93 protein-coding genes and 1 tRNA gene are annotated in these 100,305 nt (G+C 64.3%); 48 read left to right on the top strand and 46 right to left on the bottom strand.

Going from position 1 to position 100,305, the window contains the following annotated elements; all coding sequences use genetic code 11:
• Positions 1-1,188: alpha-xenorhabdolysin family binary toxin subunit A (locus tag LGR64_RS10490; protein ID WP_230355386.1), on the bottom strand; the 1,188-nt coding region annotated here is incomplete at its 3' end.
• Between the two features lie 487 nt (positions 1,189-1,675).
• On the opposite strand from LGR64_RS10490, the gene LGR64_RS10485 reads away from it, so the two are divergent.
• From LGR64_RS10485 to LGR64_RS10470, 4 genes are all read left to right on the top strand, one after another.
• Positions 1,676-2,611 carry a restriction endonuclease gene (locus LGR64_RS10485; protein ID WP_230356176.1) on the top strand — a complete coding sequence of 312 codons (936 nt, stop codon included), beginning with the start codon at positions 1,676-1,678 and terminating at the stop codon, positions 2,609-2,611.
• Positions 2,612-2,826: 215 nt separating this feature from the next.
• Entirely contained in the window at positions 2,827-4,434 is a 1,608-nt protein-coding gene (locus LGR64_RS10480) for an AAA family ATPase (RefSeq protein ID WP_230355385.1), read from the top strand.
• Positions 4,431-5,348, top strand: a complete 918-nt coding sequence (locus tag LGR64_RS10475) for an HNH endonuclease (RefSeq protein ID WP_230355384.1) — start codon at positions 4,431-4,433, stop codon at positions 5,346-5,348. The genes LGR64_RS10480 and LGR64_RS10475 overlap by 4 nt, the downstream gene beginning before the upstream one ends.
• 386 nt (positions 5,349-5,734) lie before the next feature.
• Positions 5,735-6,571, top strand: a complete 837-nt coding sequence (locus LGR64_RS10470) for a hypothetical protein (RefSeq protein WP_230355383.1) — start codon at positions 5,735-5,737, stop codon at positions 6,569-6,571.
• Between the two features lie 235 nt (positions 6,572-6,806).
• Here the strand turns inward: LGR64_RS10470 and LGR64_RS10465 are convergent, their stop codons facing one another.
• Together LGR64_RS10465 and LGR64_RS10460 are read right to left on the bottom strand one after the other, a co-directional pair.
• Positions 6,807-7,028 carry a hypothetical protein gene (locus tag LGR64_RS10465; protein ID WP_230355382.1) on the bottom strand — a complete coding sequence of 74 codons (222 nt, stop codon included), beginning with the start codon at positions 7,026-7,028 and terminating at the stop codon, positions 6,807-6,809.
• A gap of 285 nt (positions 7,029-7,313) precedes the next feature.
• Entirely contained in the window at positions 7,314-7,712 is a 399-nt protein-coding gene (locus tag LGR64_RS10460) for a YkvA family protein (RefSeq protein ID WP_230355381.1), read from the bottom strand.
• Between the two features lie 586 nt (positions 7,713-8,298).
• Here LGR64_RS10460 and LGR64_RS10455 point away from each other — a divergent pair.
• The 7 genes from LGR64_RS10455 (at position 8,299) to LGR64_RS10425 (ending at position 15,176) form a co-directional block, all read left to right on the top strand.
• On the top strand, positions 8,299-9,237 hold the full coding sequence (locus LGR64_RS10455) for a hypothetical protein (protein ID WP_230355380.1): 939 nt from the start codon (positions 8,299-8,301) through the stop codon (positions 9,235-9,237).
• An 11-nt stretch (positions 9,238-9,248) separates the two neighbouring features.
• Positions 9,249-9,758, top strand: coding sequence for a hypothetical protein (locus tag LGR64_RS10450; protein ID WP_230355379.1), 510 nt, complete (start codon positions 9,249-9,251; stop codon positions 9,756-9,758).
• A gap of 323 nt (positions 9,759-10,081) precedes the next feature.
• The gene (locus LGR64_RS10445; RefSeq protein ID WP_141831868.1) at positions 10,082-10,573 is read left to right on the top strand and encodes a hypothetical protein; all 492 of its coding nucleotides are present in this window, start codon (positions 10,082-10,084) and stop codon (positions 10,571-10,573) included.
• Positions 10,574-10,834: 261 nt separating this feature from the next.
• The gene (locus LGR64_RS10440) at positions 10,835-10,990 is read left to right on the top strand and encodes a hypothetical protein (RefSeq protein ID WP_185750957.1); all 156 of its coding nucleotides are present in this window, start codon (positions 10,835-10,837) and stop codon (positions 10,988-10,990) included.
• A 277-nt stretch (positions 10,991-11,267) separates the two neighbouring features.
• A complete protein-coding gene (locus LGR64_RS10435; protein ID WP_230355378.1) occupies positions 11,268-11,468 on the top strand; it encodes a hypothetical protein in 201 nt (66 codons plus the stop codon).
• A 366-nt stretch (positions 11,469-11,834) separates the two neighbouring features.
• On the top strand, positions 11,835-13,526 hold the full coding sequence (gene aspT / locus LGR64_RS10430) for an aspartate-alanine antiporter (protein ID WP_034398603.1): 1,692 nt from the start codon (positions 11,835-11,837) through the stop codon (positions 13,524-13,526).
• 54 nt (positions 13,527-13,580) lie between these two features.
• On the top strand, positions 13,581-15,176 hold the full coding sequence (locus LGR64_RS10425) for a bifunctional aspartate transaminase/aspartate 4-decarboxylase (RefSeq protein ID WP_026062323.1): 1,596 nt from the start codon (positions 13,581-13,583) through the stop codon (positions 15,174-15,176).
• A 24-nt stretch (positions 15,177-15,200) separates the two neighbouring features.
• Here LGR64_RS10425 and LGR64_RS10420 read toward each other — a convergent pair whose 3' ends face one another.
• The gene (locus LGR64_RS10420) at positions 15,201-16,139 is read right to left on the bottom strand and encodes a DMT family transporter (RefSeq protein WP_230355377.1); all 939 of its coding nucleotides are present in this window, start codon (positions 16,137-16,139) and stop codon (positions 15,201-15,203) included.
• A gap of 75 nt (positions 16,140-16,214) precedes the next feature.
• Between LGR64_RS10420 and LGR64_RS10415 the strand changes: the two genes are divergently transcribed.
• Positions 16,215-17,102 carry a LysR family transcriptional regulator gene (locus LGR64_RS10415; protein ID WP_230355376.1) on the top strand — a complete coding sequence of 296 codons (888 nt, stop codon included), beginning with the start codon at positions 16,215-16,217 and terminating at the stop codon, positions 17,100-17,102.
• Here LGR64_RS10415 and LGR64_RS10410 read toward each other — a convergent pair.
• The 5 genes from LGR64_RS10410 to LGR64_RS10390 form a co-directional block, all read right to left on the bottom strand.
• Positions 17,099-17,596: a hypothetical protein gene (locus LGR64_RS10410; protein ID WP_230355375.1), complete on the bottom strand. Its 498-nt coding sequence runs from the start codon at positions 17,594-17,596 to the stop codon at positions 17,099-17,101. The genes LGR64_RS10415 and LGR64_RS10410 overlap by 4 nt on opposite strands.
• A gap of 129 nt (positions 17,597-17,725) precedes the next feature.
• Positions 17,726-18,985 (bottom strand): TolC family protein, encoded by a 1,260-nt coding sequence (locus LGR64_RS10405; RefSeq protein ID WP_230355374.1) that lies wholly within the window; start codon positions 18,983-18,985, stop codon positions 17,726-17,728.
• A gap of 77 nt (positions 18,986-19,062) precedes the next feature.
• On the bottom strand, positions 19,063-22,179 hold the full coding sequence (locus tag LGR64_RS10400) for an efflux RND transporter permease subunit (RefSeq protein ID WP_230355373.1): 3,117 nt from the start codon (positions 22,177-22,179) through the stop codon (positions 19,063-19,065).
• Positions 22,179-23,288 carry an efflux RND transporter periplasmic adaptor subunit gene (locus LGR64_RS10395; RefSeq protein ID WP_141831851.1) on the bottom strand — a complete coding sequence of 370 codons (1,110 nt, stop codon included), beginning with the start codon at positions 23,286-23,288 and terminating at the stop codon, positions 22,179-22,181. The genes LGR64_RS10400 and LGR64_RS10395 overlap by 1 nt, the downstream gene beginning before the upstream one ends.
• A gap of 102 nt (positions 23,289-23,390) precedes the next feature.
• Complete coding sequence (locus tag LGR64_RS10390) at positions 23,391-23,807, bottom strand: hypothetical protein (RefSeq protein WP_012205745.1); 417 nt, start codon at positions 23,805-23,807, stop codon at positions 23,391-23,393.
• A gap of 236 nt (positions 23,808-24,043) precedes the next feature.
• Here LGR64_RS10390 and LGR64_RS10385 point away from each other — a divergent pair, with 236 nt between their 5' ends.
• The 3 genes from LGR64_RS10385 to LGR64_RS10375 all read left to right on the top strand — a co-directional run bounded on the left by LGR64_RS10385 (position 24,044) and on the right by LGR64_RS10375 (position 26,269).
• Positions 24,044-24,946 carry a nitroreductase gene (locus tag LGR64_RS10385; RefSeq protein WP_230355372.1) on the top strand — a complete coding sequence of 301 codons (903 nt, stop codon included), beginning with the start codon at positions 24,044-24,046 and terminating at the stop codon, positions 24,944-24,946.
• Between the two features lie 130 nt (positions 24,947-25,076).
• Positions 25,077-25,988 (top strand): bestrophin family protein, encoded by a 912-nt coding sequence (locus LGR64_RS10380; RefSeq protein WP_097202269.1) that lies wholly within the window; start codon positions 25,077-25,079, stop codon positions 25,986-25,988.
• A gap of 71 nt (positions 25,989-26,059) precedes the next feature.
• Entirely contained in the window at positions 26,060-26,269 is a 210-nt protein-coding gene (locus LGR64_RS10375) for a DUF4287 domain-containing protein (protein ID WP_013802290.1), read from the top strand.
• A gap of 17 nt (positions 26,270-26,286) precedes the next feature.
• Here LGR64_RS10375 and LGR64_RS10370 read toward each other — a convergent pair whose 3' ends face one another.
• Genes LGR64_RS10370 through LGR64_RS10360 form a run of 3 tightly spaced genes read right to left on the bottom strand, consistent with a single transcriptional unit; the run spans position 26,287 to position 29,123 of the window.
• The gene (locus LGR64_RS10370) at positions 26,287-27,129 is read right to left on the bottom strand and encodes an alpha/beta hydrolase (protein WP_230355371.1); all 843 of its coding nucleotides are present in this window, start codon (positions 27,127-27,129) and stop codon (positions 26,287-26,289) included.
• A 2-nt stretch (positions 27,130-27,131) separates the two neighbouring features.
• Positions 27,132-28,028, bottom strand: a complete 897-nt coding sequence (locus LGR64_RS10365) for an alpha/beta fold hydrolase (protein ID WP_230355370.1) — start codon at positions 28,026-28,028, stop codon at positions 27,132-27,134.
• Between the two features lie 39 nt (positions 28,029-28,067).
• Positions 28,068-29,123 carry a sugar phosphate isomerase/epimerase family protein gene (locus LGR64_RS10360; protein WP_230355369.1) on the bottom strand — a complete coding sequence of 352 codons (1,056 nt, stop codon included), beginning with the start codon at positions 29,121-29,123 and terminating at the stop codon, positions 28,068-28,070.
• A 142-nt stretch (positions 29,124-29,265) separates the two neighbouring features.
• Here LGR64_RS10360 and LGR64_RS10355 point away from each other — a divergent pair, with 142 nt between their 5' ends.
• Positions 29,266-29,892 (top strand): TetR/AcrR family transcriptional regulator, encoded by a 627-nt coding sequence (locus tag LGR64_RS10355; protein ID WP_088164647.1) that lies wholly within the window; start codon positions 29,266-29,268, stop codon positions 29,890-29,892.
• A gap of 4 nt (positions 29,893-29,896) precedes the next feature.
• Here the strand turns inward: LGR64_RS10355 and LGR64_RS10350 are convergent, their stop codons facing one another.
• From LGR64_RS10350 to LGR64_RS10330, 5 genes are all read right to left on the bottom strand, one after another.
• The gene (locus tag LGR64_RS10350; RefSeq protein WP_230355368.1) at positions 29,897-31,012 is read right to left on the bottom strand and encodes an acyl-CoA dehydrogenase family protein; all 1,116 of its coding nucleotides are present in this window, start codon (positions 31,010-31,012) and stop codon (positions 29,897-29,899) included.
• An 82-nt stretch (positions 31,013-31,094) separates the two neighbouring features.
• Positions 31,095-32,426, bottom strand: coding sequence for a c-type cytochrome (locus LGR64_RS10345; protein ID WP_013802284.1), 1,332 nt, complete (start codon positions 32,424-32,426; stop codon positions 31,095-31,097).
• Positions 32,427-32,443: 17 nt separating this feature from the next.
• Positions 32,444-34,744, bottom strand: coding sequence for a xanthine dehydrogenase family protein molybdopterin-binding subunit (locus tag LGR64_RS10340; RefSeq protein WP_230355367.1), 2,301 nt, complete (start codon positions 34,742-34,744; stop codon positions 32,444-32,446).
• Positions 34,741-35,328, bottom strand: coding sequence for a (2Fe-2S)-binding protein (locus LGR64_RS10335; RefSeq protein ID WP_013802282.1), 588 nt, complete (start codon positions 35,326-35,328; stop codon positions 34,741-34,743). The genes LGR64_RS10340 and LGR64_RS10335 overlap by 4 nt, the downstream gene beginning before the upstream one ends.
• Before the next feature lie 627 nt (positions 35,329-35,955).
• On the bottom strand, positions 35,956-36,243 hold the full coding sequence (locus LGR64_RS10330; protein ID WP_043782035.1) for a hypothetical protein: 288 nt from the start codon (positions 36,241-36,243) through the stop codon (positions 35,956-35,958).
• Between the two features lie 505 nt (positions 36,244-36,748).
• Between LGR64_RS10330 and LGR64_RS10325 the strand changes: the two genes are divergently transcribed.
• On the top strand, positions 36,749-37,024 hold the full coding sequence (locus LGR64_RS10325; RefSeq protein WP_013802280.1) for an H-NS histone family protein: 276 nt from the start codon (positions 36,749-36,751) through the stop codon (positions 37,022-37,024).
• Between the two features lie 259 nt (positions 37,025-37,283).
• Complete coding sequence (locus LGR64_RS10320; protein WP_230355366.1) at positions 37,284-38,072, top strand: Hpt domain-containing protein; 789 nt, start codon at positions 37,284-37,286, stop codon at positions 38,070-38,072.
• Positions 38,073-38,083: 11 nt separating this feature from the next.
• On the opposite strand, the gene LGR64_RS10315 is transcribed toward LGR64_RS10320, so the two are convergent.
• From LGR64_RS10315 to LGR64_RS10305, 3 genes are all read right to left on the bottom strand, one after another.
• Positions 38,084-38,779, bottom strand: a complete 696-nt coding sequence (locus tag LGR64_RS10315; RefSeq protein ID WP_012205761.1) for a response regulator — start codon at positions 38,777-38,779, stop codon at positions 38,084-38,086.
• A gap of 63 nt (positions 38,780-38,842) precedes the next feature.
• Positions 38,843-41,791: an ATP-binding protein gene (locus LGR64_RS10310; protein ID WP_230355365.1), complete on the bottom strand. Its 2,949-nt coding sequence runs from the start codon at positions 41,789-41,791 to the stop codon at positions 38,843-38,845.
• Positions 41,792-41,905: 114 nt separating this feature from the next.
• A complete protein-coding gene (locus LGR64_RS10305) occupies positions 41,906-42,562 on the bottom strand; it encodes a response regulator transcription factor (protein WP_013802276.1) in 657 nt (218 codons plus the stop codon).
• Positions 42,563-42,895: 333 nt separating this feature from the next.
• Here LGR64_RS10305 and gloA point away from each other — a divergent pair, with 333 nt between their 5' ends.
• Complete coding sequence (gloA, locus tag LGR64_RS10300) at positions 42,896-43,345, top strand: lactoylglutathione lyase (protein WP_230355364.1); 450 nt, start codon at positions 42,896-42,898, stop codon at positions 43,343-43,345.
• Positions 43,346-43,432: 87 nt separating this feature from the next.
• Here gloA and LGR64_RS10295 read toward each other — a convergent pair whose 3' ends face one another.
• A complete protein-coding gene (locus LGR64_RS10295; protein WP_230355363.1) occupies positions 43,433-43,957 on the bottom strand; it encodes an OmpA family protein in 525 nt (174 codons plus the stop codon).
• Between the two features lie 239 nt (positions 43,958-44,196).
• Here LGR64_RS10295 and LGR64_RS10290 point away from each other — a divergent pair, with 239 nt between their 5' ends.
• Both LGR64_RS10290 and LGR64_RS10285 read left to right on the top strand, forming a co-directional pair.
• Positions 44,197-44,823, top strand: coding sequence for a gamma-glutamylcyclotransferase (locus tag LGR64_RS10290; protein ID WP_013802273.1), 627 nt, complete (start codon positions 44,197-44,199; stop codon positions 44,821-44,823).
• Between the two features lie 135 nt (positions 44,824-44,958).
• Entirely contained in the window at positions 44,959-45,597 is a 639-nt protein-coding gene (locus tag LGR64_RS10285) for a superoxide dismutase family protein (RefSeq protein ID WP_230355362.1), read from the top strand.
• A gap of 11 nt (positions 45,598-45,608) precedes the next feature.
• Here LGR64_RS10285 and LGR64_RS10280 read toward each other — a convergent pair whose 3' ends face one another.
• On the bottom strand, positions 45,609-46,181 hold the full coding sequence (locus LGR64_RS10280; RefSeq protein WP_096916412.1) for a nucleotidyltransferase family protein: 573 nt from the start codon (positions 46,179-46,181) through the stop codon (positions 45,609-45,611).
• 52 nt (positions 46,182-46,233) lie between these two features.
• Here LGR64_RS10280 and pdxH point away from each other — a divergent pair, with 52 nt between their 5' ends.
• Complete coding sequence (pdxH, locus tag LGR64_RS10275; RefSeq protein WP_043796748.1) at positions 46,234-46,881, top strand: pyridoxamine 5'-phosphate oxidase; 648 nt, start codon at positions 46,234-46,236, stop codon at positions 46,879-46,881.
• A 37-nt stretch (positions 46,882-46,918) separates the two neighbouring features.
• Here the strand turns inward: pdxH and LGR64_RS10270 are convergent, their stop codons facing one another.
• Positions 46,919-47,872: an AEC family transporter gene (locus LGR64_RS10270; protein WP_197943530.1), complete on the bottom strand. Its 954-nt coding sequence runs from the start codon at positions 47,870-47,872 to the stop codon at positions 46,919-46,921.
• Between the two features lie 80 nt (positions 47,873-47,952).
• Positions 47,953-48,129 (bottom strand): hypothetical protein, encoded by a 177-nt coding sequence (locus LGR64_RS10265; protein WP_442873808.1) that lies wholly within the window; start codon positions 48,127-48,129, stop codon positions 47,953-47,955.
• A 133-nt stretch (positions 48,130-48,262) separates the two neighbouring features.
• Between LGR64_RS10265 and LGR64_RS10260 the strand changes: the two genes are divergently transcribed.
• Both LGR64_RS10260 and LGR64_RS10255 read left to right on the top strand, forming a co-directional pair.
• Complete coding sequence (locus tag LGR64_RS10260) at positions 48,263-49,132, top strand: pirin family protein (protein WP_230355361.1); 870 nt, start codon at positions 48,263-48,265, stop codon at positions 49,130-49,132.
• A gap of 283 nt (positions 49,133-49,415) precedes the next feature.
• Positions 49,416-50,477 carry a tyrosine-type recombinase/integrase gene (locus tag LGR64_RS10255; RefSeq protein WP_180319449.1) on the top strand — a complete coding sequence of 354 codons (1,062 nt, stop codon included), beginning with the start codon at positions 49,416-49,418 and terminating at the stop codon, positions 50,475-50,477.
• 34 nt (positions 50,478-50,511) lie between these two features.
• On the opposite strand, the gene LGR64_RS10250 is transcribed toward LGR64_RS10255, so the two are convergent.
• From LGR64_RS10250 to msrA, 5 genes are all read right to left on the bottom strand, one after another.
• Positions 50,512-52,710: a TonB-dependent receptor domain-containing protein gene (locus LGR64_RS10250; protein ID WP_198818945.1), complete on the bottom strand. Its 2,199-nt coding sequence runs from the start codon at positions 52,708-52,710 to the stop codon at positions 50,512-50,514.
• A 240-nt stretch (positions 52,711-52,950) separates the two neighbouring features.
• Positions 52,951-53,406 (bottom strand): hypothetical protein, encoded by a 456-nt coding sequence (locus tag LGR64_RS10245; RefSeq protein ID WP_230355360.1) that lies wholly within the window; start codon positions 53,404-53,406, stop codon positions 52,951-52,953.
• A gap of 122 nt (positions 53,407-53,528) precedes the next feature.
• Positions 53,529-53,837 carry a hypothetical protein gene (locus LGR64_RS10240; protein WP_230355359.1) on the bottom strand — a complete coding sequence of 103 codons (309 nt, stop codon included), beginning with the start codon at positions 53,835-53,837 and terminating at the stop codon, positions 53,529-53,531.
• Positions 53,838-53,888: 51 nt separating this feature from the next.
• Entirely contained in the window at positions 53,889-54,386 is a 498-nt protein-coding gene (locus tag LGR64_RS10235; protein ID WP_230355358.1) for a Fur family transcriptional regulator, read from the bottom strand.
• Positions 54,387-54,500: 114 nt separating this feature from the next.
• Positions 54,501-55,037 carry a peptide-methionine (S)-S-oxide reductase MsrA gene (msrA, locus tag LGR64_RS10230; RefSeq protein WP_034394147.1) on the bottom strand — a complete coding sequence of 179 codons (537 nt, stop codon included), beginning with the start codon at positions 55,035-55,037 and terminating at the stop codon, positions 54,501-54,503.
• Positions 55,038-55,183: 146 nt separating this feature from the next.
• Between msrA and LGR64_RS10225 the strand changes: the two genes are divergently transcribed.
• From LGR64_RS10225 to LGR64_RS10180, 10 genes are all read left to right on the top strand, one after another.
• Entirely contained in the window at positions 55,184-55,882 is a 699-nt protein-coding gene (locus LGR64_RS10225) for a TetR family transcriptional regulator (RefSeq protein WP_230355357.1), read from the top strand.
• Complete coding sequence (locus LGR64_RS10220; protein WP_230355356.1) at positions 55,879-57,120, top strand: efflux RND transporter periplasmic adaptor subunit; 1,242 nt, start codon at positions 55,879-55,881, stop codon at positions 57,118-57,120. Before LGR64_RS10225 ends, LGR64_RS10220 begins: the two co-directional genes overlap by 4 nt.
• Positions 57,121-57,122: 2 nt before the next feature.
• Positions 57,123-60,350 (top strand): efflux RND transporter permease subunit, encoded by a 3,228-nt coding sequence (locus LGR64_RS10215; RefSeq protein ID WP_230355355.1) that lies wholly within the window; start codon positions 57,123-57,125, stop codon positions 60,348-60,350.
• A 43-nt stretch (positions 60,351-60,393) separates the two neighbouring features.
• Positions 60,394-61,104: a protein-L-isoaspartate O-methyltransferase family protein gene (locus LGR64_RS10210; protein WP_141831816.1), complete on the top strand. Its 711-nt coding sequence runs from the start codon at positions 60,394-60,396 to the stop codon at positions 61,102-61,104.
• A gap of 77 nt (positions 61,105-61,181) precedes the next feature.
• Entirely contained in the window at positions 61,182-61,529 is a 348-nt protein-coding gene (locus LGR64_RS10205; RefSeq protein WP_012205782.1) for a rhodanese-like domain-containing protein, read from the top strand.
• A gap of 90 nt (positions 61,530-61,619) precedes the next feature.
• The gene (locus LGR64_RS10200) at positions 61,620-63,095 is read left to right on the top strand and encodes a TolC family outer membrane protein (RefSeq protein ID WP_141831814.1); all 1,476 of its coding nucleotides are present in this window, start codon (positions 61,620-61,622) and stop codon (positions 63,093-63,095) included.
• A 370-nt stretch (positions 63,096-63,465) separates the two neighbouring features.
• Positions 63,466-64,143 (top strand): response regulator, encoded by a 678-nt coding sequence (locus tag LGR64_RS10195; RefSeq protein ID WP_013802240.1) that lies wholly within the window; start codon positions 63,466-63,468, stop codon positions 64,141-64,143.
• A gap of 2 nt (positions 64,144-64,145) precedes the next feature.
• Positions 64,146-65,567, top strand: a complete 1,422-nt coding sequence (locus LGR64_RS10190) for a sensor histidine kinase (RefSeq protein ID WP_141831812.1) — start codon at positions 64,146-64,148, stop codon at positions 65,565-65,567.
• Between the two features lie 91 nt (positions 65,568-65,658).
• Positions 65,659-65,919, top strand: a complete 261-nt coding sequence (locus tag LGR64_RS10185; protein ID WP_012205786.1) for a type II toxin-antitoxin system Phd/YefM family antitoxin — start codon at positions 65,659-65,661, stop codon at positions 65,917-65,919.
• Positions 65,920-65,930: 11 nt separating this feature from the next.
• A complete protein-coding gene (locus tag LGR64_RS10180) occupies positions 65,931-66,344 on the top strand; it encodes a type II toxin-antitoxin system VapC family toxin (RefSeq protein ID WP_097202247.1) in 414 nt (137 codons plus the stop codon).
• A 57-nt stretch (positions 66,345-66,401) separates the two neighbouring features.
• Here LGR64_RS10180 and LGR64_RS10175 read toward each other — a convergent pair whose 3' ends face one another.
• The 5 genes from LGR64_RS10175 to LGR64_RS10155 all read right to left on the bottom strand — a co-directional run bounded on the left by LGR64_RS10175 (position 66,402) and on the right by LGR64_RS10155 (position 72,740).
• Positions 66,402-67,721 carry a 3-deoxy-D-manno-octulosonic acid transferase gene (locus LGR64_RS10175; RefSeq protein ID WP_141831810.1) on the bottom strand — a complete coding sequence of 440 codons (1,320 nt, stop codon included), beginning with the start codon at positions 67,719-67,721 and terminating at the stop codon, positions 66,402-66,404.
• A 15-nt stretch (positions 67,722-67,736) separates the two neighbouring features.
• Positions 67,737-69,125 (bottom strand): phosphomannomutase/phosphoglucomutase, encoded by a 1,389-nt coding sequence (locus tag LGR64_RS10170; protein ID WP_013802235.1) that lies wholly within the window; start codon positions 69,123-69,125, stop codon positions 67,737-67,739.
• A 149-nt stretch (positions 69,126-69,274) separates the two neighbouring features.
• Entirely contained in the window at positions 69,275-71,161 is a 1,887-nt protein-coding gene (locus LGR64_RS10165; protein WP_141831808.1) for a propionate--CoA ligase, read from the bottom strand.
• A gap of 115 nt (positions 71,162-71,276) precedes the next feature.
• Positions 71,277-71,948: an outer membrane protein gene (locus LGR64_RS10160; protein ID WP_034394167.1), complete on the bottom strand. Its 672-nt coding sequence runs from the start codon at positions 71,946-71,948 to the stop codon at positions 71,277-71,279.
• A gap of 189 nt (positions 71,949-72,137) precedes the next feature.
• A complete protein-coding gene (locus tag LGR64_RS10155) occupies positions 72,138-72,740 on the bottom strand; it encodes an isochorismatase family protein (protein ID WP_063325974.1) in 603 nt (200 codons plus the stop codon).
• 195 nt (positions 72,741-72,935) lie between these two features.
• Between LGR64_RS10155 and LGR64_RS10150 the strand changes: the two genes are divergently transcribed.
• The 3 genes from LGR64_RS10150 to LGR64_RS10140 all read left to right on the top strand — a co-directional run bounded on the left by LGR64_RS10150 (position 72,936) and on the right by LGR64_RS10140 (position 74,744).
• Entirely contained in the window at positions 72,936-73,571 is a 636-nt protein-coding gene (locus LGR64_RS10150) for a C40 family peptidase (protein ID WP_012205793.1), read from the top strand.
• 161 nt (positions 73,572-73,732) lie between these two features.
• Positions 73,733-73,990 (top strand): GlsB/YeaQ/YmgE family stress response membrane protein, encoded by a 258-nt coding sequence (locus LGR64_RS10145; protein WP_034398643.1) that lies wholly within the window; start codon positions 73,733-73,735, stop codon positions 73,988-73,990.
• Between the two features lie 130 nt (positions 73,991-74,120).
• Positions 74,121-74,744, top strand: a complete 624-nt coding sequence (locus LGR64_RS10140) for a hypothetical protein (protein ID WP_230355354.1) — start codon at positions 74,121-74,123, stop codon at positions 74,742-74,744.
• A gap of 7 nt (positions 74,745-74,751) precedes the next feature.
• On the opposite strand, the gene yghU is transcribed toward LGR64_RS10140, so the two are convergent.
• Positions 74,752-75,591, bottom strand: coding sequence for a glutathione-dependent disulfide-bond oxidoreductase (gene yghU / locus LGR64_RS10135; RefSeq protein ID WP_034394172.1), 840 nt, complete (start codon positions 75,589-75,591; stop codon positions 74,752-74,754).
• 129 nt (positions 75,592-75,720) lie between these two features.
• On the opposite strand from yghU, the gene LGR64_RS10130 reads away from it, so the two are divergent.
• Both LGR64_RS10130 and LGR64_RS10125 read left to right on the top strand, forming a co-directional pair.
• Positions 75,721-76,209, top strand: coding sequence for an EVE domain-containing protein (locus tag LGR64_RS10130; RefSeq protein WP_141831804.1), 489 nt, complete (start codon positions 75,721-75,723; stop codon positions 76,207-76,209).
• 187 nt (positions 76,210-76,396) lie between these two features.
• Positions 76,397-77,422, top strand: a complete 1,026-nt coding sequence (locus LGR64_RS10125) for an FUSC family protein (protein WP_012205798.1) — start codon at positions 76,397-76,399, stop codon at positions 77,420-77,422.
• On the opposite strand, the gene LGR64_RS10120 is transcribed toward LGR64_RS10125, so the two are convergent.
• Entirely contained in the window at positions 77,423-78,688 is a 1,266-nt protein-coding gene (locus LGR64_RS10120) for an MFS transporter (protein WP_230355353.1), read from the bottom strand.
• A 133-nt stretch (positions 78,689-78,821) separates the two neighbouring features.
• On the opposite strand from LGR64_RS10120, the gene LGR64_RS10115 reads away from it, so the two are divergent.
• Positions 78,822-79,559: a hypothetical protein gene (locus LGR64_RS10115; protein ID WP_230355352.1), complete on the top strand. Its 738-nt coding sequence runs from the start codon at positions 78,822-78,824 to the stop codon at positions 79,557-79,559.
• 187 nt (positions 79,560-79,746) lie between these two features.
• Here LGR64_RS10115 and LGR64_RS10110 read toward each other — a convergent pair whose 3' ends face one another.
• The gene (locus tag LGR64_RS10110) at positions 79,747-80,364 is read right to left on the bottom strand and encodes a LysE family translocator (RefSeq protein WP_013802226.1); all 618 of its coding nucleotides are present in this window, start codon (positions 80,362-80,364) and stop codon (positions 79,747-79,749) included.
• 65 nt (positions 80,365-80,429) lie between these two features.
• Here LGR64_RS10110 and LGR64_RS10105 point away from each other — a divergent pair, with 65 nt between their 5' ends.
• Positions 80,430-81,359, top strand: a complete 930-nt coding sequence (locus LGR64_RS10105; protein WP_230355351.1) for a LysR family transcriptional regulator — start codon at positions 80,430-80,432, stop codon at positions 81,357-81,359.
• 141 nt (positions 81,360-81,500) lie between these two features.
• On the opposite strand, the gene lpdA is transcribed toward LGR64_RS10105, so the two are convergent.
• From lpdA to aceE, 3 genes are read right to left on the bottom strand one after another with little or no spacing between them, the layout of a single operon-like run.
• Positions 81,501-83,345, bottom strand: a complete 1,845-nt coding sequence (gene lpdA / locus LGR64_RS10100; RefSeq protein ID WP_043820503.1) for a dihydrolipoyl dehydrogenase — start codon at positions 83,343-83,345, stop codon at positions 81,501-81,503.
• A gap of 15 nt (positions 83,346-83,360) precedes the next feature.
• Positions 83,361-85,052 (bottom strand): dihydrolipoyllysine-residue acetyltransferase, encoded by a 1,692-nt coding sequence (gene aceF / locus LGR64_RS10095; RefSeq protein ID WP_230355350.1) that lies wholly within the window; start codon positions 85,050-85,052, stop codon positions 83,361-83,363.
• Between the two features lie 19 nt (positions 85,053-85,071).
• On the bottom strand, positions 85,072-87,789 hold the full coding sequence (gene aceE, locus LGR64_RS10090; protein WP_013802222.1) for a pyruvate dehydrogenase (acetyl-transferring), homodimeric type: 2,718 nt from the start codon (positions 87,787-87,789) through the stop codon (positions 85,072-85,074).
• 320 nt (positions 87,790-88,109) lie between these two features.
• Between aceE and LGR64_RS10085 the strand changes: the two genes are divergently transcribed.
• The 6 genes from LGR64_RS10085 (at position 88,110) to LGR64_RS10060 (ending at position 95,704) form a co-directional block, all read left to right on the top strand.
• Complete coding sequence (locus LGR64_RS10085; RefSeq protein ID WP_012205806.1) at positions 88,110-90,683, top strand: PAS domain-containing sensor histidine kinase; 2,574 nt, start codon at positions 88,110-88,112, stop codon at positions 90,681-90,683.
• Entirely contained in the window at positions 90,680-91,330 is a 651-nt protein-coding gene (locus LGR64_RS10080) for a response regulator transcription factor (protein WP_012205807.1), read from the top strand. The genes LGR64_RS10085 and LGR64_RS10080 overlap by 4 nt, the downstream gene beginning before the upstream one ends.
• 84 nt (positions 91,331-91,414) lie before the next feature.
• Positions 91,415-92,269 carry a bifunctional methylenetetrahydrofolate dehydrogenase/methenyltetrahydrofolate cyclohydrolase FolD gene (gene folD, locus LGR64_RS10075; protein WP_230355349.1) on the top strand — a complete coding sequence of 285 codons (855 nt, stop codon included), beginning with the start codon at positions 91,415-91,417 and terminating at the stop codon, positions 92,267-92,269.
• A 75-nt stretch (positions 92,270-92,344) separates the two neighbouring features.
• The gene (locus LGR64_RS10070; protein WP_230355348.1) at positions 92,345-94,393 is read left to right on the top strand and encodes a M3 family metallopeptidase; all 2,049 of its coding nucleotides are present in this window, start codon (positions 92,345-92,347) and stop codon (positions 94,391-94,393) included.
• Positions 94,394-94,600: 207 nt separating this feature from the next.
• Positions 94,601-95,290, top strand: coding sequence for a glutaredoxin family protein (locus LGR64_RS10065; protein WP_034394201.1), 690 nt, complete (start codon positions 94,601-94,603; stop codon positions 95,288-95,290).
• A 39-nt stretch (positions 95,291-95,329) separates the two neighbouring features.
• A complete protein-coding gene (locus tag LGR64_RS10060) occupies positions 95,330-95,704 on the top strand; it encodes a hypothetical protein (RefSeq protein ID WP_230356174.1) in 375 nt (124 codons plus the stop codon).
• A gap of 22 nt (positions 95,705-95,726) precedes the next feature.
• On the opposite strand, the gene rpiA is transcribed toward LGR64_RS10060, so the two are convergent.
• Positions 95,727-96,419 (bottom strand): ribose-5-phosphate isomerase RpiA, encoded by a 693-nt coding sequence (gene rpiA, locus LGR64_RS10055; protein WP_230355347.1) that lies wholly within the window; start codon positions 96,417-96,419, stop codon positions 95,727-95,729.
• 34 nt (positions 96,420-96,453) lie between these two features.
• On the opposite strand from rpiA, the gene LGR64_RS10050 reads away from it, so the two are divergent.
• Positions 96,454-97,500, top strand: a complete 1,047-nt coding sequence (locus LGR64_RS10050; protein ID WP_230355346.1) for a quinone-dependent dihydroorotate dehydrogenase — start codon at positions 96,454-96,456, stop codon at positions 97,498-97,500.
• 152 nt (positions 97,501-97,652) lie between these two features.
• Here the strand turns inward: LGR64_RS10050 and LGR64_RS10045 are convergent, their stop codons facing one another.
• From LGR64_RS10045 to LGR64_RS10025, 5 genes are all read right to left on the bottom strand, one after another.
• Positions 97,653-98,024, bottom strand: a complete 372-nt coding sequence (locus LGR64_RS10045) for a hypothetical protein (RefSeq protein WP_096916436.1) — start codon at positions 98,022-98,024, stop codon at positions 97,653-97,655.
• Positions 98,025-98,026: 2 nt separating this feature from the next.
• The gene (locus LGR64_RS10040) at positions 98,027-98,446 is read right to left on the bottom strand and encodes a phage holin family protein (protein WP_012205815.1); all 420 of its coding nucleotides are present in this window, start codon (positions 98,444-98,446) and stop codon (positions 98,027-98,029) included.
• A gap of 8 nt (positions 98,447-98,454) precedes the next feature.
• Positions 98,455-98,766, bottom strand: a complete 312-nt coding sequence (locus LGR64_RS10035; RefSeq protein WP_012205816.1) for a DUF883 domain-containing protein — start codon at positions 98,764-98,766, stop codon at positions 98,455-98,457.
• A 202-nt stretch (positions 98,767-98,968) separates the two neighbouring features.
• Complete coding sequence (locus LGR64_RS10030; RefSeq protein WP_230355345.1) at positions 98,969-100,069, bottom strand: NAD(P)/FAD-dependent oxidoreductase; 1,101 nt, start codon at positions 100,067-100,069, stop codon at positions 98,969-98,971.
• Between the two features lie 159 nt (positions 100,070-100,228).
• Positions 100,229-100,303, bottom strand: a tRNA-Val gene (locus LGR64_RS10025).
• Positions 100,304-100,305: the final 2 nt, after the last annotated feature.

The raw sequence follows: 100,305 nt of genomic DNA, 5'->3' as shown, positions 1-100,305 counted from the left end.
CTTCTTGGGCGTGCCGCCAAAACGACGGAAATGGTCTGCCTGTCCGGCGACACGCGCCCAGCCCTTCTTGGCCGTGCCCAGCACCACCGTCAGGCTGAACCAGTTTTCCCCTTGCAGGGACTTGCGGCCGGTGGTGCTCAAGACCTTGTGTATGTTGCCCAGATCGGCAGAAATCGCACGCCATGCCTCGCCCAGCGTCTTGAGCTTGGGACCCAGGTCTTCAATGCTCTTGCTGATGCTGTCAAAGCGATCATTGCTTCGGTTGTAGTAGCCGATGAAGCGCTCGTTCGTGGCCATCGTGGCCTGGATGGTTCTCACCTCATCGACCTTCTCGGCAATCTTCCTGCGCGTGACCGCAAGGTCCGCACCCACACCGATATCCACCCCCGCCAGAATCAGCGGCCCGAAAAGCGGAATCGCCAGATAGGCCGGAGACGTGGACAGCACGATGACTTCATCCTTTTCCTTGCGGCGCAGGGCCTTCAAGTCGTTCTCCAGCTTCTCCACGGCGGCCTTCAGCTTCTGGTTGGCAGCACCCTCGGCGCCCAGCGTGGTCGTGAACTTCTGCTTTTGTCCATTGAATGCGGTCTTGCAGGCATTCAGGCGCACCAGTATTCCGTTGCCGTTGTCAAGAATGGAGTTCTGCAGCGCGAAGGCACGCACCGATCGTGCATTGGCGTCTTCAATCAACTGCTCCAGCGCGCTGCTGAAATTGCGCTTGATCTGCTCCGAACGCCCGCTGGGCGTATCGCTTTCCCAAACCTTGACCAGGGCCTTCCATTTCGCTTCCACCGCCGGCTCCGCCGATGGGGTGGGCGCCCCCTCCAGATCGAAACGGTCCACCAGCTCGATCAACCGTTCATAGGTGGTTGCCGCCACATCGTTGTACTGAACGATATCGTCGGCAAGGGTCAGCATCTTGTCCTGCACATCGGCCTTGAACTTCTGGCCAACACCCTTGAGCGTGACGAACAGCTCCACCGCTTCGGAAAACTCGGGCCTGAAATCATCCTGCTTCTGCATGCCCAGCATGGCGCGCATCAGCTCCGTAGTGGTCGGGTTGTCGGTGACTGCAGACTCGAAGAACGTCGTCAGCCCGATCCAGTCCTCTGAACTGAGAACGGAGATTCCCTTGTAGATATCGGCAGACGGGGTAAAGGCATTCGTTGAATTTGCAGCGTCGGACATGGCGAAGGCTCCTGATGGTGAAAGGCCGGATTCGGCCTCGAATCGGTGTGCAAACAAGCGGCGGCGTTGAAGAAATGACCGCACCGCAGTCGTCGCCCGCCCTCCTTTTGCGCTCCAGTCGACCGGATGCTAGGTAGCCACCATGGCCCTGTATGTCCCCCAAACAAGTGACACAAATTCATACAGCACTGGGGATAAGGACAGCAGCCGGACTGCTCTCTCACACTCCAAGGAGCCTGTCCCCTGCGCGACCCATGGCAATAAGCACGATCAGTCCATTGCCCCAAATGACAAGGCAAGGAATTTCGCAGACCAGGCATACACCACCTGCTATGCAATCAATAGCGCATTGCACACATTCATCGCCAACCAGAAGACACCATCAGTGTCAATTTCTCTTGATTTCACCGCACCCATTGGCACAGGAATTCGCCTCACCCATAAATGTTGCAAAATGTTTAGCAATTTGAACGATGGAGGAGCGGGAGTGGCAAGAAAACGAAAGACCAGCACGGCAGAAGACCTCATGGATCTGATCGCCCTGCTGCCCTGGTGGGCTGGCATTGCATTGGCTCTCACCAGCTACATGGTGCTGCACTCCATTGCCATCCGTCCCCTGCCTGCAGCGCAAAGCCCGCAGCAAATCGGCCAATTGGCCACCACGGCCATATGGCAGGGCCTGGCCACTGCAGGCCAATACATCCTGCCCATCATCTGCCTGGCCGGCGCGGCCATTTCCGCCGTGCGCCAGCGCCGCCGTAGCCGGTTGTTCGAAACCACCTCGGCCAGCTCCAGCGCGGATGCGCTGCAGAACATGTCATGGCGGGAGTTCGAAACGCTGGTGGGTGAGGGATTTCGTCGGCGCGGCTACAGCGTCAAGGAAACCGGTGGCGGCGGGCCTGATGGTGGCGTGGACCTGATCCTCTCGAAGGATGGCGAAAAGACACTGGTGCAATGCAAGCAGTGGAAAGCCTTCAAGGTGGGCGTTTCCACGGTGCGCGAGCTATATGGAGTCATGGCTGCTGATGGTGCTGCTGCCGGCTTTGTGGTGACCTCTGGCCGGTTCACTCAGGAGGCTGTGGCGTTTGCTGCGGGGAGGAATATCCACCTCATGGACGGCGCCGCGCTCATGAAATTGCTGAAGGAGGCAAAGGCCCAGACAGAAGCGGCTTCAACAACCAAGGCCCGGACTTCCACACCTTTGGCAAACCCTGTGCCTGTGGCCGAGCCCGTCAAGACGGAGCATGCTTTTGACACAGTGCAACCGGCTGCTGCCCCAATACCCGGCTGTCCTCAATGCGGGAAAGCCATGGTTAAGAGGGTTGCGAAGCGTGGGCCTGCTGCGGGGAAGTCGTTTTGGGGATGCTCGGCGTTTGGTGCGGGATGTCGGGGGACTCGGGATAGGGTTGGGAATGGCAATTGATTTTGTAGATGGTCTGCTTTCGACCCAAAGCGGAAGTTCGAGATTGTGTTGCGTTTGCCTGCTTTGCAGCGAGACTGTATGGAAAATTCCTCGTGAGCAAGGCAGTTCGGAAATCGAGCTCTCAGATCTATTCTGCCAGGCAAAGCAGAATGATCTAAGTGAATCCCTGCCGCGAACCCCGCTACACTGGCAACGCTCTCTCGCCGGAAGATGTCATGGAATCTAGGATATTTGTTTGTTTGTCAAAAACTGTGTTCGCTAAACAGCGATTGCAGTCTCTGTTTACATCAGACTTAAATTGTCTGCTGGTGTGCCCCTCCAATGAGCGGTTCAATGATTTTGGCACAGTTAGCCATGTGGACGTGTTTGCAATACAGTCCGACGGCATATCGGCCGCTTTGCCCGGAAAGCTGCTTATCGCCGATCATCTCACTGAAACTGTGGAGCTCAAGACATCCGACTTACTACGAAAAATACTGGCAGGGACACCGGACGCTGTGCTGCCAATACATCAGGCGCTTAAAAGCTATCGCTTTCTATCTGCATTGATCGATTCGCACGAGTATGAAAAATTAATCGACTTAGTAGGCCGAAATGATGCTGAAGAGCTCCTTCAGGAAGCTAATGATGTAGGACTGCTACTCAGTAAGCAACCAGAGAATCAGGACTTGATATGGTTTCAGACTAGACCTGAGTATGGCCAATCATTGCTGCGATCGGACGCCACATTTTTGGCGGTGTTCGATTTACCGAATCAGCTTAGCGCCAGAAGGCCACCGATTGAGCGGCCCACTAAGATCAAATTCGCAACAAACCTAATAGGCAAAGGTAAAATTGAGTTCTCATTTATGGAGGACGCTCTTGGAGCAAGCAATGTCAACGTTCTTGTTGGAGTGAACGGAGTTGGCAAGAGTCGATTATTGCGCGAGCTAGCGTGCGCAACCGAAACATTCGGCCCAATTCTCTTTTTACCCTCACCATTGGATGACGTTGGAGCTCTTCCGAGTGAAATTGCAGCGAGAGTTAGAAACCACCCGGCAACAGCCGCCGGTTGGGAGACCATATCGAAAACCGTCGCACTGATAACCCGTGACCGAGACGGCACCCAATACCGCACATTGAGGCGAGCGATTTCAGGATTCTTGGCGCTAGACGAGATCGCTCTGCCTCTGATAGAAGACGATCGTTCTATTGAGTTCACTACTCACACTGTCCGCGACCGACGGTATGCTCAACTTCGGGGGATATTCACCGCTCCTGAAGGGAGGAAGACGGCGCTCTTTGGGCTAGTGGACTATCGAAATGCACCAGTCTTCGTGAGTGAAGGCAATCCTCGTCATCTGAGTTCTGGCGAGCGTGCACTCTTCGGCTTAGCCGCCACTCTAATACGAGATATCCCTGAAAGGGGTTTGGTGCTACTCGACGAGCCGGAACTGTCTCTGCACCCGAGGATGATTGCAGATCTAATGCGTTTACTAGGATTACTACTAAGAGCGCGACGAGCGCATTGCATAATCGCAACTCACTCCTTGTTTATTGTCCGAGAAACGCCGGACGCTGCCGTTCATGTGCTCAAACGTTCCGATATTGAGGAAGGTTCCATCGTTGATTATGAGCCGATGATTCAAACACTGGGCGCAGGACTTACAGAGCTCTCAAACGTCATCTTTGACGACTGGAACATAAAGGAGTATTTCCAGCAACGCATCGAAGAATATCTCGAGAAACCGCGATCCGATGAGGAGCTGTCGCGGACTCGGAATCAGCTAGGCGAAACAGCAAGAGCTATCATGCTTGATCTCACGCGCGACCACAACGTATGAAGCCGCTTTTCTTCACTGAAGTGAATGATGCAGATCTGCTGGAGGAAATACCCGAGATCGGGCATCATAATATCGAAATCCGCAATAGTCGCTCAGAGATTATCAAGCAGTATGCACATTACCGAAGTGCGTTGAGAAGGCCTGTGCCGGGAACCCCCCCGATTTCAAATGCACTTAAACAAGCGCTCCTATCTAAGTACAGTGAAGGTCGCGCCGGTAGCGGCATATTTTCTTTTATCCAAGATCGGGCAAATCAAGCCAGAACGCGTAGCTGCCCATACTGCGGAAGGGGGGGCTTAGGCACAATAGATCACTACCTGCCTAAGGAATATTTTTCTTGGTTCTCCGTTTATTCGTGGAACTTGGTGCCATCTTGCCAAGAATGTCAGAACATTAAGGGAACCAAGATCGGAACCACGTGGGGTCCGCGCCCCATCCATCCGTTGCTCGACCGGATTGGCCTTTCCCAGTCTTTAGTTGTTCGGCCCATCTTTCACGCACCGGATGTGATGCTGACCACGTTCAAGATGAGTGTCATTTCAGATCGGTCATTCAAACGCAATGTACGAAAGCGTGAGAAGCATTTATTTCAAAGACATTGGCGCTTCTTCGGGGCTGATCGACAAGACGTGCTTTCTGCGTGTAGAACTTCCCTGGCCGACATAAAAATTGCGCTGCAAACCAATGTGAACTCTGCCCTGCCTGATGTCTCGACGAAATCTGTGCACTGGATCAAAAGCAAATTGAATAGAGCTCTGAACTTCGAAGAAGTATCGTCGGACCACTTATTATATATCGGGCTTCTACGCGCGCTTTGCACAGACCGCTACTCACTTGAGCAATTAGTTGCGGCTCAGCTTCCGACAAAGGCGCTGACCAGACGGAGTCAACAAGCGCTTCTCCGCGCCAGATAGCCGCACTCTTACCAGGACAACCGACTGGCAAGCATCATGAAAATCCTCTTTAGAAACGTCCAGCAAGGGAGCGCCGCTAACAGCCTGAGGCAGCCAGCCAGCCGTCGGCTGCCGACCCGCAGCTGCCGTTTGAAAGAAGAACTACCCCAAAGCTGCCGTTGATTCGCCCCCCGCTGGCTCGCCGTCGAAATCGCACCGCCTAAGCGCCTGGTGCGAGCCTATAATTTGTTGGGTAGAAGCTTGCGGGGTTTGGCGGGAATTTTTAAACAGCACGCTGACCGCAAGCCCAAGCTGCAAACCAATTCCAGAAGAAACCAGTGTTCGAAATACCCCGCATGGCCCGTTTTTATCCCGTAAGTTTTGCGGTCTAAATCACGTTAGCGCTTATGAGTAAATTTAATAGATTGCTAGTCATCGATCAAAACTATCTTCGAGCCGATTGTCTCGGAGAGCTTCTTCGTTCGCACAACGACCTGAGAATAGTGCTTCCAGATATCGCCATGCTGGAAATGTTGAAGTCGGGTAGCTGGAAATCAACGATGCAGCGGTCACTAGCAACCCTTTCAGGCTTTGCGAATCGGGTGCATGTTTCGACGCCGATTGGTGTTGCTATTAAAAAGGAAATTGAGTCTGGGCGTGTGGCCAATGAGGGAATGATTGACTGTCTGGTTACGAGATGGCTCAGGGAGCTCCTTAGGGAAATTTCGGATGGCCAAGACGGCTCGAAAACTGAGGCTATCGCAGAACGCATCTTGGCAGTTCAGCAGGAAGTTGTTGCAGATGAATTGAATGGTGAGGCTAACAAGGAAAAGCTTCAGCAGCTTGTCCAGACGTTAAAGACCGTGATCAGTGAGGAATCATTGAAAGCACTTCGTGCGGGGAAGGTAGCCAGGGAGGAACGGCTCGCAATGATTAAGAAAGCAGCGCCATATTTTCTCACAGATGTTTTTCGGCGAGCTCAGTTTTCGCAAAATAAGGCGAAATCATTTCTTCGCCAGAAACCGATTTTATTGAGATTCACATATGCCCGTATTTGGCTATCGATCGACTGGCTTTCACGGGGCGGTATCGAAACCGCAAACGGCGCGACCATAACAAACGATTTTATTGATCAAGATTATGTTGTAACGGCGACATGCTTCAACGGAATTTTAAGCAAGGAGAGAAGGGTCAATGCTGCATTTGAGGATTTGCAGGGTGTCATGACCCACAATTTGCGCTAACAAGAAGCTCCACCCGACGCCGACTAAGGTGCTGTGCCTCGTCTGCGCGCAAGCAGCCGACGCGGGTGAGCTTCGACGTCGAGCGTCCGCTTCGATCTGCCGCCAAAGACCGCTTCTGGCCGAGAGCAGTCCCCAATAGCCCAGCTCTCCACGTGCTCCAAACCCTGCTAGCAACCGCAAAAGCACCCAGAAAGGCCACGCATTACATGCGTGGCCGCCCAGGGCAGCACCCCAGTCAATCCGGCGCCCTCACCACCCCGCGTTCACTCACACCCCCCATCACCCCCTCAAGCGCCTCTTCCTGCGCCTGAATAAACGCAAGCAATTGCCCAGGAGTCACCGGCTCCAAGGCATGCCCCGGGTAGGCTCCAATGATCAAACTGGAAATCAGCCCCAACTGATCCTGCACGCGCCGCAGGCTGTTGTACTCGGGCTCAGAAAGTTGAAAGTACAGCATGGCAACTCCTCAATGAGCACGCTTGGCGGCTGACGCAAAGGAATGCCCAAGTGCTCGAAGCACGGGACCACGCAAAGGATTGGGAGAGGGTTCGGGCATTGATACGCCCGCAAGGAAAGCAGCCATAAGGCCTCCTGTGAGTACGTCCAACTGCTTTCGGGAGTGTGGCGGGACCGCCTGTGAAGGTGTGTTCAGCACCTGGGCGAGATGATACAGCGCTCAGGCACAGCTCCCGCATCCTTGTGTTGCCCGCCCGCCGCCGCTCAGCCCGGCAAGGCTCCGCGCTCAAAGACCCCAGCGCCCTCGGAACGCAAGGAAGACTCCCACGCAAACGCATAGCCAGACGCTCACCACCAGGGCGACTCCGGCACGGCTTCGGGGCTTGCGGCCCTGGACCTGCATCCAGGCCTCGGCCTGCTGGCGGCTGTCGGCCAGCACGGCCGGGGGAAGCAGCCGCACGGTGAGCCAGATCAGCGCGGGCAGCAGCAGGACGTCATCCACATAGCCCAGCACGGGGATGAAGTCAGGGATCAGGTCGATGGGGCTCAGGGCGTAGGCGACCACAAAGGCGCCCAGGGTCTTGGCATACCAGGGCGTCTGGGGGCTCTTGCAGGCAAACCACAGGGTGACGCCATCGCGCTTGATGCGTCGTGCCCAAGTCTTCAATCTTTCACCGGCTGTCATGGATGTGCGAGGTTGTGACCGGGGTGGATGATGGCGGCTGGCCGTTGCGGTTGGGGCTGTGCTGCCGCGCCCGCTCGGCACCCGATGATATGGACCGCCAGCCCGCTGCGCGCGGTTTCCTTGTACCGGGTCTTCATGTCCGTATCGCCACGGCGCCGTGCCTGTGGCCGCAAAGTCCCGCAGCACGGCGGTGCCGGCTGGCCTGCGTCCACTGGGGCAAATGGCTGCACTGACTGGCAAAGCCTTGTCACCGCCCTCTTCCCCATTCCAAATCCATATCGACTGCACTCAAGGCATGCATCTCGTATATGCATCTAGGAATAATCTGAAAATAATCAGCCACCAGCCTTTCTGCTTGACTTCCAGATACCCAAGAAATCAAATAGCCGGACTCCCACAACGGAATTCCCAGGCCATTGATTGACATTGGCCTTGGGAATGATTGCGAACGCGCAATTCCCACTCTCATACCTTGATCGGACCTGATTTACCCCAGGCCTGATGGGAGGCCTGCGTTCGTGATTTTTCTGGCATTTGGCAAACCACCATTTCCTTATTCATTCCATTAACCATTCGCTTGCAGGCCATGGCAACATCCACAGATCTCACCCGCCCGTATATCAGCTATGAAAAGGCCTTCAACAGGCAGATTACCCGTGCCATGGACAGCCAGCAGGTGGACGTGGTGGTACTCACGCCGCAAGAGTTCCTAGGCGTCCTGCAAGACAGGTCGCGCAATGACCCACGCCTGGAGGCCAGCCTGCGCGCCATCCTGGCCCAAAGCGCCCTGGGCCGGTATTGGACGCAGACGGCCAGCCCCAATGCCGGCAAACCCTGGACCATCCCCGCCTCCATGCTGGCCAATGACGCGTACCTGTTCACCAGAACGCTGATTGCATTGCGCCTTGCCGGTGCGCGCACCTATGTCAAGGCGACTCCCAAGGGCACCTATATCATCATCACGGGCCGAGCCGGGTTCCGCGGCAATCTGCTGCAGGGCACGCGCTTTCTCACCACCAATCCCCGCATGGTCCAGATGGGTCTGGGCATGCGCGGCCTTCAAGGCGTGGCCAGAGGGGGCTTCATCTTGAGCTTGGTTGTGGGTATCAGCGTGGAGACATTGGACTTCATCTTCAACGACGAGAAGACCATGCATGACCTGGTGGGAGGGATTGGGGTGGAGGCGGTCAAGGCTGGGTTGGCGACGATGGTGGGCCTTGGAGCAGGATTAGTGGTGGGCGTAGGTGCAGCAACTCTTGCCATCTTGCCGTTAGTCACAATGGCTGTCGCAGTGTTCTTGTCTGGGATAGCTTTGAATAGAATTGACGAGACTTGGGATATAAAGAAGAATGTGATTTTCGCATTAAAAATGCAAACAGACAGTACTCCCCATGGGATATATCGCATCAATCCCAATGCTGTGACTGAGGAAAAATTAAATGGCCAAAGTGAAAGAATAAAATACAATTATGCGTCTTCGGAACCAAATAATAGCTTGCCACTTCCTATCAACAGGAAAAATTGACGGATATAAAAATGAAAACAAACAACTTAACCGATATTAGAAAATCATTAATATATGGAATTCCATCAATTCTATTTGTTTTATTTTTTTCAATTTGGAATACAGAAAATTCATTTCTAAAAACAATCGCCGATTTAAAAAATTCAGCCCCCTCGGTAAGAATCACACCTGGTGATTTGGTCGGGGTATATTTCCCAATAATGGGAGCTACGATACTTGTATCAGTGATACAAAAAGCAATCCCCTGCAAAGCAGGAACTTTAAAAATCTCAGAACGCATTCTTGCGATCTCCGTAATCACAGGGGGAGGAATTATGCTCTTCTGTCTTCTTGTTGTTACACCTCTTCAGTACTACGCCATGCCCAGATTAGGATATACACGCTGCAATATATTAGAAGGCCATCCAAATATTTATTTTTCAGACTGGGTGAAAAACCCTGACTGGTGCGTACGCGGCAAAAGCAGGGAGTGGGTTAATGAGCAAGCCCGTCTAGGCGGTAGCACCAAGCTAAATCCATAAACAAAAAGTGCAGATCACAAGGCCTACATCTTTCTGACCTATCCGCGTAGTGTGGTTGCATGTGTGTCAGAACAACTCCTCGCTGGCTCCCCAGAAATCACTACGCTTCCGCGCAAACACTAGGCCCAGTCCTTAGCAGCGGTGGCGGCAGCGAATAGCGGTCGCATGAAGCGGGTACTGGACCCGAAACGCCCAGCCATGGCCTTAATGGCACCCTCTACCGGGATAGACTTAAATAGAATCTATAAACACCGGGAAATAAAAAAATTATTTCCTAATAACCGACCATGCCTGATCAGTCGCAAAAATTTATGAGTCTTTAAATGGACAAAAGAAATTTAACCGAAATCAGAAAATCACTAATCTGGAATATTCCACTTTTTCTGCTGCTTCTAGCAATGTCAATTTGGAGTATTTTATATTCTCTATATCAAACCGTAGATGATTTAAATAAACTCGCTCCATCAGTAAGAATCACACCATTTTATCCAATTGCGTTGTGTGTGCCAATAATTTCAATCACAGGAATTATAATTGCAATACAAAAAGCAATCCCTTGCATGGAGGACGCCATAAAAATTCCAACGCGTATTTTTTTATCCGCCATAGCCGCAGGAGTTTTTATTATGTTTTTTTGTCTTTTTGCAATTACGCCTTATCAGTACTATGCTATGCCAAAAATGGGCTATACCCGCTGCAACGTTTTGAAAGACCACCCCACCATATATTTTACGGACTGGGTTAAGAATCCAGATTGGTGTGTGCGTGGCAAAAGCCGGGAATGGGTCAAAGAGCAAGCCCGTCTTGCCCAATGACCAGATGATTTTTCTCGGGTAGGTAAAGAGGGTCGAAGGGCCTACCGGCCCAGGAACAGGCGGGTGGCGCGCAGGCCCAGGGGCGTCCAGTGCAGGCCCGGTGACATGGCCTATACCAGCAATTCATGCTGGGCCGCTGGATTGAGCGTGGGGTAACGCTGCTCGAAGAGCATCAGGTCGGTGTCCAGTTCCTGCGCGCTGCGGCCCCGGTCGGGTCACGCGCCACGGGATGTGCGCAGGCGCTCGACCACGCGAAAGCTCATGCGCCGCGCCGCATGGACTCCCCCGCCCGCACGCTACGAGCGCGGCTACGGCTGGCTGTTCGGCCGCCATATCCTGCAGGCCAATGAGGGATGCGATTTTGATTTTCTGGAGACGGGCTTTGGGCGGGCTGTGCCGGAGCCGGATATTTTTTGAAGCATGCGAATCAATTATTTTTTCAGACTTCCCTATATGATGGAAAGATTTTTTGATCCACATTGCATCAGAATATTGAAACCATGAAAGCAATTGAAAAGCAATTGAAAAGCAATTTTCCCAATGGGTCGACGAAACACTTTCCGGCGATCTGCCAGAAGGAATCGCAGCATTCCACTTCAATCTGTATGACTCGCCCACATCGCACGAGCTCCAGATTGTGGGCTGCCCGACCTACGACCCGCAGGACCCGGACTGGGCGTGCGATGACATATTCATGTCCGACGATCCTCACTTCGAGTTGCCGCACGAAGTCGTGGGAAGCGAGTGGGAGAAGGGACTTGCTGCTGCCAGGAAACTGCTTGGCTCCTACGTGGCCTCGGAAGCAGCGGGAGCCCTTCGGCTGCGCCAGTCGCAAGCGGTGAGCGCCGGTTTTGTGGATGGAGAACTCCACCTCATCTGGGCGCGAGATGCGTGATTGATGAATTCAGCTGGCGGGCAATAGATTTCATCCAAAAACTCGAACCCAAGGCCTGCAAGCAAGGCAGGCCTGTATATGTATCCGCTTTTGCTGACGGCGCAGTCCTACATTGCCGTTGGTCTTTGTCGTGAATAGTGGCTCTGTTCTCAATAAGGATCGACCCAAAGAAGCCAATGAAATAGCCATATTCGATTGAATATTTCTTGGTCACAATCATTTGTGCAGAAGTATTTTCGATAGCTATTTCCAATAGCGACTCGCCGTTTCCCAGTCCACGCGCACGCAATGCCCCCTGCCCTCCCGGGGCAGCAGCTTCCGTTGCCTTGCACCGCCGTGGACCTCAACCCAGAAGCAGAGGTGGCTGTGGACTTTCTCAGAAGCATCTTTCATCAGGCTCCGGAAATCGCGCTGTTCGCGGCCTTGGCGCTCGGTTACTGGGTGGGCAAGTTCAGGTTCGGGTCGTTCCAGCTGGGGGGCGTGGCGGGGTCGCTGCTGGCGGCGGTGCTGATCAGCCAGGTGGGGGTGACCATCGATTCGGGCATCAAGGCGGTGCTGTTTGCGCTGTTCATCTATGCCGTGGGTTTCGAGAGCGGGCCGCAGTTCTTCCGCTCGCTGGGGCGGCAGTCGGTCAAGGAGATCCTGATGGCCCTGGTGGTGGCCGTGTCGGGGCTGGTCACGGTGGTGGTGATCGCCCGGGTGTTCCATCTGGACAAGGGGCTTGCGGCGGGGCTGGCGGCGGGCGGTCTGACGCAGTCGGCCATCATCGGCACGGCGGGTTCGGCTATCGAGAAGCTGGGGCTGGCGCCCGACGAGGTGCAGCGCATGCAGGCCAATGTGGCCATCGGCTATGCGGTGACCTATATCTTCGGCTCCTTCGGCGCCATCATCATGTGCGTGAACGTGCTGCAGTGGCTGACGGGCCGCAAGATCCGCGAGGACGCGATTCAGGCCGAGCAGGAGCTGCTCAAGGGCGTGCGCGTGTACGGAACCGGCGAGTCGCCGGCCGTGCCGGATCTGGTGGGGCGCATTTTCCGCGTGGGACAGGCAGGCCGCACCGTGGCGGAGCTGGAGGCCAGCGCCACCGCCAACGGCGGCACGGTGACGGTGGAGCGCATACAGCGCAGGAACGCGATGGTGGGCGTGGACGGCAGCCTGGCGCTGGAGGCCGGCGACATCATCTTGCTGGTGGGCCGGCGTGCGGCCGTGGTGGCGCTGGGCGCCTCGGTGGGCGAGGAGCTGCAGGGCGCCGAGGGCATGGACGTGGTGATGGTGCGGCGCGACGTGGCCATCTCCAACAACCAGTACCTGAACCGCAGCGTGAAGGACATCCTGGACAGCCTGTCGCAGGAGTTCAAGCACGGTGTATACGCAGTGGCGCTGATGCGCGCAGGCACGCCGGTGCCGATTGCGCCGGCCACCATGGTCATGCCGGGCGATGTGGTGACGCTGTTCGGCACGCCGCAGGATGTGCAGAAGGCTGCGCAGTCGGTGGGCCCCATCATCGTGCCCAGCGACAAGACGGACTTTGTCTTCCATGGCCTGGGCATCACGGTGGGCCTGCTGATCGGGCTGCTGGTGCTGCGCCTGGGCTCCATTCCCATTACGCTGGGCAGCGGCGGCGGCGCCCTGCTGGCGGGCCTGCTGTTCGGCTGGTGGCGCAGCCGCAAGCACACTTTCGGCAACATGCCCACGGCCGCTTCCACACTGCTGCGCGACCTGGGCCTGGCCGGCTTCGTGGCCATGGTGGGCCTGCAGTCGGGCCAGCAGGCCGTGACCACGGTGATGCAGCAGGGCCTGACGCTGTTCCTGCTGGGCGTGGTGGTGACCATCGTGCCGCTGCTGATCGCCATGCTGTTCGGCAAGTACGTGCTGCGCTATGACAACGTGGCCGTGTTCGCGGGCTCGCTGTCGGGGGCGCGCAGCGCCAACCCGGCGTTTGGCGAGATTCTGGACAAGGCCGGCAACTCGATTCCCACGGCACCGTTTGCGATCACCTATGCGCTGGCCAATGTGTTCCTCACATTGCTGGGGCCGCTGGTCATCGCCTTTGCCTGAACACCCCTGATCTATTCCCAAGGACCACCAAGGACCATCACAAGGAGCTGCGCAATGAGCAAGGATTATCGGAGTCTGGCGAATTTGAGCCCATTCGAACTCAAGGACGAACTGATCAAGGTGGCCTCGGGCAAGGCCAACCGCCTCATGCTCAATGCGGGGCGCGGCAATCCCAACTTCCTGGCGACCACGCCGCGCCGGGCGTTCTTCCGGCTGGGGCTGTTCGCGGCGGCGGAGTCGGAGCTGTCGTACTCCTACATGACGGTGGGCGTGGGCGGGCTGGCCAAGCTCGACGGCATCGAGGGCCGCTTCGAGCGCTTCATCGCCGAGCACCGCGACCAGGAGGGCGTGAAGTTCCTGGGCAAGTCGCTCAGCTATGTGCGCGACCAGTTGGGGCTGGACCCCGCCGCCTTCCTGCATGAGATGGTGGACGGCATCCTGGGCTGCAACTACCCCGTGCCGCCGCGCATGCTCACCGTGAGCGAGCAGATCGTGCGCCAGTACATCGTGCGCGAGATGGCAGGCGGCGCCGTGCCGCCCGAGTCGGTGGACCTGTTCGCGGTCGAGGGCGGCACGGCGGCCATGGCCTATATCTTCGAGAGCCTGCGCATCAGCGGCCTGCTCAAGGCCGGCGACAAGGTGGCCATCGGCATGCCGGTGTTCACGCCGTATATCGAGATCCCCGAACTGGCCCAGTACGACCTCAAGGAAGTGCCCATCCACGCCGACCCCGACAACGGCTGGCAGTACTCCGACGCCGAGCTGGACAAGCTCAAGGACCCGGACGTCAAGATCTTCTTCTGCGTGAACCCCAGCAACCCGCCGTCCGTGAAGATGGACCAGCGCAGCCTGGACCGCGTGCGCGCCATCGTGGCCGAGCAGCGGCCCGACCTGCTGATCCTGACTGACGATGTCTACGGCACCTTTGCCGATGAATTCCAGTCCCTGTTCTCGGTCTGCCCCCAGAACACGCTGCTGGTGTATTCGTTCTCCAAGTATTTCGGGGCCACGGGCTGGCGCCTGGGCGTGATCGCGGCGCACAAGGACAACGTGTTCGACCATGCACTGGCGCAGTTGCCCGAGTCCGCCAAGAAGGCGCTGGACCACCGCTACCGCTCGCTGCTGCCCGATGTGCGCTCGCTCAAGTTCATCGACCGCCTGGTGGCCGACAGCCGCGTGGTGGCGTTGAACCACACGGCCGGCCTGTCCACGCCGCAGCAGGTGCAGATGGTGCTGTTCTCGCTGTTTGCGCTCATGGATGAAGCGGACGCCTACAAGCAGGCCCTCAAGCAGCTGATCCGCCGCCGCGAGGCCACGCTGTACCGCGAGCTGGGCATGCCCCCGCTGGAAAATCCCAACTCGGTCAACTACTACACCCTGATCGACCTGCAGAACGTGACCTGCCGGCTCTATGGCGAGGCCTTCTCGCAATGGGCCGTGCAGCAGTCGTCCACGGGCGACATGCTGTTCCGCGTGGCCGATGAGACCGGCATCGTGCTGCTGCCGGGCCGGGGCTTCGGGTCCGACCGGCCTTCTGGTCGTGCCTCGCTGGCCAACCTCAACGAGTACGAGTACGCCGCCATAGGCCGCGCCCTGCGCCGGCTGGCCGACGAGCTGTACGAGCAGTACAAGGCGCTGGGCAAGGAGTAGGCCCTGCGCCAAGGCCCGCACAGCTCATCGCAGCTGTCGGGCCTTGACCACCAGCAGCGCCCCGGCCATCAGGCCCACGCCGGCCAGTTGCACGGCGTCCAGCGCACGCCCGTAGACGGCCCAGTCCAGCACGATGGCCGTCAACGGATAGACGTACTGCAGCACGGCGATGCGGCCCAGCGTGAGGCGGGCCATGCCCGCAAAAAGGATGGCATAGGCCAGGCCCGTGTGCAGCACGCCCAGCCCGGCCAGCCACGCCCAGGACGACAGCGCCTGCGGCCAGCCATGAACCAGCGGCACCCACAGCAGCAGCACGGTGCCGACCGCGCACTGCCACCAGGCCAGCGCAAACGGCGTGACCACTTTCTCGGTCTTGGCCAGGATGGTCACGGCCGCATAGCACAGCGAGCCGGCCAGGCACATCAGCAGGCCAGACACATGGTCCGGCCCCCAGGCCGCCGCATCGCCACCCAGCAGCCCCGTGGTCAACACCAGTCCCAGCAACGCCGCCAACATGGCCGCCACCTGCCGTGGCGCCACGGCCTCGCGCAGCACCAGGGTGCCGAACAGCATGATCCACACCGGCTGGATGTGGAACACGATGGTGGCCACGCCAATGGAGGTCAGCGGTATGGCCGCAAAGAACAGCGCCCAGTTCAGCACCATGAGGACGCCGGTGGCCGCCACCACCGGCCAGCTCCTGCCGCGCACGCGCAGCTCCCGCACGCGGCCCGTGGCCATGCCCCAGGCCAGCAGCGCCAGCGCGCCGAAGGCGCAGCGAAACAGCACGGTGACCAACGGATGCTGGCGGGCCTCTTCCACAAATATGCCCACGGTGCCCAGCAGCACGCCGCCCGCGATCATCAGCCACTGGCCGCGTGTCTCCTGCGCTGTGGAAGCGGCTTGTGCGGGCGCGGCGGAGGCTACGGATGCGGCCTGTAAGGAATGGGTTCTGTCTTGCATGGCCGCGATCGTCTCGTGGCAGTAAATTCTCGTAAAGCAAATAGTTTGCAGGTTTAGTATTCGATATTCGAATCCATGGAGCGTGCCGTGAACCACCCCGACCTACAGATCGACTGGCTGCGCGCCCTGGTGGCCGTGGTGGATGCGGGCTCGCTCTCGGCTGCCGCGCCGCTGCTGCACCGATCACAGGCCGCCGTGAGCATGCAGATCAAGAAGCTGGAGACCGCCCTGGGCCGGCCCGTGCTGCTGCGCGGCCCGCGCCATCTGCAGCTCACGCCCGCCGGCGCCGAGCTGCTGGGCTATGCCCGGCGCATGCTGGAGCTGCAGACCCAGGCGCAGGAGGCCCTGTTCGGCCCCGACCTGTCCGGACGCGTGCGGCTGGGCGTGCCGGACGATTACGCATCCACCTATCTGACGCCCGTGCTGCGCAGCTTTGCAGGCCGCTACCAGGGCGTGGAGATCGAGCTGACCTGCGAGCAGTCCACCGCACTCATCCCGCAGGTGGTGCGCGGCACGCTGGACCTGGCCCTGGTCTCACGTGACAGGCCCCAGCGTGGACGCCTGCTGTTCCACGAGCCCCTGGTCTGGGTGGGCGCGCCGCAGCACGAGGTGTGGAGGAAGAATCCCCTGCCGATTGCCGTCTACGAGGCCGCCAGCCTGGCCCGCACGGCCGCGCTGTCCAGCTTGGCGGCCCAGCGGCGCGCGCACCGCGTGGTCTATCACAGCTCCAGCCTTGCCGGCCAGCTGGCCGCCGTGGAAAGCGGCCTGGCCGTGGCGGTGTTCACGCGCTGCAGCGTGCCCCCGCACCTGCAGGTGCTGCAGAACCTGCCGGCCGGCTTCGAGCTGCCGCCGCTGGTGTCCATGCAAGTGTCGGCCCTGCGCAGCAAGGCCTCGCAGGGCTCGGCGGCCGTGGATGCCATGTACGAGCAGTTGATTGCGACGCTGGGCGGTGGTCGACCCTAGAGCGGCGCAGTCCACAACCCCGCGTCGCCAGCCCGGGCATGCCATGCCCGGAATCTGGCTCTGTAGCCTTGCCAGGGCTCGGCGAGCACGGGGCGCGGGTCCTCGCTGAGGTCATAGGCCATGCCTTCGGTCCACCATGCGGGCCGCAGCAGCATGCGGACGATGCCGAGTTGCTCGCTCTGCACCTGGTGGATGAGTTCATGGCGGAGGTAGTAGGCGGTCCAGGCCCTGGGGCCTATGACCGTGCCCAGGCCCGCCAGATTCATGGCAGAGCGCGCGCCCAGCCCGAAGCTGTCCGCACAGGCCTGGGTGACGCAGAACACCACCCGGGACCGGTGCGGCGCAGTGCCCAGACGCGCCGCCAGGAATCCATGGGCCTCCTCCACCATGGCGCTGGCCTGCTCCAGCCGCGAGACATCATCCACGCAGATCCGGTCCGCCGTACAGGACACGCCGGCCAGCCCGGGAGCCATCACGCGCACTGGTTTGACCAAACACCAAGCCAGGGCTGGCACCACCACCGTGACGAGAACAAGCAGACGTTTGAGGGGAGGGATCCTGGGTCTCATGGATTGGCTGGGGTTGCGTCGCTGTACACGGATTGTCGCGGGCTGCAGCCGCACTCAGTCATCAAAATCCCACAGCTCATGCAGATCCAGCCGCAGGCGGCTGTCGCCTTCCAGCGCCTCGCTGCGGGCCAGGCGTTCGGCCAGCAGCGCTTCGGCCAGGGTGCGGCGCACGGCCAGCAGTTCGGTCAGGCCCGATTCACCGGCGCGGTAGGCGCGCAGTGCGCGGTCGGCGGCGCCCTGCTGCAGTGTGGCGGCGCGAGCCTGGGCCTGGGCGGCGGCACGCTTGCCGGCCAGCAGGCTCCACAGCACGTCGAACTCCGCGCCCAGGCGGCGCTCGGCCGCCAGGCGGCGGGACAGCGCGGCGTCGGCATCGGCCAGGGCCTGGTCGGCCTGGGCCTGGCGGTGCACCGAGCCCAGGGGCACGGACAGGCTGACGCCCGCAATGCGCTCGCTGCCCCCTCGCTCACTGGTGGCGAACACGCCCACGGTAGGGTCGGGCTGGCGCTCCAGATCGGCACGGCGGGCCTGGCGCAGTGCCAGGGTTTCCTCGGCCTGGGCCAGCAGGTATTCGTGGCTGTGCTCTATGTAGCGCAGGCGCAGTTGGGCCGGTGGCTGCTGCGGCATCAGTGGCAGATCGGGCAGCGGTGGCGCAGCCTCCCCCTCCTTCGTCCTCGCAGCCTCCAGGCCCGGAAAACGCGCCTGCAGGTCCGCCTGGGCCGCCTGGTGCGCGGCCTGGGCGGTTGCCAGCGCGGCCTGCATGCGCGCGTGCTCGGCGGCGGCCAGTTCGGCGTCCAGCCTGGCGGCATCGCCTGCGCGCAGCCGGCGTTCGGTGACGCGGGCCAGTTCGGCGGCAGCGTCGGCATTGTCCCGGGCGGTCTGCTGCGCCTGGCCTGCGCGCTGTGCGGCAAACCACAGCGCCAGCAACTGGCGTGCGGCTTCGTGCCGCACATCCTGGGCCGCCACGCGCGATGCGGCCTGGGTCGCTTCGGCAAGCTGCGCATCGGACTCGGCCTTGCCACCCAGGCGCAGGGGGCGTTCGATGGCGATCTGCCCTTCGGTAAAGCGCTGGCCCGAGCCGTCGTGCACCCAGCGGCGCTGGCCGCTGGCACGCACCACGGTTTCATGCGGGCCGGCGCGCAGGGCCTGGGCGCGTGCCGCAGCGCCGCGTTGCGCGGCATCGGCCGCCTGCACGGCAGGAGAGCGGGCCACGGCCTCGCGCACGGCGGCCTCGGGCGGCAGATGGCTTTGGGCCTGGGCCTGGACAGCGCAGGCACACAGCAAGGCAGCGGCCCAGGCATGCAGCAGGTGTTTCATGGGCATGTTCCTGAAAGAGAGTCCGGCAAGGCCTTGCGCCCTGCAGTGGGGAGAGGTGGTGGTGGTGTGGGTGGTGCTCATGACCGGGCCTCCCGCTCACGCCGCGGCAGGCCGAAGCGCTCGAACAGCAAGGGCAGCAGAAGCAGGGTCAGCGCCGTGGAACTGACCAGCCCGCCCGCCACCACGATGGCCAGCGGCCGCTGGATCTCCGAGCCCGGCCCGCTGGCCAGCAGCAGCGGCACCATGCCCAGCGCGGTGATGCAGGCCGTCATCAGCACGGGCCGCAGCCGGTCGCGCACGCCGTGCCGCACCACCTGGGACAGGGGCTGGCCCGCAGCCAGCAGGTTGTTGAAGTGCGATACCAGGACCACGCCGTTGAGCACCGCAATGCCCAGCAGCGCGATGAAACCCACCGAGGCAGGCACCGACAGGTACTCGCCCGCCGCACTCAGCGCGGCCATGCCGCCCACCAGCGCGAACGGGATGTTGGCAATGACCAGCAGCGCCTGCCTGGGCGAGCGGAAGGTCAGCACCAGCAGCACGAAGATGGCGCCCAGCGCCAGCGGCACCACCAGCGCCAGCCGTGCGGCGGCGCGCTGCTGGTTCTCGAACTGGCCGCCCCAGACGATGCGCATGTCCTTGAGGCCGGCATCACCAGCGACGGCCGCCTGGGCATCTCGCACAAAGCTGGCAAGGTCGCGCCCTTCGACGTTGACCTGCACCACGGCGAAGCGTGCGCCGTTTTCGTGGTCCACGCGCACGGGGCCGTCGCGGGCCGCCAGCGTGGCAAGGGAGGTCAATGGCCAGCTGCTGCCGTCCGCCGCCGTCACCAGCAGCCCGGCCAGGCCTTCGGGCGACTGGCGCAGCGCCGCCCCGCCGCGCAGGATGAGCGGCGTGCGCGCCACGCCTTCGGGCACGATGCCAATGCGCTCGCCTTCCACCAGGGCGCGCAGTTGCGCCTGCAGGCCATCGCCGCTGAGCCCGGACTGGCCCAGCGCCGCGCGGTTGAGCGCCACCTGCAGGTATTGCACGCCGCTGTTGCTGGGCGCGATGACTTCGGAGGCCCCGGCCACCGCGCGCATGCGCGCGGCCACGGCCTGGGCGGCAGTGTCCAGCCGCGCCAGGTCGGGATCGAAGATCTTGATGGCCACGTCGCCGCGCGTGCCGGTCAGCATTTCGGAGACACGCATTTCTATGGGCTGGGTGAAGCCGTAGATGAGCCCCGGAAAGCCTTGCATGAGGTGGCGTATGGCCTCGGCGATGTCTTCCTTGCTGCCGCGCCACTCGTCGCGCGGGCGCAGCACCAGGAAGGTATCGGTCTCGTTCAGACCCATGGGGTCCAGGCCCAGATCGTCGGAGCCCGTGCGCGCGACGATGGAGCGGATCTCGGGCACCTGCTCCAGCATCGCGCGCTGCACGTGCCCGTCCATGTCCAGCGAAGCGGCCAGCGAGATGGAGGGCGTCTTTTGCAGCTGCACGATCATGTCGCCCTCATCCATGGTGGGCATGAAGGTCTTGCCCACGGACAGGTAGAGCACGGCCGCCCCGGCCAGCGATGCCCCGGCAATGCCGAAGACCGCAGGCCGGTGGGCCAGGCTCCAGCGCTGCATGCGCTCGAAGCCCCGGGCCACGCGCCGCATCAGCCAGGGTTCATCGCCGCCATGCGAGCGCAGCAGCAGCGAGGCCAGCGCAGGCACCACGGTGAAGGCGATGAGCACCGAGGCCCCCAGCGCCAGCACGATGGTCAGCGCCACCGGCGCGAACAGCTTGCCCTCCAGCCCCTGCAGCGTGAGCAGCGGCAGGAACACGATAGCGATGATGGACACGCCGGCCAGCATGGGCACGGAGACCGCCGAGACCGCCTGGCGGATCAGCACGGCCCGGTCCTGCGGCGGGGAGCTGCCTGCCGTTTCGATGGCCGTTCCGCCCGCAGACTCATTCGCCAGCGCGGTCTCTATGTTCTCCACCACCACCACCGCAGCATCCACCAGCATGCCCAGGGCGATGGCCAGGCCGCCCAGGCTCATGAGGTTGGCCGTCAGGCCCGCATGGCGCATCAGCAGGAAGGTGGCCAGCATGGACAGCGGCAGCGTGGCCGCCACCACCAGGGCCGCACGCAGCCCGCCCAGGAACAGGTAGAGCGTGACCAGCACCAGCACGCTGGCCTCGACCAGGGCGCGCACCACGGTGCCCGCCGCGCGCGAGACCAGGTCGCCCCGGTTGTAGAAGACCTGGGTGCTCATGCCCTTGGGCAGCCGGGGAGCCAGTTCGTCCAGCCGCGCCTGCACGGCGTCCACCAGACTGCGCGCATCCACCCCGCGCAGTCCCAGCACCAGGCCCTGCACGGCTTCGCCACGTCCGTCACGACTCACGGCGCCGTTGCGCGTGGCTTCGCCCAGGCGCACGGTGGCCACATCGCCCACGGTGGCGGCAACGCGCCCCTCATGGGCGGGCACCACGACAATGGCGCGCAGGTCGTCCAGCCCACGCACGCCGCCTTCCACGCGCACCACCCAGTGCTCTTCCCCGCGGTCCAGCCGGCCTGCGCCGTCGTTGCGGTTGTTGGCCTCCAGCGCCTGGCGCAGCTGGTCCAGCGTCACGCCGCGCGCCCGCAGCCGGGCGGGGTCGGGGATCACCTCGTAGCCGCGCACCATGCCGCCCAGGGCATTCACGTCGGCCACGCCGGCCACGGTGCGCAGCGCAGGGCGAATCACCCAGTCCAGCACATGGCGGCGCTCGGCCAGAGACCATTGCTCACCGTCGATGGTGAACATGAACATCTCGCCCAGCGGCGTGGTGATGGGGGCAAGCCCGCCTTCGGCCGTGGCGGGCAGCTCGCGCTGCAGGCCGGCCAGCCGCTCGGACACCTGCTGGCGCGCCCAGTACACGTCCGTGCCTTCGCTGAAATCCACGGTCACGTCGCTGATGCCGTACTTGGACACCGAGCGAACCATGGTCTTGTGCGGCAGGCCCAGCAGTTCCTGCTCGACGGGCGTGGAGACGCGCTGCTCCACCTCCTCGGGCGTCATGCCGGGCACCTTCAGGATCACCTTGACCTGGGTGGGCGAGATGTCGGGGAACGCGTCGATGGGCAGGTGCACATAGGCCCAGGCACCGGCCAGGGCCAGCGCGCAGGCGGCCATCAGCACCAGCGCGCGCTGGCGCAGCGAAAAATCGATGAGGCGCGCCAGCATCACTCACCCCCGCCCAGCAGGCCTTTGAGCGCGGCAATGCCCGTCACGGCAATGCGCGCCTTGGGCGGCAGCGTGCCGCGCACCACGGCCGTGGCCTCGTCGCTGGCCTCCACGGACAGCGGCATGAAGCGCGCCCCCTGCCCGGTGGCGACAAAGACGCCGGTGCGGTTGTTCCAATGCGCCAGCGCCGCAGCGGGCACGCGCAGGCGTGCACCGCCAGAGCCGCCGGAAGGCCCGGCGTCCGCACCGGCCAGGGCCAGCGACGCGGTCACGCTTTCGCCCACGCGCAGGTCGCCAGCGCGTTCCAGCGCAACGCGCACCCGCATGCCGGCCGATCCATCACCGACCGGGGCCATGCCAGCCACCTTGCCCTGCGCACCGCGCGCCGCCACCTGAACGCGGTCGCCCACGCCGGGCAGCGGCACCTCGCGGCCCAGCAGCAGGTCCAGTTCCAGCGCCTTGGGGTCGGCCACGCGCAGCAGCGGCGCCGAGGCCTCCACGCGCGCGCCCGGCACCGCCAGCACCTCGGTCACCAGGCCTGCGCGGGGCGCCACCAGGTGCACCTCGTTGCCGACGAACTGCAGGCCGCTGGCGGCCAGTTCGGCGCGCCGCGCCTGGGCCATGGCCGCGGCCTCGGCGGCGCGGGCCTGCGTGGCCTGCCAGCGGCTGGCGGCGATGATGCCGTCCTCATGCAGCGCCTGGTCGCGCGCCAGGGCCTGGCGTGCCAGGCGCGACTGGGACTCGGCCTCCAGCAGCGCGCGCCGCGCCTCATACAGCTGCGGGCTGGTGAACACCGCCACCGGCTGGCCGGTGCGCACCGTCTGGCCCAGGGCCACGAGCACGCGCGGCACCGCGCCCGCATAGGGGGCGGCCACCACGGCCTGGGCATCGGGCCGCAGCACGACGCGCGCGTGGGCCGAGACCTCGATGCGCTGTGCCGCCTGAATGGGTTCGAAACGCACGCCCAGCGCCTGCGCCTGTTCGGCGGACAAGGCAACGGATGCGGACGGGGGATTGGACGGGCTTGCGGGTGCGGCCTGGGCCTGGGCGGCCATGCCGACGGCTGGCAGCGCAAGTGCTCCGGCCAGCAGCCATGGGGAAAACATCATTCCTGACTCCGGGAAAAAAGACGAACGCCGTCCACGCGCAGGCGGTTCGCTGCGCGCGGGCGAAGAAGGACTGAGGCGGGCCTGTGAACCAGGCCGGGGAGGTCAGGAAGCCAGGGGCGGTGCCTGGGCGGGGGAAGGCCTTATCACGCGCCCGCGCCAGCGCGGACTCAGGCGCATGGGCTGCAGCGGCAGGGCGGGCCGGGGCGCAATGCAGCGCATGCGAGCGGCACGCAGGCCCAGGGTGAGCAAGACCAGGCCGACCACGGCCAGCAAGGGCATGGGCAGCAGGTCCAGCGGCTGTATGGCGTCCTGCACATCGACCTCGAAAGGCTCGACATGGTCTTCATCCACATCGGTGAAGGAGCCGTGGGCCACGAACAGGTGGAAATGCGAGTCGGCCACGCGCGACGGCGCCGCATGGATGTGCAGGCCGGCCTGGTTCGGAGTGCCGAAATGGCTGTGCAGCAGCGGTATCAGCAGCTGCGCCACCATGATGAGCAGCAGCAAGGCGCTCCGCATGGATAGGCTCCGGATGGCATGCAACATGGCCGGGGATTGTAGTGCCGGTGCCTGCGCAATCGGTTCAATCCCGCAGTTCGGCAAGGGCACCATGCACCTGTCACACGCGTGCGCCCGCCCCCGGGCCTGCCCACCGCAGCCCGCCGCCGGTTCAAGCTGGCATGACGTATTTCATTGTATTCTTTCAGATATAACGATGCCATACACGGAGCACGGGCCCGCGCTGGAGAACCGACTTGACGCAAAAATACATCCCCCATCTGCTGGCCCTGGACCGCGAGCGTGACTGGGCGCGCGCAGCGCAGGCCTGCGGCATCTCCGACAACGCGCTGGCCCAGGCCATACGCTCGGCAGAGGAGGAGTTCGGCCACGCGCTGGTGCGTGCGGGCCGGCCCTTCCAGGGGTTCACGCAGGAAGGCGAACAGGTGCTGGCCTGGGCACGGCAGTTCGCCCAGGCGGTGGATGCACTCAAGCACTGCTTTGCCGACACGCGCAAGCGGGCAGGCCTGGCGCCCCTGTTGGCGCGGCGCTCCGTCTCGCCCAGGCGGCTGGCCATGCCGGGCCCGGACAGCGGCGACATGGACCTGATGATCGAGGCGGCGCTATGCGCTCCGGACCACGGTGCCTTGCACCCCTGGCGGGTTCTGGAGTTTCCCGCCCACCAGCGCGGGGCCTTGGCCAGCCTGTTCGAGCAGGAAAAACTGCGCCGCGACCCGCTGGCCCCGGCCGACGATATCCGCCGTGCGCGCGAGCATGCAACGCGCGCGCCGGCGCTGATCGCCTTCATCATCTCGCCCCGGCCGCGCTCGCGCGTGCCGGTGCGTGAGCAATGGCTGGCTGCGGGCGCGGCCCTGGGCAACTTCCTCAACGCCGCCCACCATTTGGGCTTTGGTGCCATCGTGCTCAGTGGCGAGCGCTGTTTTGACCCGGCCCTGCATTCAGCGCTGGGTTTGCGCGAGGGCGAGTACCTGGCCGGCTTCATCAGCCTGGGCACCATCACCAGCCAGCCATCCCCGCGCGCAACGGTGGCGCCCTCTTCCATGCGCACGGCATGGCAGGCAGAGCAGGCAGCAGCGGTCACGGCACAGGCCCTTCTCCAGCCAGACGGCAACCACGACAGCCACGGCAGCGATCTTTGAAGCCGCAGCCGGCGCGTGCAGGGTGGCGCATAAGTGGCGCGCAGGTGGCGCACTGACTGCGCGGGGCGGTTAGAGTTGCGGGGCTGCTGCGCCCTCTTGCGCCCTCTTTTCCATCACGGAACAAGCTTTCATGATCATCCGGCCCCGCCCCCACTGGCTGCGCATGCTCTTCGTGCTGCGCGGCTCGGTGCTGCCCGACATCCTGCCCCAGCTGATGGCCGCCACCCTGTTCGCCGTACTGGTCACGGCACTGCACGGCCAGCTGTTCGCCTGGAAAGTGCCGCTGAACTTCGTGCCGTTTTCGCTGATCGGGCTGACGCTGGCCATCTTCCTGGGCTTTCGCAACAGCACCAGCTATGCGCGCTACTGGGAGGCGCGCACGCTGTGGGGCACCCTGCTCAACGAGACACGCACCCTGGTACGCCAGGCCCGGACCTTGACGGACGCGCCGCAGCACGCCCCGGCCCTGGCCATGGTGCTGGCGGCCTTCGTGCATGCGCTGCGCCATCAGTTGCGCGGCACCGATGCCGCGGCCGACATGCGCCGCCTGCTGCCCGCCGCCGACTGCGAACGCCTGGCCACGGCGCGCTTCAAGCCCGCCGTGCTGCTGCTCATGGCCGGCGAATGGCTGCAGGCGCGCCGCCACGACGGCAGCCTGCAGCCCGTGCTGGTGCCCGCCATGGAGGCGCCGCTGTGCAAGCTGGGCGAGGCACTGGGCGGCTGCGAGCGCATTGCGGGCACGCCGATTCCCTTCACCTACGCGGTGATCATCCATCGCACCATCTACCTGTACTGCCTGCTGCTGCCCTTCGGCCTGGTGGATTCCATCGGCTTCATGACTCCGGTGATCGTGGCCTTCATCGCCTACACCTTCTTCGCGCTGGAGGCCTTGGGCGCCGAGCTGGAGGAGCCCTTCGGCACGGCGCCCAACGACCTGGCGCTGGACGCCATGTCGCAGATGATCGAGGCCACGCTGCGCGAGCTGACCGGCGAGGTGCTGCCGCCTGCGCCGCAGCACAAGGATGTGCTGTTCCTGACCTGACCCCGCCTGCCGGCCCGGACAGCGCCAGCGGCACAATCTGCCACCCGCATCACAGAAAAAGGACAAGCGCCATGACGGAGACAAGCAAGGTCAAGGGACCGGCCTCGTATTTCCCTTCCATCGAGAAGACCTACGGCCAGCCGATTGCGCACTGGATGGACCTGCTGCAGCAGCAGGACACCCGCAAGCACATGGAACTGGTGGGCTGGCTCAAGGCCCAGCACCAGATGGGGCACGGCCATGCGAATGCGCTGGTGGCCGTGTTCCTGGCACAGGCCTGACCTGCACCCAGCAACCCTCAGCCGATGGCCGTGCCCAAAGCCTGGCGCACGGCGGCACCCGCTTCGTCAAACAGGCGGCGTGATGCCGGCGCCAGCCCCAGCATGTGCATGCAGGCGTGCACCATGCCGGGCAGTCGCACGGCCTTTACTGCCACACCGGCCTGCGCCAGCCGCTGCGCATAGGCTTCGGCCTCGTCGCGCAGCGGGTCGTATTCGCAGCTGATCACCGTGGCTTGGGGCAGGCCTGCCAGGTGGTCCGCGCGCAGCGGAGAGACAAGTTCTTGCCGCCCCGGAGCCGCATCGCCCAGGTACGCGCCATAGCAGTACTCCATGGCCGCACGCGTGAGGTAGTGGCCCTCTCCAAACTGGTGGAACGACGGCGAGTCCATGGCCACGCCGATGCGCCTGCGATCCAGGCCCAGCGCATCGGCCTGCTCAAAGGTCCAGGCAATGGCATCGCAGAAATCATGCAGCGGCACGGGAAAGCGGTGCTCGGGCGCCAGCCGGTAGTCCACCGAGACCACGACGGCGCCCGTTGCCGCGGCCAATGCGCGGCAGGGGTTGTCGTAGACCTCCAGCGAACCCAGGCACCAGCCGCCGCCGTGGGCGAAGACCAGGGCGGGCTGGGGCGTGGGTGTGTCCGAGGCCAGCGGCCGGTAGATGCGCACGCGCAGCGGCGCACCGTCGCGCGCGGGCAGCGTGAAGTCTTCGGTGCGGGCCATGGCCTCGGCCGCGCCGTGCAGGGCGCGCAGCCCGGCGTCGGTGCCCTCGCGCAGCGCCGCCAGCGTGGGCGGGGCCGCGGCCTGGGTTGCCTGCGCCAGCTCGGCGAGATAGCGCGCAATGTCAGCGTCCAGGCCCATGGTCACAGCGTCCTTTGCAGGAAGGGCAGCAGCTCGGCGATGAAGGGCTCGGCAGCTTCCTCCATGATGAAGTGGCCGCAGCCCGGCACGATCACGCCCGACAGGTCATCGGCATGGCCGCGCAGCGTGGCCAGCGGCGCATCGGCCGTGGCGTGCTCGGCGCCAATGGCCAGCACGGGCATGGCCAGCGGGCGCAGCGCACGCTCGCGGTTCTGGCGAATGGTTTCGGGAATGGCGCGGTAGTAGGCAAAGCCGCCGCGCAGGCCACCGGGCGCCGCATAGGCATCGACATAGACGTCGACGGCCACGCGGTCGCGCCGCAGCGACCAGCGGTTGAACATGAATTCCAGGTAGGCACGCTCGCGCCCCGCGATCAGGGTCTCGGGCAGGTCGGCCAACTGGTTGAACATGAAGTGCCACAGGAAGATGTTCTGCTCTGGCGGCGCAAAGATGCTGGGCTCGGGCGCCAGGCCGGGGATCACGGCCTCGGTCAGCGCCAGGGACTGCACGGCCTGCGGCTGGTCGCTGGCCAGCGCATAGGCCACCCACATGCCCACGTCGTGGCCGGCGACCCGGTAGCGCTCATGGCCCAGCGCCAGCATGGTGCGGTGCAGGGTCAGCGCAATGGAGCCCGTGTCGTAGCCGGTGTCGGGCCGGTCCGAAAAGCCCGTGCCCGGCGGATCGACGGCAATGGCCTGGAAGCCCTGCGCCGCCAGTGCCTGCATGACATGGCGCCAGGCATACCAGGTCTGGGGCCAGCCCGGGATCAGCAGCACGGGCGCGCCCTGCCCGGCCGTGATGCAGTGGATGCGGCGGCCGTCGATGCGCACGTAGTCGTGCGAGAACTCGCAGGCCTGGTCTTCCTGCTTGCGCAGGGCGTTCGATGTGAAAGCGTTCATTGTCGGATTCTTTTTGAGGTTCTTTGGCTGCGGGCGTGCTCAGGCGATGCCGAGCATGGCGTTGATCTGGCGCTGGTCCACGGGGGCGCCGGCGAAGTCGTCAAAGATCTTGTCGGTGACGCGGATGATGTGGCGGTTGATGAAGTCCACGCCCTCGCGCGCACCGTCTTCCTGGTCCTTGAGGCAGCACTCCCATTCCAGCGAGGCCCAGCCCTGGTAGTCGTACTGGGCGAACTTGGAGAAGATGGCCTTGAAGTCCACCTGCCCGTCGCCCAGCGAACGGAAGCGCCCTGCCCGCTCCAGCCACGAGGAATAGCCGCCGTAGATGCCCTGGCGCCCGCTGGGCAGGAACTCCGCATCCTTCACATGGAACATGCGGATGTGCTCGCGGTAGATGTCGATGTAGTCGAGGTAGTTGAGCTGCTGCAGCACGAAATGGCTGGGATCGAACAGGATCTTGCAGCGTGCGTGCTGGCCCACCAGCTCATGGAAGCGCTCGAAGCTGGTGCCGTCGTGCAGGTCTTCGCTGGGGTGGATTTCGTAGCACAGGTTCACGCCCTGCTCATCGCAGGCGTCGAGGATGGGGCGCCAGCGGCGCGCCAGCTCCTCGAAGGCGGTTTCGATCAGGCCGGCCGGGCGCTGCGGGAACGGGAAGAGATAGGGCCAGACGAACGAGCCCGAGAACGTGCCCATGTCGCTCAGCCCCATGCGGCGCGATGCACTGGCCGACAGCTTGAGCTGCTCCAGCGCCCAGGCCGTGCGTGCGGCCGGATTGCCGCGCAGCGCCTCGGGTGCAAAGCTGTCGCACATGGCGTCGTAGGCCGGGTGCACGGCCACGAGCTGGCCAAAGATGTGCGTGGTCAGCTCGCTGGCCACCAGGCCGTGCGAGGCCAGCATGCCGTTGACATCGTCGCAATAGATCTGGCTGCTGGCGGCCGTGGCCACGTCGAACAGGCGCTGGTCCCAGGCGGGAATCTGCAGGCCCTTGAAGCCTACGCCGGCCGCCCAGCGTGCGATGTCTTCCAGGGAATTGAACGGTGCCTTGTTGTCGGCGAACTGCGCCAGATGAAGGCTTGGGCCCTTGATGGTCTGCATGTGATTTCCTTGCGTTGAGCTATTGTTTGTTAATCGACAAAGAATAGTATCACGCCAATGCGGCTGCTTTTGCGAAGCCGATGCAAGACAGCATCACGGCGCCGCTAAGATGCCGCCCTGACTGTTGAGAAGGATGAGGAAGATGGCCGGAAGACCCAGGGAATTTGACCGAGACCAGGCGCTGGAGCGCGCCATGCTGGCGTTCTGGCGGCGCGGCTACGAGGGCACGTCCATGGCCGACCTGGTGCAGGCGCTGGGCATTGCGTCAGCGCGCATCTATGCGGCCTTCGGCAGCAAGCAGGACCTGTTCCGCGAGGCCGTGCAGCGCTACGAGGCCGGTGATGGCGGCTTTGCCGACCGCGCCATGGCCCAGGAGCCGCGTGTGCGCGACGCCCTGGCCCGCGTGCTGCGCGATGCCGTGGCCACCTATACGGACGATGCCCATCCGCTGGGCTGCATGGTGGTCACCGCCGCCACCAACTGCGCCGAGGAAAACGAGGCAGTCGCCGCGTGGCTGGCCGAACACCGCCGCCAGCGCACGCAGTCCCTGATCGACCGCCTTCAGCGCGCGCTGGATGAAGGCGAGTTGCGCGCCGGCACCGATGTGCAGGCGCTGGGGGATTTCTATGCCACGCAACTGCACGGCATATCGGTGCAGGCCCGCGATGGCGTGCCGCGCCAGCGGCTGCTGGCGGCGGTGGAGACCGCCTTGCTGCTGCTGGATACGGCGCTGGAGCCGGCGCTGCAGCCCGCAGCCAAGGCGGGCTGAGCCGTCAGGCGCCGAGCTTTTGCAGTTTTTGTAGCTCGGCGCGCAACTGGATCACGCTGGGCGTGACGATGGGGATGAAGGCCGATTCACGCCAGCGGCGGGCAAAGCCATCGTCCGCGTCCAGGCTGTAGGCGCGGCCACCGGCCGTCTGCAGCTCCAGCTGCATGGCCTGCTGCACGCAGTCGTGCAGGGCCAGGCGCAGCGCGAAAAGCCGCTCGGGCGCCTCCACGAAATCGCCGGCCTCTACACCGGCCTTGAGTGCCGCCACCGCCTGTTCCAGATGGCTGCGGGTATCGTCCAGCGGCTGCTGCAGCACATGCCCGCCCTGCCCCATGCGCGAGGCGGCCTGCGCACAGGCCGCGCGCGCCAGGCCGATGGACAGGCCGCATTGCATGCCCAGGAAGGCCGGCCGCACACGCGGCAGGAATCCGCCGGCGCGCTCGGCCAGCAGATCGTCTTCGGTGATGGCGACGTCCTTGAGTTGCAAGGCGGCGGTGTTGGTGCCGCGCAGGGCAATCAACGCCAGATCCGGCGAGCGCTCCAGGCCGGGGCGATCGGACGGCAGGGCCACGATCATGGGCGGCGCGCCGTCGTCACGCGCCACGGCAATGGCGGCCAGAAAGCGCGGCCCGCGCAGGTTGGTGCACCAGGGCACGCTGCCGTTGAGCAGCCAGCCGCCGCCTTCCCGGGCCGTGGCGCGGATGTTGAGAGCCTCCAGCCCGCTGAGGAATTTCATGATGTTGGACAGCCCCGAGGCACCGGCCGCCTCGCCCGCCAGCAGCGCGGGCAGCCAGCGCTCGCGCAGGGCCGCATTGCCGGTGTTCGCCAGCATCTCGATCAGCACACGCTGGCCCCAGAAGGCAAAGGCGGCGGACATGGAGTGCGTGGCCACCTGGGCAATCGCCTCGATGGCATCGCCGGCGCTGCCGCCCTGCCCGCCCAAGGCATCAGCCAAGCCGTGGCCCAGCAGCCCGGCTTCGGCCAGATAGGGCACGACGGCGGCCGTGGCCTCGCCGTTGCCGGCATCCAGAGCCTGGGCACGTGCATCCAGCCATTGGCGGTTGGCGCCGGTCAGCAGGGGGAAATCGGGTATGTGGCTTGTCATCTTGCGGGTCACCATAAAAAAAGGGACCGCTGTGGGCACAGCGGTCCCTTGCCATCCTAGCGCAGCGCACAGGCTGCGCAGATGACGCAGCGCAGGCTCAGTGCGCCGCCACCTTGCCGGGGCGTGTTTCCTCGCGCAGGGCCTTGACCTTGTCGCTCAGGCCGGCCCAGGGCTGCAGGCCGTACTGGCTGCGCATGGTGTTGAGCAGCGTGGCGATCTGATCGTCGCTGAGGTTGTGGCGGAAGGCGGGCATGGTGCCCAGCTGCGGGCGAGCCGGTTGCGTGATGCCGTTGAGCACCACATGGATGGCATTGGTCGGCGAGTCGCTGTACAGGTTGGTGTTCAGCGACAGCTGGGGACGCACGCCGAAGCTGCTGCCGGCCAGCACGCCGCTGGGATCGGCGCGGTGGCAGGCCATGCAGGCGCCCTGGTACAGGCGGTAGCCCTGGGCGTCGACCGGCAGCTTGGCAACCTCGGTCTTTTCCTTCACCAGGGCCTGGGCGTCCCCTGCGCCAGCGGCGTCTGCCACGGGCTTGCGGTACGACATCAGGTAGGTGGCCATGGCGTTGATGTCCTCGGCCGACTGGTGGGACAGGCCTTCGATCACGGGCGCCATGGGGCCGGCGGCCACGCCGTGGCGCTCCGAGAAACCGGTCTGCATGTAGCGGACCAGGTCCTCGCGCGTCCAGGGCAGCGGAGCCACGGCCTTGTCGTTGAGCGCGGGCGCATCCCAGCCATCGATGAAGGCGCCGGCCAGGTGGTCGGCACCCTTTTTCTCGGCGCCGAACTGGTTGCGCGGCGAGTGACAGGCGGCGCAGTGGCCCAGGCCTTCGACCAGGTAGGCGCCGCGAATCCACTCGCCCGACTGGTTGGCGGGCGCGGGCTGCTCGCCCGGCTCCAGGTACAGCGCATTCCACAGGGCCAGCCCGCGGCGCACGTTGAACGGGAAGTTCAGCGCGGTCTTGGGAGCCTCGTTGGAGACAGCCGGCTCGGTCATCAGGAAGGCGTACAGCGCCTTCATGTCCTCATCGGTCACGCGGGTGAACGCGGTGTACGGGAAGGCGGGGTACAGGTAGTTGCCCTCGCGGTCCACGCCATGGCGCATGGCGCGCTCGAAGGCCTCGTACGACCAGCGGCCGATGCCGGTTTCGGCATCGGGCGTGATGTTGGTCGAGTAGATGGTGCCGAAGGGGCTGGGCATGGCCAGGCCGCCTGCGTTGCGCTGGCCGCCCGGTGCCGTGTGGCAGACCGCGCAGTCGCCCATGTGCGCCAGGCGGCGCCCCTGGTCGATCTGCTGCTGGCTGAATTCCTGCACCGGGATCTGCTGCAGAGGAGCGATCTCGCTGCGGCCCGTGGCCAGCCAGAAGGCGGCGCCGGCCACGGCGGCCAGGCCGACCACGCCGAGGGTGATTTTCTTGAGTGTGTGCATGTTCCGGTCCTCCGCTCTCAGTTCTGTGCCTTGTCGGCCGGGGCTGCATCGGCAGCCTGTGCCTTGAGTGCGGCCAGCACGCGTGCCGGGGTGAACGGCACTTCGCGCAGGCGCACGCCGGTGGCGTCGAACACGGCGTTGGAGACAGCGGCGGCGCTGGGCACGGAGGCCGATTCGCCCGCGCCCATGGGGTCTTCGCCCGGGCGCTCGACCAGTTGCACGTCGATCTCGGGCAGCTCGTCAAAGCGCAGGATGGGGTAGCCGCCCCAGTCCAGCGAGGTCACGCCCTTGCTGTCGAAGGTCACGTACTCCTTGAGCACGCGGCTGGTGGACTGGATGATGTTGCCGTGCACCTGGTGGCGCACGCCGGCCGGGTTGACCATCTCGCCGCAGTCATGGGCCACGAAGACCTTGTCCACCTTGATCACGCCCGTCTCGCGGTCCACGGTCACGTCGCAGATCCAGGTGGCCCAGGCCGCGCCGTAGCCAGGAAACTTGCTGTGGTAGTAGCGGGCATAGGCAAAGCCGCGGCCCTTGACCAGGCGCTGGTCGGCCGGCGCGGGGTTGCGGTGGGCCGGGCCATCCTGCCAGCCGGCCTGCTTGTGCGCAGCGTGCGTCAGCGCCACGGCGCGCGGGTCCTTCAGGTAGCGCAGGCGGTAGGCCAGCGGGTCTTCACCGGCCAGGTAGGCGCATTCGTCGATCCAGCACTCATGGGCAAAGACGTTGGGCAGGGCCGAGACGCCGCGCATCCACGACGCGCGCACGATGGGCGCCGCATCCTGCGAGACCACGCGCATCTTGGGGTACTCGTACTGCGGGATGGCCGTACGGTCGCCCATCTGCAGCACCTTGGGCTTGTTGGGCACCTTGCCCGTCAGGATCAGGGCCAGGGCCGCCGCGTCGTTGGACGGGTAGCAGGTCTTGAGTTCGTAGCCCAGCACGGCATGGTTCTCGTCCAGGCCGCCGCGCACGCGGATCAATTGGCCCGTGCCCTTGGGCTCCCAGGCGGCTTCCTGCTCGCGCATCAGCTGCACGCGCACCGGGCGGCCCACGGCCTGCGACAGCAGCACGGCGTCGGATGCCACGTCGTCCGCGCAATTGCGGCCGTAGCAGCCCGAGGCTTCCAGGCGCGTCACATTGATCTGGTCGGCTGCCATGCCGGTCAGCGTGGCGATGTCCTTGCGCACGTCGTGCGGGTTCTGCGATCCGGTCCAGACCTGGATCTGGCTGGCGGACACCTCGGCCACGGCGCAGGACGGGCCGATGGAGGCATGCAGGTGGTAGGGCCAGACGTAGTCGGCCTCGATCACCTTCTTGGCGCCCGAGAAGGCCTCGTCAATGCCCGCGTCCTCGCGCAGCATGCGGTCGGTCTTCTCGTGCTTGACCAGGGTGTCGTGCATGGCGTTCAGCGACAGGTCGGGCACGCCGGCCCAGTCCTTCCACTTCACCTCCAGCTGGCGCATGGCGGCAATGGCCTGCTCTTCGCGCTCGGCCACGATACCCACGAAATCGCCCTGCACCACCACCTTGACGATGCCCGGCAGATGAGCGACCGACTGCTCGTTCACAGAGATCAGGCCGCTGCCCAGCGGAGCCGACGCATCGGCACCGCCATAGGGCGGGCGCACCACGCGGCCGTGCAGCATGCCGGGCACGCGCACATCGTGCACATAGGCCAGCGCGCCCAGCACCTTGGCCGGAATGTCCACGCGCTGCACGGACTTGCCGATGTAGTTGAAGCCGCCGGTGCGCAGCGGCACTTCCTTGTCCAGCGCAATGTTCAGGTCCTGGCCCTGGGCCAGTTCGCCGTAGCCGATGCGTCGCCCGCCCTTGGCCACCACCGCGCCCTTGGACGTGGTCAGTGCGGACACGGGCTGCTGCAGCTTCTCGGCAGCCAGGCCCAGCAGCAGCTGGCGCACCTGCGCGGCGGCCTTGCGCATGGGGATGGCATCCACCTGGATGGTGTTGCTGGCAATGGTCGGGCCCTGGTTGGGCGTGCGGCCTGTGTGGCCCAGCACCATGGTGATGCGTTCGAACTCCACATCGAGCTCATCGGCCACCAGTTGCGCCAGCGAGGTACGGATGCCCGTGCCCAGGTCCACGTGGCCGTGGTAGGCCGTGACGCTGCCGTCCGCGCCAATGGCGATAAAGCTGCTCACCCGGTCGGTGGGGGGAATGGGGAAGGCGCCGGCCACGGCGGGCGCCGTACCCGTGCTTTCAGCCACCAGGCCAGCGGCCGCGACCGAGCTGACCATGACCATGCCGCCCAGCTTGAGCAGGTTGCGGCGCGTCAGTTGAAGGGGGTTGGATGCACTCATGCTGCACCTCCCTGGGCGATCAGCACGCGGGCGCGAGCAGCCGCACGCATGATTTCCACATGCGTGCCGCAGCGGCACAGGTGGCCGGACAGGGCCTGGGTGACTTCCTCGTCGGTGGCCGTGGGCTTGTGGTCGAACAAGGCCACCAGGGCCATGACCATGCCGTTGGTGCAGTAGCCGCACTGGGCGGCCTGCTCGTCAATGAAAGCCTGCTGCACAGGGTGCAGTCGGTAGACAGCCTTGCCCTGTGCATCGGCTGCCGGCTTGCCGGCAGGCATGCCCGGCACGGCGGCCGGATGGGCTGCTTCCCAGTCACGCGCCACGCGGGCGTGCTCGGCCTGGGTCGCGTCCTGGGACAGGCCCTCCAGCGTCGTGACCTTCATGCCCTGGACCACGCTCACGGGAACGGAGCAGGAGCGGGCCACCTTGCCGTCGATCAGCACGGCGCATGCGCCGCATTCGCCCAGGCCGCAGCCGAACTTGGGACCGTTGAGCTGCATGTCGTTGCGCAGCACATAAAGCAGCGGCGTCTCAGGGCTCACGCCCTGGATCTCGACCTCTTGTTGGTTGAGAGTGAATTTCATCGTGTGCAAACCTTGTGGTTGACAACAGGTGCAAACCATAGGTGCGCACTGAAAAATCAGGCGACGGGCTCGCCGCGGCCAAGCCCGAAAAAGAAAGCCCACCGCCAACGGGGTGGGCTGTTTTCACGTGGTTTTTAGAGGCAACTCTGATAGATGACTGCCTGTTGTATGCAAACGATTCTATGCCTCGGACTTGCCCATCACTGCCAGCTGGCGTCCATACAAGGACCTGCACAGACCCGCAAACTCCGTGGCTTTTTGCTCACATAACTCACCATACAAATCGGAAATATCCGCAAAAACACAGCGCTACCTGCCGATCCGGAAACCTGCACCAAGACCCGAAAGATGTGCACCACCACAGTACACAAAGGGCAGAAATCCTTGCAGCACAGCCCCAGCCCAGTCTTGCAGCCATGCACGGCTGGGCATAAAGACAGCAGGCCGCCCCGGCAGCCGGCGCATCGGCACGGCCATCACACCAACCAAGCAAAACACTCGGCTTTTATCTGCATCAAATTCCAGTGAGAACGCTTGAAATTCCCGAGCACGCCATGCACAGCGCCCGTAAAACACGCGCCCGCCTGCAGCATCGATGAACACAAGGCGCGGACCAGCGGCCAGCCGTCAACGGGTGCCCGGCGTGATCTGGATGGTGCCCAGGCCCGAGCCCACGGCCTCACGCCGACGAGGTGCCAGCCAGTGCACCCAAAGCCCCTTGAGCCAGCCCAGCGCAAAGGCGCCTGCCAAGGCCAACATGCCCCATTGCCCGGCCAACAGGGCCACATATATCCAGTAAGGCATGCATCCCAGGCCGAGAAGGCAGGCCCACCGCCGCAGGGCAACGGAACGGGACTGCGACAGCCAGACGGCAAGGACTGCGGGGAGTGCGAAGGCGATCTGATCGATGCTCATGGCCGCATCATACTGTATGAATAAACAGTTTTGTAGGCAAAAACGCGTGTCTTTTGCGAAGGTTGTCACGGCACCACCAGCACCCTCATCTTTCGCTTGCAGTCCGCTCGCCACCCTCCCCCAACCCCACGCAAAAAGCCGTTGGCAAGCAGCGTACAGACTGGATCTCAATAATTTCGAATGTGCGGTGCAGTTTGATCACGGCATCGCCTTTCACATCCCCTTTCAATAAGCCCAAACTCCTTCGCAGCCGATCACTCACCCCTGTGAACCACGGCGCTTCAAACCTGAAAGCGAGGGCATACAGAATTTTGAAGGGCTCCGGAACATACAGCGCCCCATAACTGCCGGCTCTTTACATGGCCTTTACCTGGCGTTGACCGATCATTTTGAACACGGTCAGGACGGCCAATGGCAGTCATAGGAGAAAATGATCGAAAGCATGCAAACTTGTTCTTAAAAAACCGTTAATATTCGCGCTTCAATCCATGAAAGGCAAACTACCGTGAACACCACATACAAAGAACTTCTGGCACAGCGCGAGGCACTCGAGGCCCAGATCCAGACAGCACGCAAGCAAGAAGTCAGTGATGTGATCGCCAAGATTCGCGGTCTGGTTCAGGATTACGGCCTGACTGCCGACGACATCTTCACGGCACGCCGCGCCCCCTCCACCGTGGCCCCCAAGTTCCGCAATCCCGAAACCGGTGACACCTGGACCGGCCGTGGCAAGCCCCCCGCCTGGATCAAGGACAAGGATCGCGCCCAGTTCGCCATCTGAAGCCTGGATAAACGCCTCCATGAAAACAGCCTGCAGTTCTCTGCAGGCTTTTTTCATTCTTGCGGCACTTGCTGACACACCTGAATTCCCGGGCTTGGGCTTCCAAGGCCAGACGCCACGCAGGTGAAACAAGGATGCTCTATGGACATGTCCTTAAACATGCACCATGGATGGATGCCGTGGTCCAATCTTCCAGCCGGATCTGAAGCCTCCAGCGAGTGACTGGCTGCAGATGCCGGCTCCAGATGCTCGGCCACCCATGAAAAAACAGACATCCACCTTGGACAGTGCACCCACACCATACCGTTCTGAAAAGTTCTCGACTGCCGCCGAATTGATAACCACCCCAGAAGAGCCCCCCTCCTCCGCTTTGTCATTTTCAGGCGAGCAGGTTTTGTTCATCTCGTCATCCGATGAACTACACGCCCATCTGCTCCCGCACCTCAAAAGTTGGGGCCTGGCGACCACGGCCTGCCACCATCCCACGGCCATTCGCCAGGATCGCCTTCAGAAGTTCCAGGTTGTTGTGCTTTGCGGATCGAAAACGTCCTGGAATCCCAAGGATGAAAACCGCCTGGTGGCAGGAGCTGCAAGCATCATCGAATGCGAGGCTGATCACCCCCTGCAACCCAAGGTGATCAACGCCCGCATCATCGAAGTCTCCTGGCGTTCGCTGCAGGGCCTCTTTGATGCACTGCAACTGGCCGTTCAGCCCCGGCCTGCCAACAGCGGCCGCATTTCGTCGACCGATGACGTCGCCCATTTTCAACAAATCCCGGCCCCCATCAGAACGGCCTTTCTGGAGTCTGCACGTTCGTCGCTGGCGATCATCAAATCCAGCAAGAATCGCAAGGATGTGCAAAGAGAGCTGCACAATCTTTCCGGTTCACTGCGATTTTTTGACCTGACTGAGCTGTCAATACGCTGCGCTGGCTTGGAAAACGGCATCAACCATGATGGACTGATACACCATGCGCACTCGCTGCTGGCGCTGGAATTGCAGCTTGACCAGCTCCTGGAAGAAATCCGGACCTTGAACGGCAGATAAAGAACCTGTCATCATTGAGATCTCGATGAGGTCACCCATCCGCACTCAAGGGCATACTTCATCAGATCAATGTCTCGTTCAATTCCAAGCTTGTGCATGGCCTTGACTTTCTGGGTACTGATGGTTTTCTTGCTTCTGTTCAGCTTGGCCGCGATCTCGTCGATACGCAAACCGGCCGCATAAAGCCTTACCACCTCCGATTCCTTGGGACTGAGCACCCCCGGTGATTTTCCTTCGCCTCCCATGACACCCGCATTCATTTTTTCCAGTCGCTCGGAAATGGCGGGAGAGAAGTATGTCCCTCCTGTATAGGCGGCATGAATGGCTGGAACCAGATGCAGCACCGGGTCCGCCTTGCTCACGATGCTGATGTTCGACACCTTGCCCAGTGCCTGGAGAATGGCCGAATTGTCCAGCATGGTCAGGACCACCAAACCCAGGTTCGGAAATCTTCTGGATATATAGCCAAACAGATTCAAGCCATCTCCGTATTGACCCGTAGGCATGGAGTAATCCGAAACAAGCACGTCAAAGCCACCCTCATCCAACTTTTTCACCAGATCGGTTGAATTTGAAACACTGGCTTTCAACAGGATTTCCAGCTCGGAAGACAACTCATGCCGGATGCCTGAGATGATACCAGGATGATCATCGGCCAGCAGTACGGATATATTCAAATCTTTTCTGTGATTTGTATTGGAAAACATGATTTGGCACCATCAACGGAATAAACACAATCGTTCAGTGCAGCATCATTGCACCACGGCTCATCAGATATCTCTCAGGTTCTCCAGCAGGCCAGCCAGGGCATCATCCACTGCACGGAAGTGCCGCATATTGACAAGAGATGACAATCGGTCCATATCTTCCACTCTATCCTTCAGCCCAGCCACCGCAAATGACCCTTTCATGGCATGAATTTCACGGTGCACAGCCATCAGATCACCTTGCAGCAAATGCTTTCTCAACGCAGCCAATGAGTTTTCGGTTGCTGAAATCAATACATCACGATAAGGCAATCTGCTGCCCGGAACTTCCGCAGCTTCAGCGACACCCTTGCCAGACTTTCCTATATTTTTTCCAATGAATTCCTTGAGGTTTTTCAAGGAGGCCGGCTTGACAAGAATATCTGCGATGCCAAATTTTGCACATTTGAATTTTTCCTGCTTGCCTGCATGTGCCGTTATTGCTCCCACAGGAATTCCCGGATAATTCTGCTTGATGCGCTGAGCAAGTACATAACCGCTCATTCCGGGCATTTGCAGGTCCGTAAGAACCAGATCATAGATATTCCGCGACATCATTCGCAATGCGGATTCCCCGCCTTCTGCAGATTCCGCCTCGAAGCCGAGGATTTTCAGCTGATCCAGAAGCAGCAGCCTGTTGACCGGGTGATCATCGACGATGAGAATCCTTGCGCCATAACCTGCGCTTTCATCGTTTGCAAGCATGACATCGCCATGGTCCCAACCCAAGCAAGCAGGAACAGGCTGGGCGTGGCATGCGGGCAAGGTCAATTCGAAAATGCTGCCCTTTCCCGGCACGCTGAAGAACCGGATTTCCCCGCCCATGAGATGTGCCATACGCTGACACAGCGTCAGGCCCAGCCCCGTACCACCAAATTCCGCCGCTATATCCGAGCCTGCCTGCTTGAATGCGTCAAAGATGAAGGGGTGCTGTGAGGGATGAATGCCTATCCCGGTATCTGACACTTTGATCTTGAGCTCACCGGCCCTGTCTGATGCAAATACGTCAATCTTGCCAGCCTTGGTGAATTTCAAGGAGTTGCTGAGAAGATTGTTGAGGATTTGCTTTATTCTCTCGCCATCTCCTATATATCCCTCCCTCAGCGAATGGTCAATGATCAAGGAAAATCCTATACCTAATTCCGCAGCCAGCGGTTTGTAAATGGCAGCCACCTGCCGAATCACAGACTTGAGATCAAAGCTGGCAAATTCCACACTCATCTGACCAGACTCGATCTTTGAGAAGTCGAGAACATCATTCAGCAGCGTCAAAAGAGAATGGGATGAAGATGATATGGTGGTGAGCCTGGTTTGCTGCTCTTCTGACATGGAGCTTCTTCCCAGTATTTCCAGATTTCCCAATATTGCATTCAGTGGCGTGCGTATCTCGTGGCTCATGGCAGCAAGAAAAGAAGATTTTTCCTGGTTTGCCTCTTCTGCCGCCTTTTTGGCATCTTCCAGATTTCTTTGCACCTGCTTGTGTACAGTGATATCGGCAAATCCACACAGCAGGACATGCCTCCCCTGATATTTGGCCTTCACCATGATCACTGAAAGTTCTGCAACCGTTCCGTTGTAAGAGACCACGACTTCGCTGACTACCGGCAAATATTCAGTCTTTTTTCCACTCAGATATTTCTCACCGTAGAATCTGAGAAAATATTCAATCAACCGCTCACCAGCAGACTTATCATCCAACACCATGCTTTCTTTGTACTTGTACATCATGCTGTTTTCCAACAGCATCTTCTTTTCCTTGAAATCAAGAAGACCAAGTCCATAAGGCGCCATGGCAATGATGGTGCGGCTTAGATGTTCCGTGTCAAAAACATTTTTGGCTTTCCCATATATTGGAATAAAAACCCTATCATAAAAATATATCAAAAAACACCAGAAAAAAATGATGAATATCAATGAAAACAGCAAATATACAAGGGACTTCCCATTTAAATACACAGCATCTTTCCAGGAAAAAACCTGGAGAAGTATCATGTTCGTATTTGATATCCTCGAATAGTAATAAAAATATCCATTCCTATAGACGGCGCCATACTTGCTCAAAATATATCTACTTATCAGTCCTCCGTGAAATTTCGACGCCTCGATATCAAAAAAATCCCCTATTGCATCGCCGATCCCCTCCCCACCCAACGCAACGTTGCCTTGAGAATCAATAATAAATAAGGAGTTCCTGCCTTCACCCTGCTGCATAAGGCTCTCGATATATTGAGTCGGCATGTCGCTCACCACCGTGAGAAATGGCTTTCCATCTTGGAAAGCCGAAACAACAATCTGAAATGACATCTCCCCAGTCAGAATGCTTTTACTCGGAGGCAGCCATATGGGATGACGCAGCTGGACGGACGGAATGATGGTGCCGTTATCCTCAGGCAAAGTCGAAATCTGTTCCCTGAGTTTCAAGAGCATGTCTTTTCGCTCATGCCCGTTTGGTACCTGCGGTACAAGGACGCCTATGAACGATCTGTCCGGACTGAAGACATAGGCAGATATTGCTCTTCCATTTTGAAGAAAGCTGGAATTTGCCAAATATGCCAGCTCTCCCAACATATCTCTGTAGTGCTTGTGTACATTCTTGTTGATCTTATTCTCAAGCAATACTACAGGACTCACCCCTGCCATCACAGCATCTGCCCCGGCAAAGACGCCGGGATGAGATGTATGCGTCTGCCCCCAAAGCAACTCTGATGCAATGATTCCTCGCATCATAATGACTTGCTTTGTTTCTATCTCTACCAGAACCCGGGTTCTCTTGCTCTGGAATACTGCTCTTCTTTCCTCCATGAAATCATTGAGCTCGAACAGGGCCGCAAGCATTGCCAAAACAATGATAAGAAGAGAGAAAACCAGGCCACCGCCAAAAAGCAGTGTCTTGTTGTATTTGGTCAGAAGGTGGAGCTCTTCCTTTTCTCCAGCCTCTTTTTTATATATTTCCATCTGGGCATCAAGATACAACCATCGATCAGGCTGTGGATCTCCTCATGTAATAAAAGAAATCTTTGCAAGAAAGCTGCGGATGGCATGTAACTTGGTCGGATCGTCTGCGGCAATGACGATGCATTTCTTTCCCTATTTCCTTACGTCAATCCAGCCCATCTCAATCCCATAGCGAATGAGATCAATGTCCTTGCGTATACCCAGCTTGTTCATGACAGCCACCTTGTGCGTGCTGACCGTCTTGATACTGCGATAGAGTTTTTTTGCTATCTCGGACACCGTCATGCCAGAGATGAAAAGAAGCAGAACCTCTTCTTCCCGTTTTGAGAGTTCTATCGATGTCCGCACCGCACCCAGCCATTCTCCTCCCAACAGCTTGCTTGCACTGGGCGATATGAATTGACCATCCGTGTATGCAGCGTAGATGGCGGGCAGCAAACTTCCCAAGGAATCCGTTTTATGGACAATTCTGTAGATTCCTTGGTTGGTAAGAGATTTGATGATTCCAATGTTCTCGATCATTGTCAGCATGACGATCTTGACACTTGGAAATCTTTTACGAATGACATTCAGCATCACCAGGCCATCACCGTAGGTTCCACCGGGCATGGAGTAATCAGTTACCAGAACATCACATTCGTTTTTCTTCAGAAAGCTTATGATTTCCGTGGAGTTTTTCGCTCGACCTACAATCTCTATTTCATGCTTGTCCTCCAAAACACTTTCTATGCCTGCCAAAACTGCCGGATGGTCATCGGCAATTAATATCCGCAAGACGAAATTTTTCATGACTCAAAAAATTAAAATAATTCGCACGAAGAACATTCCTATTCTAGGCAGCCGGCCACTAGGATTTAATTGGATTTGTCTGATTTTTCAACCCAAAAATCTAAGATTTGTCTGATTTGCAAGATTTATTGATGAAAAATCGGGTACCAGTCCTAGGGCACACTCCTAGAATTCAACAGACAGTTGAATCAATGGTTGAATGGATTCGGGCTAGATGCAGTCAGGACCTGAAGTGCCCGATCTGCGGGAAGGCGCCAGACCTGTGCGCGATGAGATCACTGCGGCGCTTGGCGGGCGGCTGAAGAGATGGCGGAATCCCGGCACAATCGAGGGATGCGAATCCTCCACACCATGCTGCGCGTTGGCAACTTCCAGCGCTCCATCGATTTCTACACACAGGTTCTTGGCATGCAGCTGCTGCGAACCTCCGAGAACCCGGAGTACAAATACTCCCTGGCCTTCCTGGGCTTCGAGGGCGGCAACCCGGCCCAGGCCGAGATCGAGCTGACCTACAACTGGGGCACCGAGGCCTATGAGATGGGCTCGGCCTATGGTCACATCGCCATTGGCGTACCGGACGCGTATGCCGCCTGCGAGAAGATCAAGGCGTCCGGCGGCAACGTGACGCGCGAGGCAGGCCCCGTCAAGGGCGGCACCACGGTGATTGCCTTTGTGACGGATCCGGACGGCTACAAGATCGAACTCATACAAGAGAATTCGCGAGCCCATGCCGGGACCCAGCCTGACGGTGACGCAAAGTTCGACCCGCTGCGCAATTCCTGATCCACGCAGCCATCAAAAGAAAAGGCCCGGAGCGTCAATCGCTCCGGGCCTTTTCTTTTTGGCCGTTTACAGCGGCAAGACTGAGGCTCAGTCCACCAGGATCACTTCCACGCGGCGGGCTTCGGCGTTGCTGCCGTCAGCCTGCAGCTGCTCGGGCTTCTTGAGTTCGACCTTTTCCTCAGCCACGCCCAGAGCGGACAGGGCGGCCTGGACTGCCAGGGCGCGCTTCTTGGCCAGTTCGGCGTTGAGTTCGGCGCTGCCCGTGGCGTCGTGGTAGCCCGAGATCACGGCGCGCTTGCCGCCCTTCACACCGGCGACCACGTCGGCCAGCGCTTCATTGGCGCCCACGGCCAGTTCGGCCTTGGCCGATGCGAAGTAGAACTTGACCACGCCGTTTTCGACAACGACGCGGGCCACATCTTCCTCCAAGACCACGGGCACCATTGCTGCCACAGGGGAAGCGCCGCCTGCAGTCTTCGCCGGGCCATGCGCAATGCCGCGCTGGTAGACGACGACGCCAACGACCGTGGAGACGACGAGCGCAATCAGCGCGAACAGGAAACCCAGGGCAAAACGTTGTTGGCTGTCGTCGTCGGAATGACTGAAGGACATGAAGCACTCTCCGTGAATGAGCTGTTGGATGAAAACCAGAAAGACTGCGAAAAACCGGTGGATTGTAGAGGGCCACCGTCGAGGGCCCCGCGCCACGCCCAAACCCCGCACTGACGGCCGGCAAAAACTGTGGTGCGGCGGAGACAGAAGATCAGCCCTGCAAGGGCAAAGCACGCGCTTGTGCACCGTTTGGGCGTCCAGGCGTTAAAACGTCATTGTTCTTTCATGCTGTCGCGCCCATGTCCGCCCTGCCAGAATTTTCATTCGCCCGCCGAGAGTCACAGCCCATGCTGGACGAGGCGCTGCACCGATGGGGCGGGAGCGATGACCTCTGGATCTTTGGCTACGGCTCGCTGATCTGGCGGCCGGATTTCGATTTCTGCGAACGCCGCACGGCGCGTGTCTTTGGCTGGCACCGGGCGCTGAAGATGTGGAGCACCATCAACCGCGGCACACCCCAGAACCCTGGCTTGGTCTTTGGCATGCTGTCCGGTGGCAGCTGCCAGGGCATGGTGTTCCGCATTCCCCGGCACCACGGCCATGACGTCATGAGAAAGCTGTGGCAGCGCGAGATGGCCAATGCCGTCTATGACCCCCGCTGGCTGCCCTGCCGCACCGGCCAGGGCACGGTGCAGGCGCTGGCGTTCACGCTGTCCCGGCAAAGCCCCAATCACACGGGCGAACTGGCGCCCGAGGACTATCGCCGCATTTTCAGCGAGGCCAAGGGCATCTACGGCAGCACGCATGACTATGCGCGCGCAACCTTCGATGAGCTCAAGCGCCTGGGCATCCGTGACCGCGCGCTCCAGCGCCTGCTCAGCTACGCGGGCCAGCCCGACGCAGGCGCGCGGCAAGGCTCCGTTTGACGCCATCGCCGCGCACGGCCACAGAACGCTGCGCTCTCCGACATGGCCGCCGTATCGCACGCTGCATGATGGCGGCTGCGCGCCATGCGCCCCCGTGACTTTTTCAGTTCCCATTCCAAACAGGAGATTGCCGCCATGCCTTTGAACGCTTCCCAATCCAGCCACGCCGCCACTTCGCAGCCCTCCACCCCGTCCACCGCCGTGAAGCTGTTGATGGCTACCGGCATGGTGCTGGCCCTGGGCGCCTGTGGCAGCCAGCCCAAGCCTCCTGCCGCAGCCTCCGCCTCGACCCCGGCAGCCGTCACGACAGCGCCCGCCTCCCGCAATGTGGCCATGGCCCAGTTGCAGCCCACGCAAGGCAGCAAGGTCAGCGGCAGCCTGCAGTTCACGGCACAGGCCGATGGCAGCGTGCGCGTGCAAGGCTCCGTCCAGGGGCTGGCGCCGAACAGCGAGCACGGCTTTCACGTCCATGAAAAAGGCGATTGCTCCAGCCCTGACGGCCTGAGCGCGGGCGGCCACTTCAACCCGACCGGCCAGGCCCATGGCCGCTTCGATTCTTCGACCCATCACACGGGTGACTTGCCCAGCCTGCGATCCGATGCGCAAGGCATGGCAAGCATCGACTTCGTGTCGCGCGGCCTGGCATTGGACCAGGGCCCCAACAGCGTGGTGGGTCGCGGCCTGATCGTGCACAAGGACCCGGACGACTACACCACGCAACCCACCGGCAACTCGGGCGCGCGCCTGGCCTGTGCGGTGATCACGCGCGGCTGACTGGGCAGGGCTCAGATCAACTTCAGGCGCGCCTGCAGCACCAACTCTGCCCGCGCCAGATCGTCCAGGGTGTCGATGTCGGTGAGCACGCCGGCATCGTCCACCTCCACCTGGACCACATCTCCGGCCTCGCGCAGCGCCTTCAGCACTGGCGCACCGCCCTTCTCGCCACTCAACGCCATGAGTGCCTCGCCGCAGGCCGCCCCAAAACCGACCGGATGTCCACGTTGGCCTGCATGGATGGGCTGCGCCGCCTGCGCTCCGCTGCGCAGCGCATCGGCCACTTTCAGCAGCGTCTGCGGGCTCACCAGCGGCAGGTCGGCAGGCAACACCAGCCAACCCGGCGCATCTGCCGTGGCGCGCACAGCGGCGGCCAGCGAGTCACCCATGCCCGGGTGGCCTGCATCCTCCAGGTGCCAGGGCAGACCGCTGGCGCGCACGGCGGCCAGCGTGTGATCGAGCACCGTGCTGCCGCCCAGCGGTGCGGACAGCTTGTGCAGGGTGCCGCCCGAGGCACGGAAACGCTCGCCACGGCCCGAAGCAAGGATGAGCACGCAAGGGCGGTCTTTGAAGTCTGTGAGCATGCGCAACTTTAGCGCGGCAAATCAGGTGGCGGGCGCAGGCACAATGCTGGCCATGAGCAGCATTTCCACCTCGATCGCCGATCTGCGCAAAAGCTACGAGCGCGCGGAACTGAGCGAATCGGCCTCCCTGGCCGATCCGCTGCAGCAGTTTGACCAATGGCTGCAGGAAGCCCTGAGTGCCCAAGTGCCCGAGCCCAATGCCATGACGCTGGCCACCGTGGGCGGCGACCTGCGGCCCAGCACGCGCATCGTGCTCATCAAGGGCTATGACGAGCGCGGCCTGGTCTGGTACACCAACTACGACAGCCGCAAGGGCCAGCAACTGGCGGGCAATCCGTTTGCAGCGCTGCAGTTCCACTGGGTGGAGCTTGAGCGCGTGGTGCGCATCGAGGGCCGCGTGGAAAAGGTCAGCGATGCCGAGAGCGACGCCTACTTCAACAGCCGTCCGCTGGACTCGCGCATCGGTGCCTGGGCCAGTCCGCAAAGCCAGGTCATCAGCGGCCGCAGCGTGCTGGTGGCCAATGCGGCCAAGTACGGCGCGCAATTCCTGCTGAACCCGCCGCGCCCGCCGCACTGGGGTGGATTCAGGCTCGTGCCCGAACGCTGGGAATTCTGGCAAGGCCGCAAGAGCCGCCTGCATGACCGCCTTTGCTACCAGCTGGAATCTGGAACCTGGCTGCGCCAGCGCCTGGCGCCCTGATCCCCTGGATTGCTGGCGCTGCTCCTGCTGAAACCCGTCAGCCCAGCAGACGCTGGGCCAGCCACAGCATCAGCGGCACGGTAAGCAGGGCCAGCGCCGTGGACACCGCAATGCTGGCGGACACCTCCTCCTGCATCACGCCATAGCGCTGCGTGAACAGGAACACGTTGGCCCCCACGGGCAGTGCAGCCGCCGTGAACATCACGGCCACTGGCAGGCCGCCCAGACCGAAGGCCCAGGCCAGCGCAAGCAACAGCAGCGGATGCACCAGGTTCTTGACCAGCGCGATGCCCACGGCCTCTCGCAGGTTCTGCCCCACCTTGGTATAGGCCAAGGTCACCCCCACCAGCAGCAGCGCCATGGGGCCCAGCGCCTGGCCCAAGACCTGCAGGGAGCGATCCACCACGCCAGGAAGAGCCAGCCCGGTCTGTGCGAACAGTAGGCCGGCGAGTATGGGCAGCGGCACAGGATGGACGATGCCGTTGCGCACGGCCTGCAGCACCGTGCGCCACATGGGGCGCGGCGCGCTCTGGCCCGACCGCTGGTGCTCGCGGGCCTCGGCCAGCTCGAACACGATGGTGGCCGCCGTGAGCAGAATCAGTGCGTGCAGCGAAACGAGGGTGAACAGCGTCACCAGACCGCCCTCCCCGTAGACCAGCCCCACCAACGGCACGCCGATCATGACGGTGTTGCTGAACATATTGGCCAGCCCCCGCGCGGCCGAACGCGTGGAAAAACCGCCCAGGACCATGGACACCCCGAAGATCAGCGCAGTCGCCAGGAAATACAGCGCCACGGGCTGAAAGTCCAGCTCCTGCACCCGCACCGCGCCCATGGTGCGGAACAGCAGCGCCGGCGTGAGCACCAGGAAAACGAGGTTGGACAAATCCTTGATGGCAGCGGCCCGCACCCAGCCCAGGCGGGCGGCGAGAAAGCCTGCGCCAATGCAAAGAATGACGGGGATAAGGGAGGCAAAGACGGGAGAGTTCACTGAAGCGGGATCGGGAAGCTGCGCCTGCGCAGGCTGGCGGCGCGCGCAGATTATGCGCTGCAGGCCCGGCACTGCCTCATTCAGGCTTCTTCCAGGGCCTCGAAGGCCTGGGCCAGATGGTCGATGAGCAGCCGCACGGCGGGCAATTGCACGCGCCGGGATGCGCACACCACATGGATCAGCTCCCGATGCGGCTCCCAGCCTGGCAGGACGACCAGGCACTGCGCCCTTTCGGCCAGCACACGCAGCATGGTCATTGTTCTTTATTCAGGACGATGAAGGCAAATTTTGCTATCTACCGCATTCATCGTTCAAATCCTAAGATTCTCCCATGTGCAAAAAGTGGCTGGCGCTAACGCTGCGGCAGCCACGATTCCCAAGGAGAAGCAAATGCTCAAGAAGATGCTCGGCGTCTACAGCGCTCCCCGTGCCCATTGGGTGGGCGACGGCTTTCCCGTGCGCTCGCTGTTCAGCTATGGCAACCATGGTGCGGCTCTGAGCCCCTTTCTGCTGCTGGACCACGCAGGCCCCGCCAGCTTCGAGCCGGCTGCCCAGCCTCGCGGCGTGGGCGTGCATCCGCACCGCGGCTTCGAGACCGTGACCATCGTCTATGAGGGCGAAGTCGAGCATCGGGACTCGACCGGTGCTGGCGGCCTGATCGGCCCTGGCGACGTGCAGTGGATGACGGCCGGCTCGGGCATCCTGCATGAGGAATTCCATTCCCATGCGTTCACCGAACGCGGCGGGCGACTGGAGATGGTGCAGCTGTGGGTAAACCTGCCCGCCAGGGACAAGTCGGTTGCGCCTGGCTACCAGACCCTGGTGGATGGACAGATCCCGTCCGTGGAACTGCCAGGCGGCTCAGGCCGGGTACGGGTGATTGCCGGAGCCTTTGGGAACAGCCAGGGGCCGGCGCGCACCTTCACGCCCATCAATGTCTGGGACCTGCGCCTGAAAGCCGGCAGCACCACCGAGCTGCGCGCCAAGCCCGGACATACGCTGGCCCTGGTCGTGCTGCATGGCACGGTGCTGGTCAACGACGGCGAGGTTGTTCGCGAAGGCCAGTTGGTGCACTTCGATCGCGAGGCTGATCTGGTGCGCCTGGAGGCCAACAACGACGCCACCGTGCTGTGGCTGGAGGGCGAGCCCATCGAAGAGCCCGTGGTGGGCCACGGCCCGTTCGTGATGAACAGCGAGGTCGAGATCCGCGAGGCCATTGCCGACTTCAACGCTGGCCGATTCGGGCGCATGGCGGCTTGACCGTGGCGGCCCCTGTCCTGAAGGCAGGGGCCGCCTTCTGCCCTCCCCTTGCTTCCCCTGGACCAGCGCTTGCGATCACCAGCGCGCAGATCCAGCGCGGGTGCTTGAAAGTGCCCAACACGCGTCTAGAGACGTGCCAAGGACTCGAATCCAAGCCGAACGGCCCTTTTTCTGGCGACTTGTCGCCACTGGTGTCCATCAGTCGATAACAAGGTTGCCGCTTGACTTCATGTAAGTTACATTGAACAGCTCCATTGGTTGACTCGTTTTGTTCTCAACGCCCATGACTTCATCACCATCTCAGGCACCCGCTGCCGGCAAGCCGCCGTCCACCGTCCCCGACGGACTGGCCCTGTTCCGGCATTGGCTGGAAACCGAGGGCGCCAAGGGCTGGGATGCCCTGGACACGGCACCCGACAGCGGCTACGAAAAGGTATGGCGTGCCTGGCTGCGCAGCCTGGGCGATGCCGGCATGTCAGCCAAAGAAGGTCCTCCCTCCCCTGCCACGCCGAAAGGGAAAGTCAAGGCGAAGGCCCGCGCCTGGCAACAGGCCACCGCCGTTGATGTCCAGAATTTCCTGCGCCCGCGCGAAGGCCAGTTGTCGGGCCACCAGCCCGGCCGCCGCATCAGCGAGGTCACGCGCAGGCGCTACTGGCGATTGCTGGAACGCATTTACGACCATGCGCTGGACCACGGCTGGGTCAGCGCCAATCCCGCCGCAGGGCTGGCGCCGCAGGAACGTCCACCTGCCGAAGACGGCCAGGGCCATTGCCTTCCCGCGCCGCTGTGGAATGCCCTGCCCCGCCACATACCGATGGCCGACGGCTTTCAGTCGGCGCGCGACCGCGCCATTTTGCTGCTGCTGTACGAACTGGCGCTGGCGCCCGAGGAGGTGCGCGGCCTGTGCTGGCGCGATGTGCAATGCGCCGGACCAGGCGATGGCCTCCCCTGTCAATTGCATATCGATGGCGCACGCGCCGCGCAGCAGCGCACGCTGGATCTGTCGGAAACGGTGGTGAAGGCGCTGCAGGACTGGAAAGGCTTCAGCGCCGGCCAGCGCGGACCGGAGGCCGTTCAACCCGATGCCACGGTCTTTTATTCGCGTGAGGGGCAGCCGCTGTCAGTGCGCGTGCTGTTCCATGTGGCGTCGCAACTGATACAGCGCGCCCATGCCGCGCAGCCTGCCTCGGCGCAGCAGGCGCCGCTGCACCGCGTCGGCCCGCAGGTGCTGCGCAACACGGCCATCGTGCAGTGGCTGCGCGCGGGCCGTGCCGAGACCGAAGTCGTGCAGTGGATAGGCGTTGACAGCGCGCGCGCCCTGCGCCATCTGCAGCATTACCTGTAGCAGACGGCGCGGGGAGCGCAGCGGACAACCCGCCTTAGAACGACACCTTGACGCCCACCGTGATATTGCGCCCCATCAGCGGCGCAGCGTTCTTGATGAACGAGGTGTGGGCGAAGGCCAGGCGGTTGGTCAGGTTGTTGCCCTTGATGAAGAACTGCCAGGGCATGCCACCCGAGGTGCGCAGCGTGTAGCTGGCAGAGACGTTGAGCATGCCGTAGCCGTCCGTCTCGGTCTCATAGGCGGTGACGCGGTTCTGGCGCAGCACCTGCACCCATTCGGCCTGGGCATCCCAGCCCTTGTAGAAGGTGTCCACGCGCAGGCCCACGCGCGCAGCGGGGATGCGCGGCAAGGCGGAGCCGTCTTCCAGCCGCGCACGCACGGCGTCACCGAACAGGGTCACGCCCCACTGGCGCGACAGCTTCTGGCGCACCTGGCCCTCCACGCCGGTGAAGCGCGCATCGGCCTGGGTGTACTGCAGCAGTTGCAGGCCATCATGCTCATCCAGCGTGGCGCCGTAGATGTAGCCCTTGACGCGATGGTGGAAGGCATTGACGCTGAACGTGGTGTCGCCCGCCGTCTTGCGCAGGCCGATGTCCAGCGCCTGCGAGCGTTCACGCTTGAGGTCGGCATTGCCGCGCTCATAGGTGGAAGTCGCCATGTGCAGGCCGTTGGCGTACAGCTCCTCGGCCGTGGGCAGGCGGTTGCCCTGCGTCAGCGAAGCCGAGAGGCTGTAGCCCGGGGTGAACTTCCACACCGAGCCCAGCGAGAACGATGTTCCGCTGTGGCTGCGCGAGATGCCGCTTTGCTGGGCGTCCACGGTCTGGCGCTCGTGGCGCAGCGCAGCCTGCCAGCGCCAGTCCTGCCAGCGGTATTCCTCCAGCAGGTAGATGCTGTTGCGGCGGGTTTCGGTGGGCTGCACATAGGCCTCCTCACCCTCGGCACTGAATTTGCGCTGCACGGTCTGCAGGCCGATGACGCCGCGCCAGCCGGCGATGGGCTCCAGCTCTGCCTCCACGCGCAGGTCATGGGCGCGGTTCTTGAACGTGGTCGAGACCTGGCCGTCTTCGATCTCGTCATGGCGATAGTCGGTCCAGCCACCGCGCACGCGCAGCGCCGCGATGCCAGCCGTCGGATTGCGCCATTCGCCGCGCAGATCCCAGCGCTCGCTGTTGAGATCGACCACCGGCACGCTGCCATGGTCGTGATCGTGTTCGTCGCCGCCATGGTCATGCCCGTCCTCGTCGCCGTGATCATGGCCGCCGCAGTGCAGATGGTCGCCATGGGTGTGGCAGCCCTCGAAGCTGTGGTTGTGGCCTGGCAGGCCATAGCGCGCGGTCTGGCGCGTGTAGGCCAGGCCCAGGTAGCCTTGCGTGCCGATCCAGGACAGGCCCAGGCTGCCCGTGTCCGTGCGGTTGAAGCTGCCGCCCACGCGCCCCTGGGACTGGCCGTTGGGCGCCCAGCCGCTGCCCACGCGGTAGTCGCCGGCATCGCGCGCCATGCCCTCGGCGTGGATGGCCAGCTGGCCGGCGCCGCCCGTCAGCGAGAAAGCGCCCGCCGTCTCGCCCGCGCCGGTGCTGCCGCGCAGCTGGGCCGAGCCCGTGATGCCGTTCTTGGGAATGGACGTGGGAATCTTGTCGTCCAGGATGTTGACCACGCCGCCCATGGCACCACCGCCGCCGTAGATCAGCGCAGAGGGGCCGCGCAGCACCTCGATCTGCGTGGCCAGCATGGGCTCGCTGGCCACGGCATGGTCAGGGCTGATGGTGGAGGCATCGTGCAGCTCGGAGCCATCGCTGAGGATTTGCACGCGCGGGCCGTCCATGCCGCGGATGATGGGCCGGCTTGCGCCTGCGCCGAAATGGCTGGCGTGGATGCCGGGCTCGCCGTCCAGCGTCTCGCCCAACGTGGCGGCCTGGCGCAGCGTGAGCACGTCGCCTTCCAGCACCGTGGCCGGCGTGGACATGTCGGCCGAGGTCAGGCCCAGGCCGCTGGCCTTGACCGTCACCTCATTGAGCACGGGGGCATCACTGCGCGGCGCGCCCGCCTCGGCAGCAGCTGCGGCTGCGGGTCCTGCTGCGGGTACGGGGTCGGCAGGCTCTGCCGCCATGGCCAGGCCGCCCGTCGCCGGGCCCAGCACGCCTGCCAGCAGCAGTTGCTGCAGCAGCGGGCGCAGTTTCGTCCTCTCCCCCTGCGCCTTGGCGTCCTGGTGGTATTGCTTTGTTGTCACTCTCATCACTGGTCTTCCCGGCAGCGGCCGGCCACGGCCCTGCGGGGCGTGGAAATCCGGGCGCTGCAAAAAATGGCGTCGGAAGCGGACGGCCACGGCGCGCCCTGCAGGCGCATGCGGCCATCCGATCGGATATGCATTCAAGGAACTGCCGGACCTGAGCGCGGCGCCTTGTTGCGATCAATGCAGCAAGGCGCGGCCAAACGGCTGTGCAGGGCAGGCGCATGCAGCGCCAGTCCCGGAGATTCAAGCCGCCAGGTAGACAGTGATGGGATGCGGGGGACCCCGCGCATCGAAGAAGGCCGCCAGCATGCGGCCATCGCGCACGACGACCGGCTGGACGGGTTCGGCCTGCTCGCCCCAGAAAGGCGGCAGCACCACGGCGGATGGCGGCCCCGCCATGCCTTCGTGCAACTGGTCCAGCAGTTGGCAATCCGCCGGGCCGTGGCCCGAGAACAGCGCATGGACCCAATCGACGGGTGCATTGCAGGAAGTGGCAACCACCTCCACCGGGACATGGAGCGTGGCTGCGGCCAGGCCGCCCGCGTGCACCACGCGGTGCATCTGGCCCAGCAACGGCGCCAGGGCAATGGAGCAGACCAGCAGCCAGGCCACCAGCCAGGCCCGACTCGGCACGGCGCCGCGCAACGCAAGCCTTGAGGCCTGCGCTGGCAAGTGACGTTCCGGGCGTTGCAAGGGCATGGAGGGATCAGGGGCTGGATGGGCAGCGCAGAGTGTATGCGCCAATTTGCGGGGCAGGTTTCACCATCCCGTCACAAAGACTGGCGATTGCTCACGGCGCCACACGGCGGGCAGGACCGCACTCAATGCGCATGGCGCATGCCGCAGAACTTGCCCAGCGCCAGGCCCTTGCAATCGGCCTGCAGTTGCTTTTGGCATTGTTCGTGGTCGCGGCCGGCGGCCAGGCACTGCGCGGCGGCTTCGTGGGCCTTGGCCATGGCGCGATGGCGTTCCATGTCGGCCCGGGCATGGGCATCGAGCGGCGCCGAGGAGCCCTGTGCCTTGGCGTCCGCCTGGGCTTTCGCGTGGTCGTGGTCATGTGCCTGGGCTGCTGCGGCCAGGAAGACAGCGGCCAGGATCAAGGAAACGGGGCGCAACGGTGCAAGGGTCATGCGAAATCCTGAAGAGCTATGCAAGAGAAGAAAGGGGATAAGGCGATCGCCTCAGGCGGACGGAGCATTTCGGGATGGCCCTGCACTGCTGCAGTCCTGGCACAGCCCTGTCACCGCCACATCGATGGCCCGGCCCTGCAGGCCGCTGGCGGCCAGCGCCTGGCGCAGCTGCAGCAAAGCGGCCTGCAGCGGCTCGCCGCCCCCACCGCCCTCGCCGCCCAGTCGAAAAGCGCTGTGGCAATCCGCGCATTCGAAATGCGCAGCGGCATCGGCCTGCCTGGCCGCGCCCGGCACGGACCGGCTGTAGCGGGCCACGCGGGCAGCATCCACGCTGCGGCGCAACACACCGGCTGCCGCCAGGCGGTCCAGCAGCCGGTAGACGGTGACGCGGTTGACCTGCACGCCCTGGGCGTGCAGGACCGCTTCCACATCGGCTTCGCTCAGGAGTGCGTCGGCCCGCGACTCCCACATTGCCAGCACGGCCCGCGTGGCACGCGTCGAACGCATGCCGGCAGGTATGGGCAGGGAAGTGGGGGTCGGCAAGGACATGGGTGATGAAAGGTCAGGCCGCTGAACACGGCAGGGCAGCCAGGCGGCATTATCGCAACCGGGTTGCATTATGCCTGCGAATCACAACCGCTTACACCACGCGCCGCCACCCGCTCACGGCTTGACCCAGCGTGCAAAGGCGCCCCGGAACTTCTGCACCTTGGGCCCCACCACAAAGGCGCAGTAGCCCTGGTTGGGATGGTTGAGGAAGTAGTCCTGGTGATAGTCCTCTGCCGGCCAGTAGCTTGCCAGGGGCTGCACCTCGGTGACGATGGGCGCGTCGTAGGCGCCGGCCTGGGTGAGTTCGGAGATCAGCGTGCGCGCCACTTCGGCCTGTTGCTCATTCGTGGTGTAGATGCCGCTGCGGTACTGCGTGCCCACGTCGTTGCCCTGGCGGTTGAGCGTGGTCGGGTCGTGCGTGCCGAAGAACACGGTGAGCAGGTCGCGCAGCGGGATCACGGCTGGATCGAACTGCACGCGGATGACCTCGGAATGGCCGGTCTCGCCGGTGCAGATGTCTTCGTAGCTGGGATCGTCCAGATCGCCATTGGCGTAGCCGCTTTGCACGTCGCTCACGCCGCGCACGCGGTCGAAAACGGCTTCGGTGCACCAGAAACAGCCGCCGCCCAGATAAATGGTTTCAGTCGCCATATGCGCCTTTTCTATGAGGTTTTCAAAAAAATAGCTGCACACTATTCATGCAAGCCGTTGCACCTACAGGTTAGCCCATGCACAAGCCAGGTGACGACGAACGGTTCTGCGGTTACGATAACTAACCCATCAGTCATTAATTTTCCGTGACCGACTCCCCCGCCTCTTCACCCGCCCCCGCCGAGCCTTCCGGAAAGCGCAGCCGCCGCAAGCAGGAGCGTCCCGGCGAGTTGCTGGAAGCGGCGCTCGACCTCTTCGTGGAAAAGGGCTACGCCGCCACCCGCGTCGAAGAAGTCGCCGCCCGCGCCGGGGTCTCCAAGGGCACGCTGTTCCTCTATTTCGCGAGCAAGCAGGAGCTTTTCAAGGCCGTGGTGCGCCACAGCATCGCGGGCCGCTTCGGCGAGTGGAGCGAAGAGCTCGACAACTACTGCGCACCTTCAACCGATCTGCTGCGCTACTGCTTCAAGTCCTGGTGGGAACGCATCGGCAGCACCAAGGCGTCGGGCATCACCAAGCTCATGCTCAGCGAGGCGGGCAACTTTCCCGAGCTGTCTCAGTTCTACCACCAGGAAGTGGTTCTTCCAGGCCATGAGCTGATCCGGCGCATCTTGCAACGCGGGGTCGAGCGCGGCGAGTTCCGGCCCATGGATCTGGACCTGTCCGTGCACTGCGTGGTCGCCCCGATGATGTTTCTGATGATCTGGAAGCATTCGCTGGGCGGCTGCCTGCCCCATGGCGACTTCGATCCCGAGCAGTTTCTGGAAGCCCAGATCGACTATCTGCTGCATGGCATGTGCCAGCCCCTTGCAGCCACCACACCACCCTCCTCCCCGCCCACACCATGAAGCGTCGCACCGGCTGGCTGATCGGCCTGGCCTTATTGATCGCCATCGGCGCCAGCGTATGGCGCGCCGCATCCACCCGGCACAGCAAGCAAAGCGCCATCGCCGCGGCCACCCAGCCGCGCGAGATGCCGGTGCGTGTGGGTCCGCAGGAAGTGGTGCAGCTGCAGCCGCGCCAGCTGCAATTGACCGTGCCCGTCAGCGGCGTGGTGCAGGCCGTGCGCAGCGCCGTGGTCAAGGCCTATGTGGCCGGCGAGCTGCGCGGCCTTCAGGTGCGCGAGGGCGACAGCGTGCGCAAGGGCCAGGAACTGGCCCGCGTGGACGCCACCGAGGTCGAAGCCCGCTGGCGCCAGACCCGCCAGCAGGCCGATGCGGCCCAGGCGCAGCTGCAGCTGGCCCAGCGCCAGCACGACAACAACCAGGCCCTGGTCACCCAGGGCTTCATCTCGACCACGGCGCTGGCCACCTCCCAATCCAACCTCGACGCCGCACGCGCCAACCTGGCCGCCGCCCAGGCCGCCGCCGATGTGGCCCGCAAGAGCGTGACCGACAGCGTGCTGCGCAGCCCCATGGACGGCAAGGTTTCACAGCGCCTGGTGCAGGACGGCGAGCGCGTGGGCGTGGAAACGCGGGTGCTGGAGATCGTCGATCCGTCCGACCTCGAAGTCGTGGCCCAGCTGGCGCCCGCCGATTCGGTGCGCGTGCAGGTCGGCCAGCAGGCCCTGTTGCAGGTCCAGGGCGCGGGCGACGATGTGACCTCCGTGCCCGCGCGCGTGGTGCGAATCAACCCCAGCGCCCAGGCAGGTTCGCGCAGCGTGGCCGTCTATCTGCGTGTGCAGGCTGCACCGGTCAACGCAGGCGCCGCCGTCAGATCCATCCCCATCGTGCGCCCGGGCCTGTACCTGCAGGGCAGCATTGTCACGGGGCAGACCGAACAGCTGGCCGTGCCCCTGACCGCTGTTCGCACCGACCAGCCCCAGCCCTATGTACAGCTGCTGCAGCCTGCGGGCGAGTCCGAAGCGGACAAGAGCCTGCTGCGCGTGCAGCACCGCCCGGTCACGCTGGGCAGCCAGAGCGCGCAGGATGGCGCCACCTGGATTGCCGTGTCCAGCGGCCTGCAGGCCGGTGACAGGGTGCTGGCCGGCAGCGTTGGCGGCCTGCGCGCAGGCACGGCAGTGCAGTTGCAACCGTTGCAACAGGTGCAGCAACCCCAGGCTGCGCCAGCCCCCGGAGCCCGCTGACCATGTGGTTCACGCGCGTCAGCCTGGCCAACCCTGTGTTCGCCACCATGCTCATGCTGGCCCTCATGGTGCTGGGTGTGTTTTCCTACCAGCGGCTCAAGGTGGACCAGTTCCCGAATGTGGACTTCCCCGTGGTCGTGGTCACGGTGGACTATCCGGGCGCCTCGCCCGAGATCGTGGAGTCCGAGGTCACCAAGAAGATCGAGGAAGGCGTCAACTCCATTGCCGGCATCAACGCGCTGACCTCGCGCAGCTATGAGAGCACCAGCGTCGTCATCATCGAATTCCAATTGCATGTCGATGGCCGCCGCGCTGCCGAGGACGTGCGCGAGAAGGTAGCCTCGGTGCGCCCCACCCTGCGCGACGAGGTCAAGGAGCCACGCGTGCTGCGCTTCGATCCGGCCAGCTCGCCCATCTGGTCCGTGGCCGTGCTGCCCCAGGCCGATGCCGGCGCCAAGGCGCCCGATGCCGTCGCGCTGACCAGCTGGGCCGACCAGGTCCTCAAGAAGCGGCTGGAGAACGTGCGCGGCGTGGGCGCCGTCAACCTGGTGGGCGCCACGCCGCGCGAGATCAACATCTACCTGCAGCCCGAGGCGCTGGAAGCCTATGCCATCACGCCCGACCAGATCGTGAACGCCGTGCGCAGCGAGAACCAGGACCTGCCGCTGGGCGCCATCCGCTCGCGCGAGCAGGAGCGCGTGGTGCAGATCGACGCACGCATGAAGCGCCCCCAGGACTTCGAGCGCATCATCGTCGCCCAGCGCGGCGGCGCGCCCGTGCGCCTGGGCCAGCTGGCGCGCGTGCAGGACGGCGCGGGCGAACTGGAAACCGTGGCCCTGTACAACAGCAGCCGCACCCTGCTGCTGTCCGTGCAGAAGGCCCAGGACGAGAACACCATCGAAGTCGTGGACGGCCTGAACGCCACGCTGCGCGAGATCGCCGCCGAAGTGCCGGCCGGCGTGCGGCTGGAGCCGATTGCCGACAGCGCCCGCCCCATCCGCGTGGCCGTCAACAACGTGCGCCAGACGCTGATCGAGGGCGCGGCACTGACGGTGCTCATCGTCTTCCTGTTCCTGAACTCCTGGCGCTCCACGGTGATCACGGGGCTGACGCTGCCCATTGCGCTGATCGGCACCTTTTTGTTCATGTACTGGTTCGGCTTCTCGATCAACATGATCACGCTGATGGCGCTGTCGCTGTGCGTGGGCCTGCTGATCGACGACGCCATCGTGGTGCGCGAGAACATCGTGCGCCACGTGCAGATGGGCAAGGACGCGCATGCGGCCGCGCTGGACGGCACGCAGGAGATCGGCCTGGCCGTGCTGGCCACCACGCTGTCCATCGTGGCCGTGTTCCTGCCCATCGGCTTCATGGGCGGCATCATCGGCAAGTTCTTCCACGAATTCGGCATCACCATCGTGGCGGCCGTGATGATCTCCATGTTCGTGAGCTTTACGCTGGACCCCATGCTCTCCAGCGTCTGGCATGACCCGACCATCCACGCTCATGGCGACAAGCGCGGCAACAGCCTCTACGACCGCACGCTGGGTCGGGTCACGGCCTGGTTCGAGCGCGCCACCGACTCGCTGTCCCACTTCTACCAGGACGTGCTGGGCTGGGCGCTGCGCCACAAGATCACCACCCTGGTGGCGGCACTGGCCATCTTCGTGGCCAGCATCTTCCTGGTGCCGCTGCTGGGCACTGAATTCGTGCCCAAGGCCGATTTCTCGGAAACCACGGTGAGCTTCAACACGCCCGTGGGCTCGTCCATCGAGGCCACGGAGGCCAAGGCCCGCCAGGTCGATGCCATCATCCGTGCCCTGCCCGAGGTCCGCTACACGCTGGCCACCATCAACACCGGCACGGCCCAGGGCAAGATATACGCCAGCATCTACATCCGCTTGCTGGACCGCCACCTGCGCCAGCGCAGCGGCGACGAACTCTCGGGCGTGCTGCGCGAGCAGCTGCAAAGCGTGCCCGGCATCACCGTCACCCATGTGGGCCAGCGCGAGCCCGTGGGCGGGCAAAAACAGGTCGAATTCTCGCTGCAGGGCCCGGACCTGGGCGAGCTGGAGCGCCTGAACCGCGTGGTGATGGAACGCCTGCGCGGCATTCCCGGATTGGTGGACCTGGACAGCAGCCTCAAGCCCGACAAGCCCGTGATCGACATCACCGTGCGGCGCGATGCGGCCGCCGACCTGGGCCTGTCGGTAGGCTCGATGGCAACCGCTCTGCGCACCTGGGTGGCGGGCCAGACCGTGGGCAACTGGCGCGCCAGCGACGACCAGACCTATGACGTCAAGGTGCGCCTGGCGCCCGAGTCGCGCAGCACGCCCCAGGACCTGGAGCGCCTGCCCTTCGCCCTGCCCTCCACCTCGGGCGACGGCGGCATGCGCATCGTGCGGCTGAACCAGGTGGCCACCGTCACGCCCGCCACCGGTCCCAGCCAGATCAACCGCCGCGACATGACGCGCGAGGTTGCCTTCAGCGGCAACGTCTACCTGCGCTCCAGCGGCGAGGTCTCGGCCGACATCCGCAATGCCCTGGCCGACATCGCCCTGCCGCCCGGCTATCGCACGCAGTTCAGCGGCGCCACCAAGAGCATGAACGAATCGTTCGGCTATGCGGTGTCCGCCCTGGCCCTGGCCATCATCTTCATCTACATGATCCTGGCCAGCCAGTTCAAGAGCTTCCTGCAGCCGCTGGCGCTGATGACCTCGCTGCCGCTGACGCTGATCGGCGTGGTGCTGGCGCTGATGATGTTCGGCTCGGCCCTGTCCATGTTCTCCATCATCGGCGTGGTCATGCTCATGGGACTGGTCACCAAGAACGCCATCTTGCTGGTGGACTTCGCCATCCGTGCGCGCGTCCCGCACAGCGACCCGGACACCGGCCAGATCCGCGACGGCCTGCCGCGCGAGCAGGCCCTGCTGCTGGCAGCACGCGTGCGGCTGCGCCCCATTCTGATGACCACGCTGGCCATGATCTTCGGCATGGTGCCGCTGGCCTTCGCACTCAGCGAAGGCTCCGAGCAGCGCGCGCCCATGGGCCAGTCGGTGATCGGCGGCGTGGTCACCTCGTCGCTGCTGACCCTGGTGGTCGTGCCCGTGGTCTATTGCTACCTTGACGACTTCTCCCAGTGGCTGCGGCGCCTGTGGAACGGCAACCAGCACGACGCGGCACCCGGCCAAGGCGCCGCCAGCGCCCCCACCCCGCCGCGAGACTCGTAGAATCAAAGGTTTGTCCTGACAAGTCTTTCTCCGGAGATACCCCATGAGCCTGCCCCTGAACAGCCTGCCCGAACACCACAGCGCCCAAGCGCACGCGCGCTACAACATGATCGAGCAACAGATCCGCCCCTGGAACGTGCTTGATGAAGAAGTGCTGGCGCTGCTGGGCAAGGTGCACCGCGAGAATTTCGTGCCGCCCGAGCATGCCGGCCTGGCCTTCATGGACCTGGAAATCCCCCTGGTCGCCCCGACCGAGGAAGCCGCCGCCAAGGGCTGGTGCATGCTGGCCCCGCGCATCGAGTCCCGCATGCTGCAGGACCTGAAGATCAAGCCCACCGACCGCGTGCTGGAAATCGGCGCCGGCTCGGGCTACATGGCCGCCCTGCTGGCCGCCCAGGCCAAGGAAGTCGTGACACTGGAAATCGTCCCCGAGCTGGCCGAGATGGCCCGCGAGAACCTGCTGGGCGCCGGCATCACCAATGCCGAGGTCAAGCTGGCCGATGGCGCCACGGCAGCGCCCGCTCTGGGCCAGTTCGACGCCATCGTGCTCAGCGGCTCGGTCGCCCAGGTGCCCCAGTCCCTGCTGGCCCAGCTCAACGACGGCGGCCGCCTGGCAGCCATCGTCGGCCAACTGCCCATGATGCGTTTCACGCTGGTGCAAAAGAACGGCCACCAGTTCGAGACCAGCCAGCCCTGGGACGTGGTGACCGCACGCCTGGCCAACTTTGAAGAGCCTTCGCGCTTCACGTTCTGAAATCCGCCACGACGGCCGGGGTCCAGAGGATTTCGGCCGCTGCGGCAACTCCACTCCATTCCGCAAGGATCTTTCCGATGCTTCCCCAAGTGCCTCCCGCGCAACTCAACGATTGGCTGAACCAGCACTCCAGCGGCTCCGATGCCCTGCCCCTGGTGCTGGACGTGCGCGAGCCCTGGGAAGTGGCCCAGGCCAGCGTACGCCCCGAGGGCTTCGAGCTGCGCTGCATCCCCATGGGCGAGATTCCCTCGCGCCTGCAGGAACTCGATCCGGATCACCCCACAGCCTGCCTGTGCCATCACGGCGCACGCAGCATGCATGTCGCTGCCTTCCTGATGAACAACGGCTTCGAGACCGTGGCCAATATCAGCGGAGGCATCGATGCCTGGTCGCGCGAGCGCGACCCAGGCGTGCCGCGCTACTGAGCGGCAACACGCAAAAGAAACCCGGGACACGGCGGTACACCCGCCGTCCCCGGTGCTTCGTGACGACTGTGTTTTGATTCGAGGACCTCTATGCCCCTGCTTCGGCCCCTTGCCCCTGTCGCTTCCGCCCTGACCCGCCCATACGCCTGGCCCCTGCGCCACATGGCCTTGCTGCTGTGCGCGGCGGGCATGGGCTCGGCCCTGGCACAGGCTCCTGCCCCAGCCGTCCGTGCGCCCGCCCCTGCGGCCCCGCAGTCTGCCCTGCCCTCTCTGACAGCCTCAGCGGCCACGGGCCAGAACCTGTCCGAACTGGTGGCCAAGGCCCGCGGCTACGACGCCCAGTGGCAGGCCCAGCAGGCCGACGCCCAGGCCGCCGCCAGCCGCGCCGAGCAGGCACGCTCGGGCCTGTTGCCCAGCGTGGGTCTGCAGGCCGGTGCCAACACTTCGCATGTGGAAGTCAGCGTGCTGCCGGGGAGCTTTCGCTCGCCCCAGCAGAACCTGCAGCTCAGCGCCCAGCAGCCGCTGTACCGCCCGGCCAACAAGATCGCCTACGACCAGGGCCAGCGCGGCGTGGACGTGGCGCGCGCCCAGTTGGACAGCGGCGAGCAGAACCTGCTGGTGCGCGTGGCCCAGGCCTACTTCGATGTCCTCGGCGCCCAGGACAGCCTGGCCGTGGTCAAGGCACAGAAGGCCGCCATTGCTCAGCAGCTGGAATTTGCCAAGCGCAACTTCGAGGTCGGCACGGCCACCATCACCGACTCGCGCGAAGCCCAGGCCCGGTTCGACCTGGCCGGCGCGCAGGAAATCGCCGCCGAGAACGATCTGCGCGTCAAGCGCCTGGTGCTGGACCAGATCGTTGGCGCCGTGGGCACCGTGCCCCGCCCGCTGGCCCAGCCGCTGCAGTTGCCGGCCCTGATGCCCTCCGACGCCCAGTCCTGGGTGGACACCGCCCTGCAAGGCCAGCCCCAGCTGCGCCAGGCCCGCCTGGCGCTGGACATCGCCCAGCTGGAAACGAAGAAAGCCGAGGCCGGCCACAAGCCCACCGTGGACCTGCAGGCCGGCTACGTGGTCAACCGCTATCCCAACGGCTCGGTCACGCCGCAGATCGGCACCAGCTACCGCACCAATGCCGCCAGCGTGGGCGTGGTCATGAACCTGCCCCTGTTCGCCGGCTTTGCCGTGCAAAACCGCATCAAGGAAACCCTGGCGCTGGAAGACAAGGCGCGCGCGCAGCTGGACGACGCCCAGCGCAACGTGGAGCAGAGCACGCGCACGGCCTTCTTCGGCGTGCAGTCGGGCCAGGCACAGGTCAAGGCGCTGGAGGCCGCGCTGGCGTCCAGCCAAAGCGCGCTGGACGCCAACAAGCTCGGCTACGAGGTCGGCGTGCGCATCAACATCGACGTGCTCAACGCGCAAAGCCAGCTCTACCAAACCCAGCGCGACCTGGCCCTGGCGCGCTACCAGGTGCTGCTGGGCCAGCTCAAGCTGCGCCAGGCCGCCGGCACGCTCAGCGACGACGACCTGCGCGCCATCGATGCGCTGACGCTCCGCGCGCCAGCCCCTTGAATCCCTGAAGCGCTCGCACGGCCGGCAGTGCCCCGGGCTGATGCCCGGCCGCCGTGGGCCGCGCGCCTGGCGCCGCAGCCCTGTGCTCTGGGAAAGCCGAGGCACGCAAACCCGCCACGACCAGCATCCAGGCAGCCAGCGCGCACAGCACCGCCAGACGGCTCAGCAAGGAACAGCGGGAGAGTCTTGGCATGCGCGCCTTGCCTTCGTGGGAGTTGTCGAGCGGGCCACTGTGGCAAACCAGCCTGAAGACCTGCCCCGGCTTTCCTGAAGGGATGCTGAAGCGCCTGAGCCCCGCCTTGACCGATACTCGCGGCAGCCCTCCCGCAGGCGCCGGTCCGCGGCATGGGAGCGGCACAGGAAACACACGATGAGACTGCTGCTGGTGGAGGACGATCTGGATCTGGGCAATGGCGTGCGCATCGCATTGGGCGATCACGCCATGGACGTGGTCTGGGTGCGCCGCCTGTCCGATGCGCTGCGCACGCTGGAGCAGCAAAGCTTCGAGATGGTGTTGCTGGACCTGGGCCTGCCCGATGGCGACGGCATCAGCCTGCTCACGCGCCTGCGCCGCGAATGGCGCCGCCTGCCCGTGCTGATCCTGAGCGCACGCGACAGCCTGCACGACCGGCTGCACGGCCTGGACAGCGGCGCCGATGACTATCTGGTCAAGCCCTTTGCCCTTGCCGAACTGGTGTCACGCGTGCGCGCCCTGGCACGCCGCAGCTATGGGCAGGGCGACGGAACGCTGCATCTGCGCGGCCTGTCGCTGCACGAGCCCACGCGCCGTGTCAGCGTTGCAGGCCAGAACGTCGAGCTGTCCCGCTGCGAATTCGACCTGCTGGCCCTGCTGCTGCGGCGCATGGACCGCGTGGTCACGCGCAGCGGCATCGAGGAGGAAGTCATCCCGGGCGGCAGCGCCAACGGCAGCAATGCGCTGGAGGTCCATGTCTCCAACCTGCGCCGCAAGATCGGGCCGGGCTTCATACGCACGGTGCGCGGCATTGGCTATGTCATCGACTCGCAACCGATGGCACCCCTGTCCTGACCATGACATCGCACACACTGCAGGGGCAACAGGCCAGCCCGAGATGGCGCCGCTGGCTGCGGCCCACACTGGGCCGGCGGATGCTGCTGGCCCAGATGGGCGTGCTCACCGCGATCTGGACCGCGTTGCTGGTGGCCGCCATCTACATGGCCCACTTCCACAATGAACTGCTGGTCAGCAAGCCTGTCTACGAACTTGTCATGGCTGTGGCCGAGGACCTGGCCGACCTTCCGGACCGCCAGCAGCACAGCCTGGCCGCGCTGGACACGGCCCTGCGCCATGAGTACGGCGACGGAGACGACGACATCCGCTTCACGCCCACGCTGCTGGTCTGGCAGCGCGGCCAGCTCCTGTACCGCTCGCCCACGCCGGCACCCACGCTGCGCAACCGCGTGCTGGACACGGTCGAGGACATAGATTTCGAAGGGCAGACCTGGCGCATGAGCACGCTGCGCTCGGCCTCGGGCCAGACCGAAGTCACGCTGATGCTGCCGTCCTTCAAGGAACTGCTGATCACCCTCAACACCCGCAGCTACTACCTGCTGCCGCTGCTGATCAGCCTGCCCTTCCTGGCCTTTCCTGCCTGGTGGTCGGTACGCGCGGCGCTGCGCCCGCTGCGCCGCGTGGGCGACGAGCTGGCCACACGCGGCCCCGACGACCTCAGCGCGCTCACCTATGCGCCGCCACACGCCGAGCTGCGGCCGCTGGTGCAGGACATCAACGCCCTGCTGGCACGCGTGCGCTCCAGCAGCGAGCGCGAGCGCAACCTCATCGCCGATGCAGCCCACGAACTGCGCACACCGCTGGCAGCCATGCACGTCAACGTCGAGGCCCTGCTGCGCCTTGGCAGCGAACCGCGCCAGCAGGAACTCATGGACAGCCTGCTGCGCAGCAACCAGCGCGCCAGCCGCATGGTGGCCCAGCTGCTGCAACTCATGCGCAGCGAGACCGAGGCGCCCGGCATGGCCATGCAGCCGCTGCGCCTGGACCTGCTGCTGGAAGACCGGCTCGCCGCACTCGATGCCCTGGCCTGCCGACGCCCGGTGGAACTGGCCCTGGAAGCCAGCGAGCCACTGAGCGTGATGGGCGAACGCGAAGGCCTGGTCTCGCTGATCGACAACCTCGTGGACAACGCCATCAAATACAGCCCCGCGCACGCCACCATCAGCGTGCGCCTGCAGCGCCAGGGCGACCAAGCCGTGCTCCAGGTGCGCGACCGTGGCCCGGGCATTGCCGAGGCCTGGCGCCAGCGTGTCTTCGACCGCTTCTTCCGCGTGCCCGACCAAAGCCAGAGCGGCAGCGGCCTGGGCTTGGCCATTGCCAGGACCGTGACCGAGCGGCACGGCGGCAGCATCGAGCTGCTCAGTGCGGAGGATGGCGGGCTGCTGGCGAGTGTCAGCCTGCCGGTGCTGCAGGAAGGATAGGGCCCTTGATGCGTGCATGGGCCCAGGATTGCAGAGCCAACAGTCCAGGAACTAGACTGGGCCTGTTACCCGTGAGCGAAGGAGCGCAATCATGAAATCCTGGCCTGTGCAAGATGCCCAAGACCACTTCAACGAGCTTCTCGAAGCCTGCCTGACCGATGGCCCGCAAGTGTTGACCCGGCGTGGCGCAGACACTGCCGTGCTCGTTCCGATGCAAGAGTGGCGCCGCCTGCATCCCGCTGCCGAACCTGCTTCGCTCAAGGAACTGCTGCTCTCGGAAGTGGGCCGCGCAGACCTGCTGATCCCGCCGCGCGGCCTGGCACACCGCAGGCCCATCGAACCCGCCAACTGAGTGCGCCAGAAATGTATTTGCTGGACACCAACATCATTTCAGAGCTGCGGCGCCCCAGGCCCCACGGAGCCGTCCTGGCCTGGCTTCAATCCCTGCCTGAGCCGGAGCTCCATCTGTCCGCGGTCAGCCTGGGCGAAATCCAGGCGGGCATAGAGCTGACCCGGCAACAGGATGCTGAGAAGGCCCAGGAAATCGAACGCTGGGCAGATCTGGTCTCCGCCTCCTACAACGTGCTGCCGATGGATGCCGAGACCTTCCGCATCTGGGCCCGGCTGATGCACGGGCGCTCCGATGCGCTGTATGAGGACGCAATGATTGCAGCCACGGCCATCCGCCACAGGCTGGTCGTGGCCACACGCAACATTCGCGACTTCGCGGATTTTGGCGTGGCGCTTGTCAACCCCTTTGAGTCGCCCTTTCGCTGAACGAGCAAAAGCCCTTTTGCTGCGCAGTCTTGCCTGCCCGCCCCTGGCACAGGAGGATCAGGCGAGCGACTGCAACAGCCCGGCCACCGCCTGCGCCGTGGCCTGTGCGGCCCCGCGGTGCTGGTCCAGGAAGCCGCGCGTCTGGGCCACGGCATGGGCGTGGGCCTGTCGGTCCTCGGCCAGATCCACGGCCAGGCGCAACCCGTGCTCCAGGTCGGGCGCCCGCAGGGCGGCGCCGGCTTCGCAGGCCAGGTCCGAGGCTTCGCTGAAGTTGAAGGTATGCGGCCCCAGCACCACAGGGCAGTCGCAGGCCAGGGCCTCGATGAGGTTCTGGCCGCCCAGCGGCGCAAAGCTGCCGCCCATGAGCGTGGCGTCGGCCAGGCCGTAGTACAGGGCCATCTCGCCCAGCGAATCACCTAGCCAGATGTCGATGTCATCCGCCGCAGCCCCGCAGGGCGGGCCACCCACCCACTGGCTGCGGCGCGAGACATGCAGGCCGCCGCCAGCCAGCAGCGCCGCCACTTCGTCAAAGCGCTGCGGATGGCGCGGCACGACCAGCCATTGCACGGCCCGGCCTGCCGGCCCCAGCGTGCGCAGGGCGGACAGCAGCATGGCCTCCTCGCCCTCGCGGCTGCTGGCCAACAGCACCACAGGGCGGGACAGGCCGGACTTCCATTGCCGGGCGCGCTCCAGCAGCGCAGCGTCCGGACGCGCATCGAATTTCAGGTTGCCGAGCACGCCGCGCACGGGCGCACCCAGCAGGCGCAGGCGCCGGGCATCGTCCTCGGTCTGCGCCCAGGCGGCGGCCAGGGCGGCATAGGTGGGCCGCGCCAGCGGCGCCACGCGCAGCGCCTGGCCCAGTGATTTGTCGCTGAGCCGTGCGTTGGCCAACGCCAGCGGCACGCCTTCTTCGCGGCAGATGGCGACCAGGTTGGGCCAGACCTCCGTTTCCATGAGCACGCCGACCGCTGGCCTGAATTGCTGCACGAAGCGGCGCACGGCCGCTGGCGTATCCCAGGGCTGCCAGACCTGCAGGTCGCCGGGCTGCAGCAGCCGGCGGCCTTCGGTGCGGCCTGTGGCCGTGCCATGGGTCAGCAGCAGGCGCATGCCGGGCAGGCGCTCGCGCAGCGCGGTCAGCAAGATGGCGGCAGCGCGCGTCTCACCCAGCGATACGGCATGAATCCAGATCCACCGGCCGCGTCCGTCCTGCCCCAGCGTGGCCGGCTGGTAGCGCCCAAAGCGTTCGGGAATGTGCTCGGCATAGACGGGCTCGGCCTCGGCGCGGCGCAGCAGCTTGCGGCGCAGCAGCGGCTGCGCCGCCCAGGTCACGGCGCTGTACAGCGCGCGCGCCCAGGACGTGGGAGAGCGTGAAGTCATCGCCTGGCGCGCAAATCAGTGCGCGGCGCCGCCAACCTGCGCGCCAGGCTTGACGCGCTCCAGCAGCGCCAGCATCTGCGCCTCGATGCGCGACAGCGCCTCCTGGGTCTGGCCCTCGAAGCGCAGCACCAGCACGGGCGTGGTGTTGCTGGCGCGGATCAGGCCGAAGCCGTCGGCCCAGTCCACGCGCAGGCCGTCGATGGTGCTGACCTGGGCCGGTGCGGCAAAGGTCTCGGCGGCCAGGGCCTGCAGTTCGGCGGCCAGGCGATGGGGCTCGCCCTCGGCGCAGGCCACATTCAGTTCAGGGGTGGAGAAGCTGGTGGGCAGCGCGTTGAGCAAGGCGCTGGGGTCGGCCTCGCGGCTGACGATCTCCAGCAGGCGGCAGCCCGCGTAGGTGCCGTCATCGAAGCCATACCAGCGCTCCTTGAAGAAGATGTGGCCGCTCATCTCGCCGCCTAGCGGCGCGTCCAGTTCCTTCATGCGGGCCTTGACCAGGGAGTGCCCGGTCTTGAACATCACGGGCTCGCCCCCGGCCTCGCGGATGGCGGGCGCCAGGCGCTGCGTGCATTTCACGTCGTAGACGATGCTGCCGCCCGGCACGCGCGAGAGCACGTCCTTGGCAAACAGCATCATCTGGCGGTCGGGGAAGATGTTCTGGCCGTCCTTGGTGACGATGCCCAGGCGGTCGCCGTCACCGTCGAAGGCCAGGCCCAGCTCGGCGTCCGAGGTGCGCAGCGCCTCGATCACGTCGCGCAGGTTCTCGGGCTTGCTGGGGTCGGGATGGTGGTTGGGGAATTCACCGTCCACTTCGGAGAACAGCTCGATCACCTCGCAGCCCAGGGCGCGGAAGATGCCGGGCGCCGAGGCACCGGCCACGCCGTTGCCGCAGTCCACCACGATCTTGATGGGTCGCGCCAGCTTCACGTCACCCACGATGCGCGCCTGGTAGTCGGCCTGCACATCGGCGCGGCGCACGCTGCCGGTGCCCGTGATCGTCCAGTCGTCGCTCTCGACACGGCGGCGCAGCGCCTGGATTTCCTCGCCGTAGATGGCGCGGCCGGCCAGCACCATCTTGAAGCCGTTGTAGTCCTTGGGGTTGTGGCTGCCCGTGACCTGGATGCCCGAGCGCGCCAGTGTGCTGGCCGCGTAGTACAGCATGGGCGTGGTGGCCAGGCCGATGTCGATCACCTCGATGCCGACCTCGGTCAGGCCGGCAATCAGCGCCGCGGACAGCGAGGGTCCCGACAGGCGGCCATCGCGTCCCACGGCCACCACGGTCTCGCCGGCCGCCAGGGCCGCCATGCCGAAGGCGCGGCCCACGCCAAGCGCGACCTCCTCGTTGAGCGTGGACGGCACGATGCCGCGGATGTCATAGGCTTTGAAGATGGAAGATGCGACCTGCACGTCGAAAACGCTTTCTCGTCGGTTGAAAACAGGGCGCCGCAGCCCGGAACCTGGCCCGGCTGCGGCCCAAGCCGCGATTGTAGGCGCGGCAGGCAGGGGCGCCGGCGCACATCACCCCGGCTGAAAGCGGTTGCACCGCGCGCCCTGCCTCACAGCTGCTGCTGCACCTGGGCCAGCGCAGCCGGGTCTTCCATGGTGCTGAGGTCGCCCGGGTCGCGCCCCTCGGCCACGGCCTGCATGGCGCGGCGCAGCAGCTTGCCGCTGCGCGTCTTGGGCAGCGCACTGACGAAGACCACGCGCGAGGGCCGGGCCACGGCGCCCAGCCGCGCATCAACCAGCTTCATCACATCGGCCTGCAGAGCCGCGCGCTCGGCCTCGCCCTCCAGCGCCGTCCGGGGCACGGCAAAGGCCAGTGCCACCTGGCCCTTGAGCGTATCGGCCACGCCGACCACGGCGACTTCGGCCACCTGGGGATGGGCGGAAATGCATTCCTCGATCTCGCGCGTGCCAAGGCGGTGGCCGGCCACGTTGATCACGTCGTCCGTGCGGCCCAGGATGAAGAAGTAGCCATCCTCGTCGCGAATGCCCCAGTCGAAGGTGCTGTAGACCATGCGGCCCGGAATGCTCTTCCAGTAGGTGTTGACGAAGCGCTGATCGTCGCGCCAGACGGTCTGCATGCAGCCCGGCGGCAGCGGTCCCTCGATGGCCAGCACGCCCTTTTGCCCGGCACCGAGCAGTTCCTCGCCCGTGGCCTCGTCGATCAGTTTCACGTCATAGCCATAGACGGCCTTGCCGGGACTGCCGAAGCGCGTGGTCTGCTGCTCCACGCCGTTGCACAGCGTGAGGATGGGCCAGCCGGTCTCGGTCTGCCAGTAGTTGTCGATGATGGGCTTGCCCAGGGCCTGGCTGATCCACTGCGCCGTGGGCTCGTCCAGCGGCTCGCCGGCCAGCCACAGCGCCTTGAGGCTGGAGATATCGTGGCGGTGCAGGTACTCGGCATCGTGCTTCTTGAGCACGCGGATGGCCGTGGGCGCCGAGAACATGTGGGTGACCCGGTACTTCTCCACGATGCTCCACCAGATGCCCGCGTCGGGGCGTATGGGCAGGCCCTCGTAGAGCACGGTGGCCATGCCTGCGATCAGCGGCGCATAGATGATGTAGCTGTGGCCCACGACCCAGCCGATGTCGCTGGTGCAGAAAAAAGTCTGCCCTGCCTCGGCCCCGAAGATCAGCGGCATGCTGGCGGCCAGCGCCACCGTGTAGCCGCCCGTATCGCGCTGCACGCCCTTGGGGCGCCCCGTGGTGCCGCTGGTGTAGAGCGTGTAGCTGGGGTCGGTGGATTCCACCCAGGTGCAGGCGACCTGGGCGTCGGCGTGCAGCGCACGCAGGCTGGCCCAGTCGTGGTCACGGCCTGCGCGCATGGGCGCAGGCGCCAGGCCACGGTCCACGATGAGCACGGCCGCTGGCTTGTGGCTGGCCAGTTGCAGGGCCTCGTCCAGCAAGGGCTTGTAGGCCACGACGCGCCCGCCGCGCGAGCCCGCGTCGGCACTGATGATGACCTTGGGCTCGGCATCATCGATGCGCGAGGCCAGCGCCGCGGAGGCAAAGCCGCCGAACACCACCGAATGGATGGCACCCAGCCGCGCGCAGGCCAGCATGGCAAAGGCCGCCTCGGCAATCATGGGCATGTAGATCTGGACGCGGTCGCCCTTTTGCACACCCAGCGAATGCAGCACGGCGGCCATGCGCTGCACCTCGGCATGCAGCTCGCGGTAGGTGTAGACCTTTTCCGTGCCGGTCTCGGTGGAGATGGCGATCAGCGCGTTCTGGTCGGGGCGCTCGGCCAGGTGCCGGTCCACGGCGTTGTGGCAGAGATTGGTCTGCCCCCCGACAAACCACCGTGCAAACGGCGGATTGTCGTAGTCGCAGATGCGCTGGGGAGGCACATGCCAGTCGATGCGGCGGGCCTGCTCGGTCCAGAAGGCATCGCGCTCCTCGATGGAGCGGCGGTGGAAATCGTCGAAACGCGGGGCCATTGTCTGTCTCCTGTCGTTGTCATGGATTGGCGGCTTCTGAATTCATAATTATTCATAATGCGCTTGCCAAAAGCTGACAACTCCGCGCTGCGCGGGCAGACAGGCCCCTTCAAACTCAGAAGCTGTAGCGCAGGCCGACCGAGATCTCGCTGGAACTCAGCTTGGCGCGCATCTGCTCATCCTGCAGGCCACGGACATTGGTGAAGTTGTTGGCGCCGCTGTGGGTCTTGCCCATGCCCACATAGCGGTAGCCCAGGTCGATGCTGACCTTTTGAATCGGCGAGTAGCTGATGCCAAAGCCCAGCGCATAGGCCAGATTGTTCTGGGAATCGCTGAAGTACTGGCGATTCGGATTGCCTTGCCAGCCGCTGGACTGCAGGTGGGCCAGGCCCAGGCCCGCCGTGCCGTACACGGAGAACTGCGCGTTCAGGGGGAAATCCTTGTACGCATTGATCATCAGGCGCTGAGAACGGATGCTGTGGTGATTGAAGCTCGTGGGAAAGCGCGTGGAGCCGCTGGTGAATTCGTTGCTCCTGGGCAGGGTGTATTCCGCTTCCAGGCGCCAGTCCGACGGGAGCTGATAGCCCAGGGCCAGAGAGCCGCCTGTAGCGCGGCGGCTGTCGTCGCCAGGCACGAACTGCCCCAGGCCGGGGCGGGCGCTGGAGTCCATGTCGTGGGCCTTGTAGTTGGCGGAGTTGATGCGGACGGCGCCATAGAAATGGTCGGCAGCCAAAGCGCTGCCCGAGGCGGTCAGGATCAGGGCGGTGAAGGTCAGAACGTGCTTCATACAGTCTCTCTTGGGGGAATGCCGCCACTGTAGAAAAACGCCCTGCCCGCGCCTATTCGGCCGGCTACGCACGCAGCTCCGTAGAACTACGCGGTGCAGCGGCAGCCCGCCTCCCAAGAACAGACAGGTCACCATGAAAAAAGGCGCTCCAAAGAGCGCCCCAAGACGGCGGAACCAGGAACCCGTGCCTTACTTGACCAGGGCAAGCAGCTCCTTGAAGGCCGGATGCTCGCAGCTGCGCAGCCACTCGAAGGCCACCATCTCCGTGGTCACCAGCTCGGCACCCGCGCCGGCCAGGCGGTCGAAGGCGGCATCGCGGTTGCGCTCGGTGCGCGAGCTGCAGGCGTCGGTGACGACCCAGACATCGAACTCATCTTCCAGCAGTTCCAGCGCCGTCTGCAGCAGGCAGACGTGGGCTTCACAGCCGGCAATCACCACCATGCTGCGCTCGGGCGCCTGCTGCTGGGGCTTTTGCAGGTGCTTGGGCAGGCTGCGTGCATTGCCGCCCTGGGGCCGTGCAGGAGGACGCAGCCACTCGCCCAGGCCCTCGGCCACGGCGCTGAAATGCATCTTGGACAGGGTCCGGTCGCACAGCGCGCGCAGTTCGGCGTCGTTGGCGCCCAGGCGCGAGGGGTTCTGCTCGGTGCCGAAGACCGGTACGTCCACCAGCTGCGCCAGGCGCGCCAGCTTCACGGCATTGGCCAGAACTGCCGGTCCCTCGAAGATGGCCGGCATCAGGCGCTCCTGGTAATCGACGAGTACGAGCTGGGAGTCGGTGGCTTCAAGCAGCATGGCGGATCTTTCTTGGGAATATGGGGCGGCGCGGGCCGCCCTTCTTATAGAGGACAAAAGGGAAAGCTTTCCATTGTCGCAGCTTGCGTGCGCTCCCTGCCGCGCAGCCCGGATTCCTGAGGTAACTCAAAAACCCAGGATTTCGGGGGTCTTATCGAATTTGTCCTACGTTTTTGCGTGGTAATCTCGCGCCCCATGTCCCGATGGCTTATTGCACTCCTGTTTGTCAGCGTCACGGCACACGCGGCTCCGCCCGAAATGCGTGACGACGATATGAACCAGCTGCTGGTCAACCGCAGCCTCATCTCGCAGCTGCGCGAAGCCCGCCATCACATGGCGGAACGCACTTCCGACTTCGTCAAGGAAGCACGACAAAGCGTCGCCGAAAAGACCTCCGATCTGGTCGTGACCGCCATGGGCTTCATCGGCGTTCCCTACCGCCGCGGCGGCAACAGTGCCGAGACCGGCTTCGACTGCAGCGGCTTCGTCCGCGCCATCTACTCCGAAACCCTGGGCAAGGTCCTGCCGCGCCGCGCTGACCAGCAGGCACAGGCCACGGAAAAAATCGACAAGAACGAACTCAAGCCCGGTGATCTGGTGTTCTTCAACACCATGCGCCGCACCTTCAGCCATGTCGGCATCTATGTCGGCGACGGCAACTTCATCCATGCACCGCGCACCGGTGCGCAGGTTCGCGTGGAAAGCATGCAAAGCGCGTACTGGGCTCGCCGCTTCGATGGCGCCCGCCGCGTGCAGGACGCCGACGGCCTGGGCCTTGACGCCAGCAAGGCCGCTCTGGCCCTGCAGATGCAGGCAAGCCAGCTGCAGTGATCGCAGCGTCTTGTGCGCCAATCCACAAACGCCTGCACATGCAGGCGTTTTGTTTTTCAGGGCCCTGCCTGGCTTCGTCCCAGGTTGAGATGCTGTCCGACAGGGCCACCCGGTGCAGGGCCCTAGAGTCGCGGCATGGAAGCTTCAGTTCGGAGAAAAGCATGATGTCCTTGATTGGTACCCTCATCGTTGGCCTGGTCGTTGGCTTGCTGGCGCGGGCACTCAAACCCGGCGATGACAGCTTTGGCTGGATCATGACCATCCTGCTCGGCGTGGCAGGATCGTTTCTTGCCAGCTACGTCGGTGTCGCGATGGGTTGGTACGAGGCCGGGCAACCCGCCGGCTGGATCGCCTCCATCGTGGGCGCCATCGTCATCCTCTTCATCTACAGTCTGGTGCGCAGCAAGAGCGCACGCTGACCACCCTGCGCGCCAGCAGCATCCGCCGGCTGGCGCATTTTCTTGATCGACATCTGCCCCGTCTTCACTGGCACGCATGATCTTTCGCACATCGGACAAAACCCCTCCCCCTCCACCACCGCGCCAAGATGTGGCGCAAGCGGCCGAGAGCGCGCGCAAGTTGCTGCACCGGCGTGCGCTGGTCGGCGCAGCGGCCAGCAGCCTGCCCATTCCGGGCCTGGACTGGCTGGTGGATGCGGCACTGCTGGCGCGGTTGCTGCCACGCATCAACCGCGAATTCGGCCTTACACCCGAACAGTTGGACAAGCTGGAACCCGGCAAGCGCGAGCAGGTGCAAAAGGCCGTGGCCATGGTGGGCTCGGTGCTGATCGGCAAGCTGATCACGCGCGACATGGTGGTGCGCCTAGCGCGCGCGGCCGGCATGCGCATGACGGCCACGCAGGCCGCCAAATACGTGCCACTGGCAGGCCAGGCTGCAGCGGCAGCGCTGGGCTATGCCACGCTGCGCTATCTGGGCGAGCGGCATATCCAGGACTGCATTCGTGTGGTCGAGCATGCAGAACTCGACATTCCCTCGCGGCTGGATCGCACGGCGCGCAAGGTCGAGCAGACAGGTCAGCAATTGGAAAAGGCCAAAAAGGCCGACAGGACCGATAAGGACGGGCGCGACGCCGAGCCCGCCCCCGAGCCTTCCAGCAAGCGCCCGCGCTTCTGGCGCCAGCCCGATCGCGGCCCCTGGGGCCGCTCCCAGTAGACGGCTATCAGCCCAGGTCCGACGCCTGGTGGCGCTCGGGCACCTGGGTGGCTTCATCTCCCCAGGTACGATTCACGCGGCGGCCGCGCAGCACGGCCGGCCTTTGGGCAATCTGCCTGGCCCAGCGCATGACATGCGTGTATTCATGGGCTGACAGGAACTCGGCCGCGCCATACACCTCATTGAGCACCAGGGCCCCATACCAGGGCCAGATGGCGATATCGGCAATGCTGTAGTTCGCACCCGCAATGAACGGATGCAGGGCCAGCTGGCGATCGAGCACATCGAGCTGGCGCTTGGTCTCCATGGTGAAGCGGTTGATGGGGTACTCGAACTTCTCGGGCGCATAGGCATAGAAATGCCCGAAACCACCGCCAAGGTAAGGCGCCGATCCCATCTGCCAGAACAGCCAGTTCAGCGTCTCGGTGCGCGCAGCGGGCTCGGCAGGCAGCAGCGCACCAAACTTCTCGGCCAGGTACAGCAAGATGGAGCCTGACTCGAACACGCGCACCGGCGGCTCGACGCTGCGGTCCACCAGCGCCGGGATCTTGGAGTTGGGATTGACCTCGACAAAGCCGCTGGAGAACTGGTCTCCTTCGCTGATGCGGATCAGCCACGCGTCGTACTCCGCGCCGGCATGGCCCAGCGCCAGCAGCTCCTCCAGCATGATGGTGACCTTCACGCCGTTGGGCGTGGCCAGCGAATACAGCTGCAGCGGCTGCTGCCCCACCGGCAATGCCTTGTCATGGGTGGGGCCGGCGACCGGGCGGTTGATGTTGGCAAAGGTGCCGCCCGAAGGCGCTGGCTGCCATACGGCGGGCGGGACATAGGTGGAGCTGTCGGTCATGCAGGGTTCCTGTGGTTCGCGGGCTGGGGAGAGGTGCCCGGCTGAAGGTGATTGTCCCGTCACCGGCGCGCTCTTGCCGGCGCGCGCGGAACGCCGCCACGGCGCCCGGGGATTTGCCACAATCGCGGCATGACTGCCGCCCCCACCTCCGCCCGCCAGTTCTGGCTCATGAAGAACGAGCCCGACGAATTCTCCATAGACCACGCGCTGGCCGCCCCGCAAGCCACCATCGCCTGGGACGGTGTGCGCAACTACCAGGCGCGCAACTTCATGCGCGATGCCATGCAGGTGGGCGATGGGGTGTTGTATTGGCACTCCAGTTGCGCCGAGCCCGGCATCTACGGCATCGCCCGCATTGCAGGCAACCTGCGCGTCGATGCCTCTCAGTTCGACCCGAGCAGCCCGTACTACGACCCCAAGTCCTCGCCCGACAAGCCACGCTGGCTCACGCTGGACGTACAGGCGCTGCGCAAGACACGCACGCTGCAGATGGCCGAGCTGCGCGAGCATCCCGAGCTTGCCCGCATGCGTGTACTGCAAAAGGGCAACCGCCTGTCGATCACGCCGGTCACGCCCGATGAATGGGCCTTCATCGAAGGCCTGCTCCAGCCCGCCTGAGCTGCCGACCCGCCCGCTGCGGGCTGCTTTCTTACAAACAAGAAGCTTCTCTCCTGCACGCCGGACCTGCACCGGCCGCTATGCTTTTGGGCATTTGCGAACCTGGATTTCGCATGCTGGAGGGAGAATCTTCGTGCGTTGGCGAAAAGCAAAAGCAAAAACACCCCCTGGAACACCCAAGAGCGGCATGGCCGCTGCGCCCGGCCGCCTGCGGCTGGCGCTTCGCGACGCCATCGCCGCCTCCCTGGGTGCGATGCTGGCCTGGGAGCTGTCCCACTACCTGCTCGGCCACCCCAAACCCGTCTTTGCCGCCGTCACCGCCCTGGTCTGCCTGGCGCCCGGCCTGCCCAGCCATCTCAAGCAGACCTGGGGCCTGGTGCTGGGCTGCGCCATCGGCATCATCGTCGGCGAACTGGCCTGGCTGCTGCCCGACACCATTCCGCTGCTGCGGCTGAGTCTGGCCTCGCTGGTCGCCCTGTCTCTGGCCGCCATGCTCGGGCAGCCGCCGGTCGTCCCGATACAGGCGGGCGTCTCTGTCGTGCTGGTGCTGAGCATGGGGCCGAGCGCCGCGGGCGAGACCCGGCTGGTTGATGTACTGGTGGGCGCCGGTGTCGGCCTGATGTTCAGTCAGGTGATCTTCACGGCCAATCCGCTGCGCGCCGTGTCGCGCTCGGCAAGCGCCTTGCTGGGCCAGCTGGCCGAGGGGCTGGAGGCCACCCTGCGTGCCACTGCCACCCACGACACGCCCGATGCCACCGTCGCGCTGGGCCAGCTCACGCGCAGCAGCGATGCGCTGAGCGCACTGCGCGCAGCCATGGTGGAGGCGCAAAGCGCCAGCCGCTGGTCCCTGCGCGGCCGCCTGGGAGGCGCGGGGCTGCAGACCATCACCGGGCGCTATGACCGCCACGCCGTGCGCCTGTATGCCAGCGCGCTGCTGCTGGGCGAAAGCCTGGTGCGCGGCATGTCGCATGACAGTGGCCTCATGCCGCGCGCCATCGTGCTGCACTGTGAATGGCTGGTCGATGCCTGCCGCCAGCTGTCCGCCAACGGCAACGTGGTGGCCCTGCAGCCCGATGACGCCCTGGCCCAACTGGCCGCATCCGCACCCCAGGCACCCGCCCAGCCGGTGCCCCAGGCCTGGCTGCCCGCGCTGGACCATGCGCAGCAGATGGAAGAAGCCCTGAAGGCGTTGATAGGCTCGCGCGACGCGTGATCAGACTGCAGCGCGCCCGCGCGGCGCTGCAGCCGCGCAGTTGATGCGCCCGATCGCGCCAGCCAGCCACCAGCCGACGGCGCACATGGCCGCCGTCACCACCCAGGTCCACTGCCATCCGCCCGCCTGCACGGCCACGGCCGCCACCAGAGGCGGGCCTGCAAACTGCCCCACGCTGGACCATTGCTGCATGAAACCCACCGTGGTCGATACCGTGGACTCATCGGGGGCCAGCCGCACCGCCATGGAAAACAGCGTGCCCGGAATCAGCCCGCCCGCCGCCGAAAACAACACCACCGCCACAAAGCGCAGCCACAACGGCGCCAGTGGTTGCCCCTGCCATTGCAGATAGGCCAGCAGCGCACACGCCGCCATGCAGCCAAAGCCCAGGCGCAATGCGCGCGTGGCGCTCCAGCCACCTTGGAGCAAACGGCCCGAGGCCACATTGCCCACCATGTTGGCCAGCGCCACCACGGCCGTCAGCGTCCCCGACAATGCGGCGCCCAGGCCAGCCTCGGCATAGACCGTGGGGAGAAAGCCGATGACGGCCATCCACTGCCCTGAATACACGGCAAAGGCCACAGCCACGCACCAGGGTCCGGGGCTGCGCAGGGTCAACGCCAGGCGAGGACGCCAGCCACCGCCCGCCACCGACGCGCCAAGGGGCACCGGCCTGTCTGCCGGCACGCCACACCAGACGGCGACCCATGCGAGTGCCGAAATCAGCCCCAACAGCAACCACCATGCGGGCCAAGATGCCCAGGCCATCACCCACGGCCCCAGCAGCAAGCCGATGGCACTGCCCAACGGCATATAAGTGCCCCACCAGCCCATGCGCGCGCTCAGATCGCTTGGCGCCACGCAGCGCCGGATCAGACCCGGCCCCGGCATGGCCACCAGCAAAAAGCCCAGTCCCTCCACGGCACGCAAGGCCAGCAGCGCTGCAAACCCCGTAGCGGTGGCGCCCAGGGCGCTGGCACCCGCCATCAGCAGCAGGCCTGCCAGCATGCTGCGCCGCAGCCCCCAGCGGTCTGCACCCAGACCCACCACCAAGCCCAGCACCATGCCGGCCACCTGCACGGTGGAAAGCAGAAAGCCGGCCTGCAGCAGGGACAGGCCCAATTGCTGCTGCAGCACCGGCACAGCCGGCGGCAGCTTGCCTACATGCAGAGCCGCGCTGACGCCGGCCGCCACGACGATCCATGAGGGATGCACCCCCTGCTTCGTTGTTTTCACTGGATGCTGTCTCCCGGGGGCGCATGCCATGCGCCCTGTAGCTGATGTGTGAAGTATCGAAAGCATAGGCCAAGCGGCGCCTGCAAACAGCACTCTTCTTACCCGCCGACCCGTCTGTATGGAGGCACACTGAAGGCCTGGATCAACTCCCGAGGCCTTGCGCATGCGCTCATCACTAGATTTCAGCTCCTGGTCTTCGCTGCTGTCCACGGTGTTGGGCCTGCTGCTGGTCACCTGCCTGATGATGGGCATTCGCCTGCTGTTCATGCAGACCGTGCAAAAGCGACGCGAGCGTGAAAACCGCCAGATCAATGAACGCCTGAAGTCGCTTATCGCCGCGTACAAGACGCTGGGCGGCTCTTTCACGGGCACGCTGCATGTGAATCCCCTGCACCTGCGCGATCTGCGCAGGCCCGCCGCCGACGATGCCGATGCCGATGCACCACCGGCTTTTGGCAGCGAGCGCCAACGGCGCATTCGCGATGCGGTCGAAGCCGCGCTGTCCGATGTCATCTTGCTCGGGACGCAAGACCAGGTGCGCATGGCCGCCCAGGCGGCCCAGGACATGGTGGCAGGCCAGCCTGTCGAGACTGCGGCACTCGTCACTTCGCTGCGCGCCTTCATCCGCGAAGCGCTGGATCTGGAGCCGATCCCCGACAGCCTGCGCGTTCCCAACCAGGGCCCCACGCGTCCGGGCGGCACGTCGGGCGGGGCGCGCAAAGGTGGTGCGGAAGCCGGCGCTTCGAGCAAGGGCGGTGGTGGCGGTGGCGGTGGCGGTGGCGGTGGCGGTGGTGGCGGTGGTGGCGCAGGAATGGGCGCCGCAGGCATGGGCGGCCTGGGCATGGGAGCAGGACTTGGCGCCGGCGTTCACCATGGAGACGATGGCACGCCCCCACCATGAACCCCTGCCGTGCCGGGTCGAACCGCAAACCACTGGGACGCCGGCCCGCTTGCCGGGCGAACCTGACACTCGCCAGAAACAGCCAAGCCTGCGAGGTACCAGATGGCACCCCGCAGGCTCGCATGCCGGGCAGCAGCCGCCTGCTTGCCCGTCCTCCCCCACCAATTCCTGTCAGACCATCACCACATCACAGCCGCAGCTTGGCCGTTGCCAGCAGCAAACCAAACCCCACCAACATGCCGCCAAAGGCCCTGTCTATCCAATGCCGCACGGCCAGCAACCGCGCACGCACCCGCTGGGCCGAAAAGCACAGCGCCACGATGCAGAACCACGCCACATGGGCCAGCGAGATGAATCCGCCATATGCCAGCTGCGTGGCCAGCGGCGTGTCCTGTCCCACGATCTGCAGGAACAGGCTGACCACGAACACCGTGGTCTTGGGATTGAGCGCATTCGTCAGAAAGCCCGTGCGCAGTGCCGCCATGTCGGAGAGCGCGGCCACGGGCTGACTGGGCAAATCGCCCTCCGGGCGGCTGCGCAGCATGGTCACGCCCAGATAGATCAGATAGGCTGCACCCAGCAGCTTGACCACGTCGAACAACCAGGTGGACTGCTGCATGAGCAGTCCGACCCCGAGCAAGGTATAGCCGACATGGACCAGCACCCCCAGGCCAATGCCCAGCGCCGTGAGCAGGCCCGCGCGGCGCGAGCGCAGCAGGCTGTTGCGTGTGACCATGGCGAAATCCGCCCCTGGGCTGATGACGGCCAGCAAGGTGATGGTGACTACAGCTATCCATTCGGTCATCGGTTATCCATTCGATTCAATGCAACGCGCCGGATAGTATTGGCTTTCCATGAAAATACATAACGATGTTTTCTGACACAGTTGGTGAACTCAACTCACATACCCCGAGCAAGCGACTGCCGTCGCTGCAGGCCTTGCGTTGCTTTGAAGCGGCCGCCCGGCGGGAGAACTTCAGCAAGGCGGCAGAAGAGTTGCACCTTACCCATGGCGCCATCAGCCGGGCCGTGCGCCTGCTGGAGGACGATCTGGGCGTGACCCTGTTTGACCGCCGCAGCCGCCGCGTCTTCCTGACCGATGCGGGCCGCCACCTGGCCCAGGCCGTGCACGAAGGCCTGGAGCGCATGCGCCAGGCCACGCAGGAGTTGCGCTCGCGCGCGCAGCAGGCGCGCCGCTGGGTGCTGTCCTGCGAGCCCACCTTGCTCATGCGCTGGCTGATCCCGCGCTGGCCGCAGTTCCAGGAACAACACCCGGAGTTGCAGCTGCACCTGATGGCGGGCGGCGGGCCTTTCTCTTTCGCGGACGGCATCGATCTGGCCATACGACGCGATGACTTCTCTCCGCCAGCGGGCTGTCATGCGGAGACCCTGTTTGCCGAGCGCATAGGCCCGGTCTGCCGGCCCGAGCGGCTGGCGCAGTGGTGCACGCGCTCCGACGAGGGGCATGCCACCGGGCTGCGCCCGGAGGCACCCTTGCTGCAAAGCCGCACCCGCCCGGGGGCCTGGTCCACCTGGGCAGAGCACAGCGGCCAGCCCCCGCCGTCGGGATCCCAGCTGCAGTTCGACCATTTCTATTTCAGCCTGCAGGCCGCCGTGGCAGGCATGGGACTGGCCATCGGACCCTGGCAACTGGTGCGCGACGACATCGCCAACGGCGTGCTGGCAGCGCCCATGGGCTTTGTCGAGGACGGTTCGCGCTACTGCCTGCTGTCTCCCGCTCCGCCCACGCCAGATGGCGTGCACGACCAATTGCTGCAGTGGCTGCGTGCCCAGGCCTGAACAGGTCTGCCCCCTTTGCAGTGCCTGTGTCTGGACCGGTGTCTGGGCTGAAGTCTGTGTCCTTATCTGAGTCTCCCAAAGCAGAAAGGCAGCCGAAGCTGCCTTTCTGTTCTTGCCAGGCCTGAACGCCAGGCCTTGCGCTTACTTGCGCTGCGGCGGCAGGTCCGTGCAGGAGCCGTGCGCCACCTCGGCCGCCATGCCCAGGCTTTCGCCCAGCGTGGGGTGGGGGTGGATGGTCTTGCCGATGTCCACGGCGTCGGCACCCATTTCGATGGCCAGCGCAATTTCGCCGATCATGTCGCCCGCATGCGTGCCGACGATGCCGCCACCCAGGATGCGGCCATGGCCGTGCGCCTCGGGGCTGTCGTCGAACAGCAGCTTGGTGACGCCTTCGTCGCGGCCATTGGCAATGGCGCGGCCCGAAGCCGTCCAGGGGAACACACCCTTCTTGACCTTGATGCCCTGGGCCTTGGCCTGGTCCTCGGTCAGACCCACCCACGCCACTTCCGGGTCGGTGTAGGCCACGCTGGGGATCACGCGGGCGTTGAAGGCGCTGGCAGCCAGCTCCTTGTTGCCCTGCAGTTCACCGGCGATGACTTCGGCGGCCACATGGGCCTCGTGCACGGCCTTGTGCGCCAGCATGGGCTGGCCCACCACGTCGCCAATGGCGAAGATGTGGGGCACATTGGTGCGCATCTGGATATCGACTTCGATGAAGCCGCGGTCCGTGACGGCCACGCCGGCCTTCTCGGCAGCGATCTTCTTGCCGTTGGGCGTGCGGCCCACGGCCTGCAGCACCAGGTCGTAGACCTGGGGCTCGGGCACGGTGACGCCGTCCTTGGCAGGCGCAAAGCTGACCTTGATGCCTTCGGGCGTGGCTTCGGCACCCACGGTCTTGGTGTTGACCATGATGTTGTCGAAGCGCGGCGCGTTCATCTTCTGCCAGACCTTGACCAGGTCGCGGTCGGCGCCCTGCATGAGGCCGTCCATCATCTCCACCACGTCCAGGCGCGCGCCCAGCGTGGAGTAAACGGTGCCCATTTCCAGGCCGATGATGCCGCCGCCCAGGATCAGCATGCGTTTGGGCACGCTGGCCAGGTCCAGCGCACCGGTGGAGTCCACCACGCGCGGGTCCTTGGGCATGAAGGGCAGGTGCACGGCCTGGCTGCCGGCGGCAATGATGGCGCGCTTGAACTGCACGATCTTCTTGCTGCCGGTCTTTTCCTGGCCATCGCCCGTGGTCTCTTCCACTTCCAGGTGGTTGGCGCCGACGAAGTTGCCGTAGCCGCGCACCACGGTGACCTTGCGCATCTTGGCCATCTGGCCCAGGCCGCCGGTCAGCTTGCCGATGACCTTGTCCTTGTGCCCGCGCAGCTGGTCGATGTTGACCTCGGGCGCGCCGAACTTGACGCCGGCCACCTCCAGGTGCTTGACCTCGTCCACCACGGCGGCCACGTGCAGCAGCGCCTTGGACGGGATGCAGCCCACGTTCAGGCAGACGCCGCCCAGGCTCTTGTAGCGCTCGACGATGACCACATTCAGGCCCAGATCGGCCGCACGGAAGGCTGCTGAGTAGCCGCCAGGACCGCCGCCGAGCACGACCACGTCGCAGTCGTAATCGGCCGCGCCACCGGCGTAGCTGGCTGCGGCCGGAGCGGGAGCCGACGCTGCGGGCGCTGCAGCGGCAGGCGCTGGAGCCGCCGCTGCAGGGGCCGGTGCTGCCGCCTGGGGTGCGGCGGCCGCTTCGCCAGCAGCCTCCAGCGTCAGGATCAGGCCGCCTTCGGCGATCTTGTCGCCGATCTTGACCTTGAGTTCCTTGACCACGCCGGCATGGCTGGAGGGAATCTCCATGGAGGCCTTGTCGGACTCCACGGTGATCAGGGACTGGTCCTTGGCCACGGTGTCACCGGGCTGGACCAGCAGTTCGATCACGCCCACTTCGGCGAAGTCGCCGATGTCGGGCACCTTGATGTCGATGATTGCCATGTGTCGGGCCTCCGTTTACAGCAGGATGCGGCGGTAGTCCGCCAGCACTTGGCCCAGGAAGGCATTGAAGCGCGCGGCCGAGGCACCGTCGATGACACGGTGGTCATAGGACAGCGACAGCGGCAGCGTCAGGCGCGGCACGAATTGCTTGCCATCCCACACCGGCTTCATCTGGCCCTTGGACAGGCCAAGGATGGCCACTTCAGGGGCGTTGATGATGGGGGTGAAGTTCGTGCCACCGATGCCGCCCAGCGACGAGATCGAGAAGCAGCCGCCCTGCATGTCGGCAGCGCCGAGCTTGCCGTCGCGGGCCTTCTTGGCCAGCTCGCCCATTTCCTGGCTGATCTGCAGGATGCCCTTCTTGTCGGCATCGCGCAGCACGGGCACCACCAGGCCGTTGGGCGTGTCGGCCGCGAAGCCGACGTGGAAGTACTGCTTGTAGACCAGGGTGTCGCCGTCCAGCGAGGCATTGAACTCGGGGAACTTCTTGAGGGCTGCAACCACCGCCTTGATCACGAAGGCCAGCATGGTCACCTTGACGCCACTCTTCTCGTTCTCTTTGTTGGTGGAGACACGGAAGGCTTCCAGGTCGGTGATGTCAGCCTCGTCATTGTTGGTGACGTGCGGGATCATGACCCAGTTGCGCGACAGGTTGGCGCCGCTGATCTTCTTGATGCGCGACAGGTCCTTGCGCTCGACCGGGCCGAACTTGGCGAAGTCCACCTTGGGCCAGGGCAGCAGGTCCAGACCTGCGCCGCCGCCGGAGCCACCCTTGGGAGCGGTCGCGGCCTGAGCCTTGGTCTGCACGGCGCCCGCCATGACGGACTTGGTGAAAGCCTGGATGTCGTCAGCCGTGATGCGGCCCTTGTTGCCCGAGCCCTTGACCTCGTCCAGCGGCACACCCAGCTCGCGGGCGAACTTGCGTACCGAGGGCGATGCATGGGGCAGCTTGCCCGTGGGCGCCACGGTCGGGTTGTGCGCAGGTGCAGCGGCGGGAGCCGATGCTGCAGCGGCAGACACCGGAGCTGCAGCGGCCGGGGCAGCAGTTGCCGGTGCAGGGGCTGCAGCAGCAGGTGCCGGGGCCGCAGCCTGGGCTGCAGGCGCGGCAGCGCCCTGCACGCTCATCTGGCCGACCACGTCGCCCACGTTGACCGTGTCACCGATCTTGAGCGTCAGCGCCGTGATGGTGCCGGCCGCTGGCGACGGGATTTCCATCGAGGCCTTGTCGGATTCGACGGTGAACAGCGATTGCTCGGCCGTCACGGTGTCGCCGATCTTGACCAGCATCTCGATCACGGCCACGTCCTTGAAGTCGCCAATGTCGGGAATCTTGATGTCGATCTGCGTGGCGGCGCCCGAGGCCGCAGGCGCGGCAGCGGGAGCAGCGGCCGGTGCAGGCGCAGCCACCGGGGCCGGGGCTGCAGCGGCGGGGGCCGGTGCGGCGGCTGCAGGTGCCGGGGCAGCGGCTTCCGCCGACTCGACCACGGCAATGATGCTGCCCTGCTTGACCTTGTCGCCCATGTTGACGCGCAGCTCCTTGAGCACGCCAGCGTGGCTGGAGGGGATCTCCATGGAGGCCTTGTCGGACTCCACTGTGATCAGCGATTGCTCGGCCTTGATCTGATCGCCGGCCTTGACCAGCACTTCGATCACAGCAACTTCGTCGAAATCACCGATATCGGGGACTTGAATTTCTACCAATGCCATATGTGTCTCCCGTTCTTACTCAAGCGTGCAGCGGGTTGATCTTGTCGGCCTTGATGCCGTACTTGGCGATCGCTTCGGCCACGGTGGTGGCGTTGATCTTGCCTTCTTCGGCCAGCGCGCGCAGTGCGGCAACCACGATGTAGTGGCGATCCACTTCGAAGTGCTCGCGCAGCTTGCGGCGGAAGTCCGAACGGCCGAAGCCGTCGGTGCCCAGCACCTTGTAGGTGCGGCCCTTGGGCATGTAGGGGCGGATCTGCTCGGCGTAGGCCTTCATGTAGTCGGTGGATGCGATCACCGGGCCATTGTGCGACTGCAGCTGCTGCGTGACGAAGGGCACCTTCTGGGTGTCCAGCGGATGCAGCAGGTTCCAGCGGTCGGCGTCCTGGCCGTCGCGGGTGAGCTCGTTGAAGCTCGGGCAGCTCCACACGTCGGCGGCAATGCCCCAGTCGGCCAGCAGCAGTTCCTGGGCGAAGAAGGATTCGCGCAGGATGGTGCCCGAACCCAGCAGTTGCACGCGCAGGCCGCTTTCCGGCACCTTCTGGCCGGGCTTGCACAGGTACATGCCCTTGATGATCTGCTGCTCGGTGCCGGGCGTGAGGCCGGGCATGGCGTAGTTCTCGTTGAGCAGCGTGATGTAGTAGAAGACGTTTTCCTGGTTCTGCACCATGCGGCGCAGGCCGTCCTGCATGATCACGGCGACTTCGTGGGCGAAGGTCGGGTCGTAGCTCACGCAGTTGGGAATGGTGTTGGCCAGGATGTGGCTGTGGCCGTCTTCGTGCTGCAGGCCTTCGCCGTTCAGCGTGGTGCGGCCCGAAGTGCCGCCCAGCAGGAAACCGCGCGCCTGCATGTCGCCGGCCGCCCAGGCCAGGTCACCGATGCGCTGGAAGCCGAACATCGAGTAGTACACATAGAACGGGATCATGATCCGGTTGCTCGTGCTGTAGCTCGTGGCTGCCGCGATCCAGCTGCTCATGCCGCCGGCTTCGTTGATGCCTTCCTGCAGGATCTGGCCGGCCTTGTCCTCGCGGTAGTACATCACCTGGTCCTTGTCGACCGGGGTGTACTGCTGTCCAGCGGGGTTGTAGATGCCGATCTGGCGGAACAGGCCTTCCATGCCGAAGGTACGGGCCTCGTCCACCAGGATGGGCACGACGCGCGGACCGATTTCCTTGTCGCGCAGCAGCTGCGTGAGGAAGCGCACATAGGCCTGGGTGGTCGAGATCTCACGGCCTTCGGGCGTGGCTTCAAGGATGGCCTTGAAGGTATCCAGCGCAGGCGCCGTGAATTGCTCGCTGGCCTTCACGCGGCGGTGCGGCAGGTAGCCGCCCAGGGCCTTGCGGCGCTCGTGCAGGTAGCGCATTTCCGGGGTGTCGTCGGCCGGCTTGTAGAAAGGCAGGTCGGCGATCTGGCTGTCGGGAATGGGAATGTTGAAACGGTCACGGAAGGCCTTGATGTCCTCGTCGCCCAGCTTCTTGGTCTGGTGAACGGTGTTCTTGCCTTCACCGATCTTGCCCATGCCGAAGCCCTTGACGGTCTTGACCAGCAGCACGGTGGGCTGGCCCTTGTGCGAATTGGCAGCGTGGAAGGCTGCGTAGACCTTCTGCGAATCGTGGCCGCCGCGGCGCAGGTTCCAGATCTCGTCGTCGCTCATGTGCTCGACCATCTTCAGCGCGCGCGGATCGCGGCCGAAGAAGTTCTTGCGCACGTAGGCGCCGTCATTGGCCTTGAACGACTGGTAGTCGCCGTCGTTGCACTCGGCCATGATCTTCTTGAGCACGCCGTCCTTGTCCTTGGCCAGCAGCTCGTCCCAGCCCTTGCCCCACAGCAGCTTGATGACGTTCCAGCCGGAGCCACGGAACTCGCCCTCGAGTTCCTGGATGATCTTGCCGTTGCCGCGCACCGGGCCGTCCAGGCGCTGCAGGTTGCAGTTGATCACGAAGATCAGGTTGTCCAGCTTTTCGCGGGCGGCCAGCGAGATCGCACCCAGCGACTCGACCTCGTCCATTTCGCCGTCGCCGCAGAAAACCCAGACCTTGCGGCTTTCGGTGTCGGCAATGCCACGGGCATGCAGGTACTTGAGGAAGCGCGCCTGGTAGATGGCCATCAGCGGGCCCAGGCCCATGGACACCGTGGGGAACTGCCAGAACTCGGGCATCAGCTTGGGGTGCGGGTAGCTGGACAGGCCCTTGCCGTCCACTTCCTGGCGGAAGTTCAGCAGTTGCTCTTCGGAGATGCGGCCTTCCAGGTAGGCGCGGGCATAGATGCCGGGCGAGACGTGGCCCTGGATGTACAGGCAGTCGCCGCCGTGGTTCTCGTTTTCGGCGTGCCAGAAATGGTTGAAGCCGGCCGCGAACATGTTGGCCAGCGAAGCGAAGGAGCCGATGTGGCCGCCCAGGTCACCGCCTTCGGGCGGGTGCAGGCGGTTGGCCTTGACCACCATGGCCATGGCGTTCCAGCGCATGTAGGCGCGCAGACGGCCTTCGATTTCCAGGTTGCCGGGACAGCGGGCTTCCTGCGAGGTCTCGATGGTGTTCACATAGCCGGTGTTGGCCGAGAAAGGCATGTCCACGCTGTTCTGGCGTGCGTGTTCGAGCAGGTCCTCGATCAGCTTGTGCGCGTATTCGGCGCCTTCACGGTCGATGACGGCCGACAGGGCGTCCATCCATTCGCGCGATTCTTGTTGGTCCAGGCCGGCGGGAACGCCTGCATTGCCTTGCGGGTCAGTCTGAGCTGTCATGGGAATGTCTCCTTGCAGAAGGTAGCGTCTTGGGGTCGAACCAGTGAGCGGCGCAGCGCGCCAACGCAGGCGGGTAGTTCACCACGCCTTGCGCGGCACAGACCCCGTCTGGCGAACTTAAAAATACCGATTCACTGCCTCAATGCTCGGCGAGTGTCGCATACTTTTTTCAAATTTCAAATGGTGCTTTTTGATTTCATAATTTGAAATTTTGCTGCAAACGCACATACAGTGAAGACCCCAAAGAACGTCGCCGAAGCGCCTCCGCGGCGACTCCAATACTCCTTAAAAACAGTCAGACTCTCCCCTACACTGGGCGCATGCAATCCTCCCCTTCCGAGCACGGCACGCACAGCCCTGCCCCCATGGCAGGCGTGGCCGCGCCAGTGCGCTGGTGGCGCAGCTGGTGGCGCAGTCTTTCTCCCACGCGCCAGGACCGCTTCGCGGCGCTCGCCCCCCTCGCGGCCGTGCTGATGTTCATGGCGGCCATCGTGGCCTCCTTCTGGTACCTGCGCATGGAGGAGATCGACCGCGAGAAGGAAGCGCTGCACCGCGACGTGGAATATGCCCAGCAACGCGTGCGCCTGCGCCTGCTGGAGCGCCAGGAGCAACTGATGCGCATGGCGCGCGACATCGGCAACCACGACCTGGGCGAGTCCGACTTCGCCAGCCGCGCCGAAGCACTCATCAGCCAGTACCCGGAACTGCAGTCCATCACCTGGATCGATGCACAGCGGCGCATCCTTGCCAGCCAGTCCGCCCCCACCGTCAGCAGCGAGCAGCTGCGCATCCCGCGTGAAGTGCTGCGCGCCGGAGACGCGCTGGAGGCCTACCAGCTCGCGCGCGAGATGCAGCAACCCATCTACGTGCAGGGACTGGCCCACAAGGGGGAAGCCGCGCCGCTACTGCAACTGCATGTGCCGCTGGCACAGGACGGCCGCTACATCGGCGAGCTGCTGGGCGAGTACTCCATCGACAGCCTGCTGCGCTATGGAACGCCCACCGAAATCATGGCCCGCTACGCCATGACCATGCTCGACAGCCGGGGCCAGGTGCTGGCAGGCACGCCGCTGACGCCGCGCAAGCAGACCGCCACCGAACTGCTGCGCTGGCGCACCGTTGCCAATGAGGACGAGGCACCCGTCGCCCCCGTTGGCAACAGCTTGGTGCTGCGTGCCCAGGCCTATCGCACCTCGCTGGGCGTGGTCGGCAGCGGCCTGTTCTGGCTGGTGGGCACGCTCAGTGCGATGACGGCATGGCTGCTGCTGGCCACCTGGCGCCACACGCGCCGCCGCCAGCGCGCCCAGGAGGCCTTGGTCGCGGAGACCAACTTCCGCCGCGCCATGGAAAACTCCGTGCTCACCGGCATGCGCGCGCTGGACCTGCAAGGCCGCATCACCTATGTGAATGCCGCCTTCTGCCAGATGACGGGCTGGAGCGAATCAGAGCTGGTCGGCCAGATGCCGCCCTACTCCTACTGGCCCGACAACGACTACGACAACCTGCACTCCAAGCTGCGCGAAGAGCTTTCGGGCAAGACCATCGTCGGGGGCTTTCAGGTGCGCGTGCAGCGCAAGAACGGCACGCAGTTCGATGCGCGCCTGTATGTCTCGCCGCTGATCGATGCCCATGGCCAGCACACGGGCTGGATGTCGTCCATGACCGACATCACCGAGCCCAACCGCATCCGCGAGCAACTGTCTGCCTCCTATGAGCGCTTCACCATCGTGCTGGAGGCGTTGGACGCCTCGGTGTCCGTCGCCCCGCTGGGCAGCGCCGAGCTGCTGTTCGCCAACAAGCTGTACCGGCAATGGTTCGGCTCGCAGACCGATGGCCACCTGCAGCTCGTCGCCCAGGCCGGCGTGCTGCCCGTGCGCTCGCAGCCGCAAGGCATGGACGATGAGGACGGCCTCATGGGCCTGCCCACCGACTCGCTGACCAGCGCACGCAGCGAAAACGCCGAGATCTACCTGCCGGAACTGGGCAAGTGGCTGGAAGTGCGATCGCGCTACCTGAGCTGGGTGGACGGCCGCCTGGCCCAGATGGTGATCGCCACCGACATCACGCCGCGCCGCCTGGCCGAGGAGCAGGCCGATCGCCAGGCCGAGCACGCCCAGTCCGTCAGTCGCCTGATCACCATGGGCGAGATGGCCTCCAGCGTCGCCCATGAGCTCAACCAGCCGCTGACCGCCATCAGCAACTACTGCAGCGGCATGCTCACCCGGCTCGAAAAGGGCACGCTGACCGAAGAGCAGATGAAGTTCGCGCTGGAGAAAACCGCCCACCAGGCGCAGCGCGCGGGGCAGATCATTTTGCGCATACGCTCCTTCGTCAAGCGCAGCGAGCCCAACCGCACCCTGGCCCAGGTCACCGACATGGTCAGCGAGGCCGTGGAGCTGGCCGGGATCGAGCTGCGCCGCCGCAATGTGCAGCTGACCTACCACGTGGCCGAGCGCATGCCGGCCATCATGGCCGACACCATCCTCATCGAGCAGGTGCTGGTCAACCTCATGAAGAACGGCGCCGAATCCATCGAGCAGTCGGGCCGCCCCAGCCACCAGCGCAATGTGGAACTGCGCGTGGTGCCGCGCACCATCGAGGACCAGCGCGTCATCGAATTCAACGTGCAGGACACCGGCAAGGGCCTGCCGCCGGAGGTGCTGGAACGCCTCTTCGAGGCCTTCTTCACCACCAAGAGCGAAGGCATGGGCATGGGACTGAATCTGTGCCGCAGCATTGTCGAGTCCCACCAGGGCCGGATGCGTGCCGAGAACCTCTACAATGGTTCCGAGGTTGTCGGCTGCCGGTTTTCATTCTGGCTGCCGCTGGCCCCGCCGGGCGACGCGACAACGCCGGCAGCGACCATTGAACCCACAACAAGGACGATTGCATGAGCTTGATCCCGAAAAAAGGCACTGTGTACGTAGTTGATGACGACGAAGCGGTTCGTGATTCGTTGCAATGGTTGTTGGAGGGCAAGGACTATCGTGTGCGCTGCTTCGACTCGGCCGAGACCTTCCTCTCGCGCTACGACCCACGCGAGATCGCCTGCCTCATCGTGGACATCCGCATGGGCGGCATGACGGGCCTGGAACTGCAGGACCGCCTGATCGAACGCAAGTCCCCCCTGCCCATCGTCTTCATCACCGGCCACGGCGACGTGCCCATGGCGGTGAACACCATGAAGAAGGGCGCACTGGACTTCATCCAGAAGCCGTTCAACGAAGAGGAACTGCTCAACCTGGTCGAGCGCATGCTGGACCATGCCCGCGAAGCCTTTGCCGGCCACCAGCAGGCCGCCAGCCGCGATGCGCTGCTGGCCAAGCTGACCAGCCGTGAAGCCCAGGTGCTGGAGCGCATCGTCGCCGGCCGGCTGAACAAGCAGATCGCCGACGATCTTGGCATCAGCATCAAGACGGTGGAGGCGCACCGCGCCAACATCATGGAAAAGCTCAACGCCAACACCGTGGCCGATCTGCTCAAGATCGCCCTGGGCCAAGGCCAGACCGCAGCAGCGGCCAAGGCAGCCGTCGCCGGATAAGCCAAGACACCACCGCTTTTTTTCAAAGAGCTGCTAGCGCTTGATCAACAAGCCCTAGCAGCATTTTTATTGGTATTCACTGCAATGACAGCCCAACTCATCGACGGCAACGCCCTCTCCCGCCAACTGCGTGCCGAAGTCGCCCAGCGCGCCACCGCCCTGAAGGCCCGCGGCACCACGCCAGGCCTGGCCGTGGTCCTGGTCGGCGACAACCCTGCCTCCCAGGTCTATGTGCGCAACAAGGTCAAGGCCTGCGAGGACGCGGGCTTTCATTCGGTGCTGGAGAAGTACGATGCCTCGATGACCGAGGCCGAACTGCTGGCCCGCGTCGAGGCGCTGAACAACGACCCCAGCATCCACGGCATCCTGGTCCAGCTGCCGCTGCCCGCACACATCGACGATCACAAGGTCATCGAGACCATTTCGCCGCTCAAGGACGTGGATGGCTTTCACGTGGCCAGCGCAGGCGCGCTGATGGTGGGCGAAGTCGGCTTCAAGGCCTGCACTCCCTACGGCTGCATGAAGATGCTCGAATCCATCGGCATGAAGGACCTGCGCGGCAAGCACGCCGTGGTCATCGGCCGCTCCAACATCGTCGGCAAGCCCATGGCCATGATGCTGCTGGCCGCCAATGCCACCGTCACCATCTGCCACAGCGGCACGGCCGATCTCGCGGCCATGACCCGTCAGGCCGACATCGTGGTCGCCGCCGTCGGCAAGCGCAACGTGCTGACGGCCGACATGTGCAAGCCCGGTGCCGTGGTCATCGACGTGGGCATGAATCGCAACGACGAAGGCAAGCTCTGCGGCGACGTGGACTTTGACGGCGTCAAGGAAGTGGCCGGCTTCATCACGCCCGTACCCGGCGGTGTCGGCCCCATGACGATTACCATGCTGCTGGTCAACACCACGGAGGCGGCCGAGCGCGCCGCCGGCTGACCAGGAGCTGACAAGCATCGGACGGCTCCCCGGGGAGCCGCTTGATTTCAATGCACCCGACGGCATCTGACACGCATGAGCAATCCCCTCCTCGAATCCTCCGACCTGCCCCTGTTCGATCGCATACGCCCTGCCGATGTCGGCCCGGCCATCGATATCCTGCTGACCGGGGCCGCAGAGGCCCTGGAGACCGTCACGGCACCCGACTTTCCGGCGCGCTGGGATTCGATCTCGGCCGTGCTCGATGTCGCCACCGAGAAGCTGGGAACGGCCTGGGGCGCCGTCAGCCACCTCAACAGCGTGGCCGATACGCCCGAGCTGCGCGCCGCCTACAACGAGTCCCTGCCCAAGGTCACCGAATTCTGGACGCGTCTGGGTGCCGACGAGCGCCTGTACGCCAAGTACAAGGCCATTGACCCAGCCACGCTCAATGTCGAGCAGCGTGCGGCCTGGGACCATGCCATGCGCAACTTCGTGCTCTCCGGCGCCGAGCTGCGGGGCGAGGAAAAGCTGCGTTTTGCCAAGATCCAGGAACGCTCGGCCGAACTGACGCAGAAGTTCAGCGAGAACGCGCTCGACGCCACCGATGCATTCGCCTACTACGCCACGGCCGAAGAGCTGGACGGCGTGCCGCAGGATGTGCGCCAGGCAGCCCGCTCCGCCGCTGAAGCCGAAGGCAAGCAAGGCTTCAAGCTCACGCTGAAGATGCCCTGCTATCTGCCCGTGATGCAGTTCGCGGCCAGCAGTGCGCTGCGCGAGAAGCTCTACCGCGCCTATGTGACACGCGCCTCCGACCAGGCCGAGGGCGATGCCATCCGCTTCGACAACACGGCCAACATCTCGGAGATCCTGGCCCTGCGCAAGGAAGAGGCGCAGTTGCTGGGTTACCGCAATTTCGGCGAGATTTCGCTGGTTCCCAAGATGGCGCATTCGCCACAGCAGGTGATCGACTTTCTGCGCGATCTCGCGCACCGGGCCCGCCCCTATGCCGAGAAGGATGTCGCCGACCTGCGAGCCTTCGCACGCGATGAGCTGGGCCTGGCCGATCCCCAGCCCTGGGACTGGGCCTATGTCTCCGAAAAGCTCAAGGAGGCGCGCTATGCCTTCAGCGAGCAGGAGGTCAAACAGTACTTCCCTGCGCCCAAGGTGCTGGCCGGCCTGTTCAAGATCGTCGAGACGCTGTTCGACGTGGCCATCCGCCGCGACGCGGCGCCGGTCTGGAATCCCGCCGTCGAGTTCTACCGCATCGAGCGCAGCACGCCGCAAGGCCCCGAGCTGGTCGGCCAGTTCTACCTGGACCAGCCGGCGCGATCGGGCAAGCGTGGCGGAGCCTGGATGGACGATGTGCGTACCCGCTGGCTGCGCCCTGACAACCACAGGCTGCAGACGCCGGTCGCTCACCTGGTCTGCAACTTTGCCACCGGCGTCGATGGAAAGCCGGCCCTGCTCACGCACGATGACGTGATCACGCTGTTCCATGAAACCGGCCACGGCCTGCACCACCTGCTGACCCAGGTCAACGAGCGCGACGTCTCGGGCATCGCGGGCGTGGAATGGGATGCCGTGGAGCTGCCAAGCCAGTTCATGGAGAACTTCTGCTGGGAATGGGAAGTGCTCAAGCACATGACCGCCCACGTGGACAGCGGCGAGCCGCTGCCGCGCGCCCTGTACGACAAGATGATCGCGGCCAAGAACTTCCAGTCGGGCATGCAGACGCTGCGCCAGATCGAGTTCTCGCTTTTCGACATGCTGCTGCATACCGAGCACGATCCGAAGGCAGACATCATGCCGCTGCTGGCCCGTGTGCGCGCCGAGGTGGCCGTGCTGCCGTCGACTCCTTACAGCCGCTCGGCCCACACCTTCAGCCACATCTTTGCAGGTGGCTATGCAGCCGGCTACTACAGCTACAAGTGGGCTGAAGTCCTCTCGGCAGATGCCTATGCGGCCTTCGAGGAAACCATGCTGGCCGATGGAACCCCCAACCCCGAGACAGGCCGCCGCTACCGTGAGGCGATTCTGGAGGCCGGGGGGGCCCGCCCGGCCATGGAGTCGTTCAAGGCCTTCCGTGGCCGCGAACCCCAGCTGGATGCGCTGTTGCGCCACCAGGGCATGGCCCAGGCCTGAGAGCCCGGCCCCAGGTCTGCAGCGCCCCGACGGGGCGCTTTTTCCTGGCCCGGCCACCCCATCGGATGCGCGCAGCCACATCCTGTGGCTCCAGAAGATGGCCCAGGATGAATGGCACGCTATGCTTGCAGGCACTCCTGTGCGGGCATACATCCGACGAGTGGTGGCCCCCGGCACGAAACCCTTCTTCCGAAACCGAGATCGTCCATGCAGTCTTCTCCCAGCCTTGGCCGCGGCGCCCTGCGCCACCTGATGCCATGCCTCGCCCTCGTCTGCCTCGCTGCCGCGCTGCCGGCCAGCGCACAACAGGTCTACCGTATCGTCGGGCCCGATGGAAAAGTCACTTTCTCGGACCGCCCGGCCCAAAGCGCCCAGCAGCAAGCAGCGCCTGCCGCCCAGGCAGTTGCAAGCGCCTCGGACAGCAACGCCGGCCTGCCCTATGCGCTGCGCCAGATTGCTGACCGCTTTCCGGTGACGCTGTACTCCTCATCCGATTGCGCGCCCTGCGATAGCGCGCGTCAGTTGCTGCAATCCAGAGGCATTCCCTATGCCGAGCGTCTGGTGCAGACCGAGGCGGACGCGGCAGCCCTGAACAAGCTCAGCGGGCAGACCGGACTGCCGTTTGCCACCGTCGGCAAGCAATTTCTTACCGGCTTCTCCTCCAGCGAATGGACGCAGTACCTGGATGCCGCAGGCTATCCCGCAAGCTCCCAACTGCCTGCCCAGTACAAGCGGCCACCAGCGCAGCCCCTGACCACACCCAAGCCTGCCGTACCGGCTGCATCAGCGCCCGCTGCGGCACCCACCGCCCAGGAACAGGGAAATAGACGCACCCCCATCCCCGCCCCTGCACCTGGTGCACGCACCAGCGACAACCCCGCAGGCTTGAGTTTCTAGGCAGACACTGCCGCAGTCAGGAGCCCGGCCGTGGATTCCATGCTGTCCGACATGGTCTGGACTTTGGCCAGGCTGGGCATTCTTGTCGGCCTGCCCGCGCTCATGGCGTGGACCCTGGTTGCCAGGCCTTCATGGCGCGAGCCTTTCAGGCTGGGCAGCTTGGTGCTGGTGCCTTGCCTGATCACGCTGTGGTTCATGCATGACGGAGGCCTGGGCAATGGTCTCAACCGTCTGGCTTACTACATGGCGACGGCTGCGTTCCTTGCCCTCTACACAGGGCTGGCGGCCATCGCCTTGCTCATGCAGCGCCACAAAAAACAGCGCGCGCAAGCTTCGTTGCGCGCGCTGTGCCTGGGTGCATTGGCCCTGCTCGCGTGGATCACAGGCGCCGTGGCGTTCGAGAGCCTCGGCTAGCCGAGACCGGGAGAGCCTTCGCTCAATAGTTGAGCGTCTGCACGCCCTCGGGCGTACCCAGCAGGCAGACCGATGCCTTCTGGTGCGCAAACACTCCCACGGTCACCACGCCGGGCCACTGGTTGACCTCGGACTCGAAGGCCAGCGGCGCGGCGATCTTCAGGCCACGCACATCAAGAATGTGCTGGCCGTTGTCCGTCACCAGGGGCGCGCCGTCCTTCATGCGGATCTCAGCGCGGCCATCCATGGCCTTGAAGCGGTTCGCAATCTGGGCAGCTGCCATGGGAATCACCTCCACAGGCAGCGGAAAGTCTCCGAGTACCTCGACGCGCTTGGAGGCATCGGCAATGCAGACAAAGCGCTCCGCAAGCGCAGCGACGATCTTCTCGCGCGTCAGCGCGGCGCCGCCGCCCTTGACCATGTAGCCGCGGCCGTCGATCTCGTCGGCTCCGTCGATGTAGACCGACAGGCTGGCGACTTCGTTGGCATCCAGCACCTTGATGCCCAGCGCCTTCAGGCGCTCGGTGCTGGCCACGGAGCTGGACACGGCGCCCGGGATCTGGTCCTTGATGGTGGCCAGTGCATCGATGAACTTGTTGACCGTGGAGCCGGTGCCAACGCCGACGATTTCGCCGGGCACCACATAGGCCAGAGCGGCTTGCCCGACCAGGGCTTTGAGTTCATCTTGGGAAAAAGAGGCAGCAGATGTCGTCATGAGGGAAAATCCAGGTAATCCTTTGATTATCCCCATGTCTCTGATCCCCTACGCCCTGATCCGTCCCTTTCTCTTCGGCATGGACCCCGAATCCGCCCACGATCTCACGATGAACCTGATGGCAAAGGGGCAGAACACGCTCCTGCAGCAGGCGTGGGCACAGCCCATGGTGAGTGACCCTGTCGAACTGGCTGGCCTCAAGTTCCCCAACCGCGTGGGCATGGCAGCGGGTCTGGACAAGAATGCACGCTGCATCGACGCGCTGGCCGCCATGGGCTTCGGCTTCGTCGAGGTGGGCACCGTGACGCCCCGCCCCCAACCGGGCAACCCCAAGCCGCGCATGTTCCGCATTCCCGAACGCAATGCGTTGATCAACCGCCTGGGCTTCAACAACGAAGGCCTGGATGCCTTCCTAAGCAACGTCAAGCGCTCGCAGGCCCGCGCCCAGGGCAAACCCATGCTGCTGGGGCTGAACATCGGCAAGAACGCCACCACTCCCATCGAAGATGCCACCAGCGACTATCTCAAGGCGCTGGACGGCGTGTACCCGCATGCCGACTACGTGACGGTGAACATTAGCTCGCCCAACACCAAGAACCTGCGTGCCCTGCAAAGCGACGAAGCGCTGGACGCCCTGCTGGGTGCGATTGCCGAGCGCCGCGAGCAGTTGGCCACGCAGCATGGCAAGCGGGTGCCGGTGTTCGTGAAGATTGCACCCGACCTGGATGAAGAGCAGGTCGGCGTCATCGCCGCCACACTGCAGCGCCATGGCATGGATGGTGTGATCGCCACCAACACCACGATCAGCCGGGAAGCCGTCAAGGGCCTGCCCCACGCGCAGGAAACGGGCGGCCTGTCCGGTGCGCCGGTGCTGGAGGCCAGCAACCAGGTCATCCGCCAGCTGCGCTCCGCCCTGGGCAGCCGCTACCCCATCATCGGCGTGGGCGGCATTCTCAGCGGCGAAGATGCCGTCAGCAAAATCCGCGCAGGCGCCGACGTGGTCCAGATCTACAGCGGCCTGATCTACCGAGGCCCTGCCCTGGTGCCCGAGACCGCACGCGCCATAGCCCAGCTGCGTTGAGGCCCGTGCCAGACAGGTGGCTGCCTGGCGTTTCGAGCCAAGGCAGCTGAGTCAAGACACCACACAGTCAGTGCTGGCGCACTGAACGCAGAACGCGAAAACGCCCGGCATGCCGGGCGTTTTCTTTGGGAGAGCAGCAGGCTTCTCGGCCCTCAACCCCTGCGCTGCTGCCAGCGCAGGATCAGGGGCATGACGGTGGTACCGAATCGCAGCAGCTTGCGCGGGCCCACCATCAGTGCAGCACCGGCCGCCACGGCCACGGCCACGGGATGCAGGCGCGCAAAGGTGATGGCACGCTCCACCAGCGGTGCATCGGGCTGCACATGGGTGGCAGAGCGGCTCAATGCCCGGGCCTGGGCCACGGCCGCAGAGCGCGCCTTGAGGCGCTCGCGCTGCTGGGCAATGCGTTGCATCACCTGCTGCTGCTCAACGGTGGATGTGACCCAGAGCTCCGCATTGAGCCCCGTGGGCGCGGGTGGCGTGACAGCGTCGCGGGACGGGGAAGCGTTGGAAGCATCGACCATGGCTACAGCCTCTTCTTCAGCGCCTGCCAGTCCTGGCTCAGCTCGTTGCGGGTAAGGATGAAGGGGCGGGCCAGGCGGCGCACGGCAGCAAGCAATTGCCACAGGGCAATGGCCCAGACCGCCAGCCAGCCACCGCCCACCAGCCAGCCCACCAGCACGCGGTGCTCGGTGTCCCAGAACTGCACGAGCAAGGCCACCGATAGCGTGAGCATGACCACGACGCTGAGTCCAGCAAGCGCAATCAGCAGCACGACCACCGTCTGCATGCTGCGCTTGTGCTCGGCCCATTCAAGCCGCGCGAGGTCCGTGCGGTCTTCTGCTGCAATGGCCAGCTCGATCACGGAAGCGCGCCAGCGCGCCACCCAGGCATCCAAACCCAGAAGGGAAATCCAATTCACAGGCATCCTTTTCTGGTCAGGCATGCCGCTGATCAGCGACGACCCAGCAGGAAGCCCAGCAAGGCGCCCATGGCAAGGGCAGCGCCTGCGACGCGCCACGGCTCATCGTGGGCGTAGCGATCGGCAGCGTAGGCGGCATCCTTGGCCTGGCGGGCCGCTTCCTGCGCCGCACGCACGGCGGACTCACGCACATTGGACATGCCATCATCGATACGCTGGCGCAGCATATGGATTTCCGGCACGGCATCCAGCTCCTTGGCGGACAGCAGACCACGCAGGTCGCCGACCAGTTTTTCAAGATCGGCTTGTGCGGTGGAGACGGTGTCAGTGATCGATTTCGTCATGATGAGCCTTTCTATTGAGGTGAAAACAAATACAGCGGGGAGCAGGCAATCATGTCGCCCGATACCTGTCACGCAACATGGGCAAGGCCCTTGTTACATGCAAGCATCTTATCCAATTGTTCCGGGGCTTCCGGGAAGCGAGAGGGCCTGAGCCTTGTCAGACAAGGCCTGCCCTGGCCGTGTATCGTGAACCGGCAGATCCTCAGGCCAGCAATTGCGCCACGTGCGCGCCAATGGCCAGGCAGCTGGTCAATCCCGGTGACTCGATGCCCAGCAGCTGCACCACGCCCGCAACGCCGTGGGTCTGAGGCCCCTGAATCACGAAGTCTGCGGCGGCCTCGCCGGGGCCGCTGATCTTGGGGCGGATGCCGGCGTAGCCGGGCACCAGCGCGCCATCGGCCAGGCCCGGCCAATACCGGCGGATCTCTGCGTAGAAGGCATCGGCGCGCACGGGATCGACCTGCAGATCGCCTGGGCTCTCGACCCACTGCACATCGGGGCCGAACTTGGCCTGGCCACCCATGTCCAGCGTGAGATGCACGCCCAGGCCCGCCGCCTCGGGCACGGGATAGATCAGGCGCGAGAACGGCGCCCGCCCGGACAGCGTGAAATAGTTGCCCTTGGCATAGAAGGCCTGCGGAACAAACTGCTGCGGAAACCCCTGCAAACGGGCCGCCAGCAATGGCGCATGAAGACCTGCAGCATTGACCAGGGTGCGGGCCGTCAGTTCCGTCCCATCGGCCGTGCGCAGCCACACGCCGCCTGGACGGATGGCTGCCTCCTGCACCTCGGCATGGCAGACCACCATGCCGCCTGCGTTTTCGAGATCGCCCTGCAGGGCCAGCATCAGTGCGTGGCTGTCGATGATGCCGGTGCTGGGGGAGTGCAGTGCCGCCGCACAGTGCAGCGCGGGCTCCATGGCACGTGCGTCGGCGCCTTCAAGCCAGCGCAGGTCGTGGACGCCATTGGCTTCGGCCTTGCGTGCAATGGTCTGGAGCTGTCCGCGCTGCGCCTCATCCGTTGCCACGATGAGCTTGCCGCAGCGCTGATGGGCAATGCCACGTTCACCGCAGTAGGCGTAGAGACGCTGCCGGCCTTCGACGCACAAACGGGCTTTCAACGAACCTTCGGGATAATAGATGCCGGCATGGATGACCTCGCTGTTGCGCGAGCTGGTGCCCGTGCCAATGGCTTCAGCCGCCTCCAGCACCATGACCTCCCTGCCCTGCAACGCCAGCGCCCTGGCCACCGCCAGCCCCACCACGCCCGCACCCACCACCACGCAATCGACCTGTTCGCTCATCTTGTCTGCCCTTTCGCCGTCCAGCAGCCGATTATCAGACGGCGTCAGACACGAATGCGCCACAGATCATCTGGACGCATTGGAATTTCCAGGACCTGAAAACCATGCACCGAGCGGAAATGAAAAAGCCCTCCTGAACAGATTTCAGGAGGGCTTGATTGGTGGGTGATACATGGATCGAACATGTGACCCCTGCCGTGTGAAGGCAGTGCTCTACCGCTGAGCTAATCACCCGC

Origin of the sequence: Delftia sp. Lp-1 (genome assembly GCF_020523835.1) — a bacterium.
Lineage (GTDB): Bacteria > Pseudomonadota > Gammaproteobacteria > Burkholderiales > Burkholderiaceae_C > Comamonas > Comamonas acidovorans.
The sequence above is the reverse complement of the archived record's forward strand: the minus strand, read 5'-3'. Positions and strand labels throughout refer to the sequence as shown.

Excerpts from the sequence above, each read along its gene's own strand:
- LGR64_RS10480 (WP_230355385.1), top strand. The coding sequence starts at position 2,827 with ATGGAATCTAGGATATTTGTTTGTTTGTCAAAAACTGTGTTCGCTAAA.
- LGR64_RS10475 (WP_230355384.1), top strand. The coding sequence starts at position 4,431 with ATGAAGCCGCTTTTCTTCACTGAAGTGAATGATGCAGATCTGCTGGAG.
- LGR64_RS10470 (WP_230355383.1), top strand. The coding sequence starts at position 5,735 with ATGAGTAAATTTAATAGATTGCTAGTCATCGATCAAAACTATCTTCGA.
- LGR64_RS10465 (WP_230355382.1), bottom strand. The coding sequence starts at position 7,028 with ATGCTGTACTTTCAACTTTCTGAGCCCGAGTACAACAGCCTGCGGCGC.
- LGR64_RS10460 (WP_230355381.1), bottom strand. The coding sequence starts at position 7,712 with ATGACAGCCGGTGAAAGATTGAAGACTTGGGCACGACGCATCAAGCGC.
- LGR64_RS10455 (WP_230355380.1), top strand. The coding sequence starts at position 8,299 with ATGGCAACATCCACAGATCTCACCCGCCCGTATATCAGCTATGAAAAG.
- LGR64_RS10450 (WP_230355379.1), top strand. The coding sequence starts at position 9,249 with ATGAAAACAAACAACTTAACCGATATTAGAAAATCATTAATATATGGA.
- LGR64_RS10445 (WP_141831868.1), top strand. The coding sequence starts at position 10,082 with ATGGACAAAAGAAATTTAACCGAAATCAGAAAATCACTAATCTGGAAT.
- LGR64_RS10440 (WP_185750957.1), top strand. The coding sequence starts at position 10,835 with ATGCGCCGCGCCGCATGGACTCCCCCGCCCGCACGCTACGAGCGCGGC.
- LGR64_RS10435 (WP_230355378.1), top strand. The coding sequence starts at position 11,268 with ATGTCCGACGATCCTCACTTCGAGTTGCCGCACGAAGTCGTGGGAAGC.
- LGR64_RS10425 (WP_026062323.1), top strand. The coding sequence starts at position 13,581 with ATGAGCAAGGATTATCGGAGTCTGGCGAATTTGAGCCCATTCGAACTC.
- LGR64_RS10420 (WP_230355377.1), bottom strand. The coding sequence starts at position 16,139 with ATGCAAGACAGAACCCATTCCTTACAGGCCGCATCCGTAGCCTCCGCC.
- LGR64_RS10415 (WP_230355376.1), top strand. The coding sequence starts at position 16,215 with ATGGAGCGTGCCGTGAACCACCCCGACCTACAGATCGACTGGCTGCGC.
- LGR64_RS10405 (WP_230355374.1), bottom strand. The coding sequence starts at position 18,985 with ATGAAACACCTGCTGCATGCCTGGGCCGCTGCCTTGCTGTGTGCCTGC.
- LGR64_RS10400 (WP_230355373.1), bottom strand. The coding sequence starts at position 22,179 with ATGCTGGCGCGCCTCATCGATTTTTCGCTGCGCCAGCGCGCGCTGGTG.
- LGR64_RS10395 (WP_141831851.1), bottom strand. The coding sequence starts at position 23,288 with ATGATGTTTTCCCCATGGCTGCTGGCCGGAGCACTTGCGCTGCCAGCC.
- LGR64_RS10390 (WP_012205745.1), bottom strand. The coding sequence starts at position 23,807 with ATGCGGAGCGCCTTGCTGCTGCTCATCATGGTGGCGCAGCTGCTGATA.
- LGR64_RS10380 (WP_097202269.1), top strand. The coding sequence starts at position 25,077 with ATGATCATCCGGCCCCGCCCCCACTGGCTGCGCATGCTCTTCGTGCTG.
- LGR64_RS10375 (WP_013802290.1), top strand. The coding sequence starts at position 26,060 with ATGACGGAGACAAGCAAGGTCAAGGGACCGGCCTCGTATTTCCCTTCC.
- LGR64_RS10370 (WP_230355371.1), bottom strand. The coding sequence starts at position 27,129 with ATGGGCCTGGACGCTGACATTGCGCGCTATCTCGCCGAGCTGGCGCAG.
- LGR64_RS10365 (WP_230355370.1), bottom strand. The coding sequence starts at position 28,028 with ATGAACGCTTTCACATCGAACGCCCTGCGCAAGCAGGAAGACCAGGCC.
- LGR64_RS10360 (WP_230355369.1), bottom strand. The coding sequence starts at position 29,123 with ATGCAGACCATCAAGGGCCCAAGCCTTCATCTGGCGCAGTTCGCCGAC.
- LGR64_RS10355 (WP_088164647.1), top strand. The coding sequence starts at position 29,266 with ATGGCCGGAAGACCCAGGGAATTTGACCGAGACCAGGCGCTGGAGCGC.
- LGR64_RS10350 (WP_230355368.1), bottom strand. The coding sequence starts at position 31,012 with ATGGTGACCCGCAAGATGACAAGCCACATACCCGATTTCCCCCTGCTG.
- LGR64_RS10345 (WP_013802284.1), bottom strand. The coding sequence starts at position 32,426 with ATGCACACACTCAAGAAAATCACCCTCGGCGTGGTCGGCCTGGCCGCC.
- LGR64_RS10340 (WP_230355367.1), bottom strand. The coding sequence starts at position 34,744 with ATGAGTGCATCCAACCCCCTTCAACTGACGCGCCGCAACCTGCTCAAG.
- LGR64_RS10335 (WP_013802282.1), bottom strand. The coding sequence starts at position 35,328 with ATGAAATTCACTCTCAACCAACAAGAGGTCGAGATCCAGGGCGTGAGC.
- LGR64_RS10330 (WP_043782035.1), bottom strand. The coding sequence starts at position 36,243 with ATGAGCATCGATCAGATCGCCTTCGCACTCCCCGCAGTCCTTGCCGTC.
- LGR64_RS10320 (WP_230355366.1), top strand. The coding sequence starts at position 37,284 with ATGAAAAAACAGACATCCACCTTGGACAGTGCACCCACACCATACCGT.
- LGR64_RS10315 (WP_012205761.1), bottom strand. The coding sequence starts at position 38,779 with ATGTTTTCCAATACAAATCACAGAAAAGATTTGAATATATCCGTACTG.
- LGR64_RS10305 (WP_013802276.1), bottom strand. The coding sequence starts at position 42,562 with ATGAAAAATTTCGTCTTGCGGATATTAATTGCCGATGACCATCCGGCA.
- gloA (WP_230355364.1), top strand. The coding sequence starts at position 42,896 with ATGCGAATCCTCCACACCATGCTGCGCGTTGGCAACTTCCAGCGCTCC.
- LGR64_RS10295 (WP_230355363.1), bottom strand. The coding sequence starts at position 43,957 with ATGTCCTTCAGTCATTCCGACGACGACAGCCAACAACGTTTTGCCCTG.
- LGR64_RS10290 (WP_013802273.1), top strand. The coding sequence starts at position 44,197 with ATGTCCGCCCTGCCAGAATTTTCATTCGCCCGCCGAGAGTCACAGCCC.
- LGR64_RS10285 (WP_230355362.1), top strand. The coding sequence starts at position 44,959 with ATGCCTTTGAACGCTTCCCAATCCAGCCACGCCGCCACTTCGCAGCCC.
- LGR64_RS10280 (WP_096916412.1), bottom strand. The coding sequence starts at position 46,181 with ATGCTCACAGACTTCAAAGACCGCCCTTGCGTGCTCATCCTTGCTTCG.
- pdxH (WP_043796748.1), top strand. The coding sequence starts at position 46,234 with ATGAGCAGCATTTCCACCTCGATCGCCGATCTGCGCAAAAGCTACGAG.
- LGR64_RS10265 (WP_442873808.1), bottom strand. The coding sequence starts at position 48,129 with ATGACCATGCTGCGTGTGCTGGCCGAAAGGGCGCAGTGCCTGGTCGTC.
- LGR64_RS10260 (WP_230355361.1), top strand. The coding sequence starts at position 48,263 with ATGCTCAAGAAGATGCTCGGCGTCTACAGCGCTCCCCGTGCCCATTGG.
- LGR64_RS10255 (WP_180319449.1), top strand. The coding sequence starts at position 49,416 with ATGACTTCATCACCATCTCAGGCACCCGCTGCCGGCAAGCCGCCGTCC.
- LGR64_RS10250 (WP_198818945.1), bottom strand. The coding sequence starts at position 52,710 with ATGAGAGTGACAACAAAGCAATACCACCAGGACGCCAAGGCGCAGGGG.
- LGR64_RS10245 (WP_230355360.1), bottom strand. The coding sequence starts at position 53,406 with ATGCCCTTGCAACGCCCGGAACGTCACTTGCCAGCGCAGGCCTCAAGG.
- LGR64_RS10240 (WP_230355359.1), bottom strand. The coding sequence starts at position 53,837 with ATGACCCTTGCACCGTTGCGCCCCGTTTCCTTGATCCTGGCCGCTGTC.
- LGR64_RS10235 (WP_230355358.1), bottom strand. The coding sequence starts at position 54,386 with ATGTCCTTGCCGACCCCCACTTCCCTGCCCATACCTGCCGGCATGCGT.
- msrA (WP_034394147.1), bottom strand. The coding sequence starts at position 55,037 with ATGGCGACTGAAACCATTTATCTGGGCGGCGGCTGTTTCTGGTGCACC.
- LGR64_RS10220 (WP_230355356.1), top strand. The coding sequence starts at position 55,879 with ATGAAGCGTCGCACCGGCTGGCTGATCGGCCTGGCCTTATTGATCGCC.
- LGR64_RS10215 (WP_230355355.1), top strand. The coding sequence starts at position 57,123 with ATGTGGTTCACGCGCGTCAGCCTGGCCAACCCTGTGTTCGCCACCATG.
- LGR64_RS10210 (WP_141831816.1), top strand. The coding sequence starts at position 60,394 with ATGAGCCTGCCCCTGAACAGCCTGCCCGAACACCACAGCGCCCAAGCG.
- LGR64_RS10205 (WP_012205782.1), top strand. The coding sequence starts at position 61,182 with ATGCTTCCCCAAGTGCCTCCCGCGCAACTCAACGATTGGCTGAACCAG.
- LGR64_RS10200 (WP_141831814.1), top strand. The coding sequence starts at position 61,620 with ATGCCCCTGCTTCGGCCCCTTGCCCCTGTCGCTTCCGCCCTGACCCGC.
- LGR64_RS10195 (WP_013802240.1), top strand. The coding sequence starts at position 63,466 with ATGAGACTGCTGCTGGTGGAGGACGATCTGGATCTGGGCAATGGCGTG.
- LGR64_RS10190 (WP_141831812.1), top strand. The coding sequence starts at position 64,146 with ATGACATCGCACACACTGCAGGGGCAACAGGCCAGCCCGAGATGGCGC.
- LGR64_RS10185 (WP_012205786.1), top strand. The coding sequence starts at position 65,659 with ATGAAATCCTGGCCTGTGCAAGATGCCCAAGACCACTTCAACGAGCTT.
- LGR64_RS10180 (WP_097202247.1), top strand. The coding sequence starts at position 65,931 with ATGTATTTGCTGGACACCAACATCATTTCAGAGCTGCGGCGCCCCAGG.
- LGR64_RS10175 (WP_141831810.1), bottom strand. The coding sequence starts at position 67,721 with ATGACTTCACGCTCTCCCACGTCCTGGGCGCGCGCGCTGTACAGCGCC.
- LGR64_RS10165 (WP_141831808.1), bottom strand. The coding sequence starts at position 71,161 with ATGGCCCCGCGTTTCGACGATTTCCACCGCCGCTCCATCGAGGAGCGC.
- LGR64_RS10160 (WP_034394167.1), bottom strand. The coding sequence starts at position 71,948 with ATGAAGCACGTTCTGACCTTCACCGCCCTGATCCTGACCGCCTCGGGC.
- LGR64_RS10155 (WP_063325974.1), bottom strand. The coding sequence starts at position 72,740 with ATGCTGCTTGAAGCCACCGACTCCCAGCTCGTACTCGTCGATTACCAG.
- LGR64_RS10150 (WP_012205793.1), top strand. The coding sequence starts at position 72,936 with ATGTCCCGATGGCTTATTGCACTCCTGTTTGTCAGCGTCACGGCACAC.
- LGR64_RS10145 (WP_034398643.1), top strand. The coding sequence starts at position 73,733 with ATGATGTCCTTGATTGGTACCCTCATCGTTGGCCTGGTCGTTGGCTTG.
- yghU (WP_034394172.1), bottom strand. The coding sequence starts at position 75,591 with ATGACCGACAGCTCCACCTATGTCCCGCCCGCCGTATGGCAGCCAGCG.
- LGR64_RS10130 (WP_141831804.1), top strand. The coding sequence starts at position 75,721 with ATGACTGCCGCCCCCACCTCCGCCCGCCAGTTCTGGCTCATGAAGAAC.
- LGR64_RS10125 (WP_012205798.1), top strand. The coding sequence starts at position 76,397 with ATGGCCGCTGCGCCCGGCCGCCTGCGGCTGGCGCTTCGCGACGCCATC.
- LGR64_RS10120 (WP_230355353.1), bottom strand. The coding sequence starts at position 78,688 with ATGGCATGCGCCCCCGGGAGACAGCATCCAGTGAAAACAACGAAGCAG.
- LGR64_RS10115 (WP_230355352.1), top strand. The coding sequence starts at position 78,822 with ATGCGCTCATCACTAGATTTCAGCTCCTGGTCTTCGCTGCTGTCCACG.
- LGR64_RS10110 (WP_013802226.1), bottom strand. The coding sequence starts at position 80,364 with ATGACCGAATGGATAGCTGTAGTCACCATCACCTTGCTGGCCGTCATC.
- LGR64_RS10105 (WP_230355351.1), top strand. The coding sequence starts at position 80,430 with ATGTTTTCTGACACAGTTGGTGAACTCAACTCACATACCCCGAGCAAG.
- lpdA (WP_043820503.1), bottom strand. The coding sequence starts at position 83,345 with ATGGCAATCATCGACATCAAGGTGCCCGACATCGGCGACTTCGCCGAA.
- aceF (WP_230355350.1), bottom strand. The coding sequence starts at position 85,052 with ATGGCATTGGTAGAAATTCAAGTCCCCGATATCGGTGATTTCGACGAA.
- aceE (WP_013802222.1), bottom strand. The coding sequence starts at position 87,789 with ATGACAGCTCAGACTGACCCGCAAGGCAATGCAGGCGTTCCCGCCGGC.
- LGR64_RS10085 (WP_012205806.1), top strand. The coding sequence starts at position 88,110 with ATGCAATCCTCCCCTTCCGAGCACGGCACGCACAGCCCTGCCCCCATG.
- LGR64_RS10080 (WP_012205807.1), top strand. The coding sequence starts at position 90,680 with ATGAGCTTGATCCCGAAAAAAGGCACTGTGTACGTAGTTGATGACGAC.
- folD (WP_230355349.1), top strand. The coding sequence starts at position 91,415 with ATGACAGCCCAACTCATCGACGGCAACGCCCTCTCCCGCCAACTGCGT.
- LGR64_RS10070 (WP_230355348.1), top strand. The coding sequence starts at position 92,345 with ATGAGCAATCCCCTCCTCGAATCCTCCGACCTGCCCCTGTTCGATCGC.
- LGR64_RS10065 (WP_034394201.1), top strand. The coding sequence starts at position 94,601 with ATGCAGTCTTCTCCCAGCCTTGGCCGCGGCGCCCTGCGCCACCTGATG.
- LGR64_RS10060 (WP_230356174.1), top strand. The coding sequence starts at position 95,330 with ATGCTGTCCGACATGGTCTGGACTTTGGCCAGGCTGGGCATTCTTGTC.
- rpiA (WP_230355347.1), bottom strand. The coding sequence starts at position 96,419 with ATGACGACATCTGCTGCCTCTTTTTCCCAAGATGAACTCAAAGCCCTG.
- LGR64_RS10050 (WP_230355346.1), top strand. The coding sequence starts at position 96,454 with ATGTCTCTGATCCCCTACGCCCTGATCCGTCCCTTTCTCTTCGGCATG.
- LGR64_RS10045 (WP_096916436.1), bottom strand. The coding sequence starts at position 98,024 with ATGGTCGATGCTTCCAACGCTTCCCCGTCCCGCGACGCTGTCACGCCA.
- LGR64_RS10040 (WP_012205815.1), bottom strand. The coding sequence starts at position 98,446 with ATGCCTGACCAGAAAAGGATGCCTGTGAATTGGATTTCCCTTCTGGGT.
- LGR64_RS10035 (WP_012205816.1), bottom strand. The coding sequence starts at position 98,766 with ATGACGAAATCGATCACTGACACCGTCTCCACCGCACAAGCCGATCTT.
- LGR64_RS10030 (WP_230355345.1), bottom strand. The coding sequence starts at position 100,069 with ATGAGCGAACAGGTCGATTGCGTGGTGGTGGGTGCGGGCGTGGTGGGG.